Genomic DNA, 115,343 nt, shown 5'->3' on the forward strand with positions numbered 1-115,343 from the left:
TAAGATCCCTTAGAGATGATGAGGTAGATAGGTTCGGGGTGGAAGCGTGGCAACACGTGGAGCTGACGAATACTAATCGATCGAGGGCTTAACCTAAAAACGAAAAGTAAAGCAGGCTTGGTCACATTCGTAGACCATTGGAGCTCTTGAACGTAAGGCGCTTTTCGCCTGAAGTGAAAGAGTGAAATGGGCAAGAATGTAGCCTGCGGAACTAGACATTACGAAAAGCGAAGTGAGCCGTTTAAATCCGACAAGCGTTGGAAGCTTTTGAGTCAGACGCGCTTTGTGCGTCAGGCGAAAAAGGTGAAACGATCGAGGATTTGGCTCACGTAGCTGGACATTCTTATTGGAAAACGTTGTGAGTGCTATCTAGTTTTCAGGGTACAAACCTGAAAAAAGGAAGTTCGACTAAGTTCCACCACGTCCTGTGGTGAACATCGAACGGCTAACATCCTGTTAGTCTAGTGATGATGGCGAAGAGGTCACACCCGTTCCCATGCCGAACACGGAAGTTAAGCTCTTCAGCGCCGATGGTAGTTGGGGGATCTCCCCCTGCAAGAGTAGGACGTCGCTGGGCAATAATGAGAAGTCAGAGATCAAATGGTCTCTGGCTTTTTTGTATGGTTTTAACTAAATAGGATTTTGACTAACAATCGCTGCTTCAGAACAGAATCGCGGATATATTCTCAAATTCGCGGATAAAATCATGAAAATCGCGGATATAATTTTATTTTCGCGGATATATCGAAAATATCGCGGATAAACCATAATAACTATTGAGCACATCAGCGAAGAGAGGCATTGTGACAAAACAGCGTTGCATCTTCCTCCAAAAAAACAAAAGGGCATACCGTAAGTAATGTTAATGTATCAAAAATCGTTTTTTTTAAAATCTTATGTAGAAAATGTCGTGAGTGCTCTTTATTTATGAGAGAATAAAATTTCTCTTGAACTTCATAAAGAAGTATAGTAAGATATATCTTGTCCTTGGTTAAACACTTTCTAGTGGATCAACCATTGATTAGTCTAGTGATGATGGCGAAGAGGTCACACCCGTTCCCATGCCGAACACGGAAGTTAAGCTCTTCAGCGCCGATGGTAGTTGGGGGATCTCCTCCTGCAAGAGTAGGACGTCGCTAGGCAACTTTGAGAAGTCAGAGATCAAACAGTCTCTGGCTTTTTTGTATGTATTTTTTAGAAGCACATATCTAACAAACGCTTCTTACAAACAGAATTGTGGATATAATCTCAAAACAGCGGATAAATGGTGCATTATCACTAGCAATCCTCCTTACACCACCAATTAATCTTAACCAATCATCGAAAAATAACAATAAAAGATCCTTCAGAGAATATGAACCCCCTTAATTACAAAAAATAATAAAAAAGGTGGTTATATACATGGGTATGAAGGAAAGGATTTTTGGAAATGGTTCGATGAAACCTGGAGGTAGCAGGGATTTCTTAGAAGCAGTGAAAGAAAGAAGGTCTATTTATGGGATTGGAAAAGAGCGTACAATCTCAGATGAGAATTTACAAGAAGTGATTGAATATGCTGTTCTCCATACACCGTCAGCATTTAACTCACAAAGCGCGAGAGTCGTTGTGCTGCTTGACGATAATCACATTAAACTTTGGAATGAGATTACGAAAGAAACGCTTCGTGGCATTGTTCCAGCAGATCAGTTTAGTTCGACAGAAGACAAGATGAATGGCTTTGCAAGTGGATATGGCACTGTTCTCTTCTTTGAAGATCAGGATGTGATTAAGGGACTTCAAGAAAAACTCCCTACGTTTGCGGATACCTTTCCTAAATGGTCACAGCATTCTTCAGGTATGCTTCAATTTGTGATTTGGACAGCGCTAGAAAAAGAGGGGCTTGGTGCTTCTCTACAGCATTACAATCCAATAATAGACGAGCAAGTGAAAGAAGAGTGGAATGTACCTGAGAGCTGGGAGCTAATCGCTCAAATGCCTTTTGGTAACCCAATTGCTCCTCCCGGAGATAAAGAGTTTAAACCTGTTGAAGAACGAGTGAAATTTTATTAGTAAGCGATCTGAGAAGAGGAAGCATGGCATGCTTCTTCTTTTTTGGTTTTGTTAGTTAATCTATTAAATTTTATCCCTAAATAATTTTATTGTAGAATGTATAATCTTAATAGTAAAAAAGAAGCGATTGAATGCCACCAATCACTTCTCCATCCAGTTATTCTCCTGATTCATCATCTGTAATCTTCAAACGCTTCCGTTCTTCCTTCGATTCGATCAGCCGATGAAGGTGAATCAACAGAATGCCTCGTTTGTAGCTAGCATCAATTGGTTTTTCTCGTACTGGAAAGGGAAGTTCAACGATTCGTTCAAAAGGGCCATGCTTGTATTCTTCCTGCACATTTCGATAGCCCTTAAGGGACATGTTTGTCTGACCTTTTACTTTTAGCGTACGATAATGAATATACACATCCACATCATCTACTTTCTTAATACCTGGGAGATAGACGGTGCAGATCAGTTCATTACCAGCTTCGTAGAGATTGACGAGAGGGCCATTTGATACGAACATATCCTGAAAATCCGTCCAGAAATCATCTCCCATGAATTTGTTCATTTTGTTTCGCCAGTCGTACATTTGACTCCAGTAATCTCCCATGACTTCTCCTCCTGGGCTTTTTCCCATTATATGCTCCACATTATATCTTTGTTAAAAAAGATATAATGCAGTTTAAAACATTCGGTAAAGTGAATGGTATAAAAGAAAGTTCCGATTGAAACTTTTTAGTTGGAATCAGTAATTAACCCATGCGGTTCAATGTTTGATCGTGTTATGCTAGGGAAAGTTGGAGTTTTAGAGATAAGGAAGAAGGAGGATGGACATGCTTGATAGTGGTCTTGGCATGGTTGCTACCATTTTTGCTATTAATATCGTTTATGTATCGTTTCTTACGATGCGTACGATTCTAACGCTTAAAGGGCAGCGATACCTTGCAGCAATTACTGGGACAATTGAAATTGCGATTTATGTTATTGGACTTGGTCTCGTCCTCGATAATCTAGGGCAGATACAGAACGTTATTGCATACGCCCTTGGTTTTGGTGTGGGTATAATAGTAGGAATGAAGATTGAAGAGTACCTAGCCCTTGGTTATATTACAGTAAATGCAATTACAACGAAGCTTGAAGATGATATTCCCAATAAATTAAGAGACGTTGGTTATGGTGTAACACATTATCTTGCCCATGGACGTCAGGGAGAACGCCTAGTGATGCAGATTCTAACATCACGTAAGTCTGAACGAAAGCTCTATCAGTCAATTGAAGAGCTCGATCCGAAGGCATTCGTCATCTCCTATGAACCCCGTACCTTCCAGGGAGGATTCTGGGTTAGAAAAATCCGGAGGTAATGTATGGAAAAGAAGCCTAAGAAAAAGAAGTTTGAAGTTCAAGAAAATGAGTCTCTATCAGATTGCTTAAAGCGCATGGACGACGAAGGCTACATGCCAGTCAGACGCCGTGAAGAGCCAGTCTTTAAAGAACGTAAAGGTTCCAAAGAACCTGAGCATTGTGGACAGAGAATTGTTTTTGAAGGAAAGTTGAAGTAAAAACCGAACATTAGACTTGATTTAAAACGCATCGTTCGATTTTACGTTGACAGTTGAACGTGGCTCTTGTTACTATGTAAGAGGAGTTAAAAGGATACCTCATATAATCTTGGGAATAAGGCCCATAAGTTTCTACCTGACGACCATTAATCGTCGGACTATGAGGGGGAAAGTCGTGTTTTGCGTATGTGCAGGACAGGATGGATGTGTTTTCGCCCGAGGTAGAAGCTTCTTCTAAGTAAATAGAAGAATTCTATCTCGGGCTTTTCTGTTATTTTCAAACTATTTAGATTAATTAGTACCTTCACTGAAGGAGGAATAGCATGATAGCGAAAATTGGCATCATAATGGGTAGCACATCAGATTGGGAAACGATGAAGCATGCCTGTGACATACTAGAAGAACTTAATATTCCATTTGAGAAAAAAGTTGTTTCAGCTCACAGAACACCTGAGTTAATGTTTGAGTACGCGGAGTCAGCAAGAGAGCGTGGTCTTAAGGTGATCATTGCAGGTGCTGGTGGCGCCGCACATTTGCCAGGTATGGTTGCTGCTAAGACAACACTTCCTGTAATAGGGGTGCCTGTTCAATCGCGAACGTTGAATGGTCTTGATTCACTGCTTTCCATTGTTCAGATGCCAGGAGGAGTACCAGTCGCAACAGTGGCGATTGGAAAAGCAGGAGCGAAGAACGCAGGGCTTCTAGCAGCACAAATTCTAAGCACGAACGATAAAGGAATTGAACAGAAGCTTAGCGATTATCGAACACGGATGAAAGAAGCGGTACTCGAAAGTAGTGATACTTTATGAATAGAACCATTTTACCTGGAAGTACAATAGGAATTCTAGGTGGCGGTCAGCTTGGTAGAATGATGGCTTTAAAGGCAAGAGAGATGGGCTATCGTATCGCTGTACTTGAACCTAAGAGTGGTTCACCATGTGGTCAAGTAGCGGATCATGAAGTTGTAAGTGGGTATGATGATCTGGATGGAGCAAGAGAGCTTTCTGATGTTAGTGATGTGATCACTTATGAATTTGAGAATATCACTCACGAAACGGCTAAGTGGCTTACGGAGAATGCTTATATGCCACAGGGTGGCGAGCTACTTCGCATCACACAGGATCGCTACGTTGAGAAGACAACCATTCAGAAATCAGGCCTTCAAGTTGCACCTTTTGAAGCAGTGGATTCTAAACAAGACCTATATAATGCCATAAAGAAGATCGGCTTGCCTTCCGTACTTAAAACACGGACTGGCGGTTACGATGGAAAAGGTCAGTGGGTTTTAAGAAAGCAAGAAGACGTTGAATCTCTTTCGTTTCCAAATGTACCTTGCATACTTGAAAGCTGGGTGCCGTTTCAAAAGGAACTATCTGTTATTGTCACACGAAGCGTAACAGGAGAAACAGCAACGTTCCCTGTAGGAGAGAACATTCACGTTAACAATATTCTTCATCAAACGATTGTTCCAGCGCGAGTAGACGAGACAATGAAGAACGAGGCGAGTGAGGTGGGAAAACAACTTGCCAATAATCTGAACCTTGTTGGAACACTTGCAGTTGAACTTTTCTTAAAAGATAATGAGCTATATGTAAATGAACTTGCACCAAGACCTCACAATTCAGGACATTATACGATGGAAGCATGCGAAACTTCTCAATTTGAACAGCATATTCGAGCGATATGCGGTTTGCCGCTTGGGAGCACGAAGCAGGTAACACCCGTTGTAATGGGAAATTTGCTCGGTCAGCATGTGTCACCTCTACTAAATAGTGTATCGGAACTTGGTAGCGCAAAGCTTCATTTATATGGAAAAGACGAAGCGAAGCATAATCGCAAAATGGGTCATGTTAACTTTCTTGCATCATCAACTGAAGATGCGATTGAGCGGATGACGCAATGGAAATTATGGGAGTAAAGATAATAGACCAGGAGGACTTAATATGATTGAACGTTATACACGCCCAGAGATGGGAGCTATTTGGACAGAGGAAAATCGCTACAATGCGTGGCTCGAGGTAGAAATTCTTGCATGTGAAGCATGGGCGGAGTTAGGGATTATTCCTAAAGAAGATGTGCAGAAAATCCGTGAAAACGCAGGATTTAACGTGGAACGCATTCATGCGATTGAAGAAGAAACGCGTCATGACGTCGTTGCTTTTACTAGAGCCGTTTCAGAAACGCTAGGAGAAGAGCGCAAGTGGGTCCATTATGGCTTAACGTCAACAGATGTGGTCGACACCGCTTTGTCTTACCAGCTTAAGCAAGCGAACGATCTTTTGATTATGGATATTGAGAAATTCATTGAGGTGCTCAAAGCAAAAGCACAAGAACATAAATACACAGTTATGATGGGTAGAACACATGGTGTTCATGCAGAACCAACAACTTTTGGTCTTAAAATGGCGCTATGGTATGAAGAAATGAAGCGTAACCTTGATCGCTTCAAAACAGCTTCTGAAAATGTTCGATTCGGTAAGCTATCTGGAGCAGTTGGAACATATGCGAACATTGATCCGTTTATTGAGCAGTATGTATGTGAAAAGATTGGTCTTCAACCAGCACCAATTTCGACACAAACACTTCAGCGCGATCGTCATGCACACTATATGTCATCACTTGCGCTTGTTGCAACGTCTATCGAAAAGTTTGCAGTTGAAATCCGCGGACTACAGAAAAGTGAAACGCGTGAGGTGGAAGAATTCTTTGCAAAAGGTCAAAAAGGTTCATCCGCAATGCCTCATAAACGGAATCCGATCGGTTCTGAAAACATGACGGGAATGGCACGTGTGATTCGTGGTTATATGACAACAGCTTACGAGAATGTGGCACTATGGCACGAACGCGATATCTCCCATTCTTCTGCAGAGCGTGTGATTTTGCCAGATGCAACGATAGCACTTAATTATATGCTGAATCGTTTTGCTGGTATCGTTTCAAAGTTAACGGTTTTCCCAGAAAACATGAAGCGTAATATGACGAGAACATACGGATTAATCTACAGCCAACGCGTTCTTCTATCTCTTATTGATAAAGGGATGTCACGAGAAGCAGCATATGATCTTGTTCAGCCGAAAACAATGGATGCATGGGAGCGCGGTATTCAGTTTAGAGAATTAGTAGAAGCGGATCCTAAAATTACTGATCAGCTTAGTGAATCCGAAATTGATGACTGCTTTGATTACAACTACCACCTGAAGCCGGTGGATATGATATTTGAACGTCTCGGACTTTAATTAAGCATCGGAGGGGATCACCATGGAAAAGCAAGGATTGTTGTACGAAGGTAAAGCGAAGCGAATTTATGCAACAAACGAAGCAGAGGTTGTATGGGTCGAGTATAAAGATTCAGCAACAGCTTATAACGGTGAGAAGAAAGCGACAATCTCAGGTAAAGGAAGACTGAACAATGAAATCACAAGTTTGCTCTTTGATTATTTGAAGAGTGCGGGCATTGAGAGCCATTTTATTGAAAAATTGTCTTCTACAGAGCAGCTTGTGAAGCGGGTATCGATCATACCACTCGAAGTGGTTGTTCGGAACATCGCCGCCGGGAGCTTTTCCAAACGAACCGGTGTTGAAGAAGGTAAGCTTCTAAAACAGCCGATCGTTGAATTCTACTACAAGAATGATGACCTTGGTGATCCTCTTCTAACGCTTGATCATGTGCTTGAACTTGAACTTGCGACAGAAGATACAGTTAATGATTTGAAAGAACGGGCGTTGAGAATAAATACGCTACTACGAGACTATTTCCTCGAGCGTGATGTGAAACTAGTGGACTTTAAGCTTGAATTCGGTATGACAGCAGAAGGAAAGATTATGCTTGCTGATGAAATATCGCCGGATACATGTAGATTGTGGGACAGCAAAACAAATGAAAAACTAGATAAAGATGTGTTTCGAAGAGACATTGGTAATCTGACAGAAGCGTACGAACAAATTCTAGCTCGTTTAGGGGGATCCGAATCATGTATAAAGTAAAAGTCTATGTAACGTTAAAAGAAAGTGTACTAGATCCACAGGGGAGTGCTGTTAAGAATTCACTCCACAGTCTTTCTTACAATGAAGTAGAAGATGTACGAATCGGAAAATACATGGAGCTTACCGTTAAAGATACGGAAAACCTTAATCAGCGCATTCAAGAAATTTGCGAGAAGCTTCTTGCGAATACAGTGATTGAAGATTACACCTATGAAATCGAGGAGGGAGTCGCACAGTGAAATTTGCAGTGATTGTGTTCCCGGGTTCAAACTGCGATGTGGATATGTATCATGCCATCAAAGATGAGCTTGGAGAAGAAGCGGTTTATGTCCGGTACGATGAGCAGAATCTAGCAAACTACGATGCGATTCTTCTACCTGGTGGGTTCTCCTATGGAGACTATTTACGTAGCGGTGCGATTGCCCGCTTTGCACCGATCATGCCTGAAGTCATAAAGGCTGCTGAAACTGGAAAGCCAGTTTTAGGCGTGTGCAACGGATTCCAAATTCTCTTGGAAGCAGGTCTATTACCGGGTGCCATGAAACGAAATAAGAATTTGAAGTTTATGTGCCGCCCTGTGACTTTACGGGTTCAAAACAATGAAACGATGTTTACTTCAGCATATGAGAACGGTGAAGAAATTACAGTGCCGATCGCTCATGGTGAAGGAAACTACTATTGCGATGAAGAAACGTTAGCACAGCTTAAGAAAGACAACCGTATTGCATTCAGCTATGCAGATAACCCGAATGGTTCAGTTGAAGACATCGCAGGTATTGTGAATGAAGAAGGCAATGTGCTTGGCATGATGCCACACCCTGAACGAGCGGTAGATGAATTGTTAGGAAGCGCGGACGGATTAAAGCTATTTAAATCGATACTACGCAACTGGAGGGAATCCCATGTCACACATGCATGAACCTACACCTGAGATGATCAAAGATCAAAAGATCTATAGTCAAATGGGTTTAACAGATGACGAGTTCGGTATGGTAGAAAAGATTCTCGGTCGTATACCAAATTATACGGAGACTGGACTTTTCTCCGTTATGTGGTCTGAGCATTGTAGCTACAAAAATTCCAAGCCGGTCTTAAAAAAGTTCCCAGTCACTGGTGAACGTGTTCTTCAGGGACCTGGTGAAGGTGCTGGAATCGTTGATATTGGTGACGAGCAGGCTGTCGTATTCAAGATTGAAAGTCATAACCATCCATCAGCGATCGAGCCTTATCAGGGCGCGGCTACTGGAGTTGGTGGCATTATCCGAGACGTTTTCTCTATGGGGGCTCGCCCTATTGCGCTTCTTAATTCTCTTCGTTTCGGTGAACTTAGCAACCCGAAAGTGAAGTACCTTTTTGAAGAAGTCGTTGCAGGGATTGCTGGCTACGGTAATTGTATTGGAATTCCAACAGTGGGCGGAGAGGTACAGTTTGATGCTTCTTACGATGGTAACCCACTTGTTAATGCGATGTGTGTTGGTTTAATTGATCATAAAGATATTCAAAAGGGGATTGCATCCGGAGCTGGTAACACGGTGATGTACGTAGGTGCAAGCACAGGGCGTGACGGAATTCATGGTGCAACTTTCGCATCTGAAGAATTGACTGATGTTTCTGACGAAAAACGTCCAGCTGTTCAGGTTGGCGATCCGTTTATGGAGAAATTGCTTCTTGAAGCATGTCTTGAGCTTGTTCACTGTGATTCGCTTGTTGGCATTCAGGATATGGGAGCGGCTGGGTTAACGTCATCCGCATCAGAAATGGCCAGTAAAGCAGGTATGGGACTTGAGATGAACCTTGATGAAGTTCCTCAGCGCGAAAAAGGCATGACACCATATGAAATGATGCTTTCTGAATCACAGGAGCGAATGCTTGTTGTCGTGAAGAAGGGTCATGAAGCAGAGATCAAAGAAATCACGGATCGATGGGGCCTCTTGTGTAAAGAAGTTGGCGTAGTGACAGAAGAGAAGAGGTTCAAACTTCTTCATAAAGGTGAAGTTGTAGCAGATGTCCCAGTTGATGCACTCGCTGAGGAAGCACCTGTTTACCATAAACCATCCCGCATTCCAGATTACTATATTGAAAATCAGCAGATTCATAGACCGATTCCAGTGGTGGAAGATCCGAAGGGAATGCTATATACCCTACTTAGTCAGCCAACTATTTCGAGTAAGGAATGGGTTTTTGATCAATACGATTATATGGTTCGTACGAATACCGTTGTTGCACCAGGGTCTGACGCAGCTGTTGTCCGCGTCCGCGGTACAAGAAAAGCACTGGCGATGACAACGGACTGTAACTCTCGCTATTTGTATCTTGATCCTGAAGTAGGCGGACAAATTGCTGTGGCGGAAGCGGCGCGTAATATTGTCTGTTCTGGTGGAGAGCCACTAGCGATTACAGATTGCTTAAACTTTGGAAACCCTGAGAAGCCTGAAATTTTCTGGCAGATTGAAAAAGCCACAGATGGTATGAGTGAGGCGTGTCGCATGCTGAACGCTCCAGTTATCGGTGGAAATGTATCTCTTTATAATGAAACGAACGGCGTCGCAGTTTATCCAACGCCGGTTGTCGGTATGGTCGGACTTGTTCATGATCTCGATCATGTGACGACACAAGCGTTCAAAGAAGAAGGAAACTTGATTTATATGCTAGGAGAAACGGGCGAAGATTTCGGAGGAAGTGAGCTTCAAAAGTACCTAGACGGAAAAATCTCTGGTCAAGCTCCTACATTGAATCTTGAAGTGGAAAAAGAGCTTCAGAACCAACTGTTAACAGCGATTCAGGATGGACTTGTACAATCAGCACATGACCTTGCAGAAGGTGGACTTAGTGTCGCTCTAGCAGAATCATTAATTGGTACAGATTTTGGTGCCAATGTTCGCATCGATGGAGACGTAACAACAGATCTATTTAGTGAATCACAATCTCGTTTTCTTGTAACCATCAAGGGGGAACATCAGCAGGCATTTGAGCTACGAACTGGAGCGAAACTAATCGGCGAGGTTACCGGAACAGGTATGTTAACGATTATGCATGAAGATGAAACACATATTTTCGATGCTCCTGTTCAAGAACTTGAAGCAGCCTGGAAGGGAGCTATTCCATGTTTGGTGAAATCAAAGGCTTAAATGAAGAGTGTGGCGTATTTGGCATCTGGGGGCACCCAGATGCAGCTTCCCTCACATATTATGGACTGCATAGCTTGCAACACCGCGGGCAAGAAGGAGCAGGTATTGTCTCAACAGATGGAGATCGTCTCTACAATCATAAAGGGATCGGCCTAGTGAATGACGTGTTTGGTCCAGGTGATCTTGATCAGCTTGAAGGCAACGGTGCAATCGGTCATGTGCGATACTCGACAGCTGGTGGCGGTGGGTATGAGAACGTCCAACCACTCGTTTTCCGCTCGCAGAATGGTGGGCTTGCCCTTGCGCATAACGGAAACCTTGTGAACGCTAATGCGCTCAAGCATCAGCTTGAAGGCCAAGGAAGTATTTTTCAAACGACTTCAGACACAGAAGTGCTTGCACACTTAATTAAGAGAAGCGGTTATTTAAGTCAGCGTGAAAAGGTCAAAAATGCGCTCACTATGGTTAAGGGTGCGTACGCTTTTATCATGATGACAGAAAAAGAAATGATGGTCGCTCTTGATCCACACGGGTTAAGACCTTTGTCACTTGGTATTCTTGAAGGTGCGTACGTTGTGGCATCGGAAACATGTGCATTTGACCTTATCGGAGCTGAATATATTCGAGATGTACAGCCTGGAGAGCTTCTCATCATTAGCGAGAATGGCTTGGAGTCTGAACGCTTCTCATCATCGGTTTCTCGAGCCATTTGTTCAATGGAGTATATCTATTTCTCAAGACCTGACAGTAATATTGAGAACATTAATGTGCATACCGCTCGAAAGAAGCTTGGTAAACAGCTTGCGAAAGAGGCACCAATTGAAGCGGATATCGTAACAGGTGTACCTGATTCAAGTATCTCCGCTGCAATTGGATATGCTGAAGAATCTGGCATTCCCTATGAGATGGGCCTAATCAAAAACCGCTATGTTGGAAGAACGTTTATTCAACCTTCACAGGAGCTGAGAGAACGTGGAGTGAAGATGAAGCTTTCCCCTGTTCGTGGTGTTGTTGAAGGAAAACGAGTCGTGATTGTTGATGATTCGATTGTGCGTGGAACAACGAGTAGGAGAATTGTCACCATGCTCAGGGAAGCTGGAGCAAAGGAAGTGCACGTTCGTATCAGTGCTCCTCCAATTATTAGCCCATGTTATTACGGAATCGATACATCGAACTCTGGAGAATTGATTGCAGCGAAGATGAGTGTCGATGAAATGTGCGACGAGATCGGTGCAGACTCACTTACATTTCTCTCAACAGAAGGTATGACGACAGCAATCGGTAGAGAAGACGAAGGTTCCAATTGCGGACAGTGTCTTGGTTGCTTTACTGGAAACTATCCTACTGAAATATATCCCGATACGGTTCATCCTTACGAAAAAGTCTAACCGAAGGAGGCCATTATGGCAGAAGCATATAGGCAGGCAGGCGTAAATATTGAAGCAGGTTATGAAGCGGTAGACCGGATTAAGCCTCATGTGAAGAAGACGATGCGTCCAGGCGTAATGGGAGGGATCGGCGGTTTTGGTGGCATGTTTGATTTGTCAGAACTACCTTATGAAAAACCCGTCCTTGTTTCTGGCACAGATGGTGTAGGCACTAAGCTGATGCTTGCGATTCAAATGGATCAGCATGATACAATCGGGATTGATTGCGTAGCAATGTGTGTAAACGATGTTGTAGCACAAGGAGCAGAACCACTTTATTTTCTAGATTATATTGCAACAGGCAAGCTAGCTCCGGAGCGAATTGAAGCTATCGTTAAAGGTGTTGCTGAAGGGTGTTCACAAGCAGGTTGTGCGCTCATTGGTGGAGAAACAGCGGAAATGCCTGACATGTATAAAGAAAATGATTATGATCTTGCTGGATTTACGGTTGGCGCGGTCGAAAAGTCACAGTTGATTACCACTGAAAATGTGAAGGAAGGCGACGTGCTTGTTGGCCTTGCTTCAAATGGTATTCACAGTAATGGCTTCTCGCTTGTTCGAAAAGTATTGTTAAAGGATAACGGCTTGGATCTAGAATCCTCATATGAAGCTCTTGGAAAGACGCTTGGCGAAGCCTTGCTTGCTCCAACTCGCATCTATGTTAAACCTGTTCTTAACGTTCTTAAGACACACACGGTTCATGGGATTGCACACATTACAGGTGGAGGATTTGAAGAAAACATTCCACGTATGCTTCCTGAAGGACTTGCGGCTCAGATTGATTATGGTTCATGGCCAATCCCGGCAATTTTTGATCTAATTGAGTCAAAAGGAAAGCTTGCTCGAAAAGAAATGTTCACAACATTTAATATGGGCATCGGTATGGTGCTAGCGGTTCCTGGGGATGAGGCTGTTAGTGTGATGAAACAGCTTGAAGCAGATGGCGAGAGAGCCTTTATGATTGGTCGTGTTAAAAAAGGTGAAGGAATTGAATTCGGTGGCGGTGACTTGTCATGAAAAAGATAGCCATATTCGCATCTGGAAGCGGCTCGAACTTTGAAGCGATTGCCGCAGCAATCGAGAACGGTGAACTTGATGCGGAGATTTCGCTTGTCGTTTGTGACCGTCCTGGTGCAAAAGTAGAAAAAAGGGCAGAGGCATTTGGCATTCCTGTCCTTTCTTTCTATCCAAAATCTTATGAATCAAAAGCTGATTTCGAAACCTTTATTCTTCAACAGTTGCATGAAGCAGGTATTGAGTGGATTATACTTGCAGGCTATATGAGATTAATCGGACCGATACTCCTTCAAGGATTCGAAGGGAGAATTATAAATATTCATCCGTCACTCCTTCCGTCTTTTCCTGGAAAGGACGCAATCGGACAGGCTTTTGAAGCAGGAGTTAAACTAACGGGAGTAACCGTTCATTTCGTGGATGAGGGAATGGATACCGGAACAATCATTGAACAAGATTACGTTCGAATTGATGAGAATGACACAAAAGAGGATTTAGGACGAAAAATTCAGGCAGTTGAGCACCTCTTGTATCCTGCCGTCATTCGTTCCCTTCTTCAGGAGAAAATCACAAGGTAATGGGAGGAAGAAGTATGGCTATTAAACGAGCATTAATCAGTGTTTCTGATAAAACAGATATTACAGCATTTGCAAAAGGACTTGCCGACAAAGGTGTAGAGGTGATCTCTACTGGTGGAACCAAACGTGCTCTTGAAGAAGCGGGTGTGAACGTAATGGGGATTTCTGATGTAACAGGATTCCCTGAAATTCTTGATGGGCGAGTAAAGACGCTTCATCCAAATGTTCACAGTGGTTTGCTTGCAGTTCGAGACAATGAAGAGCATCAGAAGCAGCTAGATGAATTGAACATTAAGCCAATCGACCTCGTTGTCGTGAATCTTTACCCATTCCAAGAGACGATCGAGAAGCCTGATGTAACGTATGAAGATGCCATTGAGAACATTGATATTGGTGGACCGACAATGCTTCGCTCTGCAGCGAAAAACCATCGTGATGTGACGGTTGTTGTTGATCCTTCCGACTACAATCGTGTACTTCGCCAGGTTGAGGAGAATGGAGATACCACTCAAATTCTTCGTAGAGAGCTTGCTGCAAAGGTATTCCGCCATACTGCTTCATACGACGCAGTCATCTCCGAATACTTAACAGCACAATCAGGAGAAGAAGAGCCTGAATCACTAACAGTTACCTTTGAACGAAAACAAACGTTGCGATATGGTGAAAATCCTCATCAGAAAGCCGTATTCTATCGTAAACCACTCTACAAAGGAGCATCTCTTGCTTCAGCGGAACAATTAAATGGCAAAGAGCTTTCTTACAATAATATTAATGATGCGAATGCTGCTCTTAATATTGTTAAGGAATTCGAACAGCCTGCTGTTGTTGCTGTAAAACATATGAATCCTTGTGGTGTTGGAACAGGTGAGACCATTGTTGAAGCTTACCAGAAAGCATATGAAGCAGATTCGACTTCTATTTTCGGTGGGATTGTAGCAATTAATCGTGAAGTAGATGAAGCAACAGCATTGAAATTAAAAGAAATTTTCTTGGAGATTATTATGGCCCCTGCGTTTACCGAAGAAGCTCTTGCTGTCCTTACGAAGAAAAAGAATCTTCGCTTACTGAAGCTTGATGTCTCTGCTTCTCCTGCTATTGAACATCAGCTTACATCAGTAAACGGTGGCCTACTTCTTCAAGAACGTGATCGTTACGGATTTGAAGAAGCTGATATTTCAGTACCTACTGACCGTGAGCCGACGGATAAAGAGTGGGAAGCACTGAAGCTTGCTTGGAAAGTCGTCAAGCATGTGAAATCCAATGCAATTGTGCTTACTAAGAATGATCAGACAATCGGGATTGGAGCAGGACAAATGAATCGTGTAGGTGCTGCTAATATTGCGATTGAACAAGCAGGTGAGAAAAGTAAGGGATCTGTAATGGGCTCCGATGCTTTCTTCCCAATGGATGACACTGTTGAAGCAGCTGGACGTGCTGGTGTTACGGCTATCATTCAGCCTGGAGGTTCAATTCGTGATGAGGATTCAATTAAGAAAGCCAATGAATATGGAATCACGATGGTCTTCACTGGAGTTCGTCATTTTAAACATTAAGAGGAGGTTTTACCTGTGAAGGTTTTGGTGATTGGGCGCGGTGGTCGTGAACATGTGATGGCTTGGAAAGCAGCACAGAGCAGCCTTGTTGATCAAGTATACGTAGCACCGGGCAACGTAGGGATGACAGAGGCTAAACTTGTACCGATTGAAGAGAGCGATCATGAAGGGCTCGTAGCCTTTGCGAAAAAGGAAAATATCGAGTTAACACTCGTTGGTCCTGAACAACCTCTACTCGATGGTATTGTGAATCGATTTCAAGAAGCAGGCCTACGTGTATTTGGACCAACACAGGAAGCGGCTCTAATTGAAGGAAGTAAAACGTTTGCTAAAGAGTTAATGGTAGCGAACGGTATTCCTGCGGCTTATTCAAAGTCGTTTACAGATTATAAAGAAGCCAAGGCTTATGTAGAAAAAATGGGTGCACCTATTGTTCTGAAGGCAGACGGTCTTGCGGCTGGTAAAGGTGTGGTCGTTGCAATGACCCTTGATGAAGCACTTGAAAGCCTTCATGACATGATGGAGAACAATCAGTTCGGTGCAGCGAGCGAGAAAGTGGTAATAGAAGAGTTTCTAGATGGAGAAGAATTTTCGTTAATGGCTCTAGTAGAAGGAGAACACGTCTACCCACTTGTTATCTCCCAGGATCACAAACGAGCGTTTAATGGTGATCAAGGACCTAATACTGGTGGTATGGGTGCCTATTCACCGGTTCCACAAATATCCGAGGATGTTGTGGATCATGCGGTAAAGTCGATTTTGCGACCGGCTGCCAAAGGGATGAAAGCAGATGGACGTTCATTCACGGGCATTCTTTATGCAGGTTTAATACTGACGAATGAAGGACCAAAAGTCATTGAATTTAATGCCCGCTTCGGTGATCCTGAGACACAGGTAGTATTGCCAAGAATGACATCAGATTTTGTACAAGCTGTTCTTACCATGTTGGATGGTGAAACACCAGACCTAACCTGGAGCGATGAAGCGGTTATTGGCGTTGTTGTTGCATCTGGTGGATACCCTGGCAGTTACGAGAAAGGTAAGCCGATTACTGGATTAGATGAGGTGAGTTCTGAAGCACTTGTTTTTCATGCCGGAACGAAATACTCTGAAAGTGAACTGGTAACAAACGGCGGACGTGTTTTACTCGTAGCTTCTAAAGGAGAAGATTTGAAACAAGCAAGTCGTTCCGTGTATAAAGAATTAGAGCATGTCACCGTTGAGGATGGCTTCTACCGCACGGATATCGGATATCGAGCTATCTCGCACGTTTCTTCTTAATATAAGCGAAAGCAATCGCAACAATACTACCAATGACCATCGTATAGATTAACCAAGTATCTGTTATATACTCGAGCATATACGTACCTCCTTATGATTAGATAGATGAAACTTCCCTGTTGTCAGGGAAGTTTTTTTGTTCTTAAGGGTCTAGGAAGGATTGATAACTTTTTCCAGTGCAGTTTCATCGGGATCGCGGTTTTCATCCTGTGTCATAAGATCCACTACTGGGCAATACCGAGTGTGACCTTCAGCGATTTTCATAGCACCTACAGTTGCCATTAATAATGCCGTCATGCTATTGTCGTCTTTACACAGTTTAGCTGTTGACCAGGAGAGCAAAGCAAAACCTGCAGTAAGGCGAATAAAAGCGTTCATCATACTAATATTTGGTTTCATGGAAAAAACTCCTTTCATCAATTACAAATCAAAAGTAGCAACGTGTCGAAATTATGTTAAAATAAAGAAAACTTCTTGAATCGGGTGATGGTTATGGCGAAACGAAAAAATTTATGGACAAAACAGCAATTACGACAACAAGTGCAAGTAGTCTCTGGCGAGTTGCCACCATCGATCGTTTTTTATAATGCAACCTACCTAAACAACGGATTAAAAAAATGGGTTACGTCGAATATATGGGTATATGAAGATCGCATCGTCTATATTGGAGATGCTCTACCTGAAGAGCATCATTCAACAGAATGGATTGATTGCAAGGGAAAATGTCTTGTTCCAGGTTACATTGAACCACATGCTCATCCATTTCAACTTTATAATCCCCTTACGTTTGCACGCTATGCATCTAGTCGGGGAACAACGACATTGATGAATGATAACATGCTTTTCCTTCTCGGTTTGCCTCACGAGAAAGCGCTTACATTAATAGAGGACCTTGATCAGTTTCCCGTTTCGATGTTTTGGTGGGCACGATATGATGCGCAGACAAAGCTTCTTGATGAAGACGCCATAACGAATAAACATATGAAGGAGTGGCTTTCTCATCCGCTTGTTATACAAGGAGGCGAGCTAACAGCCTGGCCTGATGTACTAAGTGGAGATGATGAAATATTAGAATGGATGCAGGAAACACGAAGACTCGGTAAGCCTATTGAGGGACATCTCCCGGGTGCGTCCCTATCAACATTAACCAAGATGGGGCTGCTTGGTGTCTCGTGTGACCATGAAGCAATGACTGGAGATGAAGCACTTCGTAGGTTAGAGATGGGAATGGTGACATCGCTTCGCTACTCCTCCATCAGACCTGATTTACCAGTGATTCTGGAGTCTCTTCTTGAGAAAGGAGTAACCTCTTTTGATCGGGTTATGATGAACACTGATGGCTCAACCCCCTCCTTCCTTGAACAAGGGCTGACAGACAAGTTGATTTCCATTGCTTTAGAAACAGGAGTACCTGCAGAAGATGCGTATTCAATGGTGTCATATAATGTGGCAAACCACTACGGTATAGCCGATACACATGGTATGATAGCACCTGGTAGACTTGCTCATATTAATATTCTTGAATCAAGTGAGAATCCGCTTCCTTTATCAGTCCTTGCGCGTGGCAAATGGCTGAAGCGTGATGGGGAAGAAGTAGGGCAGGATTGGTCCTTTGACTGGGAAGAGCACGGACTTACTGCTGTTGAAGAAAAGTGGGAGCTTAAACCGAATGACTTAACCTTCTCCGGACCAGCTGGTGTTGAAATGATAAATGCTGTGATTACAAAACCATACAATTTATCGATCGAAACCTCTGTTGATGAGTTGCCTGCTGGAACAGACGAGAGTTTTATTATGCTACTAAGTCGTGAAGGCAAGTGGCGTGTGAATACAATTATTAAAGGTTTTGCAACGAACGTAAAGGGGTTTGCTAGCAGCTTTTCGAATACAGGTGATTTTATTATAATCGGAAAAAAGAAATCTGATATGATCGCTGCCTTTAATCGAGTCAGACAAATTGGTGGCGGGATTGCACTTGTAGAAGACGAAGAAGTAATTGCTGAGATTCATTTGCCTCTTATGGGAAAGATGTCTGAATTACCCCTTGAAGACGTAATGAAAGCAGAGAAACGGATCATTACAGAGCTAAAGGAAAGAGGGTACGCATTTGGTGATCCTATCTATAGCCTACTGTTTTTCTCTTCTACGCATTTACCTTTTATTCGATTGACGCAGCAAGGAATTTATGATGTAAAGCGAAAAATGGTACTTTTTCCTTCGATAATGCGTTAAACTATAACAAAGTAAACTCTTAACGGAATAAAGGAATGGTTGTTAAGGCTAGAATGTTAAGAAGGCCGTATAGAAGAATGAGAGTTGATCTCTTTTCATACAGAACGATTGGAATAGAACGATACATATTTTGAGTAAGGAGAGTGGACTAACAATGCAAATTGATAAACTTCGAGGTAAAACACTTGATCAGCTTTTTGAAGCCATCCTTTCATTAAAGGATCTTGAAGAATGCTATTTATTCTTTGATGATCTAGCAACAGTGAACGAAATACAATCTCTTGCCCAGCGCCTAGAAGTAGCGCGTATGCTGAGAGAAGGGTTTACGTATCATAAAATTGAGACAGAAACGGGAGCAAGTACTGCAACCATTTCAAGAGTAAAACGTAGCCTGAATTACGGAAACGACGGCTATCAAATGACACTTGATCGTGTCCATAATAAAGAGTAGAGAGAATGAGCCGGAGATCGGCTCATTTTTTTGTGTGGAAATAGTGCTGATTAACCGGCATTTTTAACATTTCGCGGATATAATTGAGTTTTCGCGGATATAACATCCATTTTCGCGGATAAAATCATAATCTCGCGGATATATCTCGAAAATCGCGGATATGTTGTGTTTTTACGGATTAGGCTCCAGTGCCTGCCGAGTCTAAACGGAGGCTTCCGCTTTTCGTGATCCAGCTGCAGTGGGCAGACTCTCGGTCACTTCACCCTAGACTCTGAACACAAAGGGCGTGTTCAAAGTCTAGGGTTCCAGTGCCTACCGAGTCTAAACGCCCACTTCCGCTTTTCGTGATCCAGCTGCAGTGGGCAGACTCTCGGTCACTTCACCCTAGACTCTGAACACAAAGGGCGTGTTCAAAGTCTAGGGTTCCAGTGCCTGCCGAGTCTAAACGCCCACTTCCGCTTTTCGTGTATTCTTTGATATAATCCAACGTATGAGGAAAAGTGGGAGGAAGGTTTAGGATGTTTGATTTTCGAGAGTGGAAGCATGTTTTTAAGCTTGATCCGAATAAGGAAATTGAGGACTATGATCTTGAGGCGATATGTGAGTCTGGTACGGATGCGGTGATTGTTGGGGGAAGTGATGGTGTAACTCTTGATCGGACGCTGGATTTGCTTGCGCGCATTCGGAGGTACGCGGTACCATGTGCACTTGAGGTCTCAACGGTTGAGGCTGTGACGCCGGGATTTGATTTCTATTTCATTCCAACTGTATTAAATACGGAAGATAGCCGTTGGGTAACGGGATTGCATCATGAAGCGGTTAAAGAATTTGGTGAGATTATGAATTGGGATGAAATTGTGATGGAAGGGTATTGTATTCTAAACAGTGAATCAAAAGTTGCGAATCTAACGTCGGCTAATACTGGGATTGAAGAAGACGATGTGCTTGCCTATGCACGAATGGCAGAGAAGATGTTCAAGCTGCCGATATTTTATGTGGAATATAGCGGCACATATGGAGATGCTGAATTGGTTCAGAAGGTTAGCAAGGTGCTTGATGATACGATGCTTTTCTATGGCGGAGGAATTGACTCACCAGAGAAAGCAAAAGAGATGGCAGCTTATGCTGATACGGTTATAGTTGGGAATAGTATATACGATAATATTAAGCAGGCGATTAAAACGGTTGCTGCAGTTAAAGGAAATTGATTCTCTCCTGTCGATCAGGTAAAATAAGAAATAAGAACATACGTTTGTGAGGAGTGCTTAGAACATGCAGCGAATAGTGGATAAATTATTGAACGGATTGAACCCCGAACAGCAGGAAGCGGTCAAGCATACAGATGGACCGCTCTTAATTATGGCCGGGGCAGGAAGTGGAAAGACAAGAGTGCTAACACACCGCATTGCCTACTTGCTTGTTGAGAAGCAGGTTTCCCCGTGGAACATACTTGCCATTACATTTACGAATAAAGCAGCACGAGAGATGAGAGAACGGGTAAATTCAATTACAGGTCCTGTGTCAGAGGATATTTGGATCTCCACATTCCACTCCATGTGCGTACGTATATTACGAAGAGATGGCGATCGAATTGGGATTAACCGAAATTTCACGATTCTTGATTCAGGAGATCAGTTAACTGTCATTAAGAAGATTTTGAAGGAACAGAACGTTGATCCTAAGAAATTCGAGCCTCGAGGCATTCTTGGCAGTATTAGTTCCGCAAAGAATGAACTGCAATCACCTGAGGATTACAAAGCGAATGCAAAGGGACCATATGAAAGTGTCGTATCTGATGCGTACGAGCAGTATCAGAAACAGCTTCGTAAAAATCAGGCGCTTGATTTCGACGACCTCATCATGCGTACAATAACACTTTTCAAAAAAGTACCTGAGGTTCTTGAATTCTACCAGCGTAAGTTTCAGTATATTCACGTTGATGAGTACCAGGATACAAACAAGGCACAGTATGTACTGGTTAAATTGATGGCTGAGAAGTACCAGAACCTGTGTGTTGTGGGTGATTCCGATCAGTCAATATACCGCTGGCGTGGCGCTGATATCCAGAATATCCTTTCATTTGAAAAAGATTATCCTAGTGCACGGGCGATCTTCCTTGAACAGAATTACCGTTCAACGAAGAAGATTCTTCAGGCAGCAAATGTTGTAATTGAAAACAATATGAACCGGAAACCAAAGAAGCTTTGGACGGATAACCAGGATGGACCGCATATTACGTACTATCAGGGCAATGACGAACACGATGAAAGTCGCTTTGTGACCGGAAAGATTCTAGATATGGTGAATAGTGGAAAGCGCACAAATTCACAGATTGCGATTCTCTATCGGACAAATGCTCAGTCCCGAGTTATTGAGGAAATTCTAAACAAATCTAACATTACGTACAACATTGTTGGCGGTACAAAGTTCTACGATCGGAAAGAGATTAAGGACGTGCTTGCCTACCTTAGATTGATTGCAAATCCAGACGATGACATTAGCTTACTTAGGATTGTAAACGTACCAAAACGGGGTGTTGGCGCCTCTACAATGGACAAGGTGGCACAGTATGCTGCGAACCAAGATATTTCGATCTTCACTGCTCTTCAAGAAGTAGAACAGATTGGTCTTAGCGCTCGATTTACGAAATCACTTCGAACCTTTGGAAATCAAATGGCGAATTGGACACAGATGCAAGAATATTTAGCTGTCTCTGAACTAGTTGAAGAAGTGATTGATAAATCTGGTTACCGTGATTCCTTGAGAAACGAAAATACGATTGAGGCACAAACAAGATTAGAAAATATTGATGAATTCCTATCCGTTACGCAAGAGTTTGAGAAAGCAAGTGAAGATAAAAGCTTAATCGCATTCCTTACAGATCTTGCGCTTGTAGCTGATATCGATAAGCTTGATGAAGATGAGAATGAAGAAAAAGAAGCGGTTACCCTCATGACGCTCCATTCTGCAAAAGGTCTTGAGTTTCCTGTTGTCTTTTTAATCGGCATGGAGGAAGGCGTCTTCCCACATAGTCGTTCACTATTTGAAGAAGAGGAAATGGAAGAAGAACGTCGTCTAGCTTATGTTGGAATAACAAGAGCTGAAGAAGAGCTTTTCTTAACAAATGCTCGTCTTCGAACGCTTTATGGTAAAACCAACGCGAATCCGGTATCTCGCTTTATTGGCGAAATTCCAGAAGAGCTACTTGAAAAAGAAGGTCAGGAAAAACCGGCATCACCATTCTCAGGTGGATCAAACCCGCGTTCTTCAAGGCCAGCTACGCCTAAAACGCCACGCCGTCCTCAACTTACTTCAACGGGAGGCGACTCCCTTAACTGGAAAGTTGGAGATAAAGCTAGCCACCGCAAATGGGGTGTTGGAACGGTTGTTAGCGTAAAAGGAGAAGGTGATTCGACCGAGCTTGATATTGCATTCCCAAATCCAGTTGGTATCAAGCGTCTTCTGGCGAAGTTTGCCCCTATTGAGAAGCAATAGCCATATTAGAAGGTGAGGTTTGACGATGAAAGAAGAAACGAAACGCGTCGAAGAGCTTCGTCAGCTCTTAAATCACTATAACTATGAGTATCATGTATTGGATCAACCTACCGTTCCTGATGCAGAATACGATCGGATGATGAATGAGCTCCTTTCTCTTGAAGAAGACAACCCAGAGCTTAAAACACAGGATTCCCCAACTCAGCGTGTTGGGGGTCCACCCCTTGAAGGGTTCCAAAAAGTAGAACATCGCGTTCCGATGTTAAGTCTCGGCAATGCGTTTGGAGAAGAAGATTTGAAAGATTTCGACCGACGTGTACGTGAGCGAATCGGCGAAAACTTTTCATATGTATGCGAATTGAAAATAGACGGTCTTGCAGTTTCCCTTATTTATGAAGATGGCGTTCTAGTTCGCGGAGCAACAAGAGGTGATGGAACGGTTGGAGAAGATATTACACAGAATCTGAAAACCATTCCTGCAATTCCACTTCGGTTAAGTGAAAATGTAAGTATGGAAGTACGTGGTGAAGCTTATATGCCGAAACCTTCCTTCCTTAACTTAAACGAAGCTCGTGAGAAAAATGAGCAGGATTTGTTTGCTAACCCAAGGAACGCAGCAGCTGGTTCTCTGCGTCAGCTAGATCCTAAAATAGCAGCAAGCCGAAACCTTTCTGTTTTTGTTTATGGTGTAGGATCAGTTGAAGGAAGGGAGATTGATTCGCATTCTGATGGACTCGATTTCTTGAAGGAACTTGGCTTTAAAACAAATCCAGAATGGAAGCGCTGCGAAACAATTGAAGATGTTACGCGGTTTATCAGTGGATGGACTGAAAAGCGACCGGATCTCTCTTATGAAATAGACGGGATTGTTGTTAAAGTTGATGCATTGGAGCACCAAGAAGAGTTAGGTTTCACAGCTAAAAGTCCGAGGTGGGCAATTGCTTATAAATTCCCGGCAGAAGAAGTAGTGACCAAGCTTCTCTCGATTGAACTAAATGTAGGTAGAACTGGAGTAGTCACGCCGACGGCTGTTCTTGAGCCCGTTCTTGTCGCTGGGACGACCGTACAACGTGCTTCGCTTCATAATGAAGATTTGATTCGAGAGAAAGACATTAAAATTGGTGACTATGTAGTTGTTAAGAAAGCTGGAGATATCATTCCTGAAGTAGTTTCGGTCATAGAAGATCGCCGAACAGGTGATGAAGAAGCCTTCTCGATGCCCGAGAAGTGCCCGGAGTGTGAGAGTGATCTCGTTAGGCTAGAAGAAGAAGTTGCTCTCAGGTGTATAAATCCAAAGTGTCCTGCACAGCTAAGAGAAGGCCTTATTCACTTTGTTTCGCGTAACGCGATGAACATTGATGGATTAGGTGAGCGCGTCATTACACAGCTATTTCGCGAAGAATTGATTCATGATGTAGCTGATATTTACAAGCTTACTCATGAACAGCTCATTGAGCTTGAAAGGATGGGCGAGAAGTCAGTCTCAAATCTTCTTGAAGCCATTCAAACCTCGAAAGAAAATTCATTTGAGAAGTTACTGTTTGGCCTTGGCATTCGCCATGTTGGGGCTAAAGCCGCACGAACGCTTGCTCAACAGTTCGGTTCAATGGACAGCATCATGGAAGCCGGTATAGAAGATCTTGAAGCAATTAATGAAGTTGGTCAAAAAATGGCTGATTCTGTTGTGCGCTATTTTCAAAATGAAGAAGTGCATGAACTCATAGATGAGTTGAAGACCGCTGGTGTGAATATGACCTATAAAGGTCCGAAGCCAGTTGCTGTAGAAGACATAGATTCTGTATTTGCGGGAAAAACAGTCGTGTTAACAGGTAAGCTCGAGCAAATGAGCCGCGGAGATGCCAAAAAGATATTAGAACAGCAAGGCGCAAAGGTGACCGGAAGCGTAAGCAAAAGCACTGATCTTGTGATTGCTGGGGAAGATGCTGGTTCGAAGCTTGAAAAAGCAGAATCACTTGGGATAGAAGTATGGAGCGAGAATAGATTCCTTGAAGAGTTAAACGAATGAGGAGAGAGAAGTAATGCGAAAGAAGCAAACGTTTATCGTTAGCCTGATGGCCATTTCGCTCGTCTTATCTGGTTGTGTTCCTAGTTTTATGAAGAACAATCAAGATGAAACAGTGAAGGCACCGAATTCCGAAGGTGAAAGTGAAGAAATGATTGTTAGTGACGATATTAAAACATCAGAAAGATATTATCGTTCCGTGCTTGAGAAAGATGGGGAAAAGAATTCTCTTGATACGTCTAAGGTTCGGGGATTAGTAACAGCTGGTGTAGATAATCGTCTCGACGTTGATTCCCTTGAGATGGGGCTAATTAGACTTTCGCAGGAGTACTATGACCCAGATAAATATTTCTTTAAAGAAGGACAATTGTTTGATTCTGACCAGATTCATAGTTGGTTATACCGAGATAACGGTGTTTCAAAGAAAGAAGCGGAAAAGGATAAAAAGAAAAAAGTAAACGAAGGTCTTAATCCTGTTCTTGGTGTAAAAGATGATCCGGCTAATTATGAACAGGTCATTGCAGCTGAAAAGAAAAACCCCAAATTCTTATCTTATATTCATGAACAGGATTACTATGTTCAAAATAAAGATGATGAACTACAGCTTGGTGGTATTTCAATTGCCCTTTCGCTCTATTCTGAATACCCGTATTCTGTTCTAGATGAAAAGGGTCTGAAATATACAGGGTCTGTAAAGCTAGATAAGAGTGAAGTTATTGCGAAGGCTAAAGAGTCAATTACCCCAATTATTAAGAAGATTCGAGCTGAGCATGATGTTCCAATTATGTTCTCGCTATTTATGGAGCAACCAAGACAATCGGTCGTTCCAGGTAACTTTGTTGCTAGCGCATATGTAGAAGAAGGAAAATCTAGTCCAGGTTCTTGGAAGGACTTGAACGAGCAATATGTGGCGTTTCCGTCATCAAAGGCGGAGACTGAATATCCAGCAGAGTCAGAGAAATTCGCTGATTTTACACGTGAAATTCAGGACTTCTTCCCAAATTTTGTAGGTGTGATCGGTACAGGATTCTATAAACAGGATAAGCTAAGCCAAATGAAGGTTGAAATTCCAATCCAGTTCTATAGTAAAGCTGAAGTGATTTCATTTACACAGTTTGTAAATGGACTAGTCAAAAAAAGAAATGATACATTTCCACAGGATTTACCGGTCTCTATTTATATAACGAATAACGATGAACCTGAAAGTATGATAGTCAAAGATCCTAATGAAGAAGAACCGTTTGTTCATATTTATCAATAAAGCATAAGTAAGGCCCACTCTGTTATTACTTCAGAGTGGGCCCTTTCTGTCTATGTGTTCAGCTATCCTTACTTTGTTAGTGCTTTTTTCATCGTTTGAATATTCTTTTCCATAAGGGTTAGATAATTTTCATTGTTTTTAATGTCTTTTTCACTCAAAACGGATAGATTATGAATCCGTAGTGTTTTAAGACCTAGTTCCTGTTGAACGGCTTTCGCGGGCTTTGGTGTAGCGTTCTGCTCGAATAGCATATATGAGATATTATGATTCTCAGCCGTTTGGATAATGTCCTCTAACTGCTTTTGCGTTGGTTCTTGTGAAGGAGATAGTCCAGAAACACTTAGCTGGTTAAGTCCATAGCGACTTTCCCAATAACTATAGGCATCGTGAGAGATAAGAAACTCTTTCTTAGGTGCATTGGAAACCATATCGTTAAATGAGTCATCAAGAGCTGTAAGGTCGTCCTTTAATGCTTTGAAGTTTTCTTCAAACTTTTCTTGGTTTTCTGGATCTAGATCGACTAGTGTGTTTTTAATGTTTTCAGCAAGCTGAATTGAAAGAATAGGATCAATCCATAGGTGCGGATTAAGATCCCCATGGTCGTGCCCATCATGGCTGTCTTCGTCAGCATGATTTTCGTGTTCTTCTTCAGTTTCACCAATATGAATACCATCTGCAGCTTCTAAGACAGTTACACTTTCATTCTGAAGTGTTTCTTTAACGGCTTCCGCAAAACCTTCCATGCCAGCGCCGTTATAAATGAAAATGTCTGACTCTGCGAGTTTGGTCATTGTTTTTGTTGTAGGTTCAAAACTATGAGCATCGCTACCTGGTGGAATAATTGACTCTGCATTTACATCATTACCACCTATGCGTTCAGCAAAATATTCAAGAGGATAAATTGTTGTATAGATATCCATTACACCATCGTCTTTCTTTGACTCTTTGGGCGAACAAGCCACGAGTAATAAAGTAGTGATGGATAGAAGCACTGCTACTTTAAAATATGTTCTTATCATAATGATTTTCCCTTCATACTTGCATAGTGTTAATTATTATATCGTAGCCATTACGTTTTGCAAACAGTAATGAATACGATTTATGTATGTAATAGAATTTGAGTCAAACAACAGTGGTTTTACAGTGAGGTTTTAAACCGGATCTATATAGGAAATTTTATTCTAAAATGAGTATGAAACAAGATAAAAAGACGCAATCTATAAAAAATATTTCAATTTGACGATTAACATTACAGAATGGTGGGTAAATGTTACTAGAGTATGTCGCTGTTTCACATAATCGTCAATTTATTTAAATAAGTTTTGTTGAATACTTATGACAATACAGTTGCTAAACGAAGGAAATTGTTAGCAATATTGAATTTTTATTCATCGTAAAGTTAACTCTATAATGTTTGCATTGTTCAGAAAATTATTTTGTGATATAGTAATCATTGGTTTGTAAAGGACTTATGGTCTATATCAATAATATAATCCCACGGGTAAAATGCATACCTGTGAATAATGACTTTGGAGGGGGTGAAAGCGTGGAATATACCTTAACTACTGCAACATGGTTCTGGCTTCTTATACCAATGCCTTTATTAGTCGTATTATCAATAATAACTTTTTTTACTGAAAGGAGAGAATAGTGCTAAATGAGTATTGAGATGCCTACGCTAGTCACGTTTATAGTTTACCTTGTTGGTATGCTTGCAATCGGATTAATAGCATATAAAATGACGAGTAACTTATCCGATTATGTTCTTGGAGGAAGAAGGTTAGGTGGTTCCGTTGCCGCACTAAGTGCTGGCGCATCAGATATGAGTAGCTGGCTCTTACTAGGACTACCTGGTGCGATGTACGCTGGCGGTATGAGCCAGATTTGGATTGGGATTGGGCTCGCAATCGGAGCATACCTGAACTGGCAATTTGTTGCTTCACGTCTTCGTCGTTACACAGAAGTGGCGAATGACTCGATTACGGTACCGGATTATCTTGAGAACCGTTTCCGTGATAGCTCGAAAGCACTTCGTGTTATCTCAGCGATTGTCATTCTTGTATTCTTTACGTTCTATACGTCTTCAGGTCTTGTTGGGGGCGCAATCCTGTTTGAAAGCTCGTTCGGTATGAGCTACGAAAGCGCATTGTGGATCGGTGCAATTGTTATTATTTCTTACACGTTCCTCGGTGGTTTCTTAGCAGTAAGCTGGACAGACTTTTTCCAGGGAATACTTATGTTCCTTGCTCTTGTTGTTGTACCTATTGTTGCTTTAAATGAAATGGGTGGCTGGAGCGAAACAGTTAATCAAGTTGGTGCAGCAGATACAACTTATCTTGATATCTTTACTGGTATGAGCTTTATGGGTATCCTATCTTTACTTGGTTGGGGACTAGGTTACTTTGGACAACCTCATATCATCACACGTTTTATGGCAGTAAAATCTTCGAAGGAAATTCCTAAAGCACGCCTTGTTGGTATGTCATGGATGGTTCTTTCCCTGTTTGGTGCAATCTTTACTGGTTTCATCGGTATTGCTTATTTCAATGCAGGACTTGAGAACTCTGAAACAGTTTTTATCGAATTTACACAAGTACTCTTTAACCCATGGGTATCCGGCTTCTTGCTTGCTGCAATCCTGTCTGCGATTATGAGTACAATTGATTCTCAGCTACTTGTATCATCAAGTGCTGTAGCGGAAGATTTCTATAAAGCAATCCTACGTAAGAACGCTAGCCAGACTGAGCTAGTATGGGTTGGTCGTATTGCTGTATTAGCTATTGCGTTGCTTGCGATCTTACTTGCTTATAACCCGGATAGCAGTGTTCTTAACCTGGTAAGTTATGCCTGGGCAGGATTTGGTGCCGCGTTTGGACCAGTTATCATCCTGAGTCTATTCTGGAAACGCATGACTCGAAATGGTGCGCTTGCTGGAATCATTACAGGTGCAATTGTCGTAATTCTATGGGCTCAATTGTCCGGTGGACTATTTGATCTTTATGAACTAATCCCAGGCTTTATCCTTGCATGGATTGCTGTCATGGCATTCAGTTATGTAGGTAAAGCTCCAGGTGAAGAGATTGAAGCAGAATTTGAAGAAGCAAAAGTTTCTAAATTCTAAGTTGAGATGTGAAAGGCTCACCCGTAAGAGGGTGAGCCTTTTTTATGAAAATGGGTAGAAGTTAAACAAACGTTTGATTAATAGCGCTTAAATAAACGTTTGTTTAAAAATGGAACAGACGGCGTTCTGTTGCTTAATGAAGTCTCTTTTTGGTATCATCTATATATTGCAGGTTGTTCGAATTTTGTGGAGGTGAAAGAGATGTCCAGAATTACCAAAGAACAGGTGAAGCACGTAGCGAACCTGGCAAGATTAGAAATGGATGAGACAGAAGTCGAGAAGTTTACAACTCAGCTTGATGACATTATTTCAATGGCAGAACAATTGAATGAATTAGATACAGAGAACGTTGAACCAACAACCCATGTTCTTGATTTGAAGAATGTTCTTCGTGAAGACAAAGCACAACCATGGCTTTCTCGTGAAGAAGCTTTGAAGAATGCACCGGATCATGCAAACGGTCAGGTTAAAGTTCCATCAATATTTGAGTAAAGGAGGCAACGTCCTTGTTTGATAAAAGTATTTGTGAGCTTCACAGCTTGCTTCATAAAAAAGAATTATCCGTCAGTGAACTCGTTCAATCTTCGTTTGATCGTATCAACACGGTTGATGAAAAGGTAAAAGCGTTTATGACGTTAAATGAAGAAGGAGCTATGCAAGCTGCAAAAGCACTTGATGGAAAGCTCGGAACAGAAGAGGCAAGAGGACTTCTTTTTGGTCTTCCAGTGGGTGTGAAGGATAACATCGTAACAAAGGGTCTTCGCACAACGGCATCAAGTCAGCTTCTAGGTAATTTTGAACCATTACATAACGCAACAGTGGTCGAGCGCTTAAACGCGGCTGAAACAATCACAGTTGGTAAACTGAATATGGATGAGTTCGCAATGGGTTCGTCAAATGAAAACTCTGGCTTCTATGGCACGCGTAACCCTTGGAATACAGACTATGTACCAGGTGGCTCAAGCGGTGGCTCTGCTGCGTCTGTTGCTGCTGGAGAAGTCTTCTTCTCATTAGGTTCTGATACAGGTGGTTCAATCCGTCAGCCGGCTGCTTTTTGTGGTGTGGTTGGATTAAAACCAACTTACGGACTTGTTTCTCGTTTTGGACTAATTGCATTCGCATCTTCTCTTGATCAGATCGGACCAATTACCAATACAGTTGAGGATAACGCTTATCTTCTGCAATCAATTGCTGGCCATGACAAGATGGATTCTACATCTGCGAATGTTGATGTACCAGATTACCTTTCAAGCTTGACTGGTGATGTGAAAGGTCTTCGCATTGCAGTACCGAAAGAATATCTTGCTGAAGGTGTAGACGAAGATGTGAAGAACAATGTCCTTCAGGCACTTAAAAAGCTTGAAGAGCTTGGCGCATCTTGGGAAGAAGTATCTCTACCTCATTCGAAATACGCTGTAGCTACTTACTACCTTCTTTCTTCTTCTGAAGCATCTGCTAACCTTGCTCGCTTTGATGGCGTACGTTACGGCGTACGTGCTGAAGCAGAGAACCTTCTTGATCTTTATAAGAAAACAAGAAGCGAAGGCTTTGGTGATGAAGTGAAGCGACGTATCATGCTTGGAACGTTTGCGCTTAGCTCAGGTTACTACGATGCTTATTATAAGAAAGCACAGAAAGTACGGACGCTTATCAAGAATGATTTCGAGAAAGTGTTCGAAGACTACGATGTGATTATCGGACCAACAACGCCAACACCAGCATTTAAAGTAGGCGAGAAGATTGATAATCCGCTTACGATGTATGCGAACGATATTCTAACAATTCCTGTTAACCTTGCAGGTGTACCTGCTATTTCAGTTCCATGTGGATTATCGAATGGACTACCTGTCGGACTTCAAATAATCGGAAAGCACTTTGATGAGAGAACTGTTTATCGTGTTGCTCATGCGTTTGAGCAAGCTACAGATCATCATAAGGCTAAGCCAGAGCTGTAAGGGGTGACTACTGAAAATGAATTTTGAAACTATTATCGGTCTGGAAGTTCACTCAGAACTAAAGACAAACACGAAGATTTTCTGTAATTGTTCAACGGATTTCGGTGCACCACCTAACACGAACGTGTGCCCGATCTGTCTCGGTCACCCTGGTGTACTTCCAGTGATGAACGAACAGGCTGTTGATTTTGCGATGCGCGCAGCAATGGCATTGAACTGTGAAATTGCTGAAGATACGAAATTTGACCGTAAGAACTATTTCTATCCTGATAACCCGAAGGCATATCAGATTTCTCAGTATGATAAGCCGATTGGGGAGAACGGCTGGATTGATATTGAAGTAGACGGTAAAACAAAGCGGATTGGTATTACTCGTCTTCACCTTGAAGAAGATGCTGGTAAGCTAACGCACGTTGATGGAGAGAACCACTCTCTTGTCGACTTCAACCGTCAGGGGACACCTCTTGTTGAGATCGTATCTGAGCCGGACATCCGTACACCAGAAGAAGCTTATGCTTACCTTGAGAAGCTTAAAGCGATCCTTCAATATACAGAAGTATCGGATTGTAAAATGGAAGAAGGGTCACTTCGCTGTGATGCGAACCTTTCTCTTCGTCCATATGGTCAAGAAGAGTTCGGTACGAAAACAGAACTGAAGAACTTGAACTCATTTGCAAATGTGCAAAAAGGTCTTCAGTTTGAGGAAGTACGTCAAGAGAAAGAGCTTCTTGCTGGAAACGTAATTGGTCAGGAAACTCGTCGCTATGACGAAGCTGGCAAGAAAACAATTCTAATGCGTGTGAAAGAAGGTTCTGACGACTACCGTTACTTCCCAGAGCCTGATCTTGTTCGCCTTGCGATCAATAAAGAATGGATGGACCGCGTTCGTGGGGATATTCCTGAACTTCCAGACGCACGTCGTGAGCGCTATGTGAAAGAATATGACCTTCCGGAGTACGATGCGATGGTTCTCACTCAGTCTAAGAAAATGTCTGATTTCTTCGAAGTAGCGATCGACCAAGGAGCTGATCCGAAGCAGGCATCAAACTGGTTAATGGGTGAAGTATCAGCTTACTTGAATGCGAACTACAAAGAAATTGATGAAGTAGCGCTAACTCCTGAAGGACTAGGCAAACTGATTTCTCTTATTGAGAAAGGAACAATTTCTTCTAAAATCGCTAAGAAAGTATTTAAAGATCTTATCGAAAAAGGTGGCGATCCTGAACAGATCGTCAAAGACAAAGGTCTTGTTCAAATTTCTGACGAAGGTGAGCTTCGTTCAATCGTTTCAGGTATTCTAGACGAGAACGAACAGTCTATTGAAGACTACAAGAACGGTAAAGACAGAGCTCTTGGCTTCCTTGTAGGTCAGGTAATGAAAGCAACCAAAGGAAAAGCTAATCCTCCAATGGTGAACAAGCTGATTGTAGAAGAAATGGATAAGCGATAAGAAGTGCCCCCTCCTGAATGGAGGGGGATTTTTAATATGTTTGAGTGAAGCTTTGTTCACAATCCATAAATATACCTAAGCTCTTCTTTTTCATTTTGCTTTTTTTAGGGGAAAAGCCTATAATCATAACAGAAGGTCACGCGGTGGAAAACGGTCACGAGAATGTGGGCGTTTTTTGTTTGCGACTATCATATAATTTACTAGTGATGATGTCTTTAAAAACTAATTAATAACAGATGATAAGAAGCATAGAATCGAGATAGAGAAGATAGGATGATGAAGGATGAAACGTGCAAGACTGATCTATAATCCAACGTCCGGAAGAGAACAGGTAAAGAGGTCACTGCCTTATATTCTTGAACGTCTTGAAGTAAATGGTTACGAAACTTCAGCTCATGCGACAACGTGTGAAGGGGATGCAACAGAAGCGGCACGTATTGCAGTTGAGCGGAGGTTTGATCTAGTGATCGCTGCTGGAGGAGACGGAACAATTTATGAAGTGATTAACGGTATTGCTGAGCAACCGTATCGCCCTAAGATGGGAATCATCCCAGTTGGAACAACGAATGATTTCGCGCGAGCGATTGGTGTTCCACGCACAGTTGAAGGTGCGATGGATGTGCTATGTAATGGCCTTGAAATGCCAATTGATATCGGTCGAGTAAATGAACATTACTTTATCAATATTGCAGGTGGCGGACGCCTGACCGAATTAACGTATGAAGTGCCAAGTAAGCTTAAAACAATGCTTGGCCAGCTTGCATACTATATGAAAGGGATTGAGATGCTCCCATCGATTCGTCCCGCCAGGACCAGGATTGAATATGATGGAAAGCTTTTTGAAGATGAGATTATGCTTTTCCTCGTCTCAAACTCGAACTCAATCGGTGGATTTGAGAAGCTAGCACCTCATGCTTCACTGAATGATGGACTATTTGATCTTATGATTTTAAAGAAAACCAATATCGCTGAATTCATTCGCATTGCGAGCAGTGCTTTACGCGGTGATCATATTAATGATCCGAACGTTGTCTACAAGAAAGCAAGTCACATTCGGGTCGAATCAGTTGATAAGATGCAGCTTAACCTGGACGGAGAGTACGGTGGTCCACTTCCTGCTGAGTTTACGAACTTATATCGCCATATCACAATGATCGTCCCTAAGGAAACGAGCGATAAGCATACAAATGAAGAAGAAGCAGCGCAACGTGCTGTTTTTGGTGATTAACGCAGTAGAGAGAAGCCGGAGATTTTGATCTCTGGCTTTTTCTATTACTAGTGGCTTTGGGCTAATATAATGAGAATTTGGCCAATAAATCTTGATTTTGGACAATATAATGAGATTTTAGCCAATATATTAGAAATACGGCCAATAAAACGACCTGCACCCCATCTTCGTAATAAGAACATTACCAGTTTGGAGCGTACATGTTACATTTCGCGATCCAATCACACTGTGGTACAATTTTTGTACATGAAATCGAACGGAAAAGGACGGAAACCAATGAGTATTCAAGATGTACCTGTAAAAAAGAACGATGTTGTGGAAGTGGAATTTGTTGATATATCCCATGACGGAGCTGGTGTCGCGAAAGTAGATGGCTACACGTTGTTCGTGCCCTATGGCATCCCTGGCGAGACAGCAAATGTAAAAGTAATAAAAACGAAAAAAGGTTTTGGCTTCGGCAAACTTATTGATGTAAAAGTCGAGAGTGAAGATCGCAATACGCCACCATGCCCAATTTTCTATCAATGCGGCGGCTGCCAAACGCAACACATTACGTATGATACCCAACTGAAATTCAAGCACAAGCAAGTTCAAGACGTGATGGAGCGTATTGCGAAGATCAATGTACCTGTTCACCCTGTCCTTGGCATGGAAGACCCATGGCGCTACCGCAACAAAGCGCAAGTTCCTGTTGGAGAACAAAACGGCAAGATCGTGGCAGGTTTCTATCAGCAGCGTAGTCACCAGATTATTGACATGGATCAGTGTCTTATTCAAGAGCAGGAAAACGATGAAGTTCTTCGCGTTGTAAAAGAGATCGCTGAAAAATACGGCATCCGCGCATACGACGAGCGCTCACATCGTGGAACGCTAAGACACGTTGTTGCGAAATACGGAAAGCAAACAGACGATATTATGGTTGTTATTGTCACAAAAAACAAAGACTTACCAAATCGTAAAAACATCATTAATGACATCACAGAGCAACTTCCGAAAGTGAAATCAATCGTTCAGAACGTAAATCCAAAACGCACGAACGTGATCTTCGGTGATGAAACAAGAGTACTTTGGGGATCTCCATATATTTACGACACAATTGGCGACATTAAATTCGCGATCTCAGCGCGCTCGTTCTATCAAGTAAACCCAGATCAAACGAAGGTGCTTTATGACCAGGCACTTGAATATGCTGGACTTACAGGTAACGAAACGGTAATCGACGCTTATTGTGGCATCGGAACGATTTCTCTTTTCCTTGCGCAAAAAGCGAAGCGGGTATATGGCGTTGAAATCGTACCTGAAGCGATTGAGGATGCGAAGCGTAATGCAGAGCTAAACGGCATCACAAACGCAGAGTTTGCCGTTGGTGAAGCCGAGAACGTCATCCCAGCGTGGAAAGAGCAGGGCATCAAGCCAGACGTCATCGTCGTTGACCCGCCACGGAAAGGGTGCGACGAAGCACTTCTTCAAACGATTATTGATATGAAGCCAGAGAAAGTTGTTTATGTATCGTGTAACCCTGCGACACTCGCGAGGGATCTCCGCATCTTAGAAGATGGTGGATTTGAAACGAAGGAAGTTCAGCCGGTTGATATGTTCCCGCATACGACACACGTGGAGTGCGTAACCTGGCTAGAAAAGAAATAAACCATTTCATGCAATATAAAAAAGCACCTCCCCAAACGCTTTAAAAGCGAAGGGAAAGGTGCTTTTTTCATTATTACGCGTTAGACGTCATCTTATCCTTACTCGTTTTAAGATCAAAACGGTCAGCGTTCATGATCTTAACCCATGCTGATACGAAGTCGTGTACAAATTTCTCTTTGTTGTCCTCTTGTGCATATACTTCTGCATAAGAACGGAGGATCGAGTTTGAACCGAAGACAAGGTCAAAGCGTGATGCAGTGCGTACTAGTTCTCCAGTTTTGCGGTCGCGTCCTTCGTATTCATTGAAGTCAGCTGCCTTCCATTCAACACCCATGTCGAGTAGATTCACGAAGAAGTCATTTGTAAGTGTACCAACACGATCAGTAAACAAGCCATGCTTCGTACCGTTATGGTTTGTCCCAAGCACGCGCATACCGCCAACAAGAACGGTCATTTCAGGTGCAGAAAGGCCAAGAAGTTGTGCTTTGTCTACTAGTAGCTCCTCAGGGCTAAGCGTGTATTCCTTCTTCTGGTAGTTACGGAATCCATCTGCCATTGGCTCTAATACATCAAAGCTTTCAACATCCGTTTGGTCTTGTGTCGCATCACCACGTCCAGGTGCAAATGGAACGGTAATCTCAACACCAGCATCTTTTGCTGCTTTCTCTACAGCTACGCTACCGCCTAGAACAATCAAATCGGCTAAACTAACGTTTTTATCAAGTTCGTTTTGAATCTTTTCGTAAACGGAGAGTACTCGTGAAAGCTGTTCAGGCTCGTTTACATCCCAATTCTTCTGTGGCTCTAAACGAATGCGTGCACCATTGGCACCACCGCGATGATCAGAACCACGATATGTGCTCGCAGAGGCCCATGCCGTTTTGACTAGCTCGCTAACGCTTAATCCGGATTTGAGGATTTTCGCTTTAAGGTTTTCTACTTCAGCAGCAGTTAATTCATAGTCTACATTCGGAATTGGATCCTGCCAGATTAACTCTTCTTGTGGTACTTCAGGGCCAAGGTATCTTTCTTTAGGTCCCATGTCACGATGAAGTAATTTGAACCATGCACGAGCAAAGGTATCAGCGAAATATTCGATGTCCTCGTGGAAACGGCGTGAAATCTTCTCATAGATCTCATCTTCACGAAGAGCCATATCAGCTGTTGTCATCATCGTATTTACCTTGATGGATGCATCTTCAGCATCTGGTGCAAGATCCTCTTCTTTAGGATTAACTGGCTTCCATTGATGAGCACCTGCAGGACTCTTTGTCAATTCCCACTCATAACCGAATAGCAAATCATAATAACCGTTATCCCACTTCGTTGGCTCAGCAGTCCAAGCGCCTTCAACACCACTTGTAATCGTGTCACGGCCTTTACCTTTTCCATGAGTATTCTTCCAGCCTAAGCCTTGCTCTTCAATATCAGCAGCTTCCGGAGCTGCACCAACATGTGCCTCTGCATCTCCAGCACCGTGTGCTTTACCAAATGTGTGACCACCTGCAATTAGTGCTACTGTTTCTTCATCATTCATTCCCATACGAGCAAATGTTTCACGAATATCTCGTGCACTTCCTAGCGGATCTGGTTCTCCATTTGGTCCTTCTGGATTGACATAGATAAGTCCCATTTGAACGGCGGCAAGCGGACTTTCAAGTTCGCGGTCGCCTGAGTAACGGTTGTCGCCCAGCCATTCTTTCTCAGTACCCCAGTAGATATCTTCTTCAGGGTGCCAAACATCTTCACGACCACCGCCAAAACCGAATGTCTTTAGGCCCATTGATTCGAGCGCGACATTACCAGTGATGACGAGTAAGTCAGCCCACGAAATCTTGTTTCCGTGCTTTTGCTTAATTGGCCAAAGGAGACGACGAGCTTTATCAAGACTTGCGTTATCTGGCCAGCTGTTAAGTGGAGCAAAGCGTTGCGATCCTGTTGCACCACCGCCACGTCCGTCACCAGTACGATATGTACCAGCAGCGTGCCATGACATACGAATAAAGAGTGGACCATAGTGTCCGTAATCAGCGGGCCACCAGTCTTGGCTATCTGTCATTAAGGTACGAAGATCCTGCTTCAATTCGTAGTAATCTAGTTTTTTAAATTCTTCTGCGTAGTCAAAGTCTTCACCCATTGGATTGCTTTTTCTATCGTGCTGTTGAAGAAGATTCAAATTCAACTGGTTTGGCCACCAGTCCTTATTTGTTGTGCCAACTTTTGTCGTCGTAATCGCGCTCTCTTCTTTCGTTTTTCCATGAGAGACAGGGCACTTTCCAGCTTGGGTATCGTGCATTTCGTTCTTATCCATATTTAAATCTCCTTTCGAATATAAGAAAATTAATTATAAACTCTATTAGATTATAATTATAATAAATTAATAATCATTTTGAAAGAGTTATGCACTAATTTTCACAAAATTATTTCAAAACCTCGTTTGATAGGGCGGTTACAATTAATAAAATAACTCTTTTAAACAATAGACTAGTAATGACTATAGGGAGAACTCGAAAGAAAGACGCACAAACGCTTCAGGTTCATTCACCTACTATAAATACTTTCGATTCCATTACGAGTTTACCTCTTTTAAAAAACAGTTAAGAGCACATCTTAAAACAAAAAGAGAGGCGGTGTTTAAACCGCCTCTCTTTGCTCAGAATTATTTTGTTAAGAGCTCATCCTTTAATAGAAACTTTTCAACTACTTTTGCAACACCATCATTCTCGTTCGTATCTGCAATGTAATCAGAAATCTTTTTGATGTCATCTGGAGCGTTGCCCATCGCAACACCAAGGCCAGCAAATTCAATCATTTCTTGGTCATTGTAGCTGTCTCCAACTGCGATGACCTCTTCACGTTTAATGTCGCACTCTTTAATGAGCTTCTCAAGGCTTGTTGCTTTTGTAATACCTTTATCAGTAAATTCAAGGAAGTAGGGCTTGGAGCGCATTACACTAAATTCTTCTCCTAACTCCTCTTGAAGCTTCTTTTCTACTTTTTTAAGGTGCTCTGGTTCACCAACCATTAAGACTTTAACGACTGGTTCTGTTACATTATCTATAAAGGAATCGACCACTTTAATTGGTAGCCCTGTTAGTTCTGACTCAATCGTTGTGTATGGATTCTCTTCTGTGGTAATAATTTCATCACCAACGTAGGTGTGAATATACACGTTCTCTTTAAGACTAATAGTATAGAGTCTTTGAACGGCTTCTATCGTTAATGTCTGACTGAAGAATTCCTCTTTCGAATGACAGTTGATGATCTTCCCTCCATTAAATGAAAGAATAAAGCTCTCGTAGGCAGCAAGTGAAAGTTCCTCTGCAAATGGAATCATTCCAAATGTAGGTCTTCCAGAAGCTAAAACAACTTTCAAGCCTGCTTCTTGTGCCTTCATTAACGCTTCTTTATTTCGAACTGAAATCATTTGTTTGGTATTGAGCAATGTATCGTCTAAATCTAATACAATCATTTTGTATGTCATGGTGAATAATCCTCTCTATTCCTATACTCTTTTATCATTCTACTAGATTTTACAACAAATGGGGTAGATGTTTGAAGTGTTAGAGTAAAAGGGAAAAAGTACCTTGAGAGATTGTTGAATTCATAATTAGAAAAAGAAACTATGAGATTTGGTGACTCCTATTGATTGAACCTTTACAAAGCATAATGATTGACCATGTTCGTTTAGGGGAGTATCTTTTAACTATATTATTTTTGGTTACAGTTAACTCACACTTATAACCTACTGGATCATAGGTATTGTTCCATCGTTACTATATTTTAAGTGAATTAAACAAATGAAGGAGAATGTAAGATGGAGAACTATCAAGAACTAACAGCAAAGCAAAAATCATTTTTCCGTAACGGAAAAACGAAAGATGTGCAATTTCGTATTGATACATTAACTAAATTGAAAGAGCTTATGACGTCACATGAACAAGAAATTTTTGACGCTCTTAAAGCTGATCTTAATAAACCTGAAGTCGAAACAAAGCGTGCAGAGATCGGTCTTGTATTAGGCGAAATTAATTTTATGATTGAGAATTTATCTTCTTGGTCAATTCCAAAAGAAGTGGAAACACCATCAACCCATGCAGGTGCGACAAGCTTTATTGTCCCTGAACCATATGGATCAACACTTGTTATTGCACCATGGAACTATCCGGTTCAACTTGCTCTCGCTCCACTAGTAGGAGCAGTTGCAGCTGGTAACAGTGTTGTATTAAAACCTTCTGAATTAACACCTCACACATCTAGTCTTTTAGCTAAAATGATTAATGAGAATTTCCCGGAAGAATACTTGTGTGTCGTTGAGGGGGAAGTTGAAACAAGCACAGCTCTATTAAAAGAGAAATTTGATTACATCTTCTTCACTGGTAGTACAGGTGTAGGTAAAATTGTAGCGGAAGCAGCGGCGAAGCATTTAACGCCTACAACCTTAGAACTAGGCGGTAAGAGTCCTGCGATTGTGCATGAAGATGCTGACCTGGATGAAACCGCAGCACGTATTGCCCGAGGTAAATTTGCGAATGCTGGTCAAACGTGTGTGGCACCGGATTATGTCCTTGCACACCGTAGCGTAAAAGATCAACTCATTTCTAAGCTTAATGATGTTATCACAAACATATATGGAGAGAATGTTTCCGAAAATCCTGATTTCCCACATGTGGTGAGCGAAAGACATTTTGATCGTTTACATGAATTCTTAAAAGACGGGGATTTAGTAGTTGGAGGTCAATCAGACAGATCGAACCTATTGATTGAACCTACGATTTTAGACAATATTTCTTGGGAAGATTCCGTTATGCAAGATGAAATCTTTGGTCCAATCTTACCTGTGCTAGTATACGATGAAACATCGGAAGCGGTTGATGCAATTGTTCAACGTCCAAAGCCACTAGCTCTTTATCTTTTCTCTGATGATGAAAAGGTACAGGATGATGTTCTAAATAACATTTCATTTGGTGGTGGCGCAATTAACGATACGATTAATCATATGACCACTCACTACCTTCCATTTGGTGGTGTGGGAAATAGTGGAATGGGAGCTTATCATGGTAAAGCAAGCTTTGACACGTTCTCACACTTCAAAAGCATTCTTAAACGCTCATATAAATAAGAACTAAAGAAGCAGGGAGTACATTCATCATGCTTTAGTGCTCACCATAATGGGTATAGTACCAATGAATAGCGGTCATTATAATATCCACTTGTAAAATGGATGGTATTTGGCTGCAAATCATCGGTATATCTTAATTACTTAGAAAGGGTGTAGGTAATGAAAGTTCTAATTGTTGGAGCAAACGGTCAGGTTGGGAAGCATCTTGTTTCTTTTATTCAAGACCATAAGGATTTGGAAGCCAAAGTCATGATTCGAAAAGAGGAACAAGCTTCCTACTTTAATGATTTAGGTGCGGATACCGTTGTAGTTGATCTAGAAGAAGACGTTAACGCTATAGCAAAAGCAGCTGAAGGTGTAGATGCGATCGTCTTTACAGCAGGTTCTGGACCAAACACTGGTGCAGACAAAACCATTCTAGTTGATTTAGATGGAGCTGTTAAAACTATGAAGGCAGCCGAAGAGGCTGGCGTAAAACGCTTCATCATGGTTAGTTCCTTCGACACAACGCGTGAAGCCATCCAATCAGCACCTTCATCTTTTGCGCCTTATGTAGCAGCGAAGCATTATGCAGATGAATGGTTAAAGACTACTGATTTGGATTACACGATTATCCACCCTGGAGCCCTAACAAATGACGAGGGTATTGGAAAAGTGAATGCCGCATCTAAAGTAGAAAGAAATGAAATTCCTAGAGAAGATGTGGCTAGTGTAATCGTCGCTACGCTAGAAAATAACGCTACGATTGGCAAAGAATTTCAAGTAGTAACAGGAACAAAGTCGATTAAAGATGAAATCAATTCGATCTAATGGAATGAAATGGCCCCTTGTATGATTTATACAAGGGGCTTTTGTTTTAACATTTTAAGTGTAAGTACATGATTTTTAGATCAACCATCCTTTTCAAAATTACAGCAACGTCCTAACTCCAACACTATCCAATGCTTCATTTACATCATCGAAATCATAAATCCTATTCTTAAGACAAAACTGAATCACTAAATCAAACGGGTCACTATCGGATAATGAGAAACCAGCTGAATTTAACAGTTGATCGGTTTCTTCTAGGTCGAGCTGAAGGGCAAGGGCGAGTGCAATGGCGGGCTTTTTACCAATTCGATAGTTAGGATTCGAACGGATTTTAGAAAAGTGCTTTCGATCGATTCCTGCTTTTTTGTAGATTTCTATATCAGTGAATCCTTTCTGATCAATCATTTGCAAAAGTTCGTATCGAAAAGGAGGTTTTGAATGGTTTGTCATATAAGTTGTTAGTTCTTCTGAAAATGTGTGCTCAACTTGTTCCTGATCAGAATTAGGAGCAGATTCATAACTATTCATGAGTGGTGGCTCTAGATGATTATTCATATATGTTTTTAATTCTAATAAAATCTTATTACTTAGCATAAACGATTCCTCCAAAATGTCGCTTCGTAGGCGACCAGATGATGGACTAAATTAGCTACTATTATATCATCAACACATTGGAGGAGATGAATGGTATGAAAAAAGGACTAACAGAAGTAGTATTTTTGCTAGATCGAAGCGGATCGATGGCGGGACTCGAGTTGGATACAATAGGTGGGTTTAATGGATTTGTTCGAAAGCAGTGTGAAGAAGAGGGGGAAACGCTTTTAACAACAGTTCTATTTGATGACCAATATGAAGTTCTGTGGGATGGTGTTGATGCAACCAAAGTGGTGCTAACAGATCAAGATTATTATGTCAGAGGGATGACAGCGCTTCTTGATGCTGTTGGTAAAACAGTGGTAACTGTAGGCAAGAGGCTATCTGAAACACCTGAACATAGAAAGCCGGAGAAAGTTATTGTAGTCATTACAACGGATGGGATGGAAAATGCGAGCCTTGAATACACTCATGAAAAGGTAAAAGAGTTAATTGAGCATCAGAGAGAATCGTATAACTGGGAGTTTATTTTCTTGGGTGCAAATATAGATGCTTCTAAAGAGGCTGCGAATATTGGGATTGTTGAGGAGGATGCGTATCAGTTTGAAGCTTCAGAAGAAGGTATTGATAACATGTATATGCAGGTTTGTAAGGCAGTTTCAGATAAAAGATAAACATAAATAAAGCATCTGCTCTTATGCAGATGCTTTATGATTACTTTGCTAATTCATCTCGATCGGCTGCCATAGGCGGTTGTTCTAACCATTTACGATCAATAAGCATTTTAACACCATCATTCGAGAACTTAGCGATTTCCGTGACTAACCTTGCAATATCAACCGAGATATCATATCTGAATGTTGACGTTAAGCCTATCCCGTAGTTAAACAAACTTCCTGCATTAGCTAATGCCACGTGATAAAGCATAAGCTTTTCGGAAAAAGGCGGCACTTTTGACTCTAGTACTTCAGGATCCCAGAGCTGAGGAGCTGGTAAGTGATCTTTGGTAAGAAGATCTTGAAGAATGACGATATTCTTATGGGAGATATCTCTTCCTTGCAACATGTACTTTTTGATATCTTCAGACTGGACTACCTGACTAAATGCCATCATAAGTGACTTTCCTAATTGATTTGAATCCAGGTTTACATACATGGCAGTTATTTCTGTGGAAGCCATTGGTCGTTGCTGTCCTATTAATTTATGTAAAAAGTCTTTTGAGTCAACGAACTTTACTTCGCTAGGGACAGGTATAAACGGAGCCCTTATAATTAGACCTTTTGCTAACATCGCATCCATCGTTTCTTGATACAAATCACTCATATCTTTAACACATTCCGAAAAGTATTCTCTAACGTCCTGTCTGAATGAAACGGTTAAAGCATTCGAAAACTGTAGTAAGTTAATTCTAGACGTTTCTTTTAGATAAAAGAGATAAAATTTATCAGTAAAAACAGCGGGTGCCTGGTCATTAATATCGTTTTTCCCAAATCCAGTTGGAATTGCAAAACTTTCTTTATTGAATAGTTCCTCTAACTTAATCATGTGTTGTTTTGTTATATTAATTGCTTTTTCAAGAATTGCTCTAATTCGATCATCGTCTACATTCGAAAGGTAATGTGTATATACACAGTTTAACAACGATTCACCTATATAATTTTTCCATAACTCACCCAACTCAGTGGATGTAAGAGTAATATGCCTACCATCTTGATTAGTCAAAAAATCACGCTCCCGGTATGTATTCCATATTAGCGTTTCCGTAAGGTGGTTGATTATTCGCTTAGATATATTAAAAAGAGAACATCTACTGACAGATGATCTCCTTTCGTTTTCCTTTTCTCGAATAATGCTAAAATCTTTCTTGTAAATAAAAACAATTGGTATATAAAACAACCACCAGGAAATCTTCCCCAGTGGTTGTAATGAAAGATTAGCAATCGTTTCCTTTAACAAATGAAGCGCCAATAATGATAAGAAGGATAAACAATACAACGATCAATGCAAACCCATTACCGTAACGAGCGCCACCAACCGGGTAACCACAGTTAGCTGGTCCAACCTGGTTTCCACATCCGTATCCATAACCATAACCCATGAAATCATCTCCTCTCATTGAATCTACTTTAGTATATGAAGGAGAGTGATGTAGTGAATGGGTGAAGGACTAGTTATATAAATATTAGATCTTTTCAAATGAACTAAATAAGGACTGCTATGTGCAAATAGCAGTCCCTTTCTTACCTTATTCAATTGTTAGTCACTTGAACCAACCTTTTTCTTTAAAACGCGATATCGCTTCAATGCGATTCGTCACCTCTAACTTATCAAGTATAACGGATATATAATTCCGAACAGTACCAGGTGTAATGTAGAGCTCACTTGAAATATCTTTCGTGTTTTTGCCATCAGCCATCAATTGAATCACTTGTTTCTCTCGTTCGGTTAGCGGATTTTCGTTTCCAAAAGCAAGATCAACTAACTCAGGCGAGAAGATGCGCTGGCCTTCCATTATTTTGCGAATAGAGGTGGCAAGTTCGTCACTTGGACTATCTTTAAGAAGGTAACCACTAACACCTGCCTTACGTGCTCGTTCAAAGTATCCAGCCCGAGCAAAAGTGGTCAGGATGATGATTCTACATGACTCGTTGCTTAATTCTTCAGCTGCATCAAGTCCGCTCTTTAAAGGCATTTCGATGTCCATAATGCAGATGTCAGGCTTTAGTTCTTTAACAAGAGAACAAGCTTCTTCTCCGTTTGTTGCCTGGCCGACAACCTCCATTCCTTCTTCAAGATCCAGTAAGGAGCCAAGAGCCCCAAGCAGCATACGTTGATCTTCCGCAAGCACGATGCGTATCACACCGATCCCTCCTGTTTGTTTTGTTGGATGACATTAGGTACACGAATGGTTAATACCGTACCATTATTTGATTGGATTTCTAGAGAGCCATTAACAAATTCTAGACGTTCCCTCATGCCTTGTAGTCCATTTCCTTTGAATGAGTTGGCCCCCTTAGGTATGCCTTGTCCATTGTCTTCAACCTGAATGAATACTTCGTTTGGAGATTGTTTAATGAGAACCCTACACCATGAGGCATTACTATGTTTCACAATATTGGTTACTGCTTCTTTAAGACACATGCTTAGGACGTTTTCTACTAATAATGGCGTATTATCTAGAGTTTGCTTACCTTCAAGGCGGAACTCCATCTCGGCAGCACTTAATAGTTGCTGAACACGAAGTAGTTCGTCTTCAAGCTTTGCTCCTCTCATATTTGAAACCATTTCACGCACTTCTTTTAAAGCTGTTCGAGCGGTTTGTCTAATGTCGTGAATCTCAGTAATTGCAGCTTCAGGCTTCACTGGAATTAGTTTTCTAGCAAGATCGCTTTTTAGGCCAATCATGGATAACTTTTGCCCGAGTGTATCATGTAAGTCTCGGGCAATTCGTTCCCGTTCTTCAATCACCATTAATTGCGATATCTTCTCATTGGCATTTTCGAGCTGCTCTTCTAATCGATGCTGTTTATTACGGTAGCGAATGGTAAAAGGTAACAGCGCTACACCAAGCACACAGACGAATATAAATGGAAGTTGCGGAAATAAAGCGTCATTATGAGTGAAGAAAATAATGACCGTTGCTGCGATTGTAGTTGTGAGATGAACAATGTATAAGGATAGGAATCCGGCTTTATTCTCAATGTTACCAATGAAAAAGGCTAAGAAGAGAGAGAAGTAAACGTAGCCAAACAAGATTGTCATTACAATGCTAATGGCCATTTCGATACTCACCCATAGGTACACAAGTTTACTATTTGAAATAAACGATAGTCGATAGGATAAGAAAAATAATAAAATGACGAAGATGCCGAATGTAATTTCAATTATCGATGATGATCTGAATATAAAGAAGAAGGGGAGTAGACAAAAGATAATCCAAACATAAGAACTAATTCCCGTATTCTTAGGGATTATATGATACCAATTCTGCATAGGCATCTCCTTTCTGATATAAGACTGTGATTACAGGATATACCATAAAAAATAGACTGTCACTTCTATCCAACTAGTATAAACGTACCTTGGACATTGAAAAACCCATTCAAAGCTGAATGGGTTTTTCAGGTGATGTTATTTTTCCTGAAGACTTGGTCTTTTCGTCATCATCGCCAACGCGGATGGATTCTTCAAAATTGGCTTCACTTCTTTAAAGCTAACGAACGTTTTGTTCTTCGTATCGTAAAGACGGAAGTTAATTGACTCCAGACTTGATAGAAGTGTAATGGTCGTTGCTTTATGCAGTGGTGGAGTCGATTCATGTGCTTTTTCAAGATTATAGTTCGGTACTCTTGGACTTAAGTGATGAACATGGTGATAACCGATGCTTCCGGATACCCATTGAAGGATTTTCGGTAGTTTGTAATATGAACTGCCATCTACAGCTGCTTTTACAAAATCCCACTCAGTTTCATCTTCGAAATAAGAATCTTCAAATTGATGTTGAACATAGAACAACCAGATGCCGAGTGAGCCTGCAACATAAAGGATCGGAAGTTGAATGATTAAGAAAGCTTTCCAACCAATTGCAAGAATCAATACAGAATAAATGGCTACAATGGAAGCATTTGTGATATATGTGCTCATGCGTTCTTTACGTTTAGCATCTTTTCGGTTAAGGCGATTAGTAACTAGGAACAGATAAATCGGACCGAGTCCAAACATGACAATTGGATTTCTGTATAAACGATAAGCAAGTCTGCCCCAAAACGATGCAGTCGCATACTCCTCAACAGTCATAACCCAGATATCCCCAGTACCGCGTTTGTCTAAATTGCCGCTCGTCGCGTGGTGGATATTATGCTCCCGTTTCCACTTTTCGAATGGAAACATCGTAATAATTCCTGTTATGGTGCCAACAATTCGATTGGCTTTCTGATTCTTGAAGAATGATCCGTGTGTACAGTCGTGAAAAATAATGAAAATCCGAACAACAAATCCTCCAGCAATCATAGCTAGTGGAACAGCTATCCAAGCAGACAAGCTTAGGCTCTGGTATGCAAGAAACCATAGCAATAAGAAAGGAAGAAGGGTGTTCAGTAGCTGTCGTACCCCTGCGACCGTGTCGGGCTTTGCGAAAGGTGATACACTTTTTTTCAATTCTTTTTGTTTTTGTTTGTTTTCATTCATATGGTTACCCCTTTGGTTAGGCTTGGTTGAAATAACTCTAATCCTAATAATAATGGAAGGGGTGTCTAGGTGTAAGACACAAACGTCAGTAAGGATACATGATATTTGTCATGGTTTCGTTGTTAGAATATGGAAATTTTGTCCTGTTAGTATGAAAGCACTTAAATTAAATAATGAAATTGATACCTCATGTAAAAAAGGAAGTTTGAAATTCCGTTCAATAGATACATGACAAAAGACCCTGATAGCTTCCTTTACAATGAATTATTAAACACGACTAGAATCGAATAAACGTCGAAATGTAAGGATATATAGCGCTTTCATTATTGTTCGCTAATATCCATCAAATTTCTACAGTATATTTAGTTGCAGGAAAAAAGTCCCTGTTTTATAATAAAGTTGTAACCTGTTTAAATACTTCCAAAATTAAAAAAGTCTACGATAAAGGCAAACTTGCTGGAAAGCAGGGACGCAAAATCACAGGCCTAACATTCCTATTGGAATCAGGCGGCTGGATTACCGAATAGCACTTGGGGGCTATTCAATATTCATATTGAGTAGCCTCTTTTATTACTTACAACTTAGAAAATAGCACATTTGAAAAATTAGTGAACGATAAGGGAGGGTGAACTGAAAGATAACACTACAGAATATTAACTAATTTACTAGTAAATCCTTATATTCAATCAAACTATTAAACGAAGGAGAATTCCTATGAAGAAACTACTATCAACTTTATTCGCGCTCATATTAAGTTTTAGTTTTGGAACAGGCGCTTTTGCATCTGGCCACAGCAGTAATCACCAAAAAGTGCTTGAAGATATCGAAGAAACGAATTTGGATATTAACAAAAAGATCGAGAAAGCTGTAGAAGATGCTGACCAGTTACAAGCAGAGTACCTTCAAGATGTGCGTGAAGTAGAAGAAGGTAAAGATATAGTCAAGTTAAAGGACGAGAAAGAAAAGGTTTTGGAAGAAGTTAAGCAAGCTGGAAGAGACGAAAGAAAAAGGGAAAGAGCTATAGAAAAACTTGAAAAATTAGATGCCAAAATGTCTGAGAAAGCTAGCAAGCTAGAAGAAAAGATGGTATCTATTCAAGGGGAATTAGATGAATTAACAATGCAACTTACTAGTCCAGAAGGCAAGGATAAAAAGAAGCTTGATAAGAAAGTAGCGAAATTAAAAGAGAAGATGAGTGAGTCTTCAATTGAATTGGAAGAGATCACAAATAAGTATACAGAAGACTTAAACAAATTAATCACGAAGGTTTACGATGAAACACTTGAAATGTCTACAAAGACAATTGAAAAAGCGAGTGAAGAAGGAGTTCAGGCTGAGTGTAGCTGGACACTTGTAAGATTTGCTGATCGATGGGTTTGGATTGATCCAGTTAAAGTTGTGGGTGTTTAATAAAAGGAGCGTTGAATTATTCAACGCTCTTTTAATATTGCATTCTATATTTAGGTTTACCAACATGAACTTAGTTAGGATTAAACCGAAATTAATATTTATAATGTACGAAAGGTATATTATATTGAATAAAAAGAGTTATATTGACATTTTATTAGCAGGTTAGAATGTATGAATGTCGTATATTAATATTAAGTGGAGGTATACACCTTACTTGGGCGATACTAAGATTCGAAAAAGAAATCTTTCATAAGGTCTTGTTATTTAAAAAAGATGGTGTATGTATTGTGAGGTGAAATGATGGAAGGGTTTAATATAGGTAAGAAGGGGACATCGCTTGAAACAGTGAAAAATGATAATAATGAAATTAGCCTTCTTTCTCATGGTGATGGAGTTGAAATATTACTACAATCCATTAGTGCAGATAAAATGTTTTATGTTTATCCTTCTGATAATCTTGATGTTATGGAGTTTTTTTATATTTTGTCTGGGCAAATGTTTTGTGAATTAGATGGTGAAAGAATAGAGTTAGGTCCCCAAGACTATTACTCTGCAAAAAACTTAAAAGCCCCTATTCACTTTAAAACTCTAACAAATGTTAAATATATTTGGATTGTAACTGAACAAACTTTTTTATATTTAAGCAATGATATTTCGGCTCTTAGAGATATTGTTAAAAGTGTAGAAAAAAAGGATAGGTATACATATCTGCATAGTGACCGAGTCGCAGAATACGCTGTGAAAATTGCGAAAAAATTAAATTTAAAAAAAGTTCAACTTAATACATTAACAAATGCTTCATTATTACACGACATCGGCAAAATAAATGTACCTGAAGAAATTTTAAATAAGCCCGGCCATTTAACAAACGAAGAATTTGCTGAGATAAAAAAGCACCCAAAAGATGGCGCGGAAATGGTGAAAGGCACTTACTATGAAGAACTGGCTCCAATTATTGAGCAACATCATGAACGGTTGAATGGATCCGGGTATCCTAGTGGATTAAAAGAAGAAGAGATTCTTCTAGAAGCTCGCATTATAGCGGTTAGTGACACGTTTGATGCTATGACGGAGGATCGGGCATATCGTAAAGCGATGAGTGCTGAAGTAGCTATAGATGAATTAAGAAGATTATCTGGCAGTCATTATGATCATGATGTCGTAAATGCTTTTGAACAGGTATTAAGAGAAGAAGGGCGTATCAAGTAATTTGTGTTTCTTCTCATTTAGATAAGAATAGTGTATGAAGAAGGAAGATGAATAGAGGATTTTATTATTTTCTCTTTATTATCATTTTGGTTTTATTAACGGGGTTCAATCTACTTCAACCTGGAAAAACGCAAAAATGTGTTCTAAGGCATGGGTACGCCACTTATCGTGTGGTTCTTAATCATGTGAATAAGGAAACTGAATATGCTTTAGATATGCCTTCTATTTCTACTGCATAAAATTTTTGAATAGATTAAATAACAGATATCGCATTTAGAGAAAATGCACTTGAACTTGTTATCTTTGGTAGTTTGTTGTTGTCAAGTTTATATCATACTGTTCTTTTCATTCAACGAAGACAGAATCATTCTGCTTTGTTTTTTAGTATTGTTTGCTTTTTGGTATGCATTAAATTGTAAGTATTGGCGCTGCGTTGGTTGTTATTCATACAAGGATGAGTAGTAGGGATCTAATCAATGTTGCTGATCACTCTCTCAACATAGCCAAGGAAAAAAGGGAGAAATCAGATTTGTATCGACTTTCCTGAAAAAATAATATCGTAAATTTTATAAGAATATCTAAACGTGAAAGACCACAAAGCATTCATTCGAAGCTTTGCGGTCTTTCACGTTTTTTAGCTATTCTAAATTAGCATGCTTCCCGTACATCTTATCCGTATCCAAACCTTTCTTCTCCATGAATCGTAAAATAATAGCATCATAGAAAAGTAAAAGAGTCTGTTCGAATAAAGATCCCATCGGCTGAATCGTTTCATAATCACCTGACTGATCCTTTGGTGAACCTGGTAGTGTTACGATGATGTCTGCTAGCTCGCCAATTGTTGAGTCGGGATTAATTGTTACAGCAGCGATCTTTCCGCCGATATTAGCGGCCTTATTCGCAATGGAAATGAGCTGTTTTGTTTCACCAGAACCTGATCCGATGATGATCAGATCACCTTCTTCAAAGTTTGGTGTGACCGTTTCGCCCACAACGTAAGCATCAATTCCCATGTGCATCATGCGCATCGCAAAAGACTTTGCCATAAAGCCAGATCGACCACCGCCAGCAACGAAAACCTTGTTCGCTTCGAGAATTTCGTTAGCGAGCTGTTCAGCTTCTTCGTCAGCAATGAGATCTACGGAACGATTTAGCTCATCAATGATTTCAGCTAAATAGTGAGTAGTCTGCATGATTAATTATCCTTTAATAAGCTCTTGCATTTTTGATGCAACGGCTTTTTTATCGTCTTCACCAGTAATACCGCCACCTACGATGACAAGGTCTGGTTGCACTTTTACAACTTCTTCAAGAGAATCAAGCTTAATGCCACCAGCGATTGCTGTTTTCGCATTCTTTACGACACCTTTGATGGTTTCAAGATCTTGGAAAGAGTTCTGGCCTTTCGCTTGAAGATCGTAGCCAGTATGAACGCAAATATAGTCAACGCCTAGTGCGTCTACTTCTTTAGCGCGAGTAGCGAGATCTTTCACTGCCATCATATCAACAAGGATTTCTTTCCCTTGTTTCTTCGCTTCTTCGACAGCACCTTTGATTGATTCATCTTCAGCAGCACCAAGAATCGTGATGATATCTGCGTTGGATTCAGATGCTTTCATAACTTCATAGCCTGCAGCATCCATAATTTTAAGGTCCGCAAGAACTTCAAGGTTAGGGAATGCGGCTTTCATTTCTTTGACAGCACGAAGACCTTCATTGATGACAATCGGCGTTCCAATTTCAACGATATCAATATGCTCCTGAACTTCTTTCACTAGTTCAATACCTTCTTTTGTGTTTACCAAATCTAATGCTAGCTGTAATTTCATAATTCTTTCACTCCCAATCCGTATTTTCTTAGTTTCTCTCTAGGTTATTTTCTCTGTGAATTGAAACCAATATTAACTTTTGTTCGGTTTAGTAGCAATTATATTGCTTAAGTCGATGTGCTGTAAGAAGAACACAGTTGATTGTCCGAAAGTAGAGTATTCCCTTACAGAACGTGTTGAAACATCAATTGCCATTCTTGACTTAAGATATAAATAGGTTAGGAGGTTAAATCACATTCACAATGTCTTTGGCAAACTGATTAAACGAAAGCGTCTGTATAGCGTAATTAAAAAGCCGCTGTTCTCTATCAAATTTGAAGGAACAGCGGCTTTTTGATTATTTTAATGTTCTACTAGTAGTAGAATTTCTTCTTTAATGGTTTCCCATGCAAAAGAAGTCGTATCAGTTAGCATGAAATGTTCTGCTGCAGGAAGCTCAATAAACTTTACGAAGTCACCTGCACCTTCCGCTTCTCGATGGTAGTGATCGCTAATTCCTATCGGCACGTGGACATCAAGTGAACCATGTACTAGAACCTGCTGAACGCCTAGCGGAAGTAGTTCAACTGGTGAAGCATTTTTATAGCGCTCAGGTATGTCTTCAGGTGATCCGCCCATTAGCTCAGCTGTAGGGTTATTTGGCTCAAGTGAAAGAACCTTGTCTCGATAATGGTGAACGCCGTGCATCATCTCTAGATCATTTACACCAGCAAGGCTGATGACGCCGTGAATAAGAAGGGGATGTTCAGTAATGTAGAGCTCACTATTACGGTCAATGCGGTGGCGAGCTGCTAACCAGGTTGCGAGATGGCCACCAGCAGAATGTCCGATTGTGACAACCTTCTCTAAGTTGAGGGGGTATGTTTCTGCAAGAGTAGTAAGGTAGTCGGTAGCTTTAGCTGCGTCAGTAAGTGTTCCAGACCAACCCCCGCCATCATGACCAGTGCGTCGATATTCAATATTCCACGTGGCAAAACCGCTGGCTGTTAAATCTTCAGCAACTTCTTTCATTAACTCAAGGGTAAACGGCTTACGCCAGAAACCACCGTGAATTACGATTGCTACAGGGTGTGGTCCATCTCCTTTAGGAAGGCGAAGTTCTCCGAATTGATTTTCATTTTCTCCGTAAAAGATTGTTTCCATGCTTTCACCTCAAATGACATGATTAGATCCAACTCTATTATCTCATAATCTTATCAGAGAAGGTAATGGTCCCCCATTGTAAGCAAAAGCTTTTTATTTTGGGGTCGAGTAAACTTTGCTCTTAAAAACCTATTTAGAAAAAACATTTTATCTTTTATTACTATTTTTATTGTAATGAAACCATTAATAATGTAATAATAAAAACAGACGATAAATGAAAGCCCTTACTTATAGCGTGGATAGATAGATTGTGACAAAGGTACTGTACTAGAGGAGGTATGTAAATGGTCTACGAAACAACATCCGTATTAGAAAGAACAGAGAGCAATTACGAGGATTATCCTCGACCACAAATGAAACGTGAGTATTGGTACGACTTGAATGGTGAATGGCAGTTTGAATTTGATGATGAAGATCGTGGAGAAGGTGAAAAGTTTTATTTACAAGAGAGGGATCTTACTGATTCCATTCAAGTGCCTTATGCATATCAGAGTGCAAAATCTGGTGTTCAAGTAGATGAAATTCATGAAGTGGTTTGGTATAAGCGTGAATTCCATTGGGACATAGACGGTAGTAAGAAGGTTTTGCTTCATTTTGAAGCAGTAGATTATTATACAAAAGTTTGGGTGAACGGGGAGTATATTGGGGACCATGAGGGTGGACATACACCATTTAGTTTTTCAATTACAAATGCGTTAAGTGAAGGTCATAACACTGTTGTGATTAGAGTTGAAGATCGAAATAGTGTTGAACAGCCGATTGGAAAACAGTCATGGAAAGGCGAAAATTTTTTATGCTGGTATTCAAGAACAACAGGAATATGGCAACCTGTTTGGCTAGAGGAAGTACCGACTTATCATATTGAAGATGTGAAGATGACGCCTTCAGTAGAAGATGGCAAACTATCCATTGAAGCGACTCTTCCTCGCCAAAAACAAAAGGCGTACCTCGAAGCATGTGTTTATTTTAAAGGGGAATGGATCGACACGGTTGGTGTATGGGTGAAAGAGTATCAAACGAGCGTAGAACTAACAGCGAGCGTTGATTCTGACCAAGCTAATTTCCGCGTGTATTACTGGACACCAGATACGCCGAATTTGTATGATGTAACGTTTTCGTTAAGTGTTAAAAATGAAGTGATTGATAAGGTTGATAGCTATTTTGGTATGAGAAGTATTGAAGTACAGGATGGAAGGGTTCTTCTTAATAAAGAAACGTTCTATCAAAAGTTAATCCTCGACCAAGGGTATTATCCAGACTCACTAATGACAGCTGATTTTGAGCAAATGAAGACAGACTTACTCAAAGTGAAGGAAATGGGTTTCAATGGTGTCCGTCGTCACCAAACAATTGCTGACAGACGTTATATGACGCTTTGTGATCAGTTGGGTCTAGTGATGTGGGCTGAGATGCCAAGTAGCTTCAAGTTCACATGCAAATCGATGGCTCGGATGATGGATGAAACGAGAGAGATGGTTACAAAGCATTATAATCACCCTTCCGTTATCATCTATACGCTAATGAATGAGTCGTGGGGTGTGAATGAAATCTATCATCGAGAAGATCAGCAAGCCTTTGTAAACGCTATCTATTATCAGACGAAGGCCCAGGACCCTAATCGTCTCATTGTTGGTAATGATGGTTGGGAGCATACAGTCACAGATTTATTAACGATACATGATTATAATTCGGATGCCGATTCTATGAGAACGAGTTACGAGAATAAGAGTGACTATGTAAACGGTAGCCCGTCGAAGACGAGTCGAAAGCAAAACTATGCAAAAGGATATGAGTATAAAGGTGAGCCGATCATCATTAGTGAATATGGCGGCATTGCTTATGGTAGTGAATCAAGAGAAGAAGAGTGGGGATATGGATTCAGGCCTCATACTCAGGAAGAAGTCATTGATCGTTTAACGGCGTTAACGAAAGTCATCATGGAGAATGACGCCATTCAGGGGTTCTGTTATACGCAGCTAACAGATGTTGAGCAAGAAGTGAACGGTCTTCTCGACGATCGCCATGAAAACAAATTTAATACAGAAGAGATTAGGAAGATTCTATTATCTAAGCAGTCGAACGGTTTTATCTTTGAATAAAAAGGAGGAAGTAAACCATGGAAACAGCTAGAAACTACTCGTCACCTGATGTGGATACCAAAGAGGATATTCGAACGAAAGAGTTTGCTTCATATTTTGGTTATGGGTTCGGACAATGCATTAGCTTCGGGTTAGTAGGGTCCTACATTTTATTTTTCTATACGGATATTCTAGGGATTTCAGCTGCAGCAGCAAGTATTATTTTCCTAATAGCCAGAACTTGGGATGCGATTAACGACCCAATGATGGCTTCTGTAATGGATACCCTGCATTCAAAGCATGGGAAATTCCGTCCGTATTTAAAATACATGCCGTTCTTTGTCGCGTTGATTACGATTGTGTGTTTTCTACCTTTAGACGGTATTAGTCCAACAGCGAAATTACTATATGCTGGTGGGACGTATATCCTATGGGGGATGATTTACACGGTTTCTGATGTTCCTTATTGGTCACTTTCTTCTGTTATGAGTCAGGATGCGCAGCAGCGTACGAAGCTAATCACATTTGCAAACATGGGTGTTTTTGCTGGGATCGCCTTGTCACCAGTACTATTTGTTCCCCTTGCTGAATGGTTAGGTGGAGGTGATAAAGGACAGGGATATTTCCTTGCCACCGTTGTTCTTATGGCTTTTGCTCTGCCTATTATGTTGAATGGTTTTAAGAATACGAAAGAACGAGTTAAAGCACCAAAAACGAAAGTGAAGCTTTCAGATGCAGCGAGAGCGATTAAGGCAAACAAACCAATGTTTGCAGTATTAGTCGTTTTCTTCTGCAATGTGTTTATGAACATAACTCAAGCCTTGAACGTATTCTTTTTCACGTACAATCTTGGAAACGCTTCCTTGATGTCCATCTTCGGGATAATTAGTTTAGCGAGCTGTATTGGTTTCTTCGTTATTCCGTCCTTAGCAAAGAAATTTAAAAAGAAACATATGCTGATGACGATTGTCGCGCTTGACATTGTTATTCGAATCATCTGGTTTACTGTCGGTTATTCTAGTGTATTCATTTCCTTTGTTTTCATAGCAATCACAATGCTACTTTATACTGCAACAGGTCCATTAATTTCATCTATGCTTGCTGAAACGATTGAATATACCGAATTGAAAACAGGAAAACGAAACGAAGCGATCATTTTTTCAGGACAAACATTTACTGGTAAGCTTTCCGTTGCTATTGCTGGCGGTGCTACCGGACTAATTTTGACATGGATTAATTACCGTCCTAATGAGGTCCAAACAGATTTCACTCTAGATATGATGTTTTTCGTTATCGCGCTTTTACCTGCACTAGGATCTCTCATCAGATTAATTGTCATGTATTTCTATTCTTATACAGAAGATGAGTATAATGAAATCGTAGAAAAATTACACGAGAGAAAGATGAGGGAAGAACTGAAAGCCTGAACAGTAAAATGAACGTAGCCCCCTGGTCTTTAAGGGGGCTAATACTGTTTAGTAGACAGTTTGTTATAATAGTTTTGAATGAATAGATGACAATCATGGTGGTGTTTATTTGAAAAAGTTGCAACTGTCTTTTGACAATATCGTTCCGATCAGTAAAGCGCTCGCTAACCAAACTCGTGTGCAAATTCTACAGCTTCTAAGTGAAAAGCCCTACAATGTAAATGATTTAGCTGAGAAGTTGAGCTTGCCCTTTTCAACAACAGCTTCACACGTAAATAAATTAGAAGAAGTAGATCTAATCGTAACTAATCTTGTACCTGGAAGAGGAACCCAGAAAGTAAGTGCCATCAATTACGATCGAATTGTAATGGATCTATATACGGAAGATGAACAACGTGCAGAACATGAATTAACCTTTGAAATGCCTATTGGTGATTATCTTGACTGTCATGTTGTTCCGAATTGCGGAATAGTAGATGAGAAAGATTTTATAGGAATGCAGGATGATCCGCGATCATTTTATGAACCGGATCGAAAGCGTGCTCAGCTTCTGTTCTTTAAGGATGGATATGTAGAATATCGTTTTCCTAACCGTATTCCATATGGGTATCAAGCAAGTGAATTGGAAATTAGCACTGAAATTTGTTCTGAAGCACCAAATCATAAGTTAGATTGGCCTTCTGACATAACAGCTTGGATTAATCACGAAGAAATAGGAACATGGACATCGCCAGGTGACTTTGGTGGTGAAAGAGGTTTATTAACCCCCGAATGGTGGCGAACAAATCTTACTCAGTATGGGATATTAAAGCGATGGAAAGTAAACAAGAGCGGGTGTTATGTTGATGGAGAAAAGGTTTCCCACCTTACCATCGATCAATTCAATTTATCAAGCTACCCTTATATTGCTTTTCGTTTGGGTATTAAAGAAGACGCTGTTAACAGCGGTGGAATGAATTTATTTGGTCCTAAGTTTGGTAACCATGAACAGGGGATTGTTGTTCATATAAAATATGAGCCAAACATAGTGGGAGAGTAAGTAGAAAAACTCTCTTAAAAAGTAATAAGAGAGTTTGATTACTACTTTATGAAAGAATAATGAGGCCTATTTCCCACTTCTAATTCCTTTTGCAATGCTATAAAAGTTGTTTACGATCATAAACGAACCTGTATTGCCTCCGCCTGATCCAGTGACACTGTTACTAACAGATATAGGCGAAATAGTATGAGCGCATTGTACGACTGTTCCACTATTATTTGTGATAATAACCGGTCCTTTGATAAAGCATCCCACTTGCGATCACTCCTCTACAACGTCTACTTTCAGTATATGGACAAACAGCAAAAGTGCTTGGACATCATTCAAGAAAAATATAGTGTAAAGGAAAAAACGCTCATCTCTGAGCGTTCTGTTTGTTTACCAGAAAAAGAATGGTGAATAGCTGTAAGCTGCAATTGATGCAAGTCCAACAGCAATGAGGGCTGCCCCTAAAAAGAAGTAATTTCCAAAGCCAGATCCATCATTACCTTCTCCATCCATAGGGCGAAGGTAAACATGTTCATTATCGCAATGATCGATGTATCCGTAATGGGTAGTTCCACCATGACAGCGAATCGCTACACATCTACCAATATTGTTCGTAAACTCGTCGTGAAAAGACATCAGTTTTCCTCACTTTCGTTATCGTGCTAGAGTCACATTATTAAACTATGAAGTCATAACTAGAAACGTTTGGACAGGAATGGAGAGGTAGAGAATTGTGCCTTTAAACTGGAAAGAAAGGACCCTCCAAATTTTTATTATTTTGTGATGAGTAATAAAGACACAAAAGACTGAGATCAAGATTATGATCTCAGTCTTTCTACTATAGAAATACGATTAGCGCGATTCCACCTATGAATAAACAGCTAAGAATGATTTTTCCGTACAAAGGGAGTTGCTCTTTCCCTTTTTCATTTATCCGTTCTTCCTCTTCATCGACAGTATCTTTATATTTCGTATTACAGCAGCCCATCTAACCTCCCCTTTTAAATTAGAATTTCATCAAGACCTTGAGTGGGGTCACTGCTCCTAGAGGTCCGATTGTTTCACTTTACGCCACGCTGTCCTTGGTCAATTCAGAGATGTCTTCTTCAAGTGGCGTGTTGGCAGCACGCTGTTTTCTTGCTGAGAAGAAGAAGGCAACGATGACGGCAATTGTAATGATTGTTGCGCCAATATAGGCAATGTTCATTGGCAACCTAAATCCAATTGGAGCGTTTAAAATGTACGTAGTAGTTGCCATTGTGATGAAAATAGCTGGAATCATCGCAATCCAATAGTTCTTTTTCGCAATGAATAGATACATAGCACCAACCCATAGTGCAATCATAGCTGTTGATTGGTTAGCCCATGAGAAGTAGCGCCAAAGTAGAGTAAAGTCAATTTTTGTTAGACCGAATGCAACCACGAAAAGTGGAAGAGCGATCCAAAGACGGCTAGATACTTTACGTTGTGAGTAGTTGAAATAATCGGCAATGATCATACGTGCACTTCGGAATGCCGTATCGCCTGATGTAATTGGAAGTACGATAACACCAAGAATAGCTAGCGTTCCACCGATTGCGCCCAGCATTAATGTAGAAGCTTCACTTACGATCGCAGCAGGTCCGCCGTTAGCAAGCAGTTCATTCAATCCTACAGGACCATTAAATAGGCTCATTGCAGCAGCAGCCCAGATCATTGCAATAACACCTTCAGCAATCATCATACCGTAGAAAATTTTGCGCCCTTGTTTTTCATTTTGTGTTGTACGTGAAATAATCGGTGTTTGTGTTGCGTGAAAACCTGATAGTGCTCCACAAGAAATCGTCAAGAATAAGAGCGGGAATACCGGTGCACTGTCAGGGTGAAGGTTGCTTAGTGTGATTTCTGGAATTGGTGCACCTGTGACCACAAGTCCTGTCCCAACACCTATTGCACTGATGAGTAGCAATGCGCCGAATATGGGATAAAAACGTCCAATGATTTTATCTATCGGTAGCAATGTCGCAAGAATGTAATAAACAAAGATTGCACCGAGAATAAGGCCCATTGTAGCCCAGCCATTCATTAGGTTACTTAAGAGACCAGCAGGTGCAGTAACGAACACTGTTCCAGTAAGGAGAAGTAACAATACAGCGAAAGCGTTTACAACATGCTTCATCACTTTACCAAGAAATCTACCAGCAAGCTCAGGCAGGTGAGCGCCCCGGTTACGAATGGAAATCATTCCAGTTAAATAATCATGCACGGCTCCAGCGAAAATACAGCCAAATACGATCCACAGAAAGGCAACCGGACCATAAAGAGCTCCTAGAATTGGTCCGAAAATAGGGCCGACACCGGCAATATTTAAGAGTTGGATTAATGAGTTCTTTTTTGTGTTCATCGGTAGGTAATCAACACCATCTTGATGCGTGTATGCTGGTGTTTGGCGTGCTTCCTTAACTCCGAAAGTCTTTTCTACAAATTTACCATAGGTAAAGTAACCGATAATGAGAAGTGCAACTCCTGCTAAAAATGTATACATAATATCAACCCTTTCCGTTCTTTGTATGCGTTTACATATAGTATAAGAGAGAAAAGGGGTGAGTAGGGTGTTTTGACGTTAACATGCAATAATGAGTGTCCAACATGCAAGAAATAGAGGCTGACATGCACTCTTATTTTATAGTTCTAGTTTTGCACGAAGGGGCTTAACGTAATTGCGGCTTACTGAGAGTTTATCTTTCACTCCTTCTAGCTCGAGTTGATATGCACCATTAAACCACGGTGTAAGGCGTGTTACATACTGAAGATTTACAACATAGCCTTTATGAATCCTAAAAAAAGAATGAGGGGAGAGACGGCTTTCAAGCTCTTTCAGAGTTGTCTTCACTTCATATGCACTGCTTCGTGTAATGATCCGTGAAACTTTGTCATCGCGGAAAACATAAAGAATATCACTTGGATCAAGGTAGTGAATATCCCCTTCGATTTCAATTGAAAGTTTGCTTTTCTTCAGCGGCTCTTGGTCCCCTTTGTGTAAAGGGTGAACCATTCTCTCAAGGCGTTGCACCGTTTGTTTTAGCTGTTCTTCATCGTATGGTTTGAGCAAATAATCTACAGCTTCATAACGAAAGGCTTCAGCAGCGAATTCAGGATAGGCAGTAGCAAAAACAATGAGCGGCGGTTTTTTCAGCTCAATTAATGCTTTTGCTGCTTCCATACCATTCATACGGGGCATCTCTACATCAAGAAACACAACGTCAGGTTGAAGCTGAAGGGCTTTAATAACAGCAGCCTCACCAGAATCTGCTTCTCCTAAAACTTCTATCGCTTGGAATTGATCAAGAAGATGGACTAATTCCTGGCGACTGTAACGTTCATCATCAACGATCAGTATTTTAATCTTGTTCATATCTTAGTCCTCCGTAGTTGGAATCAAAAAGCAAATAGTAGTGCCCTCGTTCTGTTTGCTATCAATCTTGATGCTCGCGTCGTCGCCGAATAGCATCGTTAAACGACGATTCACATTGTATAAACCGAGACCTGTCCCACTTTGAGAGTATACATGAGATTTACCAAGCTCATCTAATCGATCTGGTGCCATTCCTTCTCCGTTATCGGTAACACAAACGAGGATTCCATATTGTTGTTTACTGATGCTTATTTTAACAATACAATCGTTTTCCTTATTTTTAATGCCGTGCTTAATAGCGTTCTCTACAATTGGCTGTAAAGTGAGTGGAGGAAGCTGAACAGAAAGAGCAGACTCTTCAATATTGTATTGCACTGTGAGTCGGTCTACGAATCGAGCTTCTTCAACTTCCAAGTAGGCTCTTACATGCTTCAGTTCTTGATTAAGAGACGTCATATTCGCTGTTGTACCTGATAGATTCTGCCTTAGAAAGTGGGAAAGTGAAACTAATAATTTACGTGCTTTGTCTGGTTCAATACGTATTAACGAAATGATTGTATTTAATGAATTAAATAGAAAATGTGGACTGATCTGTGCTTGTAGGGCTTTAATTTCTGCTTCCTTGGCAAGTTGGAAGGCCTTGTCAGCTTCAGCAATCTCTAGCTGATTGCTTAGAAGGTTACTAAGCCCAGATACAAGCTCTGTAATAATATGTGTGATTTCTTTTTCAGATTTAAAATAGAACTTTAGCGTGCCAATCGTTTTTCCACGTTGTTTTAATGGTGCAATGATAGCTGCACCGAGCGGGCAGCGTTCTTCGGCACAATGAATGACGCTGTCATTTGCGATAACCACTTCACCTTTGTCGATTACTTTTCGAGTAATGGTGGTCTGGATTGTATGTCCTGCTTGATGATGATCGTCTCCGAGTCCGACGTGACTTAAAATATGTGATCTATCTGTAATAGCAACAGCGCTACCTTCGATTTCTTCGTGAAGAATCAGGCATACTTCTTTTGCTGAATCAGGAGTAAGTCCTTTTCTTAAGTATCCAAGCGTTTGATCCGCAATACGAAGCGTTTTCTGAGCCTGAAGAGCTCCTGCCTTTTCTTCCTCATTTACTACGTTTTTAATTACAAGGAGAAAGAGGGCGCATCCTATACCGTTAGCAAGGATCATCGGGAGCCCGATAATCTCGACAAGGGCGAAGGCATTTTCCATTGGCTTTGATAAGAGAAGAATGATAAGCATTTGAACCGTTTCAGCGCCTGCTCCAATAAGAAAAGCGGAGTGGAGCTTTACGTGGCGATTCCGTTTATGCAGAGAACCCGCAATAAGTCCTGCAATGATTGAAGCGAGTCCACACGCAAGAGCAGTGAAGCCTCCAAGCAAATAACGATGAAGGCCAGCAATAAGCCCCGCTCCAATTCCAACCCTTTTTCCTCCGAGAAGTCCAGCAAGTACAACACCGATGACTCGAGAGTTTGCAATCGCCTCTTCAGATGATAGTTCTAGCGGCCACGAGTTAAACTGAAAAGACTCCGTACTAAATGTTAGTCCAGTATACGTGCCGATAATACCAAAAAAGCCGAAGAAACCAATCGCAACGTACTGTTGCTTACGTGCAAGCTGATCGCTATGTATCATATCTCGGAAGAAGCGAAAGCGAGTTAGCACAAATGCAATCGTTACAATAATGCCAAGTCGCTCAAGCATCGTAAGCAAGAGTTCGAACATGAGAGAAAGCTCCTTTCGTGGATAGTGGTGCCTGTCACCACCCGATATACGTCAAATTCTGTCGAATAGTGAAGCGATTTCTTATTATTATACCGGTTTTGGATGAGGGATAAAACGCCTCGAAGAGGAGAGGATAAACCGCTCACTCTCTTCGCATTATCGTTCGATTATGATTTGTGCGTTTGGATGCCGAATTTCTTTAATCTATATTGCAGGCTTTGCCTGCTCACACCTAGTGCTTGAGCTGTTTTTGAAATGTTATATTTGTTCAGTTGTAACACTTTATGTATATAGGATTTTTCTGTTTTCTCCATCTGATCTTTAAGTGGAACTATTGATTGTGTTTCTTCGACATTAAAGGATTCGGTCTGATAAATAGAATAAATCTCTTTTTTGAAGGGAGATTTATTTCGGTATTGTATCGGTAAATGAGAGTAATGAATGACATCTTCACTGATGACTAAATTCATAGCTCCTTCAATAACGTGTTCTAATTCCCTCACGTTTCCTGGCCAGTCATAAGACTGAAACGAGCGATGTACTTCATCACTTACTTTTTTGACATCCATTTGAAACAAATCATTGTATTTGTGGACAAATGTCTCAACTAATAAAGGAATATCTTCTTTTCGCTCCCTTAATGGAGGAATAAATAATGTGACAACCCCAAGACGATAGTATAAGTCTTTGCGCATTCGTTGATTGGCAATTGCTTCAATTGGGTCTTCATTCATTGTCGCAATAATCCTCACATCGATCGCTTTGTCATGAGTGTCTCCAACTCGGCGGATGGTTTTCTCTTGTAGAGCCCTTAATAATTTTGCTTGTAAATGTGGATTAAGGGAGTTAATTTCATCTAATAATAATGTGCCGCCTTCAGCTTGTTCAAATAAGCCCGGACGTTCAGTTGCGCCAGTGAAAGCACCTCGCTTCGTACCGAATAGAAGACTTTCTATTAAGTTATCAGGTAAAGCAGCGCAGTTCTGTGAGATAAACGGGGCAGAAGAGCGGTTGCTGCCATTGTGGATACTTTGTGCGAATAATTCTTTGCCTGTCCCAGTTTCGCCAACAATTAGTACTGACGAAGATGTTCTGGTACTTCGTTTTGTATTTTCAATAACCTCTTTCATTGTAGTACTATCCCCAATAATGCTATCGAAAGTAAATTTTGTGTTGCCTTTCCTATTCATGTTATCTCTAATGAGTCGTTCAATCTTGGTTACATCATTCGAGATTTCTACGGCTCCTTTAATAACACCATTCTTGAGAATAGGAAAAGTGTTGTTAATCGTTGTGATTTCCTTTCCTTTATTATTGAAATAGGTTTGTTTCACATTCGAGGTCGCGATGCCTTGTTGAAGGGCCTTCACAAGTGTACTGCTCTCATTATCGGAGAACATAAAAACGTCTAATAAATATTTATCAAGAACATCATGACGATCCATTGCTTCAATCTGCATCATTTTTGGGTTGTAAATAATTGTTTTTCCTTTGTCATCAATTACATGAACGCCGATGGCAATTTCGTCGATGATTTTCTTATAAATGAGATTCATGTTTTTAGAATGAGTTTCTTCATTGCTTTCTTTGTTAAGCATCTGATATTCCTCCTCTAGTTCTATAGCTATTGTAAATAGTAGTATCGCAAAAGCGCAATATTATTTTGCGTTAATGCGCAAAAAACCTTTGCAGGTGCAAATATCTTTTGCGCTGCACAAAGTTTACGCCCCTGATATCTCAGGGGTTCTTATTAATTTAATAGTTGGCACGGAACTTGCATTATAAATACGGGAGTAGAAACAACACTGCTAAACTAGATGTTTCTTGAAATGATGTGGAAACTTAGAGGAGGAAGAATATGAATACACAAACAACGACTGAGAATGTCATTGAAAAAACAACTCAATATGGAGCAAATAACTATAACCCGCTTCCTATCGTTATAACGGATGCAGAAGGCGTGTGGGTAAAGGACCCCGAAGGTAACCGATATATGGATATGTTAAGTGCTTATTCGGCTGTTAACCAGGGACATCGTCATCCTAAAATTATCAAAGCTTTAAAAGATCAGGCAGATCGTATCACCTTAACTTCTCGTGCGTTTCATAATGATCAACTGGCCCCTTTTTATGAAAAGGTAGCAAAGTTAACCAATAAGGAAAAGATCCTTCCGATGAATACAGGAGCGGAAGCGGTTGAAACGGCGATTAAAACCGTTCGCCGTTGGGCTTACGATGTAAAAGGAGTCCCAGAGGGTAATGCTGAGATCATCGCTTGTGTAGGGAATTTTCATGGTCGAACAATGACTGCTGTTTCTCTATCTTCTGAATCAGAGTACCAAAAAGGATTTGGACCAATGTTGCCTGGTATTAAATTGATTCCTTATGGTGACATAGAAGCACTAGAAAAAGCTATTACACCAAATACTGCAGCCTTCCTATTTGAACCGATTCAGGGAGAAGCGGGAATTATTATTCCTCCTGAAGGCTTTTTAAAGAAGGCATATGATGTATGCCGTAATAACAATGTTCTTTATGTAGCAGACGAAATTCAAGCAGGTCTCGGACGTTCAGGCAAAACATTTGCATGTGATTGGGAGAATGTTGAACCAGACATTTATATTCTCGGTAAAGCATTAGGGGGAGGAGTCTTTCCTATTTCTTGTGTTGCGGCTAATGAGGATATTCTCGGAGTGTTTAATCCAGGTTCACACGGATCTACTTTTGGTGGTAACCCGCTTGGGTGTGCTGTCTCTGTAGCGGCACTAGATGTCTTAGAAGATGAGCAATTGGCGCAACGTTCACTTGATCTTGGAAGTTATTTTCAAGATAAATTAAAAGAGATCGATAATCCTTTAATTAAAGATATTCGCGGAAAAGGGTTATTTATCGGAGTGGAATTAACTGAGCCAGCAAGACCATATTGCGAGAAACTGAAAGAAGAAGGCCTACTGTGTAAAGAAACGCATGATACAGTCATTCGATTTGCGCCACCGCTTGTGATTTCAAAAGAAGATCTTGATTGGGCAATTGACAAAATCGTAAACGTCTTATCAAAGTAATAACTAAATAGATGATGGGGTGTATCCATGGGTGCGATAGTTGGTAAACAAGTCAATCAGGAAGTTAAACAAGATACGGAGTCACTGAATTTATTTCAATCAACCCAGACTGTTGTAGCAGAAGCGCTCGAACAACTAGGCTATTCAGATGAGATGTATGAACTCTTAAAAGAACCAATACGAATGCTAACTGTGCGCATACCTGTGCGAATGGACGATGGTAAGATCCGTATTTTCACCGGATATCGGTCACAACATAACGATGCCGTTGGCCCAACAAAGGGTGGGGTGCGATTTCACCCTGAAGTAACAGAAGATGAGGTAAAGGCATTATCTGTTTGGATGAGTTTAAAGTGCGGAATTGCTGATTTACCTTACGGGGGTGGGAAAGGTGGAATCATCTGTGACCCACGGGAAATGTCATTTCGTGAATTGGAAGGATTGAGTCGTGGCTATGTTCGTGCAATTAGCCAGATTGTTGGTCCTACGAAAGATATCCCAGCTCCAGATGTTTTCACAAATTCTCAAATTATGGCATGGATGATGGATGAATATAGCCGTATTCGTGAATTCGATTCTCCTGGGTTTATTACAGGGAAGCCTGTCGTCCTTGGTGGTTCTCATGGAAGAGAAACAGCAACAGCACGTGGTGTGACAATTTGTATTGAAGAGGCTGCAAGAAAAAAGGGAATTCAATTGCAGGGTGCTCGTGTCGTCATTCAAGGATTTGGAAATGCTGGGAGTTTCTTAGCAAAGTTCATGCATGATGCTGGTGCTAACGTTATTGCAATTTCTGATGCTTACGGTGCTATTTATGATCCAGATGGTCTTGATATTGATTACTTATTAGACCGGCGCGATAGCTTTGGGACCGTTACAACTCTGTTTCAAGATACGATTACAAACAAAGAATTATTAGAGCTAGACTGTGACATTCTTGTGCCCGCAGCCATCTCAAACCAAATTACGATAGAAAATGCTGCTGCCATTAACGCTTCAATTGTCGTCGAAGCAGCAAATGGGCCGACGACAATTGAAGCTACCAAAATCTTAACGAAGCGTGGTATTTTGCTAGTTCCTGATGTACTTGCTAGCTCTGGTGGTGTAACAGTATCTTATTTTGAATGGGTCCAAAATAACCAGGGTTATTATTGGACAGAGGAAGAAGTAGAAACAAGGCTACGCAAGGTGATTGTAGAAGCATTTGCCAAAGTTTATGATATTTCTAAGACTTATCAAGTTGATACGAGATTAGCTGCCTATATGGCTGGTATTAGAAAAATGGCAGAAGCGTCTAAGTTTCGCGGCTGGGTATAAGAGTCATATCCCTAATCTATGGAAGGAGAAGATAAAGATGAATGATACCGTTCATATTATTAATAGTCCTTGTTTTGGAACGATTGAACAAGTCATGATGAAACAGCTCGATTACGTCTATGAGTGGGAGAAGTTATTCCTAATTAGAACGAGCCGTGGAACTCTTGAAGAGATTGCAGTCGGTTATAGCGGTTCGATCCTCTCCTTAGAAGTTGAGCAGGGGGAGCAAGTAACCCCTGCTACTGTTCTAGCAAAATTGAAAGATGATTTACTGATAACGGGTAGTGATTGAGTGATTTGAAGAAATCCTTTCTGTTCGCAGGAAGGATACATAGGTGACAGGACATGAGTGCAGAAATGAAAATTGGAGGTAAGTGAATGAGGAAAAGCGACAGGCATATGCCGTTTGGCTTAGCGATTATACCCTTCATCGCCATGATTATCGCGATGGGTTTTACCATTGTTGTTTTCAAAGGAAGTGCTCACGTCCCACTAATATTAGGTGCTATTGTATCCGCTCTCATAGCTTGGTCAGTTGGATTTAACTGGGTTGAAATAGAATCTAGTATTTATAAAGGAATTCGTCTTTCATTACCAGCAATTGTTATCATTATTCTAGTAGGAATTTTGATTGGGGCATGGATTGGCGGTGGGATCGTTGCAACGATGTTTTACTATGGCTTAAAGCTCATATCGCCCGCTTTTTTCTTAGTTTCAATTGCTGTTATTTGCGCGATTGTCTCGATTGCAACTGGAAGTTCATGGTCTACGATGGGCACCATCGGTATTGCTGGGATGGGGATTGGAACTAGCATGGGGATTCCCGCCTCCATGGTTGCAGGAGCCATTATTTCTGGGGCTTATTTTGGTGATAAAATGTCTCCTTTATCAGATACCACAAATCTAGCATCTGGGACTGTAGGTGCGAACTTATTTGAACATATTAAGCACATGACATATACAACTGTACCTGCATTCATTATTGCTCTTGGGGTTTATTGGTATTTAGGAACAGAATTTGGATCAAACAAGATCGATTTCGAGAAAATTCAATCAATCATGATTGTCTTACAGGAGAATTTCGTAATATCACCATGGTTATTAGTGGTTCCAGCAGTCGTTATCGTCTTGGTATCTCAAAAGGTTCCTGTCATGCCCTCGCTAATAGCGGGAATTATTCTTGGTTTTCTGGCAGATATCTTTGTTCAGGGCGGTTCGGTCGGAACGGCTATTCATACGTTACAAAGCGGATTCGTTATAGAAACCGGCAATGCTACGATAGATGAGCTTTTCAATCGAGGCGGAATTGACGATATGATGTACACAGTATCTCTTGTTATTTGTGCGATGACATTCGGAGGAATACTTGAGAATACAGGCATGTTAAATGCTATTGTGACCAAAATCATTAAGGTAGCTAGAACAGCGCGGGGATTACTAACGACGACTGTGATGTCCGCTTTTGCTACAAATGTTTTAACGGCAGAGCAGTATATTTCAGTGGTGCTACCAGGAAGAATGTATGTGAAACGATACAGGGAACTAAATCTACACCCTAAGAATTTATCTAGAGCTATTGAAGATGGTGGTACATTAACTTCTGTCTTTGTTCCATGGAATACATGTGCGGTTTTTATTTTTGGGACACTAGGTGTATCCGTGTTTGAATATGCTCCTTACGCGATTCTGAATTATCTAGTGCCAATTCTATCAATTATATTTGCTTGGACAGGATTAACGATTGCGTATATGACGAAAGAAGAAAGAACAAAGTGGAAGGAAGTAGAGGAAAAAGCTGAAGATGTAGTTTAGGCAATTAGTAAAGAAAGCAAAGGAGCGTTCCACACAGTGGGACGCTCCTTTGGTGTTGAATCTCATCCACAAAGTTCAGCAAGAATCTTTTGAACGGAATAGATACTATCATCTTTTTTAAATTGCTTCGAGAATGTGGGAGCTTGTGAACTAGAAACCCAGATTTTAAGCTCAGCATCAAGGTCAAAGTGTCCTGCTGTTTCGATACTATAGTGAGAGATGCTTTTGTAAGGAACTGAATGATACTCGATCTTTTTCCCTGTCATACCTTGCTTATCCACAAAGAGTAGACGTTTGTCAGTGAAGACAATTAAATCACGTACAAGTTTAAATGCTGCATTCACTTCTTCCGTATCAGCAAGAATATTGGTAAGCTCCTTCTTAACATCTTCCTTATTCATGGTAGATGCGTTTCCCATAAAGCCGCTTAGAATACCCATCATAATTCCTCCTCTGCATATTAACTGCTATCTAACTAGTATTCTATCATACGTGGTGCCTGTCACCACCCGATTTAGCTCGACTTCTGTCGAACGATTTCTAGAATGTAATGCCAGAATAAGCATACGTTTCCAATGATGCCAATGATAAAATAAACGCAGTAAATCGCATCATTCTTGAGAGCGAATTACTCTCACATTTAGGAGGGAATCACATGCCAATTGTGAACCTAGATCACAATGTAGAGCTTTATTATGAAGATGTAGGAATGGGCTCGCCTGTTATCTTTATTCATGGAGTATGGATGAGTAGTCGCTTTTTTAAGAAGCAATTGCCTTACTTCAGGCAGAAGTACCGTGCTATTTCATTAGATTTAAGAGGTCACGGTCAATCTTCCCACGTTCAGTCAGGACATACCGTTGCGAATTACGCTCGTGATTTAAAGCATTTTATGGAGAAGCTCCAGCTTAAGGATGTCACACTTGTGGGATGGTCGATGGGCGCATTTGTCATATGGGAATACTTGCATCAGTTCGGTGAAGATAATGTAAAAGGAACCGTCATTGTTGACGAGCTTGCTTCTGATTTCAAATGGCCCGATTTTGAAATAGGTGCATTTGATCTTCCTGCACTAACAGGAATGATGCGTGATATTCAAATTGATCAAACCGGACTTCTTAAAGGGTTCATTCCTCTAATGTTTAAAGAAGATTTGCCTCAAGCTGACCTCGATTGGATGCTTGAAGAGACGACAAAGCTTCCTTCTTCTATTGCAAGTGCAATCCTATTCGATCAATCCATTGTAGATTGTCGTCCTTATTTGAATAGCATTACCATTCCAACATTGTTGTGTTTCGGAAGAGAGGAAAAGCTCATTCCTGTAGCAGCAGGCGAGCATTTGTGTAAAGAAATTCCTAACGCAACATTGGAAGTGTTCGAAGAAAGTTGTCATTGTCCATTTCTAGAAGAGCCGGATCGATTTAACCGAGTAGTTGATGATTTTTTGAAGTCTCTTCATAAATAATAAATTAGTTAAAATAGTAGGCAGGTGCACCCTTGTACTTGCCTAATTTTTACCCAGAAAAATATTTTGAAAATTATCAAAAAGAGTATTGATTATCCCAAAATCGTGGGCTATAATAACATCAACGAAAGCGCTTTCGATCCAGAGGAGACCACGATGATTACAATCTATGATTTAGCAAAGAAAACTGGATTTTCGAGTACTACTGTCTCTAAAGCACTCAATGATTATCCTGATGTTAGTAAGAAAACAAAGCAAGCTATTATTGATACTGCTGCGGAAATGGGTTACTTACCAAATGCTCATGCGCAGTCTCTATCAACAAAGAAATCATGGACAATAGGCGTTATGTTTTCTGAATCAAATGGGGTAGGAATGAAGCATCCATTCTTTAGTGGTGTTATCGAAAGTTTTCGTAAACATGCGGAGAAGGAAGGCTATGATTTAATTCTAGCATCCCGAAATCTTCGAAACAGAGGGACAAGCTATCTTGAGCATTTCCTATATCGTGGAGTAGATGGGATTATGGTGATTTGCTCAGATCCAAAAGATCCACAGGTTCAAGAAATGATCAATAGTAGCATTCCTATCGTTGTTATTGACATGAGTAATCAAGACTGTAGCGTTGTTTTTTCAGACAATCTTTCTGGTGGAGAACTTGCAATTAACTATCTCTATTCTCTAGGGCATACCAAAATTGCACATATCGCAGGAGATCACACCATTTATGCTGGGAAGGTTCGAATTAAAGGATACATGGACGCTATGAAAAAAAGAAATTTGCCAGTGCTTGATGGCTACCTTGTGAATGGTGGACTTTTCTCAATCGAAGAAGGCGCGTTAGCAATGGAGAAGTTGTTGGACTTAACTGATCCTCCGACCGCAGTCTTTGTAGCTGGGGACCACATGGCAATTGGTGCTATGGAAACAGCCAAAGCAAAAGGGTTAAGCATACCTGAAGATCTTTCAATTATCGGTTATGACGATATTGAAATGGCAAGTTACGTAACACCTAAGCTAACGACGATCAAGCAGGATACTGATCAAATAGGTGTACGAGCTACACAGCTTTTAATGAAACAAATTATACAAAAGAAGAAAATCGTTACGGAAGAGATTATTCCAGTTACATTAATGGAAAGAGACTCATGTAAACGCTTAAAAAAATAAAGAAAATTTTTTTAAGTAATTAAGAAACCGCTTTCTTATTCTTCATCTTATATTTTTTTGGATTAATCGAAACCGCTTTCGATTATATTTTTATCACCGATTCGAAACCGGTTTCGTTAACAATACTATTTTTCTAATTTGGAAAGGGGCTCACCCATGAAGAAAGTTGTAGGTCTTATCATGTCACTCGTTCTATTGTTTGGTGTTCTTGCAGGTTGTTCCAACACAGAGACTTCAGGAGATGCGAAAAGCGATAAGAAAAAAGATGTAGATCTAAAGGTCTGGTCATTCACAGATGAGTTGAAGAAACCAATTACTACATTTGAAGAAAAAAATGGTGTCAAAGTTGAACTGACAATTGTACCAATCGCTGACTATCCGACTAAGCTTAAGCCAGTACTTGAAAGTGGCGTAGGTGCACCAGATGTATTTACTGGAGAAATTGCATTCTTGAAGCAATGGGTAAATGCTGGATACTGGGAGAACCTTTCCAAAGAACCATATAACGTAAATGAAATTGCTGATAACTATGTACCATATGTGTTCGATTTAGGTAAAGACGAGCAAGGCGATGTTAGAGCACTATCTTGGCAGACAACACCTGGTGGTCTTTTCTACAAGCGTAGCATTGCGAAAGAGGTACTAGGAACTGATGATCCAAAAGAAATCGGTGAAATGCTTACTTCTATGGACAAGGTATTTGAAGTATCAGAGAAAATGAAAGAAAAAGGCTATCGCATGTTCCCTGATGAAGGTTCAATCCGCTGGTTCTCTCAAGGCGACGATCCGAAGCCGTGGGTTAACGAAAACGATGAGTTAAAGCTAACAGATCAGAAGATTGAATTCCTTGATTATGCTAAGCAACTTCGTGAAAACAGCTATACAGCACTAGCACCAGAGTGGTCTCCATCTTGGTTTGAAGCAATGGATAAGCCAATTAAAGTTAAAGAAAACGGTAAAGAAACAGAAACGGAAGTATTCTCATATGTTCTTCCTACATGGGGACTTCACAGCGTCTTGAAGACAAACGTTAAAGAATCTGATGGTGACTGGGCTGTAACAAGCGGACCAAGCCCGTATTTCTGGGGTGGAACATGGTTGGGTGTCTACAACAAATCTGAGAATAAAGAGCTTGCTTATGATTTCGTGAAAATGATGACACAAGATGACGAGTTCCTAACTGACTGGGCGAAAGAAACAGGAGATGTTCTTTCTTACCTTCCTGTTACAAACGAAATCAAAGACGATTTCAGTGATGAATTCCTAGGTGGTCAAAATAACTATGAATTCTTCCTTGATCAAGCGAAGAGCATTGAGCCAGGTATCGTAACAAAGTACGACCAGCAGCTTGATACGTTCTACGGAAATGCGGTTCAAGAGTACGTAGATGGTAAGAAATCGAAAGATGAAGCAATTGCTGAATTCTACAAAAAAGCTCAGAATGCTTACCCTGAATTGAAAGTACCAAAGAAGTAACAAGTGTAAGCGGTGTAAGTCTTCTTATACCGCTTATCTTATTTTGAGAGGAGCGATGAGATGAAGAACCTCAACAACTATGGCTATGCCTTTATAGCTCCGTTTTGGATCATCTTTCTCATATTTAATATCTATCCGGTTGCATTAACTTTCTATTATAGCTTTACGAACTACAGCGGAAGCGGAACAGCTGAAGTCGTTGGATTAGCCAATTATCAGCGTTTGATTGCAGACTCTTACTTTGTTGAAGCGTTTTTTAACACCTGGAAGATCTGGGGCGTTAACTTTGCGCTACAAATTGTTATTGCACTTATTCTTGCTGCCATATTCTCTGATATGCGAGTGAAAATGAAGGGACTATCCTTCTTCAGATCTATTTTCTATCTTCCGAACTTAATTACAGTAAGCTCCGTTGCGCTACTGTTTGGTATTCTACTAGATTGGCAACACGGATCTTTAAATATGGTATTGATGAACATTGGTCTTATCTCAGAGCCAATCAACTGGCTAAATGAACCAGCTTCTGCTCAGCTATCAGTTTCACTTATCCTCACATGGATGTGGTTTGGACATTCATTCATTGTTGTGATGGCAGGTGTTTCTGGAATTTCTACTGACTTCTATGAAGCGGCACTGATTGATGGTGCGAATCGCTGGCAAACATTTACGAAGATTACTCTTCCATTGTTAAAGCCAATTCTTCTCTATATTATGATTACTTCTTTAATTGGTGGCCTTCAGCTATTCGACCTTCCAATGCTATTAACAGATGGAATCGGTTCCCCTGATGGTTCACTAAATACAATGGTGCTTTATTTGTACAATCAAGCATTTAAGTACAATAACTACGGTTATGCTGCTGCTGTTGCATATGGTTTGTTCATCATTACGATTATCTTCTCAGCAATCGTATTCAAATCAATGTATGGTAACGAGCGTAAACAAGCGAGGCGGGTGTAAATCATGATGGACAGAACTGAGATCGAAAACAACGTAACACCTGAGCAACTTAGTAAAAGAACCTTGGTGACTCAAGAACCAAAACCAAAGAAGCGTCGATCCATTATCAAGGGAGTTATTTATGCACTCCTTATCCTTACAGCGATCATCTGTTTTATCCCTTTCCTTATGATGCTTGTGAATGCGACTCGTTCAAATGATGCAATTCTAACCGGTTTCACGTTAATTCCAGGTACAGCGCTATTAGAGAACTACCGTACGATGATGGAATACGTAAACATTTGGAACGGTTTTAAAAATAGCTTGATTATTTCCGTTCTTGTAACACTTCTGACTGGTTATTTCTCGGCTTTGACAGCTTATGGATTTGCTTTCTATAACTTTAAAGGCAAGAACTTTCTCTTTGTTTTCATGCTTGTCATGATGATGGTTCCTGGTCAATTAGGACTAATTGGATTCTATGAACTTTGTAAAAATCTTGGCATCCTGGATACGTTCATTCCTTTAATCATTCCAGCTATCGCTAGTCCATTTGTCGTATTCTTCTTGCGTCAGTACATTCAAACAACGCTTCACCCAAGCTTAATTGAAGCAGCTAGAATTGATGGTGCGAGTGAGTTGCGCATTTTCCACACTGTAGCCATTCCAATTATGATGCCAGCAGTAGCAACGATGTCGATCTTTACATTTATCGGTTCATGGAACAACTACATTGTGCCGTTAGTCGTTCTATTCTCGCCTGAGAAATATACTTTACCTGTACTAATGGGCTTCTTAAAAGGTTCACAGGTAGCACAAAATCTAGGATCTATGTATCTTGGTATCGCAATATCTGTTGTTCCTATCATGATTGCATTTCTATTTTTGTCTAAGTACATCGTTAATAGTATCTCAGCTGGAGCTGTTAAAGAGTAGGGGAGTGGAAGTATATGAAATTTAATAAGGATTTTACGTTCGGAACAGCAACATCTTCGTATCAAATTGAAGGTGCCCATAACGAAGGGGGAAGAACCCCTTCCATTTGGGATATGTTCTGTGATATTCCAGGTAAAGTGCATGAACAACATAATGGAGATGTTGCGTGTGATCACTATCACCGCTATGAAGAAGATATTCAAATTATTAAAGAACTTGGAGTAGACACCTACCGTTTCTCCATTGCCTGGCCACGTATTTTCCCTGCAAAAGGGCAGTATAACGAAGAAGGAATGGCGTTCTATCAAACATTAGCAAAACGATTGCGTGAAGAAGGAATTAAGCCTGCTGTTACACTCTATCACTGGGATCTTCCAATGTGGGCACATGAACAAGGCGGTTGGGTAAACCGTGATTCAGTCCAGTGGTTCTTGGATTATGCAAGAGTTTGCTTCCGTGAGCTTGATGGATTAGTAGATTCATGGATTACTCACAATGAACCATGGTGTGCAGGTTTTCTTGGTTACCATATGGGCGTTCATGCACCTGGACATACAAACTTAGAAGAAGCAGTACGTGCTGTTCACCACATGCTTCTATCCCACGGGGAAGCAGTAAACATGTTGAAAAATGAATTCGCTTCTACGACATCAATTGGTATTACGTTAAATCTATCTCCGGTTTATCCAAAAACGGATTCGGTCAATGATCGTCTTGCAGCAAACAACTCAGATGGTTACTCAAATCGCTGGTTCTTAGATCCTGTTTTTAAAGGAAGCTATCCAGTTGACATGATGAACTTGTTTTCCAAATATGTTCATAACTATGATTTCATTCAAGAAGGCGATTTAGAGACTATTTCAACACCGTGCGATTTCTTTGGTATTAACTACTATAGCCGTGGATTAGTTGAATTTAATGCTGCGAACGATTTTCTAACTCAAGGCGCACATTCTGATTATGAGAAAACAGGAATGGGCTGGGATATAGCACCAAATGAATTTAAAGATCTCATTAGAAGATTAAGAAACGAATATACAGACCTTCCAATCTATATTACGGAAAATGGTGCAGCTTATGATGATAAGCTGGAAGATGGCCGTGTACATGATCAACTAAGAATAGATTATGTAGAAAAACATCTTCAAGCGGTATCTGATTTAAATGAAGAAGGTATGAACATTCAAGGCTACTATCTCTGGTCGTTGCTTGATAACTTCGAGTGGAGCTTCGGTTATGATAAACGTTTTGGCATTATTCACGTGAATTATGAAACACAGGAACGAATCTGGAAAGACAGTGCATTGTGGTATGCGGACATTGTGAAGAATAGAGGATCTGTTCAACCACTTAATGCGTAAAGGGAAGGGGAAATTCGATGCAGACACAAACTATTACTCATATTCAATCAGCTAGAGATAACGGAGACCTTCTTAAAGTTAAGGAACCACTTCAGGTCTCACCTCTTTCAAATGCAGATGCTACTCAGATTAAGCTCGATCCAAAACAAACATATCAAACAATACTAGGGTTTGGCGGTGCCTTCACAGAGGCATCTGCTCATACCCTTTCTCTTATTAGTGAAGAGAAAAGAAATGAAATTATCCATCGCTATTTTCATCCTGAAGAGGGCCTGGGGTATCGCTTCGGTCGTACTCATATTAATAGCTGTGATTTTTCGCTGGGGAATTATACGTATGTTGAAGAAAATGATACATCCTTATCAACTTTTTCGATTGAGAGGGAGCAAGAACTTGTCATTCCTTTGATAAAAGATGCAACTAAGGTAGCGGGGGACAACTTGTCTATCGTTTCTTCGCCATGGAGTCCTCCGCCTTGGATGAAAAGCAACAATGAAATGAATCATGGAGGAAAGCTTCTTCCTGAGTACCATTCAGTATGGGCTGACTATTACATGAAGTATGTTGACGCAATGGAAGCGGAAGGAATTCCGATCTGGGGACTAACCATCCAAAACGAACCTGAAGCGAAGCAAGTATGGGACTCCTGTCTTTATACGGCAGAAGAAGAGCGAGACTTTATTAAAAACCATCTTGGACCAGCAATCCGTAAGAACGGAAGAGACGATCTTAAGGTGATTATCTGGGACCACAATCGGGATGTCGTTTATGAACGAGCAAGTAAAGTGTTGTCTGATCCAGAAGCAGCTCAGTATGTGTGGGGAACTGGACTTCACTGGTACGTCTCAGAAGAATTTGAGAATCTATCAAAAGTTCACAATGCGTTCCCTGATAAGCATCTTATTTTCACGGAAGGGTGTATTGAAGGCGGCGTACAACTCGGTGCGTGGCATACTGGTGAACGTTATGCACGAAATATCATGGGTGATTTGAACAACTATTTAGAAGCGTGGATTGATTGGAATATTGTGTTGAACGAAGAAGGTGGCCCTAATCATGTTGGGAATTATTGTGATGCTCCGGTCATTGTTGATACGAAGTCAGGGGAAATTCATTACAATAGTTCTTTCTATTACATTGGTCACTTTAGTAAGTATGTGAAGCCTGGTGCTGTTCGAATAGGCTGTACTTCTGTAAACGAAGATATTCAATCAACTTCTTTTAGAAATGAGTCTGGCGAAATTGTTGTGATTCTAATGAATGAAAATGATGAAGAGCGTGCTGTTAACCTTGAGATTGAAGGACAGAATGTAGCTGTTACGATGCCTGCGCATTCAATCTCTACGGTACTCATATAAAAGGAAAACTTGAGGAGGACAATTAATAATGCGAAGTGTCATACCCGTTCTACTTGCCGGTGTTCTTGCTTTAAGTCCTGCGATTCCAACCGCTGCCTCTAGTCATGAAAAAGGAAAAGAAAATAAAAAGAGTGAACATGTTGTTGAGCGATCATTTCATCCTGCTGTAATGAAAGGAAAAGTCCATGGAACAACGAAAGTGAGAGCTTCTGTTCAAGATGACCTGCATCTTGCTGTGAAGATCTCAAATAAAGTAATGCAAGCAAAAGTAGGAGAAGATGTGCCTGATGATCGCACTGTTACAAACCCTTATGTTTCCGGCGCAGATTTATCTGGTGTAGATGAAGAAATTAACAAGTTTGTGATGGTCTATGTTCTTAATGAAGATGATGAAATTGTCGACTTTAAGCAAATTGAGCTAAAGAAAAGCGACATTCAAAAAGAAGAATGGAATTTAGTTTGGGAAGACGAGTTTAATGGAGAGAGCATTAATGAAGACAAGTGGAATTTCGTCCAGGGCGGCGGTGGCTACGGAAACAATGAGTGGCAGAACTACACGGATCGCGAGAAAAATGCTCGTGTTGAAGATGGCTCGTTAGTCATAGAAGCCCATAAGGAGCAATTCGGAGGAAATGAGTACACGTCTGCGAAGTTAACAACCCAGAATAAAGGTGATTGGACCTATGGGCGTTATGAAATTAAAGCCAAACTTCCTAAGGGGCAAGGAATGTGGCCTGCTATCTGGATGATGCCAACGGATTATGAGCTTTACTCAGGTTGGCCAGCAACTGGAGAAATCGATATTATGGAGCTCCTAGGTCATGATCCTGATACAGTTTATGGCACACTTCATTATGGGAAACCGTGGAAAAACACAGGTGAATCTTATGATCTTCCAGTAGGAGATTTTTCAGATGATTATCATACGTTTACGTTGGACTGGGAACCAGGAGAGTTTCGCTGGTATGTAGATGGTATTCTCTATGCAAAACAAAACGACTGGTTCACAAAAAACGAGAACGAAGCGGCTGCCTATACATATCCAGCTCCATTCGATCGCGACTTCTTCTTGCAGCTTAACTTGGCTGTAGGGGGAAACTGGCCAGGTTATCCAGATGATTCAACTACATTTCCAAACCAGATGCTTGTTGATTATGTAAAGGTTTATGAGCTTGATGGTGAATACCGTGAAGCGGGTGAGCGTCCTGTATCAAAAGAAACCAATGAAGATTTAAGAGAGCCGGTAAATGGCGACTACGTCTATAACGGTCTTTTTGATACAGACCTCGAGTATTGGGATTTTCAACCCTTTGAACCATCTGATTTATTTGGTGGAGCAGGGGAAGTGGCTGTAGTGGATGGAGTAGCAAAAGTTACGATTTCTGATCCAGGCGATCAACCATATGCCATTCAATTTGTGCAACCAAATATTCCACTAGAGAATGGAGAGCGCTATAAGCTTTCATTTGATGCACGTTCTAGCGATGATCGTGGAATGGTCGTCAACATTTCTGGTCCTGAGCAGGGGTTTGCTAGATATTTGTCTGACAAAAGCATAGCGCTTACATCAGAAAATCAGAGCTATTCGTTTGAATTCGATATGGAGAATGGAACAGATCCACATTCTCGTATTGAGTTCAACATGGGGCAGAGTTCAGACCTCCCAGTCTGGATTGATAATGTAAGTCTCGTTAAGCTTCCGAAAGATCCGAATGCTTCCAAAAAGGTTCTTCCAACTGGGAACTATATTTACAATGGAACGTTCGATCAAGGTAGCGATCGAATGGTGTTCTGGGAGCTCGGTCAAGTTGGAAAGGCAAAGGCTACTGCTTCTGTAGGTGAAGCTATTCCAGATCGAGAGATAACTATTGATATTAAAAAATCCTCTAAGCAAGATGATGTACGACTCAGTCAGAATAACTTAAATATAGAAGAAGGGGTTTATGTTCTTACGTTTGATGCAAAAGCAGATAACGCTAGACAAATCGGATTACGACTAACAGATGATAAACGTTTAGAAGATTATGTTGTCAATGAGAACATTTCCATTACAGAAGAGATGAGCTCTTATCAAGTTATGCTCGATATGAAAGAAACAGATCCTAAAACAGTATTTGAATTTTTACTAGGTGGTAGTAAGCGCTCTAACGTCACGATTGATAATGTGGAGATGAAACGAGTAGCACCTCCTGTTACGATTGAAGGCGTAACGAAAGTAGAAGCCGAAGATTTTCAATCAATGTCTGGTGTTCAGCTTGGAGAAGATGGTAAGAGCGTTGGTTGGATTGATGCAGGCGATTGGATGCAATACGCTGTCGATGTTAAAGAAGAAGGAAATTACACGATTCGCTATCAAGTAGCTTCAGGAAGAGATGGAGGCAACATCACGCTATTAAATAAAGCGGGTAACGTGTTCGATGGCACGCTTGGAATGGGTGAAATTTTCGTTGATCAGGCAGATGAAGTAACTTCTATAGATGTCGCTCAAACCGGTGGTTGGGGCAACTGGAAAACCGTAACGGACACGATTCATTTGGATAAAGGGATTCAAACACTTCAAATTAATGCTGCAAATGTTAATTTCGATTGGTTCGTTCTCGCACCTGAACAGCCGAATGAATCCGTTGTGAGAAATGGAGACTTTTCGAATGGTCTAACCAATTGGGGATCATGGTGGGGAGATCAGTGGAGTGGCGCCGCAGAAGGTGAAGTTGTAACGGAAGATGGTCAAATGAAAATTGTAGTATCAAAAACAGGTGATCAATCTTACAGCCCACAAGTCTTTCAAGAAAATCTTTTCTTTGAAAATGGCCGTACGTACACTGTATCCTTTGATGCTAAATCCTCCGTGGCACGGGACATTAATCTCGTAATCGGTGAACCTTTATCAACAGATCCTTGGTTCATTCCATTTATGGAGACAAAACAGATTTCAATAGGTACAGAGATGGGAACACATACGTTTACATTTGAAATGCAGAAAGCTACAAACGTCAACGGAAAATTAGTCTTTGAAGTTGGCAAAATTAACGGTGCATCTGTGCCCTCGACCATAACAGTAGACAATGTGATGATTAAGTAAATGATCTTTGCGGAAACTTGAAGTTATAAAAGAGAAGTAGTTAGGAATCACTAACTGCTTCTTTTTTTATTCTAATCGTTTAGTTTCATAAAGGGATCTCTTGGAGCTAGTCGAATGCTTATTATTGGTAAAGCGGCTACCATGATAGACTGAAAGAGAAAAGGCTAGCTAGCACTAAGAAGATAGAAGGAGCAAACTATGTCGAGAATTTGGTTTAACAGATGGTTTACAACCGTCGCGCATTATATTGAATTGATTCGAAATAATGAGGATGGAGCAGCGTTTGAAATTTACGGCTCACATCCAAATGAAGATGCCCTGTATTTACAGTATTGTGATCATGCTTTTGTCGAACCTGACATTAGTGGTGAGGCTTACATCGACTATTGTCTAAGTGTTTGTAAGGAGAAGAAAATTGATCTATTCATTCCAAGGAAAGAAAACGTCCTCATCTCACAAAACCTCTCGAAATTTCACGAAATTGGTGTCAGAGTGCTTGTTTGTAACACAGAATTGATGGCACTGATGGACAATAAAGCTGCTATGTACCAATCGATTACTGAACGAGAAAAAGAAAAAGGCATCCGTCTTGTCCCAATACCAGACTATGCTGTAGTTAACAATGTAGATGATTTTAGAAAAGCCTACACTGATCTCACTAAAAAAGGTCACACGGTTTGTTTTAAACCTGTAATCGGTGAAGGAGCAAATGGGTTTCGTGTTATCAAAGAAGGGCAAGAAACGATTGAAGAACTGCTGACAGAAGGAGTTTCACGAAGAATATCATTTGAACATGCCTGTTCGATTTTAAGTCAGAAGGATACGTTTCCTGACTTAATGGTTCTTGAGTATTTGAACGGGTATGAGTATAGCATTGATTGCCTTGCCTATGACGGAGAGTTGCACCTTGCAATTCCGAGAAAGAAGGCTGGAGGGCGAATAAGAGTATTGGAAGATAATCAAGAACTTCTCGATATCGCACGTGCCCTACATCGAGAGTACAACATTGATTACATATCGAATATTCAAGTGAAGTTCAGTAAAGGTGTACCGAAGCTTCTTGAAATTAATCCCAGGATGGCAGGTGGGCTTAATATTAGTTGCTTGTCCGGTGTTAATATCCCTTATCAGGCAATCAAACTACTATTGCATGGTAATAGTCAGATAGAAGAGTTTAAACCAACTATGGGAATTCGTGCGAGCCACATTGAGAAGGAAATAGTTCTTACGTAAAATTCGCGTTGTGTTTCTTATAGAAAAGAAGAAAAACGTGGTAAATAATTGACGAAATCGACAATATGTTACGTAAGCCTATCAATTCTTAAGGGTTAAAGGATTCATTTTATCTGAAAATATGTTAATTTTAAATAGAAAGAAAAGGTTTCTTGTTCAAAAATGTATTTATATTGTTGAAACTTGAAACTTTTGAAATCTAGGCCCGTATTACAAGGTAGGCACTATAAAAAAAGATTACTAGTCATCACATCATACTCGTTTTTAATCTACTAATAGGAGTGATACGATTTGACGATTTCATTGCAGAAAGGTCAACGAATCGACTTAACAAAAGGAAATGCAGGCTTATCGAAGATCATGGTTGGCCTTGGCTGGGATCCTGTTCAGCAAAAGAAAGGTGGCGGCCTTCTAGGCGGTCTATTCGGAGGCGGCGGTGGCGGAGCTGACGTTGACTGCGATGCTTCCCTTCTAATGCTTGAGGATGACAAGCTAACTTCGAAGAAAGATTTGATTTACTTTGGTAACCTAAAAAGCGCATGTGGAAGTATTAACCACACAGGTGATAATCTAACAGGTGCCGGAGACGGCGATGATGAGCAAATTATGGTTGATCTAAGCAAAGTCCCACAGCGTATTACAAAGCTAGTGTTTGTTGTTAACATATATGATGCAGTGAAACGCAAACAGGACTTTGGCATGATTGAGAATGCATTTATCCGTGTAGTGAATCAATCGAACCAAGAAGAGATGATTAAGTTTAATCTCACAGACAACTATTCTGGTAAGACAAGCCTATTTGTTGCAGAGATTTATCGTCATGGTTCTGAGTGGAAGTTTGCGGCGATTGGTAATGGAACGAATGACGCTGGCTTAAGCGACATTGCAAAGAAATACTGAACTACTTAAAAATCTAGAAGGGGTTGAATAGCATGGCTGTATCATTATCAAAAGGACAAAAAGTAGATTTAACAAAAACGAATCCTGGTCTATCAAAGGTTATTGTAGGACTTGGATGGGACACAAATAAATACGATGGTGGAAATGACTTTGACCTTGATGCAAGTGTATTCCTATTAGATAGCAACGGTAAATGCGCTTCTGACAAAGATTTTGTTTTCTATAACCAGACTGAAGGTGGCGGCGGCTCAGTCGTTCACACTGGCGATAATCGTACGGGTGAAGGCGCGGGCGACGATGAACAAGTAAAGGTTCATCTTCAAGACGTTCCTTCAACAGTAGAAAAGGTCTCATTTGTTATTACAATTCACGATGCGGAAGCTCGTAACCAGAACTTTGGTCAAGTATCCAATGCATTTGTACGAATTGTGAATGAAGATTCCAATGAAGAGCTCATTCGTTATGATCTCGGAGAAGATTTCTCGATTGAAACAGCTATTATTGTTGGAGAATTATATCGCCATAACGGCGAATGGAAGTTCTCTGCAGTAGGATCAGGCTATGAGGGTGGTCTTGCAAGAATCGCTTCTGATTTTGGTTTGCAAGTCGGATAATATCTTCTTAGTGGCAAGAGGGCCAAACCCTCTTGCCATTCCAATATAAACACGAATTGGGGGATGACATTGGGTATTCAATTATCAAAAGGACAGCGAATTGACTTAACGAAAACAAATCCTGGACTCGTTAAAGGACTCATTGGACTTGGTTGGGATACGAATAAATATCAGGGTGGATCTGATTTTGATCTTGATGCATCAGCGTTTCTAGTAGATGCTAATAATCGATGTCAGGACGACCTGGACTTTATTTTCTACAACAATTTAGAGCATCCAAGCAAATCGGTCATTCATACAGGAGATAACCGTACTGGTGAAGGTGATGGAGATGACGAACAACTTATCGTAGACTTCTCTAAAATTCCATCTCACGTGGATAAAATCGGTATCACAGTAACCATTCATGATGCTGAGGGGCGTCACCAAAATTTTGGACAAGTATCAAACGCATTTGTTCGTCTTGCAGACGAATCAACTGGTGAAGAGCTGTTGCGATTTGATCTAGGCGAAGATTTCTCAATAGAAACGGCTGTTGTCGTTTGTGAACTTTATCGCCACGGTAACGAGTGGAAATTTAACGCAATCGGTAGTGGGTTCTCTGGCGGACTTGCTTCCCTTTGTAGAAACTATGGCCTAGACGTTTAACGTAAGGCTTAGCTAGTTGACATTAGGAGGAAACATCAAGTGGAAATCTTACAAGAAATTCTTAACACATATGCCTCTTTCTTTGATTGGGAAATGTGGGGAGAAGTTTTAACTGACCCTGTAGCGTGGGGACTGATTGGTACGCTAGTTCTTTTAGAAGGCCTGCTTTCAGCTGATAACGCACTGGTTCTTGCCGTGATGGTTAAACACCTTCCGCCCGAAAAACGGAGAAAAGCTTTAACTTACGGTTTAATTGGAGCTTATTTCTTCCGTTTCTTATTTATTGGAATAGGAATGTACCTGATTAAATTCTGGTGGATTAAGGTCTTCGGTGCAGCTTATCTTGCCTGGATTGTTATTCAACACTTCAGAAGTAAAGGTGAAGAAGAAGGTGCAGATGGTATGAAGCAAGACAGTTGGCTTGTTCGTACTTTCGGTATGTTTTGGGCTACTGTTATTTCAGTAGAATTAATGGATATCGCATTTTCAGCTGATAGTATCTTGGCTGCTCTTGCCATTTCAGAACAGGTATGGGTTCTTTTACTAGGAGGTATGATCGGTATTCTTCTTATGAGAACAGTAGCGGGTGTATTCCTAAAGCTAATTGAAAGAGTACCTGAGATGGAAAACACAGCATTCGTTTTGATTGCGATTATCTCTCTGAAAATGTTCTTGAGCGTGTTCCATATCGAAATACCTCATGTGGCTTTCTTCGGCATTATCGTAATTGCGTTCCTTGGAACGTTCGTTGTTCATTACTTTAACAACAGAAATAGACCATATGCGGAAGAAACAGCGTCAGCTAAAGAGAACGAATAGCAAGAAGAGGAGGAGACATAAGTGTTCTCCTTCTTTTTTTACGATAAAACACTAAGATTTCAACAAAAATGACGGATAGGTGGTGATGATGATGAAATATTTTCAATACCTTACGGAGTCTGAGAAACAAAAGGTATTCTTTAAAGAACCTACACCAATAACGAAATATGATGCAAAGGAAAAGCTATCGTATGCTGTTGGAGCTGCTCTTTATATGCCGGCTATTAGAGGGGACATATCTGAATTGATTGTGAAGCAAAAATATAAAGAGGTTAGTACTATTGTTCTCGATCTTGAAGATGCGGTGGGAGATAATTGTCTTTCGGAAGCAGTCGATCAGACAATGGTACATTTTGCGGAAATAGAACGAGCGGTGATGAGCGGGGTCATAACCTTAGGCGATTTACCACTTATCTTTATTCGTGTTCGGTCAGCTAATCAGTTACTAGAAGTAGCAGAAAAACTCGGAACTTCTATAGCGTATTTAACAGGATTTGTATTCCCAAAAATTTCGTCATCTAACGTTGAATTATATTTCTCTGCTCTAGAAGAAGCTTCTAATCAGGCTGGTGCACGACTGTATAGTATGCCAATTCTAGAATCGCCAGAGCTTATGTATAAAGAAACTAGATTTAACGAATTTCAGTACCTATCTTCACTTTTTCAGAAATACGAGTCTTCTATTCTAAATGTGCGAATTGGTGCAACAGACCTTTGTGGGCTGTATGGTATTCGACGAAATGCTCAAACACCTATTTATGACATATCAATTATGAGAGATTTTATTTCTGATGTTGTGAATTACTTCGGAAGGAACTTTGTTGTATCTGGTCCTGTGTGGGAGTATTTCAATAGTAAAAAAGATGGTGTAAACCATGCTCTATCAGAAGTTAACGAATATAATGCAGGCCTTCTTAATGAAACTCTCCTTGATCTATCAAATGGACTTACTGGAAAGACGGTCATTCACCCTTCTCACATTAAGGTGGTACAAAGCGTGAATGTCGTTACTAAAGAGGAATACCTTGATGCACTAAGCATTATAGAGAACGCTAGTGGAGAAGTTGGTGTATTGAAGAGTGCTTCTTACAATAAAATGAATGAAATTAAACCGCACTATAAATGGGCGATGAAAATCATAACTAAATCTGACATATACGGGGTGTATCATGAACAGTACAATTTCCTCAAGATGCTTACCGACACAATACCATTTTCCAATCCTGTCGGAGATGAGCGTGAATCTGAACGTTACTCAAAACAAGCTAGCTATCCCGGTTGATGAATTCTTTAGCATGGCTGCAAGAATTAATAAAAAGAGAGGTTTCTTGTTTGTTAGCAAGATGCTTGGAAAGCACATCCCAGTAGATCCGTATAAACCTTTACTCGCATCTGGAATGCTTGCCTTATCTTATTATGAGAGTGTAACAAACACAGCTTTAGAGCACATACAGAGTGTGAGGGATGGGTTTCTCTCTAATGAGAGAGAAGAGCTTAGTAGAGCATATGACTTATTAAAGAGTAAGCCTCTGAAACTTCAAGAGGCACCCATTGTGATCGGATTTGCGGAGACCGCAACAGCACTTGGACACGCTGTCTTTGATTGCTTTGATGAGGCCTATTATATCCACACAACTAGAGAATCAGTTGACGAGTTAACGCCCGAATTTAATTTTAGAGAAGAGCACTCACACGCTGTTGACCAGCGTTGTTATGCTAATGAATCAATATTGCGAAAAAATCACCCTATTCTTTTAGTAGATGACGAAATAACAACAGGGAAGACGTGTTTGAATATTATTAAAGAGCTCCACGCCAAATATCCCCGCAATCATTATTCCGTACTCTCCCTATTAGATTGGCGCTCAAAAGAGCACATTAATCAGTATAGCAATCTGGAAAAAGAGCTAGGCATTACCATCAATGTTCATGCTCTCTTAAAGGGAACGATCGATTTCAACGGGAAATCTCTTGAGGAGCCTCTTAATCAGTTTCATTCTAGTAAATGCAATCGTAGTAGTGGAGTAGTTGTAAAGTCGCACGATCTTTCTGCCCACTTCAGTCGTCTACCAGGTTCTAACTATTTAACAGACAGCGGTCGCTTTGGGATTGATGATTCTGTTAAAACGAAGATAGAGGAATCATGTCAGAATGCTTCGAATCAATTAAACAGGGAAATTCAGGGCGGAAAAACCTTATGTCTCGGAACTGGGGAGTTTATGTATATACCGATGAAGATCGCTTCCTATTTGCATGGGGATGTTTATTATCATTCAACAACAAGAAGTCCTGTGCAGCCGTTAGATTCAGAAGGATATGCCATACGAAGTGGATTTACTTTTGCTAATCCTGAAGATCAGGAAGTACAACATTATGTATATAACATACCAGTTGGGAAATACGACAGTGCCATTATAATGTTTGAAAAAGAAGTATCAGAAGAAGAGACAAAAAGTCTTCTCTCTATTTTGGCTGAAAGAAAGATTACCACAATTCATATCGTGACGTGTTCGTGAAGAAAGGGGTGGAAGAATTGCATACACAGGTAAAGAAAATGGGGAGTTATCCTGACGAGGACGTAACGTTCCTGCTTAAAGATTTATCTGAGATCAGCATGGAAAAAAGCACAAAGGAACGGGAACAGGCGATTCAGCAGGGAACGCATTATTCCGAAATGCTTCCAATTGAATACAAACCGACTGACGAATACATGTCTTTATTCTATCATTCTCTAGAAGATACGAAGCATAAAGTGGCTGTGGCTGTAGGTATTGTAGCTGAGCAAATTATCGCAGAGAGAGGCTTTCAAGTAGCTCTCGTATCGCTTGCCCGTGCAGGAACACCCATTGGCGTATTAATTAAACGCTATATATCCTTTAAATATAATAGAGAACTTCCTCATTATAGTATCTCTATTATTCGCGATAGAGGAATCGATGATCAAGCGCTCACTTATATTCGTAAACAACACCCTGACCATGAAATCACGTTTGTTGATGGATGGACTGGAAAAGGAGCTATCACGAACGAGTTAACGAAATCTGTTGCTCATTACAATGAATCAAATGGAACGAATTTATCAAGTAAACTTGCTGTACTTGCAGATCCTGGGGACTGCTCGGAATTGTATGGAACAAGAGAGGATTTTCTAATTCCAAGTGCTTGTTTGAATTCTACTGTTTCAGGCCTTGTGAGTCGAACGGTTCTTAATTCGAAGTGGATTAACGAAGGTGATTTTCATGGAGGGAAATACTACTCTGAGCTTCTAGAAGAAGATGTATCCAATCTATATGTCGATACGATATGCACACAGTTTCCACTAATTGCGAGCGAAGTCGATATAGGATTGTCAGAAATCATGAACGAATCTCAAGAGCCTCAGTGGAAAGGTCTTACATCTATAGAAAACATTCAGCGTGATTATGGTATGGCAAATCCGAATTTTATTAAGCCTGGTGTTGGAGAAACGACGCGTGTACTATTGCGTCGCGTCCCATGGAAAATTCTTGTGCACCCAGATGCTGAGATGAACCTTGAGCATATTTTAGTTCTTGCAAGAGACCGTGGGGTTCCAATTGAGGAATACACAGGCATGTCATACTCGTGTTGTGGTTTGATTAAACCATTGGAGCAAGAATAATGAGGGCATTCGCAAGCGATTTAGATCGCACGTTAATATATTCTAATAAATTGATTAAACAGTTCAGTGAAGAAGACTTTCAATTGATTGAAACGCTCGAAGGAAAAGAAATTTCCTATATATCGAACAAAACAAAGGGATTACTGCACACCATAAATAAGGAAATGCATTTCATTCCTGTTACAACGAGGACGATTGAGCAATATCGTCGTATTTCACTTTTTCAAGATGAGATTGTACCAGAATACGTGGTAACAAGTAATGGTGGTCATATTCTAAGAAATGGAGAAATACTTCAAGATTGGTCTGATCATATTAAAAGTTGTTTAGAGAAATGTTTACCTCTAGATGACTTTGTGAATAAACTCGAATCCCTTGTGAAAGGAAACTGGATTGAGCGAATAAGGGATGCAGATCACCTTTTTGTGTATTTAATCATTAAGCGAGACGAAGTACCTTCAGAAGAACTTACTCGTTTGTTCGACTGGGCAAGAGAGCAGGGGTGGCAACCTAGTTTACAAGGAAGAAAGTTGTATTTCGTTCCAGCCCCTGTGAACAAATGGAATGCAGTAGACTATTTAAAGAAAGAGTTATCTTTAACATACATTCACACAGCAGGCGATTCTTTACTTGATTACGACCTGATTCAAAATGGTGATGATGGCTATGCACCAGCACATGGTGAGGTTTTAGAGACTTATCCGGATTTACGCCGAACAAAACAAAGTGGCATGAAGGCTTCAGAAGAAATAATAGAGTCTATTCTAGGTCAACTTGCATCACATTCAACATTATAACTAAAGTAAATTTGTTAATGATGGAAGAAATAGTATGTTATTCTGTTTTATAGAAGATGTTATATTGGAATGAATAATAGTTTAATAGATAACCATTCTGAAGAACATGACTGTTTCATATTCGATCCTATAAAGACAGTTATTGAGGGCTTTAAAGCCACACTGGTCGCCGGAAAGGAATGAGAAAGCGGGGAGAACATCATGAGTCACTATGAACGGATTCTTATCAAGAATGCTTCATTAGATGATGAGAATTTAAATAATTTACTATTCAAGCCGTTTCCAGAACGTAATCCTTATGAAAATGGCAAGGAGTTAATCATAAATCAGATAGCTGGAAGATTTCTGGGGAGCTATTATGATGAGAATGAATACTTTCTTCATTTACATCAATTTTATAAATCAGAGAAATTTCACGTTTTAAGTGAAGAATTGAATAAGGTGATCACACCAGAACGTCTTCAGGCTATCCAATCGATCCACTCGATCAATCAGAAAGAAAATGGGTTGTCTGCTAATCGATTCGTAGCATTTCTAGAAGGTGCGACGCTTATTCCATCTCATCCAGATCAAACAATGCACCGCCACATACGAAAGTCCTTAATTACAATTCTTGAGTTGTTTGAACAACATCATAAAGATGGATTTAATCATCCTGATTTTCGTAGGGTACTGGTTGATTTAATGAAATGGACGTGGAATCATCTTGATCCTTGGCTTAAGGAATCGGATATCCAAATTGAAATGCCCGGGATTGTCTGGTACGGAGAAGCATCTAAAAGTCAGCAATACTTCCTTCTTTATTCAATAGTACTTGGATGTGATGTGCTCTATTTTCATCCAGAAGGTATTGATTCTTTTGCTACTATCGATCCAGAAGAACGTTTCATCAAAAAGAAAACTCTGCCATCAACCGTTGGGCTCGAACCTTTCCCAATGGAGAAACCAGAAAGACGTTCTACGGTAGCCTATAGGGCTACAAAAGAAATGGATACCGTACTACACCATGAAGGATCACAGCTATTTAAGCCGTGGCAGCTTAGAAACTACTCACCTAAATCAATTACGCTTAAGACAACTTACGATGAACTATTCTTGATTGCAAAAGAGAAGGCGTTCATTCGACCTAACTTTAAGGCTGAAAAAGGGACAGTTCATATCCCTTCATTGTTTGCAAAAATTATGGGTGTTTCTGAGAATAGAAAAGAATACTGGAATCGGCTTCAGGATTTAAGTGAATCAAAATCCACTGTGATGATTCGAGAGTTTCCATTTACATCTGAAACGAGGGCTAATCAGAAATTCCATTACCAACATTCTTTGAATCGGGATGGAGTACTTGATCCGGAGCTTATGATGCAGGGTAACTGGTGGCAGTATAAGCATTTGCCAATTGAAACACAAAGAGCGATTGGACATGCTATCTCTAGAATGTGCACCTCACCAAAGTTGCTTCCTGAAGGGTCAGAGAGGGAAGAAGATACGAAACTGTATCTATTCTCGCAGACGACAACTTTACCTGAGGAGTTCGTGAATTTAATGCAAACGTTTGATTATTCACAGGAAGTTCCGAAGGTTGTGCTTTATAATACAGAAATGAATGGTACTCTATCACGTTCAGATGCGGTCGTTCTGAACTTATTAAATGAGTTTGGACTTGATATCGTTCTTTATAATCCTCCTGGACATCAGTGTATTGAGCGATACATTGATTCGTCTCATTTTGATATTCACTGGCTTGAAGAAATGGCATTTCGACAGGATTTTAAGGAACCATCGGTATTTAGGAAGTTATTTAAATCCATTAAACTATAATCAGGGGAGTGATCGGCCATGACGAATGAAACTGGATTAACAACATTAGATAAAAATGAAGAAATAACGGAAGCAAAGGCGGATGATATACGTCTGAAGCTTCGCGGGGAGCAAGAGGTTCAAAAGCTTGCAGGAGAAATTGATGTAAGAGACCAAATGGCATTACTGGAATTTGGTAAAGAACCAGCTGTTGAAATTTCGCAGTTCTCAGATAAAATTCTATCGATGATGCGTACGACTAGCGTAACCGACTCTGGTAACATGCTTAAGCAACTTGGTAAAATAATGGATCGCTTTGATAAAAAGGATTTTGAGGAGCCAAAGTCCGGTTTCCTTTCGAAATTCTTCAAAAAAGGCAATGATGTGGTTGAAAAGATCTTCGGTAAATACCAGACGCTTGGTGGAGAGATTGAGAAGGTACACGTTGAGATTTCCAAGTATAAAGATGAGATGTCTCGATCTACCGTTACACTAGATGAAATGTACCAGCATAACCTAAATTATTATGTTGAACTTGAAAAGTATGTCGTCGCAGGACAAATGAAACTTGAAGAACTTCAAGAAAAGGTTCCGGCTATTCAACAAAAAGTTAGCGCTGGAGATCAGATGGCGCAAATGGAGCTCGACACGCTCAACAATGCCATTCAAACTCTTGAAGAAAGAATCTATGATCTTGAGATGGCGAGAATGGTTTCTATTCAAACAGCGCCACAAATTAGACTGTTGCAACGAGGAAATACGAAGTTAATCGGTAAAATTAATTCGGCCTTTATTATTACCATTCCTGTTTTTAAAAATGGCGTTATACAGGCTGTTACAGCTAAACGTCAGAAGCTTGTTGCAGACTCAATGAATGAGCTTGATCGCCGTACTAATGAAATGTTGAAAAATAATGCACAGAACATTTCCAATCAAAGTGTGGAAATTGCGAAGTTATCTGGTAGACCGAGTGTAAAAATTGAAACAATTGAAGAATCGTGGAACACAATTGTGAAGGGAATGGAAGAAACCAGAGCAATTGAGGACGAGAACAAGCGGCTTCGCGATGAAGGTACAAAGCGTATATTAGAGCTTCAAGATAACATGAAGAAACTAGGGAATAGATCGTAAAAATAATAAGCATAGAAAAAGGATAGCGAGAATCGCTATCCTTTTTCTATGCTTATTTCTCCTCGTTAAGTTTTCCCTTACGTTCCTGGTACTCACCTTTTGATTTATCGCGCTTTCCTTCCTCTTGGAGGCGGCTATCATTCTTTGCATTGCCAACCTGGTCTTTCAATTCGCCCTTCGTCTTGGAAACGGCGCCTTTCACTTTGTCACTTAGGCCCTTATTGTCACTCATTAGTTAAAACGCTCCTTTCCTGTATCTAATAAAGAAAATACCCCTTGAAGCATGATGCCAAACGGCGATCTTCTTCAAGGGGTTATAAATGGTAAATTAGTTGGATTTATCTTTAACAGGTCGATCTGTCCAAATGTCTGATTTCAATCCTTTAATTGTATCTGCATAGAACTGAGGATCCTTACCAGCTTTTCGTTGATCACGGTAATCTTTCAGTGCTACAAATGCTACCTTACCAATAATGGCAATAACAATTAAGTTGAGTAGTGCCATGAGTCCCATGGAAAGGTCAGCCATTCCCCAAACAATTCCGAAGCCAGCTTTTGCACCGAACATAACCATTCCGAGAACAGCAAGACGATAGATAAGAAGCGCTGTTTTATTTGATTTGATAAACTCAATATTTGTTTCTCCGTAATAGTAATTACCAATTATTGAGCTAAAGGCGAATAGGAGAACCGCAACAGCTACGAAGATGCCAGCTCCACTTCCTAAGTGTTGATTCATTGCTTCCTGAGTTAGCTGAACACCGTCAAGTTTCGAATCGACATAGCCATTTGACATTAGAATCATAAATGCAGTGGCAGTCGCAATTAACAGCGTATCGACGAACACTCCTAGAGCCTGGATGAGTCCTTGTTTAACAGGGTGAGAAACGTCCGCTGTTGCAGCGGCATTTGGTGCGCTACCCATACCAGCTTCGTTAGAAAATAGCCCACGTTTAATTCCAAGTAGCATAGCTGCGCCGACTCCACCACCAGTTACTTCTTTAAATCCGAAAGCATGCTGGAAAATAAGTGCAAACATTGCTGGGATTTCAGTGAAATTAACGATAAGAACATAAGCTGCAACAAGTAAGTAGATACCAGCCATAATTGGAACGATGATTTGTGAAACAACAGCGATTCGACGAACACCACCGAAAATAATAATAGCCGTAGCGACAGTAAGAATGGCACCAAGTACCCATCGGTTAACATCGAAAGAGTTTTCGAATGCAAGGGCGATCGTATTTGATTGTACAGAGTTAAACACAAGTCCGAAACTGAAAGTGATTAACACAGCGAAAATAATACCAAGCCATCTTGCGTTTAGTGCGCGCTGCATGTAATAAGCAGGGCCACCTCTGAAGTCATCACCATCACGTACTTTGTAAATTTGCGCAAGCGTACTTTCAACAAATCCACTTGCTGCACCAAGAAGGGCAATGACCCACATCCAGAATACAGCACCAGGACCACCGATGCTGACAGCTGAAGCTACACCAGCAAGGTTACCCGTACCAACGCGGGACGCGGTACTAATGAAGAAAGCCTGTAAGCTAGATACAGATTTCTTTCTTCCTTTCATTGTGTCCTTTTCAGTAAGAACGTGGAACATTTCACCGAACAGGCGAAATTGAACGAATCGAGATCGAATAGTAAAATACAATCCGACACCGATCAGGATAAAAATAAGCACATTAGACCAAATTAAATCATTACCAAAAGATACGATTTTTTCTAAAATATCCATATGTAAGTCCTTTCTATAATGGTTTCGTATTTTAAATGAGGGCTAGTAGTTATCTTCCCTCTACTGCACACAATCTAACTTGAAAACGACTATGTATTATAAAAAATGGAAATAACCATTCTCTTTTAGACGGTTTTAGCCTGAGAATACACTTTTCACCACAACAACCAATTATACATGGATTCGATTCATAAGTAGAAATATTTTGTTAGATAATCTAACGTTGTAAAAATACCCATTCATTCCTTCTCGTTAAGAAATCTATCGAGATAGGAAGGAAATAGTAGAGTAACACAAGCCGATGATCGCTAACTTAACAAGTATATCATATATTGTTTTCTTTCTTCCTCAGGTATGGAGTGGTAAAATAAAGGTGGAAGCATCAAAATAGCTCTGCCCGGGAGGGGTATCAATGATCGAGCATCAGCAAAATGTTACAGTTATCTCGAATCAAAGACCAGTCCAATTACGTGTCGAGCGGCTTGCTATTCATCATAGAATGAAAATTCTTGAGGCCGTTAAATCAAATGGTAGTAAATTTTATCTTTTCTTCTATAAAGATGATTTTATAACTGGAAAGACGGTAGACGTGACGAATGGTTCACTTATTGAAAAAGCTTTTCAAAAAGGAATTGTCCTGCAAGCTTCAAACCCGCTAGTAGATCGGTTTCTAACTGATAAAACTTTCCTACTAAAATCCACAAAACAGGTCTTTCAATCTGTTCAAAAGCATTATACTCCCCAAGAAACAGCTTTTATTTTCTCTTACTTTGATTCTTTTCTCTCCACTGATACTCTTATTAAACTCATGCGAAAACACTTTTATGAATATCGAAGAAATGGTCAACTGCGTAAAGCGTTCCAGATTCTTGCCATTCTCCTTCATTTTGATCCCACTAACAAATGGGCACTGGAATTGACTCGTAAATTAGAATATCAAAATATGAGAAGCATGTATGATGCAGAAGGTGCTGAACTTGCCGAAGTTGATCCGCTCTTCTCTGAAATTCTTGCGTATAATGATCTAGAGAAAAACCAATTGTATCTTGTATCTGTTTTTCAAAAGGATAAGCGAAAAACTGATCTATCCGCATTACGCCTTCATTTATATCTCCATTCATCCAACCAGGATGATCGTGATCCGCTCACGCTAGTCGAAGGGACGTTTACTGAATCAGAATCAGCTCTTCTGCTTTGGAACATGTATGTCGAAGCACCACACCATAAAATCCTCCAAGAAAACGCATTTCAAGCTCTCATGCATTTGAAGAAAACAAGTGAAGCGATTAATTTACTTACCGCTCGAAAAGCTGCTTTTACAGCTAGTGAAAGTGAATTGTTGGTGAACGCATTTCATGAAGAGGAAACAGATTTCACCAAAATTAACCTCCTGTCACTGCAAGACTGCCTACGAATTAAAGAAAATCGTGTTCTCCTTGAAGGGTTACTTCATACATTAATACCAAGAATGCTTAACGAATATGGACTAACATACGTTTATAACTGGCTTAAGCCTCTATATGAAGGGAATCAGAATCTCTCCATCTTATCAACAATACAAACAATGGTAGAAATACAGGATAATCCCGACAAGCAGTTTCAGCTTGGCAAGCTTTATCATAAGCTGAAACAATACGATGAGGCGATTACCTGCTTCGATTGGGAAATGGAACTGCATCCAACAGATCCTACCCCAGTTCAATGGTTAACAAAGGTTTACCGCGAAATGGGTAAACTTGAAGAGTCGAATACTTATATGTCAATCTATTCAAAAATGCAAAGGGTATCTCATTAGAAGAAAGCGCAGGCTATGACCTGCGCTTTTCTTATGGAATATAAGTTCCCCCAACAATAAGAGGAATAAAACCTCACCCCAAAACGTAAGTCAATCAAGATATTTAGGAGGGGGCAACTACTCCTAAAGGTTCGAGTGGTTCAACTAACCAACATAAGGGGATGATAGCCCGCCCCTCTGATGGAAGTTTCACTCAATATTTCTATTTGATATTAGAGATCGCATTCATATAAACTAAGAAGCAGTAAGCATAAACAGGTAAGGTTTGTCAGGAGCGAATAGATGGAAAATCAAACGAGTTATACTTATGACGTTATCCAAGTATGTCTGTTAGCTGGCAAAGTAATGTTGCAGAATGGAGGAGAAACGTATCGAGTGGAGGATACGATGACGAGGATTGCGGACGCTTGTGGAGCTACCAATTCGAATAGTTATGTAACTCCAACCGGCATTTTTTTCTCGCTAGAAGGGCCAGAACCTGCAAAGACACAGCTTATACGCATATCAGAACGGACAACAGATCTGGATAAAGTGACAAAAGTTAATAGTATTTCAAGAAAAATTAGTAGTGGTGATCTTTCAATTAAGGATGCTCATATTGAGCTTGATCGTCTAGATAAAATGACAGAACGATATACATTCTCGAAGCAGCTTATTGCTGCTGCGATAGCTAGCGGTTGTTTCCTCATCATGTTTCAAGGGTCATGGAATGATTTTATTCCAGCAGTGCTAGCTGGCGGTGGAGGCTTTTTCAGTGTGAATTTCTTTAATCGACTCGTACCGATTAAGTTCTTCTCTGAATTTCTTGCATCATTTGTCATTGGAATACTAGCAGTTTTCTTTGTTTCTACAGGTTTAGGTGAACAACTTGATAAAATTATTATCGGCTCTGTTATGCCGCTTGTACCAGGCTTATTGATTACAAATGCAGTTCGAGATCTAATGGCTGGTCATTTGATATCAGGCCTCTCGAAAGGAGCAGAGGCATTTTTAACTGCTTTTGCAATCGGAGCTGGTATTGCTATTGTTGTATCATTTTTGTAGAAAGGAAGATAAGAAATGGCGATCATCGCTCAAGTTATTACAAGTTTCATTGCTAGTGCAGCATTTGGGTTAATGTTTAATGCACCCAAATCTTCTCTTATCAAGGGTGGATTTGTAGGGATGTGTGGATGGATGATTTACTATTGTATGGAAGCTTCAGGCATTGATCCGGTTGTATCAACCGTTACTGCGTCATTTTTTATAGCAGTCATTAGTCAAGTATTCGCTAAAATGTACCGTACCCCGGTCATTATATTTAGTGTAGCTGGCATTATTCCGCTAGTTCCTGGAGGGCTTGCATATGATGCAATGAGAAATTTTGTGCAAAATGATTACAATAGTGCTATTAATCTTGCTGCAAGAGCATTTATGATATCCGGTTCTATTGCAGTTGGCTTAGTGTTCTCGGAAGTCATCAATCAAATTATTCGTCATTCCACTTTGACTAGAAGACAGAAGCAGTGAGAATGTAGGTCTAAGTCCTTTTGCAAATGTCCCTATTTCTATGATAACTTTTAAATGGATCACTGTGTCGAACGGTGTCATATAATGTTTGTGTCTGGGGAGGAACAACGATGAAAACCTATCCCTATCTTGGGTTGTTAACGATTCGACTAATAGTAGGAATGCTTTTTTTCGCTCATGGTTTTTTCAAATTCTCAGAAGGCATTGCCAATACGGTTGCGTTTTTTGAAACGATCGGTTTGTCTGGATTTTTGGCATATGTGGTTGGATTGATTGAGTTAGTAGGTGGTATTCTCATGATTTTGGGTTTAGGGACACGAATTGTGAGCGTTTTTTTCTCTTCAATACTAATTGGAGCGCTTATCTTGGTGAAGCGTGCAACAGGTATGCTAGGAGGGTATGAACTTGATATTGCTCTATTAGCAATGTCTTTGTCCCTTTTCTTAAGTGGGGGTGGTCCATATAGTCTTCAGCACTACATGATTAAAAAAGGATGGACGTTGAAGCTCCACCAAAACACCGCAATGAAAGATAAATAAGGAAGTGAATGAATGGCTAAGAAGAAATTAAAGAGAAGTGTTAAATGGTTAATACTACTCATTGGGTTCATTATTCCTCTAATCATTCTCTTTCTACTCAATCAATCTTCTGATATCAACGAGTCTATGATGGAGAATCAGCCGTACTTAGGTGACGTTATAGCACCTGTTGAGATTATTGAGTTTGGTGATTATAAGTGTCCTTCTTGTAAATCTTTTAATCAATCTTTCTTCCCTCTTATTCAGGAGAAGCTAATTGCTACAGGTAAAGTTAAATTCTACTTCATCAATTATCCTTTTATTAACGTGGATTCAAAGCGTACCGCTGAATTTGCTGAAGTTGTGTACGAAGAGCTTGGTAATGATGTTTTCTGGCAGTTTCATCATGTACTTTATGAACAACAGCCCAAGAACTCAGAACAGAAGAATGTTTTTACTATAGCTTTTTTGAAAGAAACACTTGGTGGTCTAGTGAGCGAAGAGGAGACCATACAAGTGATGAAGGCTTATGAAAAAGGTCTGGGAGAAAAAGCAGTTAAATCAGACCTCGCTTATGCTGATAAGTTCGGCGTAACTTCAACACCTTCTATATATGTCGATGGCAAACGTTTTGAAGGTAGCACGATATCAGATTTAGAAAAAATGGTTGAAGAATCTACAGATGAATGACGAAGGGCACCTATGTAGGTGTCTTTTTTACTGTTTAAATAAACGTTTGTTTAAGTCATCTCCTCTTAAACAAACGTTTATTTAACTGCTAATATTTCTCTATAAAACTTAATTCTACTATTTTTTCTTTGTTGGTTAAGAACAGGGGGAAGTGTGGTATATGTATGGAAGGATAATTAATCTTAGAAGAGGAGATAGGCCATGTGGATTAGACACAATTTCTTTAAATATATAACTGCTATTATTTTGGTTCTTATTTGTTTTTTCTTTTTGACAGAGCTTAATCTATTGAAACCGGTCAGAATCATAATTGGGACTTTATTTTATCCAGTATTAATAGCTGGATTCTTGTATTATGCGATTAAGCCGCTTGTAAAGCTTGTGAAAAGACTCCCTTATGTAACAGATATTGTTGCAATTATACTTGTATTTGCTAGTATTGCTGGGATACTATATGGGGGTTTTACGTTTCTCGCAAATCCAATTCAGAAGCAAGTATCTGAGATCTCAAAACAGCTACCCGAGAAATTGAAAGCATCGGCTGACGAAGCTGAAAAAGCGATTGAAAAGAATGACATGGGCATGCTTTCAATGGAGAACATTAGACAAAAAGCAACCGGCTACCTTGGCGATTTAACACAGAACCTAGGTGACCATATTACACAGGTCGTTGGTGCCATAACAAGTGCTACAACGGTTCTCGTCATCGTGCCTTTTGTTCTATTCTATTTCCTTAAAGATGATTACAAACTTAGACCGTTCTTATTAAACTTTATTCCTACGAACCATAAAGATGAGGGGAAGAAGATATTGCACAATATCAATCAAACCCTTTCTGCCTATATCATTGGTCAAATTATTGTTGCTATTGTGGATGGGAGCCTTATGTATATTGGTTATTTGATTATCGGGCTGCCTTATGCGTTGATCCTAGGGCTATTCGTAACCGTTACGGCAGTAGTGCCGTTCTTTGGACCAATTATTGGGGTCATTCCTGCTCTTGTTGTTGCTCTGACACAGGATCCAATTATGGCATTCTATGTTCTTATTATTATGGTTGTCGTGCAACAGCTTGAAGGTAATCTTGTTGCACCTGTTGTATTAGGAAGTCGACTTAACATTCATCCATTAACAATCATTTTGCTACTGATTGTAGCTGCAGCACTTTATGGATTCATCGGGATGTTGATTGCGATTCCATTGTATTCAGTAGTTAAGGTAACGATTAAAAATATCTATAAATTTTATAAGCTTCGCCATTCTCATGTACAATACGAATAAACAATCCCCCTGGTTTCTAACCAGGGGGATTGTTTATTGTAATTAAAGGTAGATGCTAGCAAGGCGTTCATAGGATTTTCTCCGTTCTTCAAAACTGTGTACATTCGTAAGAACCAAGAATTCTTTGGTTTGATAGCGCATTGAAAGTTCGTCTAATTGTTGTTTGACTGTTCTTTGTGAGCCGATAACCATTCGTCTTCTGTTATTCCGTATACGTTCTAAATCTGTTTTGGTATAGGAGTGATTTTTGGCTTCTTCTACTGAAGGAACTCGACTGTCGAGACCTTTCTCAACCCTAAGAAGCCAAAGGTCCTGACTTAGCGCAAGCTCCTCAGCATGATCATCTGTTTCACCACATATTACAAATATCGCAATAATTGCTTGAGGGTTGGGATGATAATAAGTGGATTGAAACTTTTCATAGTAGGTGTTTAACGTATTCTTACCTCGAGTAGGCTTAATGAAATGCCCGAACACATACCCGATTCCAAGCTCACCAGCTTGCTCTGCACTATTTTCACCCATACCTAATAGCCAAAGTGCCGGAGGGGTTTCTGTAGAAGGCGCCGCTTTTATTCCATTATAGGCATGTCCACGTGGCAGGGAATCTGTTAGATAATGAGATAGCTCTCTTAATTGGCGTGGGAACTCGTTTAGACTTTTATTGATTCCATCTGTAAGGGCGAGTCTTGTTTTAGCTGTTCCACCTGGAGAACGACCTACGCCAAGATCGATCCGATTAGGATGAAGTGCTTCAAGCTGACGAAAATTTTCTGCAACTTTAAAAGGGCTATATTGCGGGAGCAGTACGCCTCCTGAACCTACCTTAATACGAGAGGTTGAAGCAGCTATGTGTGCCATCATGATTTCTGGAGCAGTGCTTGCAAGACCCTTTGTGCTATGATGTTCAGCAAACCAATAGCGATGGTAGCCAAGCTGTTCAGCTAGAAGTGCCAATTCACGCGTTTGTTCTAGTGCCGTATATGAATTAGTTCCTTTTGGTATTGGTACTTGATCAAGAATGCTTAATGTTATCAATACGATGGCAACTCCCTTTTCTAATTTCTAATTGTTAGTATAAGCTTCTAGTGTCTATCCTAACGCGGGCCGAATAGACGCGGGTAGTATTTTGCTTCATTCCAATCTTGAACAATATGTGAAATAGTGAGCAAAGTTCTTGCGGAGTAATGGAGCATCGCATATACTAAGAATATGGAAATTGTGAAACACATCACATTATCAATGATTAATATGTGAAATATTTCACAATTAAATTAGGAGGAATGAGTAATGAAAGTAGCAGTTGTAGGTTGTACTCATGCTGGAACAGCAGCAGTATCTAATATAGCAAATCTTCACCCAGAAGCGGATATTACTGTTTACGAACGAAATGATAATGTTTCTTTTCTATCATGCGGCATTGCCCTTTACGTTGGAGGGGTCGTGAAAGATCCCCAGGGTCTTTTCTATTCCTCTCCTGAGAAGTTAGAAGAGATGGGCATTACGATGAAGATGAGACATGAAGTGCTTGATATTGATACAGACAAACGTCGTATTCGAGTGAAAGATTTAGAGACAAATGAAGAACTTAATGACACTTACGATAAGCTTGTAATGGCTACTGGTTCATGGCCGATTGTCCCTCCAATTGAAGGTATTAAGCTTAACAATATACTTTTATCTAAGAACTATAATCAAGCAAATACAATTATTGAGCGAGCAAAAGGCGCAAAGCGAGTAACTGTTATAGGAGCAGGTTACATTGGGGTAGAATTAGTTGAAGCTTTTCAGAAATATGGTAAAGAAGTAACGTTAATAGATGGTGAGGATCGTATTTTAAGTAAATATCTAGATCCTGAATTTACAGAGATTATTGAAGAAGACTTTAGGAATCGAGGTATCAGGCTCGCACTGAATGAAACAGTAACACGTTTTGAAGGAGAGACAAACGTATCAAAAGTTATCACTTCCAAAGGAGAATATGAATCAGATCTTGTTATTCTTTGTGTAGGTTTTCGTCCAAATACTGAACTTGTTAAAGGTCAGGTCGATATGTTACCAAATGGGGCAATTATTGTGGACGATTATATGAGAACGAGCAAAAAAGATATTTATGCTGCAGGTGATAGTTGTGCGATCCGCTACAACCCAACTGGTGAGCATGCCTATATTCCGCTTGCTACAAATGCTGTACGTATGGGAACGCTTGTAGGACGTAATATTATTAAACCGACGACTAAATATATGGGTACACAAGGGACATCAGGATTGCACCTATTTGATCTTAGTATGGCTTCTACAGGCTTAACTGAAAAAGCCGCATTTTCTTTGGGGATGAATGTGAAAAAAATCACAATAGAGGAAAATAACAGGCCTGAATTTATGCCAGACTTTGAAGTGATTACGCTCAAGGTAGTTTATGAAGAAGAAAGTCGTAGAATTCTAGGTGCACAGGTCATCTCTAAAGCAGATGTAACACAATCAATTAATACACTGTCAGTCTGTATCCAAAACAACATGACTGTAGATGAGTTAGGTTTCATTGATTTCTTCTTCCAACCTCACTTTAATAAGCCATGGAACTTTCTTAACCAGGCAGGTCTACAAGCCATTTAGTAGAATCTAATCCGCTAGCATATGTGCTGGCGGATTTCTTATAGTGAGCAGTACTTGCATACGTCAATTGTGACAGACATAATGAAGGGGACAATGTATGTAGGAGAGATGGCTTGTGGTAAGAGATAAAAATACCTTGGGGGAATCATTATAATGACACGAGTGTACCTTATAAGACACGGTGAGAGTGAGTGGAACGCTGCAGGAGATCTTTACTGTGGAAGGACCGATATAGGTCTATCGTCAATTGGCCGTAAGCAGGCAGAAGATGCTGGAATGTTTCTAAAAAGTGTTCGATTCGATTTCGCATATGCTTCGCCATTAATTCGAGCGCGTGATACAGCTCAGATTATTCTAGGAGATACTGGGCTCCCTATTCAAACTGATGAAAGAATCTATGAAGGTGACTTTGGAGAGTGGGAAGGAAGATCAAAGAAGGAGTTTATTGCGCAGGATCCTGAATCATGGGAGAACTGGATGGCAAACCCGTGGGAGGCGAGAGCAGGTAGAACAGGTGAAACGGCACGTGAAATGTATGAGCGAGCGTCCTCCTTTTTTAAAGAAATAGGAGAAAAACATCCTGACGATACAGTTTTAGTTGTCGCACATAACAATACGATTCGATTCTTTCTTGCAGGTATACTTGGAATGCCTTTTTCAAACTACCGCAAGATTTTTCAGGATAATACGGGTATTAATATCCTTGACGTTACTGACGAATCGATCTTGATTAGGAGTTTGAATATCAACACACACCTCCGTTAAATAAAATGAAAAACGATGCACCCGCGGGTGCATCGTTTTTTAGGTGGTGAAATCATTATATGTCTTTTTTACAACGCTACTTAGAGCAATTAAGGCTATGACGTTAGGTAATACCATAAAGGCGTTAAAAGTATCGGCTAGCTGCCAAACAAATGGAACGTTTAGAACTGTACCACCAATAATGAAGAGAAGAACAGCTGCACGATAATAAGGAACACCTTTTTCACCAAATAAATAGTTTACGTTTGTTTCACCGAAATAAGCCCAACCAAGTATTGTTGTGAAACTAAAGAACAAAAGACTGAACGCAATGAAGTACACACCAAAGCTTCCTAGTCCACTCGTGAAACTAGCTTGTGTAAGTTCGATACCTGTCAGATTCGAATTCGCACCATCTGTAACAAGAATGACAAGGGCTGTCGCTGTACAGATAATTACTGTGTCAATCAGAACGCCAACCATTGCAACAAATCCTTGCTGTGCTGGATGTCTCACCTCGGCAACAGCATGTGCATGTGGAGTAGACCCCATGCCTGCTTCATTTGAGAATAATCCTCTTGCAACACCGTAGCGAATTGCTTCCTTAATTGAAGCACCTAGTAACCCGCCCCCAGCAGATTCAGGGGTGAAAGCTGATTCAACAATAAGGGAAAGTGCAGGTAGCACCTGATCATATTGAAGAATAAGGATGATAAATGCCCCGACAATATATAGAAGTGCCATTACAGGCACAACGTTACCCGCAAATTTGGCAATTCGATTAATGCCGCCAAACAAAATTAAACTGATCAGAAACGCTACTGCAATTCCAATTACTAATGGTGGAATTTGAAATGCAGTATTAAAGGCTTCTGCAATTGAATTTGATTGGACCATGTTGCCTACAAATCCAAGAGCAGCAATAATGGCAACTGCGAAAAAGGCGGCCATTTTTTTACTACCAAGACCGTCACGGATGTAATAAGCGGGACCACCTTTTACTATTCCATTTTCTTTCACACGATATTTCTGAGCAAGGACGGCTTCAGCAAAAATCGTGGCCATTCCAAGGAATGAAGAAATCCACATCCAGAAGATGGCTCCAGGACCCCCAGCAGCGATGGCAGTAGCAACACCTGCTAAATTTCCTGTTCCTACTTGCGCTGCAATGGCTGTAGAAAGTGCTTGATAAGACGAAATACCGTCCTGCTTCTTTTTAGAGAAAAGAGGACCGAATGTTTGGCGAAAACCTTCTTTTAATCCTGATAACTGGATGAAACCAAGACGAATGGTGAAAAAGAACCCGGTTCCAAGAAGAAGAGTAATCATGATTGGTCCCCATAGAATGGCATTAATTGCTTCAATTACTTGCACTATTGTCAACTCGCTCTCAAGAAAAATAAGATTCTCCAATGATAGCTCATTATTCCACCATACTTCAACCCATTAAATCGCTATGGTAAGCATTTCCTTAGTAATTGGTTTGAGATTGAAGTTGTTTTCTAATCCGCTTTTGTTTTTGTACCCATTGATAGAAGAACAGAATACCAATCACGAAGATCGAAAGACTCATATACAAATTGGCGTAACCCATCGTTGTAACAATAAGTCCAAGTACATAAGACCCGGTAGCAATTCCTGTATCGAAAAAAGTGAAAAACGTAGCTGTTGCATGAGCACTTCGTGATTCCGGTGCAGCCTGAATGGCTAAAGTTTGAAAACTGGGTACGATTGAGCCATATCCTAACCCAATGAAAGCTCCAGCCAGAAGGAGCATCCATGCAACGTTAGTGAAGCTTAGTGTCATAAGACCAATCGCAAATAAAACAAATGCGGGCAGGATGACAGTGTTTGGACCTCTTGTATCAAAGAGTCGTCCAGTAAATGGCCTTGAAACGAGCATAGCGACTGCGAATACTGCGAAAAAGAAACCTGCTGCATCAAGTAGATCGAGTGATTTAGCGTATAGCGAAATAAATGAAATGACGCTGGCATAGGAGAACGCGACAAAAAGTCCAACGATTGCGATGGGAAACGACTTTTTCTCAAACAAATCTTCAAACGTAAGCTTTGAGATTTTAACTGGATCAGTATTTTCAATGGTTTTAACCCCAATTGTACATAGAACTCCAACAATCATAATACCGCTCAGAATAAGGAAGATCGTTACATAAGATACGAATTGAAGAAGAGTAAGAGCGATAAACGGCCCTGTCACGACTGCTAAATTCATAGACATCGCAAAGTATCCGAGGCCCTCCCCTCGACGTTCTTTAGGGATAGAGTCGGCAGCTATAGCCCCTGCAGCTGTTGTTACAATACTAAACCATACGCCGTGGAAAAAGCGAAGGAGCAATAAAGCAATATAGTGGTCGATTAGTGGATAGAGAAATGATGTGACTGCGAAAAAAGTTGCGCTCGTCACAAGCATGTTCTTTTTGCCAAAACGATCAATTAATCTACCAGAAAAAGGTCGAACAATAATAGCGGAAAGCAAGAAGATCGTAATAATTAATCCCGCTTGTGATTCACTTCCTCCAATTGCATCTGTTACATAAATTGGGAGCAATGTTAAGAGTGCATAGAAAACAATGAATACAAATAAATTACTAACGAATATATTGATGAAGCTTTTCGTCCAAATTGGGCGTTTACTAGACATTAGCTTCAACCCCTTTGTAACCGATTTTCTTTAAGAGAATATGAAACTGTTGTATTTCATCAGAATCCAAATCTTTAAGAAGCGATTGCTCAATTTGCTGAATAGACTGTTTGATTTCTGGTAATAGGAGCGCCGCATTGTCAGTTAACTGAACGATTCGTTCACGCTTATCTTTTCCCTCTACTCGAACAATCCAATTATTTTTTTCCATTCGGACAAGCGTTCGTGTCGTCGTTGGTGCCTCAACATTTAAATACTGCCAGATTTCAGTCTGTTTCATTGGACCGAATTGATCTAAGCAATAGAGGATCGACCATTGAGAACTATAGAGATTATAATCCTTTAATTTCTCATTCATTTCTTTTGTAATATAGCGAACTTGTTGGTGAAGTGTGTGAAAGATGGTATTTGTAGAAAGCATATTCTCCTCCATTCAAAAGTTTACCTAGGTAAATAAAATCATAAAGAACAGTCTACAGGCGAATGGAAAGAATGTAAAGAAGAAGGTATTTCATAACTTTTGTGACTTTCTACACCGTAAGAAAGGTTTGTGAAGTTAGTGCCACTTCTATATACCTGTTTACTAGATTAACTGGAAAAACTTACACAATAAATCTTGTATAGGACATTAATCTAAATTATGATGAATGTATTTAGTGATTCGACAAAATTCACTCTTTGCATTAAGAGGGAGGCTTTTAATTGGAAAAATACAGGAAGAAATTCGTTTCGAATATGAAAGATAAATTCGAGGAAATCAAAGCTAGAAACGAAAGCATATCAGAGAAAGAATTATATCAATTCTTACATACGTTTAAAGGAACTGCTGGAACGGTGGGATATGGATCAGCTGCTGAAAAGGCGGAAGCTCTACTTACTCATTTTGAATTGGAGAGTGAGCGTTCTTTCAGCAATGAAGAAACAATCAAACTTCTAGAAGATGTTATGGATGAAATTCTCGAGCAAGCAGCATTACAACATGATGAAAATAAAAAGTCTGAAGTAAAAAGAATGATTATGTTAATACATCCCAATCCAATGAACTTAATTGAGATGAAAGCAAGTCTTGAAAAAGAAGGTTATCTCGTGTTTGCAGCCATGGATCTCTCAAAAGCTCACACAGCCTTGTACGACATGCATCCTGATTGCATCATAGTAGATTTTCAATTGGTAGAGACAGATGAATTTGGAATTGCAAAAGAAATGAGAGAGAAGGCAGAATTGCAATTCATTCCGTTAATCCTCACAGATTCTGAGAGCTCAATATCAAATCGAATAGAAGGCTATAATTTTGGTGCAGATGATTTTCTCGGTCAGGACGTATCAATAGAAGAGTACTTATTACGAGTGAATCATAAAATTAAGAAACGTAAAACAGTCGTTCATTCTGTATTAACAGATGAACTGACTGGGGCGTACAATCGAAAGTTTCTTGAAACACAATTGAACTATATGCGCTATGACCTTGTACGAAATGGGGATAAAGCTTCTCTTGTTATGTTTGATATCGACCATTTTAAATCCATCAACGATCGTTTTGGTCACTTGATTGGAGATCAGGTACTGAAAAAACTCTCCCATTACATTATGAATGAGAAGAGACGAACAGATACACTTATTCGCTATGGTGGCGAAGAATTTGTCCTTATTCTACCGGACACAACTGCTACTCAGGCAGAGAAGTTTCTTAGTCGTCTTCTTAGTGGGTTTCGATCCAAAACGTTTCGTGTTAAAGAGGAGACCTTTTCAGTTACATTCTCTGGAGGAGTGGTAGATATTGATTCCGTATCCTCCAATAAAGAACTTCTAAATCAAGCAGATGAAGCATTGTATCGTGCTAAAGCGAATGGTCGAAATCAAGTCGTTATTTATGAAAGTAATCTTGTAGATTCGAAGCCAATGAAAACGATTCGTATTGCTGTTGTAGATGATGATGAAATTATGAGGACATTATTGACATCTCAACTTCAGCAGTTTCAGTCTGACGGTAATTATGAAATCGAGGTTAGAAGTTATCGAGAAGGTGAGAGTTTCTTTGAAGATAGCTGGCATCAAGGGAATTCTTCATGCCTTGTATTACTAGATGGCATTATGCCTCGTATGGATGGTATTGAAGTACTTCGCAAACTACGTAATGAAAGCAGTAGCCGCTATACGGTCATGATGCTTACTGGGCGGAAATCCGAGAAAGATATTGTTAAAGCTTTGGAGTTAGGTGCCGATGATTATATTACGAAGCCTTTTAGTATGGTGGAACTTGAAGCGAGAATTCGAAGGCTTATACAGAAAATGATGTAAGAGAAAGAGTGAGTCAGCTATATGAATGGGGTATTTATAACCTTACAAGTTTCACTATTGCTTTTTATAGTGTTGAATGTGCTTTTTATTTTTCTTGTTGTCCGAAAGTTTTATGCTAATAAATTTGAAAGGGAAAAGGAGCATTGGAAGCAATACTATCTTAAGCAAATTGATTCAACCATTCGAGGGAAAGAGGATCTTTTAATTCCAAATAAATCATCCATGATTACCGCATTTGAAGAAGTACTTTCAAGATATTATTCATTGATGAAAGGAGATACTGACACAGCAAATAGGATTGAGAATTTAGCTGAACAGGTTCTTCATAATGATTATAAAAAAAGACTCAAACATGGAAGATGGAGTATTAGAATGAATACCCTTCATCGAATTGAGAAATTTCGAATGGTTTCGCTAATAGAAGACTGCATCGCTATTTACAATGAGAAACGCACTAGTGAGTTAGAATCTCTACAAATATTAAGAATTCTTGCCAATCTTCAAGATGATCGAGTGTATTTCATTCTATTAAAAGAAGAAAGAGAGTTTCCTAGCTTTTATTACTTGGATCTATTTATGAGATTAGATGAGCGTTTATTTAATAAGTTCACGGATATCATTGAAGATTTTCCGCTAACAATTCAATTTTCTTTAATTGAAGCAATGGGTGATCGAGGTGACTATACATACCTTCCAACTATCGAATCCTATTTACTGTCTGAGAATGCAGAATTAAGAATCAGAGCATTAAAATCACTTGTTAAGGTTGGCTATTTAAAAGATGTTGAGAAAATAAAACCTTCTCTTCATGCGGAAACGTGGCAAGAAAGAATGATGGCTGCAAGGCTAATCAAACGTCTGAGAGATAAGCGGTTTATTGAAGATTTGTTGATCCTCCTTACTGATGAAAACTGGTGGGTCAGAACGACTGCAGCAGAGTCTATTATTGCTCAGCAAAACGGTGTGGAAATTTTAGAAGATGTTGCTCAGACACATGTTGATCGTTTTGCCAGAGATATAGCCACCGAATGGCTTCTTAGGAAGGGGAAAAAGAGTGTCTTTCGCTAATATTTTTTCAACACTACTTGTTGTTTTTACAATTTTTGTAGCGATTTATATGGTTGGGATCATCGTATTTTATTTCATATTGTTTATTATTTCGGCTCTACAACTTCGTAGAGAGTATGATTTGGATCAATTTGAACCCTATGAAGAAATGGCACAGTCTTCTCTAACGAGGCCAGTATCAATTCTTGTACCGGCTTATAACGAGGAAGCTGGTATCGTTCCCAGCGTTCGTTCGCTGCTCAGCATTAATTATCCGGAATTTGAAGTGATTGTGATTAACGACGGTTCAAAAGATAATACATTAAAGGAAACGATAGCAAACTTCGAAATGGTTAAGGTAGAGAAGACGATTCGAAAGCAAGTAAGTTCTAATGAGATTATACAGATCTATCAATCGACTATCTATGAGAATTTATATGTGGTCGACAAACTAAATGGTGGAAAAGCAGATGCTCTTAATGCAGGCATTAACGTCGCTCAATATCCTTATTTCTGTTCATTAGATGGCGACTCGATTATTGAACGTGATGCATTTTCTAAAGTTATGAAGCCCATCATTGATTCTAAAGAAGATATTGTAGCGGTAGGTGGAAGTGTCAGGATAGCAAATGGTTGTACAATTGAACGTGGAGAAGTGATGAAGGTAGAACTTGCTAAAAGTCCTTTTGTCATTATGCAGGTAATTGAATATTTTAGAGCTTTCCTAATGGGGAGAATTGGTCTATCACGACACAACCTTCTATTAATTATTTCTGGTGCCTTTGGCGTATTTCATCGGGAGAGCGTTGTCAGAGTAAACGGTTACCGAACAAATACAGTAGGAGAGGATATGGATCTTGTCGTCCGGCTACATAAATTAATCAAAGAAGAGAAGTCTGGGAAAAGAATTGTCTATGTACCTGACCCAGTTTGTTGGACGGAAGCTCCTGAGTCTCCCAAAATTCTAAGAAGACAACGAAGCCGTTGGCATAGAGGTTTATTCGAGAGTCTTTGGCATAATAGGGAGATGCTGTTCAATCCGAAGTATGGTCTTGTTGGTATGATATCGATGCCATATTTCTTCATTGTAGAATTCCTAGGTCCTGTTATCGAATTGATTGGATATATCATCATGATTTTATCTCCATTTGTTGGTGGAATTTATACTTCGTTCGCACTTCTATTGTTTATGTTAGCGATTATCTATGGCTCACTTCTTTCGATGAGCGCAGTGCTTCTGGAAGAATGGAGCTTAAGACGTTATCCGAAAGTAATTGACCTTGTAAGGTTGTATGTCTACTCGCTTTCCGAAGCTTTTTGGTTTAGACCATTAACAGTTTTTTGGCGAGTTGAGGGAATTATCCAGCTTATTAAAGGAAACAACAGCTGGGGAGAAATGAGTAGAAAAGGAGTTTCTAAATAAGTGCGTAGATGGATAAATCGTTCAACTAGTATTGGTTTCGCTGCAGGCTTAATTGTTCTTGTATTGATTTTATGTTTACCAATCATCGTATGGAGCTTTCAGGAAGAAAAAACGAGTAATGTTTTTATCATTGATAAAACGGTTCCAGACCACACGTACCGCGAGCACAAAGGTTTGACATGGATCCTTAATTATAAGAAGTGGGTAAGAGAAGACGGTTCTTCTTATTCACCAAAAGATGATTACGCAGGGTTCCATCCCGGGACAGGAAAAAGCTATGACATTACAAAATTCCCAGAATCATTAGTAGGGAAGGACTTAATTTATTTAGCAGATTCTTATGGTGTATATGAGGAAGACTTCTATGGTTCAAATTCTGACGGAGACCGTTCAGCTCTCATTTACGGTGGAATGAAAGAAGAAGAAGTTAGTGTCATTTCAGAGGCTGTTCAAAAAGGTTCAACGTTTATAGCTGAATTTAATGCTTTCGGTAGTCCGACAGAGAATGGAGCAAGAGAGGATCTTTCTTCTCTTTTGAATCTTGAATGGTCAGGTTGGATTGGTCGGTATTTTGAAGACCTATCACAAGGTGGAGAAGTTCCTGCTTGGGCAATTAGCAACTATGAAAAACAAAATGAAAAAAAGTGGGACTTCACTAAAGCGGGTCTCATTTTTGTGAATGAAGATGATTCAATTATTGTTGTTGAAGAAGAGGACATCGGAGAAGATACTGTGCAATTTACTTTCAATGAAGAAGGGAAAACATTGCTTCAGAAATCCAATGTTAAAGGATCGATGTCCTATCACTATTGGTTCGATATTGTTGAACCATTGAACAGTGAAGAAGTGCTTGCTAATTATACTCTTGATGTAAACAAGGAAACAAAACAAAGGCTAGAAGAAAAGGGCATTCCTCTTACTTTTCCAGCTGTCGTTCATCATAATCAAACTTATTACTTTGCAGGAGACTACGCTGATCGTGAATCTGAATTTGATTTCTACCAATATAAAGGGCTTCCTACAATCAATCGTCTGCTCATGACAGGAGATAATGAAACGCTCGAAGCTTTTTATTGGAAAATGTATATGCCTTTGATGGAAGCGATTCTCCGTAACGTTAAATCTCCTGAAGAGCAACAACCAAAACCAACTATTGAAGTTCATTCAGTAGAAGGAGTGCAGGTTGCTGGGCAGGTTGGGGAAGATAAACTTCAAGTGTATAAAGACGGAAAATGGGAGGATCTTTTAATTAAAGGAGTGAATATGGGAATTGCGAAGCCAGGTTACTTTCCTGGGGAGACGTCGATTACAAAATCTGAGTATTTAAGATGGTTTGAACAAATTGGCGAGTTAAATGCGAATGCAATTCGAATCTATACCATTCACCCCCCAGCCTTCTATGAAGCTTTACTAGAATATAACAGTAAAGCAGAAGAACCGCTTTATCTCTTCCATGGGGTTTGGGTAGAAGAGGAACCATTGATTACATCAGAAGATGCTTTCGAAGAGAAAAACACTGAATTACTAGATAAAGCCATTAAAGACACAGTAGATCTCATTCATGGAAATGCAACGATAAAGGAAAAACCTGGACATGCTAGCGGACGTTATACAGCAGACGTTTCTCCATATGTAATTGGCTGGGTACTTGGTATTGAGTGGGATCCAAAAGTAGTCGTTTCGACAAACGAGAAACATGAAGGGCTGACTCAATATAAAGGGAACTATTTAAATACGAATGGTGCGAGTCCCTTTGAAATTTGGGTAGCAGAAATGATGGACAATACGGTCAGTTATGAAATGGACCAGTATAACTGGCAAAGGCCAGTCAGCTTCACAAACTGGGTTACAACGGACTTACTGGAACATCCGGCAGAGCCTTCGAAAGAGGAAGACCTTGTTTCTGTTGATCCAAATGTCATTGAACTGAATGACAAGTATTACGCTGGTCAATTTGCTTCATATCATATTTACCCTTACTATCCTGATTTCCTGAACTATGAAGAAGAGTATGTGAACTATATAGATAAAACAGGGGAGAAGAACAATTACGCTGGCTATCTCAATGCGCTTAGAAAGGTCCATACGATGCCCGTTCTTGTTGCTGAGTTCGGTGTTCCAGCTTCAAGAGGGATGACGCATAGGAACGTCTACGGAATGAACCAGGGAGGTAACTCTGAAGTAGAGCAGGGACGTACAAACGCAAAACTATTTGAAAACATTGTCTCAGAGGATTATGCAGGTGGTCTTGTGTTCTCCTGGCAAGATGAATGGTTTAAGCGAACCTGGAATACGATGGATTACGATAATTCCGATCGACGTCCATTTTGGTCAAACGATCAAACGAATGAGCAGCAGTTTGGTTTGTTAAGTTTTGATCCAGGTAAGGAGCTTACGATTAAAGTTGATGGAAATGTAGAGGATTGGGAAGAGGCTGAAATTGAGCCACTGTATCAGTCAGGCAGTGATGAGAACTTTAAGAGTTTATCAATGACAAGTGATGAGAAATATATCTACTTCCGTTTAGATTACAAGAATATGTCAAAAAAACGTTTGGAAAAAGATAAAACAATGTTGCTCTTTGATACGATTAGCGGTCAGGGAAGTAAGGAATTGTCTAAAGACCCTGAATTAAAAACATCTTCGGGTATTGATTTTATTTTGAACCTTGCAGGAGAGAATCAATCAAGGCTGACGGTGCAAAGTCACTATGATTCGTATTATTACCAGTACGGTGAAGATCTTGAATTAATCACTAAACAGGAGTATGCCAAAGAAAAGGATAATGATATCTTCCATCCAATTCGTTTGGCGCTCAATAAAGAATTAACAATCCCGAGTCAGGATAAGACGCTTCCTTTTGATTTCTACGAAACAGGTCTTCTAACTTATGGTAACGCTAATCCAGAGAGTGAAGAGTATAATTCTCTATCTGACTTTATCGTCAAGGATAACTCGATTGAAATCAGACTTCCATGGGCACTTTTCAATGTGAAGGATCCGAGCACCAAAGAAATAATGGGCGATATGTGGAAGAAAGGAATAAAGGCATCTAAGAAAGTAGAAGGATTTAAAGTAGCGGTCGTCATGTATGAAGGAGATATTGAACCATCAGACATAACCATTACATCAATTAGTGAAACAGCTCCAGAAATGAAAAACAACCTTCTTCCTGTGAGTCAGTTCTACAAATTTGATTGGGAAAAATGGATTGAACCAGATTACCACGAGAGATTAAAACAATCTTACTATATTATGCAAGACGAGTTTGGTCGATATAAGTAGTAGAGGGGTAATCCCCTCTACGATTGTTACTATTAGGCTGTTCTAGTCTTACAGCAACAGATTCTACAGTAAACAGCTTACTATTATAAGAAATGGGTGAACAGCATGGCTCCTAAACTATTAGTTGCAGATGATGAAGAAATTCTACGTATGTTAATCGTAGATACGCTAGAAGATGATGGGTACGAGATTGACGAAGCGTCTGATGGTGGGGAAGCTTACAACCTTATTCAATCAAACGATTATGATCTTGTTCTCCTTGATTATATGATGCCTGAAATGACGGGGCTTGAAGTAATTAAGAAGATTCGCGATGAGGGGAAAGAAGAGGTTAAAATCATGATGTTAACCGCAAAGGCACAAAAGAAAGATGAGGAAGTTGCACGACAAGCTGGTGCTAACTATTTTATTTCTAAACCCTTCAGTCCGGTCGAGCTTGCTGAAGTAGTCGAGGTCATTCTTAGTGAATAGACGATGGAAAACTAGTTTATCAAGGCAATTTATATGGTTTATGAGTGGCTTCCTTGTCCTGATCCTTCTATCAGCAATAGCATTAGGAGTGTATAGTCAGTCGATTGAGCAAAAATACCGAACAAAAGTAAATCAACTCAGGACCGAGCAACAATATGCAGTTCAGCTTGAGGATAGTCTAAATCACATGTTTTTTGAAGCAAGAGGCTACTTAGCATTTCGTTTAGAATCCCCTTTTTTGAATGAGTATCGTAAAGAACAGCAAACCATTGATCAAAAAATCGATGATCTTGATGAGCGGATTAAGAACAGTGATCAGAGTGCTTTCATTGAAGATTTAAGAAATTACTTAATTAGATATGATGCGTTATTTAATCAAGCCATAACATATGTTGAGAATGATAATACGAGTGGACTTAGAGGTCTTTCCCAAGCTGGCGGTGGAAGCGACCTTGTGTACACGATGCAAGATCGTATGAGAGAACTTGTTACGTCAATTGAGGATGAAATCTATGCCACAGAAGAAGAGCTTATAGAACGTTTGTCGAATATCCAGTTTCTCTTTGTTGTTTTTGTCATTTTCCTATTACTAGTTGCAACCGTTTTAGCTGGAATTATGGCACGAAGAATCGGAAAGCCTTTGCAAGAATTGGCTGTTGCTTCAAGTCAGGTATCTTCAGGAGAAAGCGTAGAAATGCCTCATGTTCGAAGAGCAGATGAGCTTGGAGAACTAGCTAGAGCTTTTAATTTAATGGTTACCAACATACAGCAAAATGAGAGAGCGCTAATCACAACAAACGAAGCACTAGTCAAGCAAAGTGATGAACTGAAAAGTAGTAAAGGTGAACTTGAACAAAATGTGCGAGAAATGAATGTACAAAAGCTTGTTCTTGAACATCGTAATGAGTTAAATCGTTCACTGGCATCTACTTTGAATAAAAATGAGCTACTTCAAAGTATTATTACCAATATGATTCGTATCCTTAATTCTGACAAAGGGTTAATTGTGATGCTGAATCAAAGCAGGGACTATGCTTCGCTTGGAATTAGTCAGGATAAAGTACATCAATGGATTGATCGCATGATGGATGGTCCGGCAGTTAAAGTGATCGAGCAGAAAAGATACCATATTGTAAGAAGGACTATGACTGAAGGTGAACAGGGCTATCATGAGGGAGAAGGAAACTCTAGTGATCTTTATCTTCCAATTCTTTCGGATGATTCAGTTGTTGCTATCCTAAGTATTACGCGTATCGGGAAGGATTTCATCGACCGTGAATTACAAGAATTATCTGGACTGTCTCGTCAAATCT

Annotated in this window: 101 protein-coding genes, 3 rRNA genes and 2 riboswitches (1 of these 106 running past the window's edge); of the genes, 75 read left to right on the forward strand and 29 right to left on the reverse strand. The window is 40.2% G+C overall.

The genetic code is table 11. The features are described 5' to 3' along the window. The 4 genes from JI666_RS15375 to JI666_RS15390 all read left to right on the forward strand — a co-directional run. Nucleotides 1–96, forward strand: a 23S ribosomal RNA gene (locus JI666_RS15375); the annotation flags it as partial. A 364-nt stretch (nt 97–460) separates the two neighbouring features. Beyond that, nucleotides 461–577: ribosomal RNA gene (gene rrf / locus JI666_RS15380) — 5S ribosomal RNA — on the forward strand. Nucleotides 578–1,025: 448 nt separating this feature from the next. After that, a 5S ribosomal RNA gene (rrf, locus tag JI666_RS15385) occupies nt 1,026–1,142 on the forward strand. 259 nt (nt 1,143–1,401) lie between these two features. Further along, nucleotides 1,402–2,049, forward strand: a complete 648-nt coding sequence (locus JI666_RS15390) for a nitroreductase family protein (protein WP_206893412.1) — start codon at nt 1,402–1,404, stop codon at nt 2,047–2,049. Nucleotides 2,050–2,206: 157 nt separating this feature from the next. Here the strand turns inward: JI666_RS15390 and JI666_RS15395 are convergent, their stop codons facing one another. Further along, a complete protein-coding gene (locus JI666_RS15395) occupies nt 2,207–2,647 on the reverse strand; it encodes an Hsp20/alpha crystallin family protein (protein ID WP_206893415.1) in 441 nt (146 codons plus the stop codon). A 223-nt stretch (nt 2,648–2,870) separates the two neighbouring features. Here JI666_RS15395 and JI666_RS15400 point away from each other — a divergent pair, with 223 nt between their 5' ends. From JI666_RS15400 to purD, 14 genes are all read left to right on the forward strand, one after another. Next, on the forward strand, nt 2,871–3,398 hold the full coding sequence (locus JI666_RS15400; protein ID WP_206893416.1) for a DUF2179 domain-containing protein: 528 nt from the start codon (nt 2,871–2,873) through the stop codon (nt 3,396–3,398). Between the two features lie 3 nt (nt 3,399–3,401). Then, a complete protein-coding gene (locus tag JI666_RS15405; RefSeq protein ID WP_048313445.1) occupies nt 3,402–3,596 on the forward strand; it encodes an NETI motif-containing protein in 195 nt (64 codons plus the stop codon). Nucleotides 3,597–3,675: 79 nt separating this feature from the next. Continuing rightward, nucleotides 3,676–3,777, forward strand: a riboswitch (purine riboswitch). A gap of 142 nt (nt 3,778–3,919) precedes the next feature. After that, nucleotides 3,920–4,405: a 5-(carboxyamino)imidazole ribonucleotide mutase gene (gene purE / locus JI666_RS15410; protein ID WP_206893419.1), complete on the forward strand. Its 486-nt coding sequence runs from the start codon at nt 3,920–3,922 to the stop codon at nt 4,403–4,405. Further along, nucleotides 4,402–5,514: a 5-(carboxyamino)imidazole ribonucleotide synthase gene (purK, locus tag JI666_RS15415; RefSeq protein ID WP_206893421.1), complete on the forward strand. Its 1,113-nt coding sequence runs from the start codon at nt 4,402–4,404 to the stop codon at nt 5,512–5,514. Before purE ends, purK begins: the two co-directional genes overlap by 4 nt. Nucleotides 5,515–5,539: 25 nt before the next feature. Beyond that, nucleotides 5,540–6,832, forward strand: a complete 1,293-nt coding sequence (gene purB, locus JI666_RS15420) for an adenylosuccinate lyase (protein WP_206893423.1) — start codon at nt 5,540–5,542, stop codon at nt 6,830–6,832. Between the two features lie 22 nt (nt 6,833–6,854). Then, a complete protein-coding gene (gene purC / locus JI666_RS15425) occupies nt 6,855–7,580 on the forward strand; it encodes a phosphoribosylaminoimidazolesuccinocarboxamide synthase (protein WP_206893425.1) in 726 nt (241 codons plus the stop codon). Then, a complete protein-coding gene (gene purS, locus JI666_RS15430) occupies nt 7,568–7,819 on the forward strand; it encodes a phosphoribosylformylglycinamidine synthase subunit PurS (protein WP_206893430.1) in 252 nt (83 codons plus the stop codon). Before purC ends, purS begins: the two co-directional genes overlap by 13 nt. Continuing rightward, nucleotides 7,816–8,499, forward strand: a complete 684-nt coding sequence (gene purQ / locus JI666_RS15435; RefSeq protein WP_206893431.1) for a phosphoribosylformylglycinamidine synthase subunit PurQ — start codon at nt 7,816–7,818, stop codon at nt 8,497–8,499. The genes purS and purQ overlap by 4 nt, the downstream gene beginning before the upstream one ends. After that, entirely contained in the window at nt 8,483–10,708 is a 2,226-nt protein-coding gene (purL, locus tag JI666_RS15440) for a phosphoribosylformylglycinamidine synthase subunit PurL (protein WP_206893432.1), read from the forward strand. The genes purQ and purL overlap by 17 nt, the downstream gene beginning before the upstream one ends. Next, complete coding sequence (gene purF, locus JI666_RS15445) at nt 10,684–12,096, forward strand: amidophosphoribosyltransferase (protein WP_206893433.1); 1,413 nt, start codon at nt 10,684–10,686, stop codon at nt 12,094–12,096. The genes purL and purF overlap by 25 nt, the downstream gene beginning before the upstream one ends. 15 nt (nt 12,097–12,111) lie before the next feature. Then, the gene (gene purM, locus JI666_RS15450; protein WP_206893435.1) at nt 12,112–13,152 is read left to right on the forward strand and encodes a phosphoribosylformylglycinamidine cyclo-ligase; all 1,041 of its coding nucleotides are present in this window, start codon (nt 12,112–12,114) and stop codon (nt 13,150–13,152) included. Next, nucleotides 13,149–13,727, forward strand: coding sequence for a phosphoribosylglycinamide formyltransferase (purN, locus tag JI666_RS15455; RefSeq protein WP_206893437.1), 579 nt, complete (start codon nt 13,149–13,151; stop codon nt 13,725–13,727). The genes purM and purN overlap by 4 nt, the downstream gene beginning before the upstream one ends. A gap of 14 nt (nt 13,728–13,741) precedes the next feature. After that, entirely contained in the window at nt 13,742–15,280 is a 1,539-nt protein-coding gene (gene purH, locus JI666_RS15460; RefSeq protein WP_206893439.1) for a bifunctional phosphoribosylaminoimidazolecarboxamide formyltransferase/IMP cyclohydrolase, read from the forward strand. A 15-nt stretch (nt 15,281–15,295) separates the two neighbouring features. Continuing rightward, nucleotides 15,296–16,561, forward strand: a complete 1,266-nt coding sequence (purD, locus tag JI666_RS15465; RefSeq protein ID WP_206893440.1) for a phosphoribosylamine--glycine ligase — start codon at nt 15,296–15,298, stop codon at nt 16,559–16,561. Here purD and JI666_RS21955 read toward each other — a convergent pair. Both JI666_RS21955 and JI666_RS15470 read right to left on the reverse strand, forming a co-directional pair. Beyond that, nucleotides 16,539–16,640 (reverse strand): EYxxD motif small membrane protein, encoded by a 102-nt coding sequence (locus JI666_RS21955; RefSeq protein WP_330218555.1) that lies wholly within the window; start codon nt 16,638–16,640, stop codon nt 16,539–16,541. The two genes, purD and JI666_RS21955, sit on opposite strands and share 23 nt — an antisense overlap. 71 nt (nt 16,641–16,711) lie before the next feature. Next, entirely contained in the window at nt 16,712–16,960 is a 249-nt protein-coding gene (locus JI666_RS15470) for a YgaP family membrane protein (protein WP_169525589.1), read from the reverse strand. A 93-nt stretch (nt 16,961–17,053) separates the two neighbouring features. On the opposite strand from JI666_RS15470, the gene JI666_RS15475 reads away from it, so the two are divergent. From JI666_RS15475 to JI666_RS15500, 6 genes are all read left to right on the forward strand, one after another. Beyond that, on the forward strand, nt 17,054–18,793 hold the full coding sequence (locus JI666_RS15475; protein WP_206893444.1) for an adenine deaminase C-terminal domain-containing protein: 1,740 nt from the start codon (nt 17,054–17,056) through the stop codon (nt 18,791–18,793). Nucleotides 18,794–18,947: 154 nt separating this feature from the next. Then, a complete protein-coding gene (locus JI666_RS15480; protein WP_136948324.1) occupies nt 18,948–19,244 on the forward strand; it encodes a YerC/YecD family TrpR-related protein in 297 nt (98 codons plus the stop codon). A gap of 518 nt (nt 19,245–19,762) precedes the next feature. Next, nucleotides 19,763–20,452: a heptaprenylglyceryl phosphate synthase gene (pcrB, locus tag JI666_RS15485; RefSeq protein WP_206893445.1), complete on the forward strand. Its 690-nt coding sequence runs from the start codon at nt 19,763–19,765 to the stop codon at nt 20,450–20,452. A 64-nt stretch (nt 20,453–20,516) separates the two neighbouring features. Beyond that, nucleotides 20,517–22,739: a DNA helicase PcrA gene (gene pcrA / locus JI666_RS15490; RefSeq protein ID WP_206893446.1), complete on the forward strand. Its 2,223-nt coding sequence runs from the start codon at nt 20,517–20,519 to the stop codon at nt 22,737–22,739. A 25-nt stretch (nt 22,740–22,764) separates the two neighbouring features. Then, nucleotides 22,765–24,765: an NAD-dependent DNA ligase LigA gene (gene ligA / locus JI666_RS15495; RefSeq protein WP_206893447.1), complete on the forward strand. Its 2,001-nt coding sequence runs from the start codon at nt 22,765–22,767 to the stop codon at nt 24,763–24,765. Between the two features lie 13 nt (nt 24,766–24,778). Next, complete coding sequence (locus JI666_RS15500) at nt 24,779–26,023, forward strand: CamS family sex pheromone protein (RefSeq protein WP_206893450.1); 1,245 nt, start codon at nt 24,779–24,781, stop codon at nt 26,021–26,023. 68 nt (nt 26,024–26,091) lie between these two features. On the opposite strand, the gene JI666_RS15505 is transcribed toward JI666_RS15500, so the two are convergent. Beyond that, nucleotides 26,092–27,042, reverse strand: a complete 951-nt coding sequence (locus JI666_RS15505) for a metal ABC transporter solute-binding protein, Zn/Mn family (protein ID WP_206893455.1) — start codon at nt 27,040–27,042, stop codon at nt 26,092–26,094. A 638-nt stretch (nt 27,043–27,680) separates the two neighbouring features. Between JI666_RS15505 and putP the strand changes: the two genes are divergently transcribed. The 6 genes from putP to rlmD all read left to right on the forward strand — a co-directional run bounded on the left by putP (nt 27,681) and on the right by rlmD (nt 35,424). Then, entirely contained in the window at nt 27,681–29,144 is a 1,464-nt protein-coding gene (gene putP, locus JI666_RS15510; protein WP_206893456.1) for a sodium/proline symporter PutP, read from the forward strand. Between the two features lie 201 nt (nt 29,145–29,345). Then, the gene (gene gatC / locus JI666_RS15515) at nt 29,346–29,636 is read left to right on the forward strand and encodes an Asp-tRNA(Asn)/Glu-tRNA(Gln) amidotransferase subunit GatC (protein WP_206893457.1); all 291 of its coding nucleotides are present in this window, start codon (nt 29,346–29,348) and stop codon (nt 29,634–29,636) included. 14 nt (nt 29,637–29,650) lie between these two features. Continuing rightward, entirely contained in the window at nt 29,651–31,099 is a 1,449-nt protein-coding gene (gene gatA, locus JI666_RS15520) for an Asp-tRNA(Asn)/Glu-tRNA(Gln) amidotransferase subunit GatA (protein ID WP_206893458.1), read from the forward strand. A 16-nt stretch (nt 31,100–31,115) separates the two neighbouring features. Continuing rightward, nucleotides 31,116–32,549, forward strand: a complete 1,434-nt coding sequence (gatB, locus tag JI666_RS15525; RefSeq protein ID WP_206893460.1) for an Asp-tRNA(Asn)/Glu-tRNA(Gln) amidotransferase subunit GatB — start codon at nt 31,116–31,118, stop codon at nt 32,547–32,549. Between the two features lie 283 nt (nt 32,550–32,832). Beyond that, nucleotides 32,833–33,777: a diacylglycerol kinase gene (locus JI666_RS15530; protein ID WP_206893462.1), complete on the forward strand. Its 945-nt coding sequence runs from the start codon at nt 32,833–32,835 to the stop codon at nt 33,775–33,777. Nucleotides 33,778–34,053: 276 nt separating this feature from the next. Then, entirely contained in the window at nt 34,054–35,424 is a 1,371-nt protein-coding gene (rlmD, locus tag JI666_RS15535) for a 23S rRNA (uracil(1939)-C(5))-methyltransferase RlmD (RefSeq protein WP_206893464.1), read from the forward strand. 73 nt (nt 35,425–35,497) lie between these two features. Here the strand turns inward: rlmD and katG are convergent, their stop codons facing one another. Beyond that, nucleotides 35,498–37,735 (reverse strand): catalase/peroxidase HPI, encoded by a 2,238-nt coding sequence (katG, locus tag JI666_RS15540; protein ID WP_206893469.1) that lies wholly within the window; start codon nt 37,733–37,735, stop codon nt 35,498–35,500. Between the two features lie 348 nt (nt 37,736–38,083). Continuing rightward, the gene (locus tag JI666_RS15545) at nt 38,084–38,908 is read right to left on the reverse strand and encodes a Cof-type HAD-IIB family hydrolase (protein WP_206893470.1); all 825 of its coding nucleotides are present in this window, start codon (nt 38,906–38,908) and stop codon (nt 38,084–38,086) included. A 333-nt stretch (nt 38,909–39,241) separates the two neighbouring features. Here JI666_RS15545 and JI666_RS15550 point away from each other — a divergent pair, with 333 nt between their 5' ends. Next, complete coding sequence (locus JI666_RS15550) at nt 39,242–40,546, forward strand: aldehyde dehydrogenase (protein WP_206893471.1); 1,305 nt, start codon at nt 39,242–39,244, stop codon at nt 40,544–40,546. Nucleotides 40,547–40,705: 159 nt separating this feature from the next. Beyond that, nucleotides 40,706–41,356 (forward strand): SDR family oxidoreductase, encoded by a 651-nt coding sequence (locus tag JI666_RS15555; protein WP_206893473.1) that lies wholly within the window; start codon nt 40,706–40,708, stop codon nt 41,354–41,356. Between the two features lie 99 nt (nt 41,357–41,455). Here the strand turns inward: JI666_RS15555 and JI666_RS15560 are convergent, their stop codons facing one another. Beyond that, nucleotides 41,456–41,950: a hypothetical protein gene (locus JI666_RS15560; RefSeq protein ID WP_206893475.1), complete on the reverse strand. Its 495-nt coding sequence runs from the start codon at nt 41,948–41,950 to the stop codon at nt 41,456–41,458. Between the two features lie 95 nt (nt 41,951–42,045). On the opposite strand from JI666_RS15560, the gene JI666_RS15565 reads away from it, so the two are divergent. Next, nucleotides 42,046–42,624 (forward strand): vWA domain-containing protein, encoded by a 579-nt coding sequence (locus JI666_RS15565; protein WP_206893476.1) that lies wholly within the window; start codon nt 42,046–42,048, stop codon nt 42,622–42,624. Nucleotides 42,625–42,664: 40 nt separating this feature from the next. On the opposite strand, the gene JI666_RS15570 is transcribed toward JI666_RS15565, so the two are convergent. The 5 genes from JI666_RS15570 to desA all read right to left on the reverse strand — a co-directional run bounded on the left by JI666_RS15570 (nt 42,665) and on the right by desA (nt 47,137). Then, nucleotides 42,665–43,672: a DUF3231 family protein gene (locus tag JI666_RS15570; protein ID WP_206893478.1), complete on the reverse strand. Its 1,008-nt coding sequence runs from the start codon at nt 43,670–43,672 to the stop codon at nt 42,665–42,667. Nucleotides 43,673–43,883: 211 nt separating this feature from the next. Next, complete coding sequence (locus JI666_RS15575) at nt 43,884–44,048, reverse strand: YjcZ family sporulation protein (protein WP_286170873.1); 165 nt, start codon at nt 44,046–44,048, stop codon at nt 43,884–43,886. Nucleotides 44,049–44,210: 162 nt separating this feature from the next. After that, on the reverse strand, nt 44,211–44,810 hold the full coding sequence (locus JI666_RS15580) for a response regulator (RefSeq protein ID WP_206893486.1): 600 nt from the start codon (nt 44,808–44,810) through the stop codon (nt 44,211–44,213). After that, nucleotides 44,807–45,943, reverse strand: coding sequence for a sensor histidine kinase (locus tag JI666_RS15585; protein ID WP_206893488.1), 1,137 nt, complete (start codon nt 45,941–45,943; stop codon nt 44,807–44,809). Before JI666_RS15585 ends, JI666_RS15580 begins: the two co-directional genes overlap by 4 nt. A gap of 138 nt (nt 45,944–46,081) precedes the next feature. Then, nucleotides 46,082–47,137 (reverse strand): Delta(5) desaturase DesA, encoded by a 1,056-nt coding sequence (desA, locus tag JI666_RS15590; protein ID WP_206893490.1) that lies wholly within the window; start codon nt 47,135–47,137, stop codon nt 46,082–46,084. 436 nt (nt 47,138–47,573) lie between these two features. After that, a riboswitch (cyclic di-GMP riboswitch) is annotated at nt 47,574–47,661 on the forward strand. 190 nt (nt 47,662–47,851) lie between these two features. Between desA and JI666_RS15595 the strand changes: the two genes are divergently transcribed. Both JI666_RS15595 and JI666_RS15600 read left to right on the forward strand, forming a co-directional pair. After that, on the forward strand, nt 47,852–48,547 hold the full coding sequence (locus tag JI666_RS15595; protein WP_206893491.1) for a hypothetical protein: 696 nt from the start codon (nt 47,852–47,854) through the stop codon (nt 48,545–48,547). A gap of 297 nt (nt 48,548–48,844) precedes the next feature. Then, nucleotides 48,845–49,756 (forward strand): HD domain-containing phosphohydrolase, encoded by a 912-nt coding sequence (locus tag JI666_RS15600; RefSeq protein ID WP_349769346.1) that lies wholly within the window; start codon nt 48,845–48,847, stop codon nt 49,754–49,756. Nucleotides 49,757–50,394: 638 nt separating this feature from the next. On the opposite strand, the gene hxlB is transcribed toward JI666_RS15600, so the two are convergent. The 3 genes from hxlB to JI666_RS15615 all read right to left on the reverse strand — a co-directional run bounded on the left by hxlB (nt 50,395) and on the right by JI666_RS15615 (nt 52,728). Beyond that, complete coding sequence (hxlB, locus tag JI666_RS15605; RefSeq protein ID WP_206893493.1) at nt 50,395–50,949, reverse strand: 6-phospho-3-hexuloisomerase; 555 nt, start codon at nt 50,947–50,949, stop codon at nt 50,395–50,397. A 6-nt stretch (nt 50,950–50,955) separates the two neighbouring features. Then, complete coding sequence (hxlA, locus tag JI666_RS15610; protein ID WP_206893497.1) at nt 50,956–51,585, reverse strand: 3-hexulose-6-phosphate synthase; 630 nt, start codon at nt 51,583–51,585, stop codon at nt 50,956–50,958. Nucleotides 51,586–51,927: 342 nt separating this feature from the next. Beyond that, nucleotides 51,928–52,728, reverse strand: a complete 801-nt coding sequence (locus JI666_RS15615; RefSeq protein WP_206893498.1) for an alpha/beta hydrolase family protein — start codon at nt 52,726–52,728, stop codon at nt 51,928–51,930. 284 nt (nt 52,729–53,012) lie between these two features. Here JI666_RS15615 and JI666_RS15620 point away from each other — a divergent pair, with 284 nt between their 5' ends. The 3 genes from JI666_RS15620 (at nt 53,013) to JI666_RS15630 (ending at nt 57,272) form a co-directional block, all read left to right on the forward strand. Continuing rightward, nucleotides 53,013–54,827 carry a sugar-binding domain-containing protein gene (locus tag JI666_RS15620; protein ID WP_206893499.1) on the forward strand — a complete coding sequence of 605 codons (1,815 nt, stop codon included), beginning with the start codon at nt 53,013–53,015 and terminating at the stop codon, nt 54,825–54,827. A 17-nt stretch (nt 54,828–54,844) separates the two neighbouring features. Then, on the forward strand, nt 54,845–56,233 hold the full coding sequence (locus tag JI666_RS15625) for an MFS transporter (protein ID WP_206893501.1): 1,389 nt from the start codon (nt 54,845–54,847) through the stop codon (nt 56,231–56,233). A gap of 109 nt (nt 56,234–56,342) precedes the next feature. Further along, nucleotides 56,343–57,272, forward strand: coding sequence for an ArsR/SmtB family transcription factor (locus JI666_RS15630; protein ID WP_206893502.1), 930 nt, complete (start codon nt 56,343–56,345; stop codon nt 57,270–57,272). A gap of 66 nt (nt 57,273–57,338) precedes the next feature. On the opposite strand, the gene JI666_RS15635 is transcribed toward JI666_RS15630, so the two are convergent. From JI666_RS15635 to JI666_RS15665, 7 genes are all read right to left on the reverse strand, one after another. Continuing rightward, nucleotides 57,339–57,527 carry a spore germination protein gene (locus JI666_RS15635; protein ID WP_211201534.1) on the reverse strand — a complete coding sequence of 63 codons (189 nt, stop codon included), beginning with the start codon at nt 57,525–57,527 and terminating at the stop codon, nt 57,339–57,341. 123 nt (nt 57,528–57,650) lie between these two features. Next, nucleotides 57,651–57,896 carry a hypothetical protein gene (locus JI666_RS15640; protein ID WP_206893504.1) on the reverse strand — a complete coding sequence of 82 codons (246 nt, stop codon included), beginning with the start codon at nt 57,894–57,896 and terminating at the stop codon, nt 57,651–57,653. Between the two features lie 202 nt (nt 57,897–58,098). Next, entirely contained in the window at nt 58,099–58,248 is a 150-nt protein-coding gene (locus JI666_RS15645) for a hypothetical protein (RefSeq protein WP_206893506.1), read from the reverse strand. 78 nt (nt 58,249–58,326) lie between these two features. Next, the gene (locus JI666_RS15650) at nt 58,327–59,784 is read right to left on the reverse strand and encodes a carbon starvation CstA family protein (RefSeq protein ID WP_206893508.1); all 1,458 of its coding nucleotides are present in this window, start codon (nt 59,782–59,784) and stop codon (nt 58,327–58,329) included. 138 nt (nt 59,785–59,922) lie between these two features. Further along, nucleotides 59,923–60,654 carry a LytR/AlgR family response regulator transcription factor gene (locus JI666_RS15655; RefSeq protein WP_206893509.1) on the reverse strand — a complete coding sequence of 244 codons (732 nt, stop codon included), beginning with the start codon at nt 60,652–60,654 and terminating at the stop codon, nt 59,923–59,925. Between the two features lie 3 nt (nt 60,655–60,657). Beyond that, the gene (locus JI666_RS15660) at nt 60,658–62,391 is read right to left on the reverse strand and encodes a sensor histidine kinase (protein WP_206893510.1); all 1,734 of its coding nucleotides are present in this window, start codon (nt 62,389–62,391) and stop codon (nt 60,658–60,660) included. A 167-nt stretch (nt 62,392–62,558) separates the two neighbouring features. Then, entirely contained in the window at nt 62,559–63,947 is a 1,389-nt protein-coding gene (locus JI666_RS15665; RefSeq protein WP_414635147.1) for a sigma-54 interaction domain-containing protein, read from the reverse strand. Between the two features lie 302 nt (nt 63,948–64,249). Here JI666_RS15665 and JI666_RS15670 point away from each other — a divergent pair, with 302 nt between their 5' ends. From JI666_RS15670 to nhaC, 4 genes are all read left to right on the forward strand, one after another. Next, the gene (locus JI666_RS15670; RefSeq protein ID WP_206893514.1) at nt 64,250–65,452 is read left to right on the forward strand and encodes an ornithine--oxo-acid transaminase; all 1,203 of its coding nucleotides are present in this window, start codon (nt 64,250–64,252) and stop codon (nt 65,450–65,452) included. Nucleotides 65,453–65,488: 36 nt separating this feature from the next. Next, nucleotides 65,489–66,769 carry a Glu/Leu/Phe/Val family dehydrogenase gene (locus JI666_RS15675; protein ID WP_414635148.1) on the forward strand — a complete coding sequence of 427 codons (1,281 nt, stop codon included), beginning with the start codon at nt 65,489–65,491 and terminating at the stop codon, nt 66,767–66,769. A 37-nt stretch (nt 66,770–66,806) separates the two neighbouring features. Continuing rightward, nucleotides 66,807–67,061: a biotin/lipoyl attachment domain-containing protein gene (locus JI666_RS15680; RefSeq protein WP_206893519.1), complete on the forward strand. Its 255-nt coding sequence runs from the start codon at nt 66,807–66,809 to the stop codon at nt 67,059–67,061. Between the two features lie 86 nt (nt 67,062–67,147). Continuing rightward, nucleotides 67,148–68,581, forward strand: a complete 1,434-nt coding sequence (gene nhaC / locus JI666_RS15685) for a Na+/H+ antiporter NhaC (protein ID WP_206893520.1) — start codon at nt 67,148–67,150, stop codon at nt 68,579–68,581. A gap of 62 nt (nt 68,582–68,643) precedes the next feature. On the opposite strand, the gene JI666_RS15690 is transcribed toward nhaC, so the two are convergent. Continuing rightward, entirely contained in the window at nt 68,644–69,021 is a 378-nt protein-coding gene (locus JI666_RS15690) for a PH domain-containing protein (RefSeq protein ID WP_206893587.1), read from the reverse strand. 215 nt (nt 69,022–69,236) lie between these two features. On the opposite strand from JI666_RS15690, the gene JI666_RS15695 reads away from it, so the two are divergent. The 19 genes from JI666_RS15695 (at nt 69,237) to JI666_RS15785 (ending at nt 91,944) form a co-directional block, all read left to right on the forward strand. Continuing rightward, entirely contained in the window at nt 69,237–70,046 is an 810-nt protein-coding gene (locus JI666_RS15695; protein ID WP_206893522.1) for an alpha/beta fold hydrolase, read from the forward strand. Between the two features lie 156 nt (nt 70,047–70,202). Continuing rightward, the gene (locus JI666_RS15700) at nt 70,203–71,216 is read left to right on the forward strand and encodes a LacI family DNA-binding transcriptional regulator (protein ID WP_206893524.1); all 1,014 of its coding nucleotides are present in this window, start codon (nt 70,203–70,205) and stop codon (nt 71,214–71,216) included. Between the two features lie 156 nt (nt 71,217–71,372). Beyond that, on the forward strand, nt 71,373–72,692 hold the full coding sequence (locus JI666_RS15705; protein WP_206893526.1) for an ABC transporter substrate-binding protein: 1,320 nt from the start codon (nt 71,373–71,375) through the stop codon (nt 72,690–72,692). A 60-nt stretch (nt 72,693–72,752) separates the two neighbouring features. Continuing rightward, nucleotides 72,753–73,652, forward strand: a complete 900-nt coding sequence (locus tag JI666_RS15710) for a carbohydrate ABC transporter permease (protein WP_136948363.1) — start codon at nt 72,753–72,755, stop codon at nt 73,650–73,652. A 3-nt stretch (nt 73,653–73,655) separates the two neighbouring features. Beyond that, nucleotides 73,656–74,567 (forward strand): carbohydrate ABC transporter permease, encoded by a 912-nt coding sequence (locus tag JI666_RS15715; RefSeq protein WP_286170877.1) that lies wholly within the window; start codon nt 73,656–73,658, stop codon nt 74,565–74,567. A gap of 14 nt (nt 74,568–74,581) precedes the next feature. Continuing rightward, nucleotides 74,582–75,928: a GH1 family beta-glucosidase gene (locus tag JI666_RS15720; RefSeq protein WP_206893528.1), complete on the forward strand. Its 1,347-nt coding sequence runs from the start codon at nt 74,582–74,584 to the stop codon at nt 75,926–75,928. A 17-nt stretch (nt 75,929–75,945) separates the two neighbouring features. Next, on the forward strand, nt 75,946–77,286 hold the full coding sequence (locus tag JI666_RS15725; RefSeq protein WP_206893529.1) for a glycoside hydrolase family 30 protein: 1,341 nt from the start codon (nt 75,946–75,948) through the stop codon (nt 77,284–77,286). 28 nt (nt 77,287–77,314) lie between these two features. Continuing rightward, nucleotides 77,315–80,368 (forward strand): carbohydrate binding domain-containing protein, encoded by a 3,054-nt coding sequence (locus JI666_RS15730; RefSeq protein WP_206893532.1) that lies wholly within the window; start codon nt 77,315–77,317, stop codon nt 80,366–80,368. Nucleotides 80,369–80,566: 198 nt separating this feature from the next. After that, nucleotides 80,567–81,601, forward strand: a complete 1,035-nt coding sequence (locus JI666_RS15735) for an ATP-grasp domain-containing protein (protein WP_206893533.1) — start codon at nt 80,567–80,569, stop codon at nt 81,599–81,601. A 291-nt stretch (nt 81,602–81,892) separates the two neighbouring features. Further along, nucleotides 81,893–82,501, forward strand: a complete 609-nt coding sequence (locus JI666_RS15740) for a TerD family protein (protein WP_206893536.1) — start codon at nt 81,893–81,895, stop codon at nt 82,499–82,501. Nucleotides 82,502–82,533: 32 nt separating this feature from the next. Further along, complete coding sequence (locus JI666_RS15745; RefSeq protein WP_136948370.1) at nt 82,534–83,115, forward strand: TerD family protein; 582 nt, start codon at nt 82,534–82,536, stop codon at nt 83,113–83,115. Nucleotides 83,116–83,184: 69 nt separating this feature from the next. Continuing rightward, nucleotides 83,185–83,763: a TerD family protein gene (locus JI666_RS15750; protein ID WP_206893537.1), complete on the forward strand. Its 579-nt coding sequence runs from the start codon at nt 83,185–83,187 to the stop codon at nt 83,761–83,763. A 39-nt stretch (nt 83,764–83,802) separates the two neighbouring features. Then, nucleotides 83,803–84,582 (forward strand): MeeY/MeeF family manganese export membrane protein, encoded by a 780-nt coding sequence (locus JI666_RS15755; RefSeq protein WP_206893538.1) that lies wholly within the window; start codon nt 83,803–83,805, stop codon nt 84,580–84,582. 91 nt (nt 84,583–84,673) lie between these two features. After that, on the forward strand, nt 84,674–85,864 hold the full coding sequence (locus JI666_RS15760) for an HpcH/HpaI aldolase/citrate lyase family protein (RefSeq protein ID WP_206893540.1): 1,191 nt from the start codon (nt 84,674–84,676) through the stop codon (nt 85,862–85,864). After that, the gene (locus tag JI666_RS15765) at nt 85,815–87,098 is read left to right on the forward strand and encodes a phosphoribosyltransferase family protein (protein ID WP_206893593.1); all 1,284 of its coding nucleotides are present in this window, start codon (nt 85,815–85,817) and stop codon (nt 87,096–87,098) included. The genes JI666_RS15760 and JI666_RS15765 overlap by 50 nt, the downstream gene beginning before the upstream one ends. A 38-nt stretch (nt 87,099–87,136) precedes the next feature. Beyond that, on the forward strand, nt 87,137–88,222 hold the full coding sequence (locus JI666_RS15770) for a cysteine protease StiP family protein (protein WP_206893594.1): 1,086 nt from the start codon (nt 87,137–87,139) through the stop codon (nt 88,220–88,222). After that, nucleotides 88,222–89,019, forward strand: coding sequence for an HAD family hydrolase (locus tag JI666_RS15775; RefSeq protein WP_206893542.1), 798 nt, complete (start codon nt 88,222–88,224; stop codon nt 89,017–89,019). Before JI666_RS15770 ends, JI666_RS15775 begins: the two co-directional genes overlap by 1 nt. A gap of 201 nt (nt 89,020–89,220) precedes the next feature. Then, nucleotides 89,221–90,834 carry a YceG family protein gene (locus JI666_RS15780; protein ID WP_206893544.1) on the forward strand — a complete coding sequence of 538 codons (1,614 nt, stop codon included), beginning with the start codon at nt 89,221–89,223 and terminating at the stop codon, nt 90,832–90,834. A gap of 18 nt (nt 90,835–90,852) precedes the next feature. After that, nucleotides 90,853–91,944 (forward strand): toxic anion resistance protein, encoded by a 1,092-nt coding sequence (locus JI666_RS15785; RefSeq protein ID WP_206893546.1) that lies wholly within the window; start codon nt 90,853–90,855, stop codon nt 91,942–91,944. A 52-nt stretch (nt 91,945–91,996) separates the two neighbouring features. Here JI666_RS15785 and JI666_RS15790 read toward each other — a convergent pair whose 3' ends face one another. Beyond that, on the reverse strand, nt 91,997–92,176 hold the full coding sequence (locus JI666_RS15790; RefSeq protein WP_206893547.1) for a CsbD family protein: 180 nt from the start codon (nt 92,174–92,176) through the stop codon (nt 91,997–91,999). 96 nt (nt 92,177–92,272) lie between these two features. Continuing rightward, the gene (locus JI666_RS15795) at nt 92,273–93,691 is read right to left on the reverse strand and encodes an alanine/glycine:cation symporter family protein (protein ID WP_206893549.1); all 1,419 of its coding nucleotides are present in this window, start codon (nt 93,689–93,691) and stop codon (nt 92,273–92,275) included. Between the two features lie 412 nt (nt 93,692–94,103). Here JI666_RS15795 and JI666_RS15800 point away from each other — a divergent pair, with 412 nt between their 5' ends. The 6 genes from JI666_RS15800 (at nt 94,104) to JI666_RS15825 (ending at nt 99,484) form a co-directional block, all read left to right on the forward strand. Continuing rightward, the gene (locus tag JI666_RS15800; RefSeq protein ID WP_206893550.1) at nt 94,104–95,486 is read left to right on the forward strand and encodes a tetratricopeptide repeat protein; all 1,383 of its coding nucleotides are present in this window, start codon (nt 94,104–94,106) and stop codon (nt 95,484–95,486) included. 282 nt (nt 95,487–95,768) lie between these two features. Next, nucleotides 95,769–96,530, forward strand: coding sequence for a threonine/serine exporter family protein (locus JI666_RS15805; RefSeq protein ID WP_206893551.1), 762 nt, complete (start codon nt 95,769–95,771; stop codon nt 96,528–96,530). 15 nt (nt 96,531–96,545) lie between these two features. Beyond that, nucleotides 96,546–96,995, forward strand: a complete 450-nt coding sequence (locus tag JI666_RS15810; protein ID WP_206893552.1) for a threonine/serine exporter family protein — start codon at nt 96,546–96,548, stop codon at nt 96,993–96,995. A gap of 110 nt (nt 96,996–97,105) precedes the next feature. Continuing rightward, nucleotides 97,106–97,534 carry a DoxX family protein gene (locus JI666_RS15815; RefSeq protein WP_206893554.1) on the forward strand — a complete coding sequence of 143 codons (429 nt, stop codon included), beginning with the start codon at nt 97,106–97,108 and terminating at the stop codon, nt 97,532–97,534. Between the two features lie 12 nt (nt 97,535–97,546). Then, nucleotides 97,547–98,203 (forward strand): DsbA family protein, encoded by a 657-nt coding sequence (locus JI666_RS15820; RefSeq protein ID WP_206893556.1) that lies wholly within the window; start codon nt 97,547–97,549, stop codon nt 98,201–98,203. A 201-nt stretch (nt 98,204–98,404) separates the two neighbouring features. Next, complete coding sequence (locus JI666_RS15825) at nt 98,405–99,484, forward strand: AI-2E family transporter (protein ID WP_206893559.1); 1,080 nt, start codon at nt 98,405–98,407, stop codon at nt 99,482–99,484. Between the two features lie 42 nt (nt 99,485–99,526). Here the strand turns inward: JI666_RS15825 and JI666_RS15830 are convergent, their stop codons facing one another. Then, entirely contained in the window at nt 99,527–100,522 is a 996-nt protein-coding gene (locus tag JI666_RS15830) for an LLM class flavin-dependent oxidoreductase (RefSeq protein ID WP_206893560.1), read from the reverse strand. Between the two features lie 252 nt (nt 100,523–100,774). On the opposite strand from JI666_RS15830, the gene JI666_RS15835 reads away from it, so the two are divergent. Together JI666_RS15835 and JI666_RS15840 are read left to right on the forward strand one after the other, a co-directional pair. After that, a complete protein-coding gene (locus JI666_RS15835; protein WP_206893566.1) occupies nt 100,775–102,100 on the forward strand; it encodes an FAD-dependent oxidoreductase in 1,326 nt (441 codons plus the stop codon). Between the two features lie 153 nt (nt 102,101–102,253). Next, a complete protein-coding gene (locus JI666_RS15840) occupies nt 102,254–102,865 on the forward strand; it encodes a histidine phosphatase family protein (RefSeq protein WP_206893569.1) in 612 nt (203 codons plus the stop codon). Nucleotides 102,866–102,904: 39 nt separating this feature from the next. On the opposite strand, the gene JI666_RS15845 is transcribed toward JI666_RS15840, so the two are convergent. The 3 genes from JI666_RS15845 to JI666_RS15855 form a co-directional block, all read right to left on the reverse strand. Further along, the gene (locus JI666_RS15845) at nt 102,905–104,218 is read right to left on the reverse strand and encodes an alanine/glycine:cation symporter family protein (protein ID WP_349769347.1); all 1,314 of its coding nucleotides are present in this window, start codon (nt 104,216–104,218) and stop codon (nt 102,905–102,907) included. Nucleotides 104,219–104,315: 97 nt separating this feature from the next. Then, complete coding sequence (locus JI666_RS15850; protein ID WP_206893571.1) at nt 104,316–105,506, reverse strand: MFS transporter; 1,191 nt, start codon at nt 105,504–105,506, stop codon at nt 104,316–104,318. Continuing rightward, nucleotides 105,499–105,927, reverse strand: a complete 429-nt coding sequence (locus tag JI666_RS15855; RefSeq protein ID WP_206893573.1) for a MarR family winged helix-turn-helix transcriptional regulator — start codon at nt 105,925–105,927, stop codon at nt 105,499–105,501. The genes JI666_RS15850 and JI666_RS15855 overlap by 8 nt, the downstream gene beginning before the upstream one ends. Before the next feature lie 281 nt (nt 105,928–106,208). Between JI666_RS15855 and JI666_RS15860 the strand changes: the two genes are divergently transcribed. From JI666_RS15860 to JI666_RS15885, 6 genes are all read left to right on the forward strand, one after another. Continuing rightward, nucleotides 106,209–107,804: a diguanylate cyclase gene (locus JI666_RS15860; RefSeq protein ID WP_206893577.1), complete on the forward strand. Its 1,596-nt coding sequence runs from the start codon at nt 106,209–106,211 to the stop codon at nt 107,802–107,804. Between the two features lie 21 nt (nt 107,805–107,825). Next, nucleotides 107,826–108,872 carry a HEAT repeat domain-containing protein gene (locus JI666_RS15865; RefSeq protein WP_206893579.1) on the forward strand — a complete coding sequence of 349 codons (1,047 nt, stop codon included), beginning with the start codon at nt 107,826–107,828 and terminating at the stop codon, nt 108,870–108,872. A gap of 49 nt (nt 108,873–108,921) precedes the next feature. Then, complete coding sequence (locus tag JI666_RS15870; protein ID WP_206893596.1) at nt 108,922–110,274, forward strand: glycosyltransferase family 2 protein; 1,353 nt, start codon at nt 108,922–108,924, stop codon at nt 110,272–110,274. Beyond that, the gene (locus JI666_RS15875; protein WP_206893582.1) at nt 110,275–113,559 is read left to right on the forward strand and encodes a hypothetical protein; all 3,285 of its coding nucleotides are present in this window, start codon (nt 110,275–110,277) and stop codon (nt 113,557–113,559) included. 105 nt (nt 113,560–113,664) lie between these two features. Beyond that, entirely contained in the window at nt 113,665–114,030 is a 366-nt protein-coding gene (locus JI666_RS15880; protein WP_206893583.1) for a response regulator transcription factor, read from the forward strand. Beyond that, nucleotides 114,023–115,343: the beginning of an ATP-binding protein gene (locus tag JI666_RS15885; RefSeq protein ID WP_206893584.1), read on the forward strand. It continues 1,568 nt past the right edge of the window; the window shows 1,321 of its 2,889 coding nt (coding positions 1–1,321); it begins with the start codon at nt 114,023–114,025; its stop codon lies beyond the right edge, outside the window. The genes JI666_RS15880 and JI666_RS15885 overlap by 8 nt, the downstream gene beginning before the upstream one ends.

The organism is Bacillus sp. NTK071, assembly GCF_017303315.1.
Lineage (GTDB): Bacteria > Bacillota > Bacilli > Bacillales > Guptibacillaceae > Guptibacillus.

Coding starts and splice junctions, on each gene's coding strand:
- JI666_RS15815 (WP_206893554.1), top strand. CDS start 97,106: ATGAAAACCTATCCCTATCTTGGGTTGTTAACGATTCGACTAATAGTA.
- JI666_RS15505 (WP_206893455.1), bottom strand. CDS start 27,042: ATGATAAGAACATATTTTAAAGTAGCAGTGCTTCTATCCATCACTACT.
- JI666_RS15565 (WP_206893476.1), top strand. CDS start 42,046: ATGAAAAAAGGACTAACAGAAGTAGTATTTTTGCTAGATCGAAGCGGA.
- JI666_RS15620 (WP_206893499.1), top strand. CDS start 53,013: ATGGTCTACGAAACAACATCCGTATTAGAAAGAACAGAGAGCAATTAC.
- katG (WP_206893469.1), bottom strand. CDS start 37,735: ATGGATAAGAACGAAATGCACGATACCCAAGCTGGAAAGTGCCCTGTC.
- hxlA (WP_206893497.1), bottom strand. CDS start 51,585: ATGAAATTACAGCTAGCATTAGATTTGGTAAACACAAAAGAAGGTATT.
- JI666_RS15390 (WP_206893412.1), top strand. CDS start 1,402: ATGGGTATGAAGGAAAGGATTTTTGGAAATGGTTCGATGAAACCTGGA.
- JI666_RS15800 (WP_206893550.1), top strand. CDS start 94,104: ATGATCGAGCATCAGCAAAATGTTACAGTTATCTCGAATCAAAGACCA.
- JI666_RS15745 (WP_136948370.1), top strand. CDS start 82,534: ATGGCTGTATCATTATCAAAAGGACAAAAAGTAGATTTAACAAAAACG.
- desA (WP_206893490.1), bottom strand. CDS start 47,137: ATGAATGAAAACAAACAAAAACAAAAAGAATTGAAAAAAAGTGTATCA.
- JI666_RS15810 (WP_206893552.1), top strand. CDS start 96,546: ATGGCGATCATCGCTCAAGTTATTACAAGTTTCATTGCTAGTGCAGCA.
- JI666_RS15790 (WP_206893547.1), bottom strand. CDS start 92,176: ATGAGTGACAATAAGGGCCTAAGTGACAAAGTGAAAGGCGCCGTTTCC.
- JI666_RS15500 (WP_206893450.1), top strand. CDS start 24,779: ATGCGAAAGAAGCAAACGTTTATCGTTAGCCTGATGGCCATTTCGCTC.
- JI666_RS15575 (WP_286170873.1), bottom strand. CDS start 44,048: ATGGGTTATGGTTATGGATACGGATGTGGAAACCAGGTTGGACCAGCT.
- purB (WP_206893423.1), top strand. CDS start 5,540: ATGATTGAACGTTATACACGCCCAGAGATGGGAGCTATTTGGACAGAG.
- JI666_RS15655 (WP_206893509.1), bottom strand. CDS start 60,654: ATGAACAAGATTAAAATACTGATCGTTGATGATGAACGTTACAGTCGC.
- JI666_RS15770 (WP_206893594.1), top strand. CDS start 87,137: ATGGGGAGTTATCCTGACGAGGACGTAACGTTCCTGCTTAAAGATTTA.
- JI666_RS15725 (WP_206893529.1), top strand. CDS start 75,946: ATGCAGACACAAACTATTACTCATATTCAATCAGCTAGAGATAACGGA.
- JI666_RS15585 (WP_206893488.1), bottom strand. CDS start 45,943: ATGCAGAATTGGTATCATATAATCCCTAAGAATACGGGAATTAGTTCT.
- JI666_RS15555 (WP_206893473.1), top strand. CDS start 40,706: ATGAAAGTTCTAATTGTTGGAGCAAACGGTCAGGTTGGGAAGCATCTT.
- JI666_RS15705 (WP_206893526.1), top strand. CDS start 71,373: ATGAAGAAAGTTGTAGGTCTTATCATGTCACTCGTTCTATTGTTTGGT.
- purH (WP_206893439.1), top strand. CDS start 13,742: ATGGCTATTAAACGAGCATTAATCAGTGTTTCTGATAAAACAGATATT.
- JI666_RS15780 (WP_206893544.1), top strand. CDS start 89,221: ATGAGTCACTATGAACGGATTCTTATCAAGAATGCTTCATTAGATGAT.
- JI666_RS15850 (WP_206893571.1), bottom strand. CDS start 105,506: ATGTCTAGTAAACGCCCAATTTGGACGAAAAGCTTCATCAATATATTC.
- JI666_RS15865 (WP_206893579.1), top strand. CDS start 107,826: ATGAATGGGGTATTTATAACCTTACAAGTTTCACTATTGCTTTTTATA.
- gatB (WP_206893460.1), top strand. CDS start 31,116: ATGAATTTTGAAACTATTATCGGTCTGGAAGTTCACTCAGAACTAAAG.
- JI666_RS15615 (WP_206893498.1), bottom strand. CDS start 52,728: ATGGAAACAATCTTTTACGGAGAAAATGAAAATCAATTCGGAGAACTT.
- JI666_RS15710 (WP_136948363.1), top strand. CDS start 72,753: ATGAAGAACCTCAACAACTATGGCTATGCCTTTATAGCTCCGTTTTGG.
- purC (WP_206893425.1), top strand. CDS start 6,855: ATGGAAAAGCAAGGATTGTTGTACGAAGGTAAAGCGAAGCGAATTTAT.
- JI666_RS15670 (WP_206893514.1), top strand. CDS start 64,250: ATGAATACACAAACAACGACTGAGAATGTCATTGAAAAAACAACTCAA.
- JI666_RS15695 (WP_206893522.1), top strand. CDS start 69,237: ATGCCAATTGTGAACCTAGATCACAATGTAGAGCTTTATTATGAAGAT.
- purE (WP_206893419.1), top strand. CDS start 3,920: ATGATAGCGAAAATTGGCATCATAATGGGTAGCACATCAGATTGGGAA.
- purL (WP_206893432.1), top strand. CDS start 8,483: ATGTCACACATGCATGAACCTACACCTGAGATGATCAAAGATCAAAAG.
- JI666_RS15680 (WP_206893519.1), top strand. CDS start 66,807: ATGAATGATACCGTTCATATTATTAATAGTCCTTGTTTTGGAACGATT.
- JI666_RS15820 (WP_206893556.1), top strand. CDS start 97,547: ATGGCTAAGAAGAAATTAAAGAGAAGTGTTAAATGGTTAATACTACTC.
- JI666_RS15765 (WP_206893593.1), top strand. CDS start 85,815: ATGAGCGTGAATCTGAACGTTACTCAAAACAAGCTAGCTATCCCGGTT.
- JI666_RS15645 (WP_206893506.1), bottom strand. CDS start 58,248: ATGGGCTGCTGTAATACGAAATATAAAGATACTGTCGATGAAGAGGAA.
- JI666_RS15650 (WP_206893508.1), bottom strand. CDS start 59,784: ATGTATACATTTTTAGCAGGAGTTGCACTTCTCATTATCGGTTACTTT.
- JI666_RS15795 (WP_206893549.1), bottom strand. CDS start 93,691: ATGGATATTTTAGAAAAAATCGTATCTTTTGGTAATGATTTAATTTGG.
- JI666_RS15545 (WP_206893470.1), bottom strand. CDS start 38,908: ATGACATACAAAATGATTGTATTAGATTTAGACGATACATTGCTCAAT.
- JI666_RS15720 (WP_206893528.1), top strand. CDS start 74,582: ATGAAATTTAATAAGGATTTTACGTTCGGAACAGCAACATCTTCGTAT.
- JI666_RS15855 (WP_206893573.1), bottom strand. CDS start 105,927: ATGCTTTCTACAAATACCATCTTTCACACACTTCACCAACAAGTTCGC.
- JI666_RS15715 (WP_286170877.1), top strand. CDS start 73,656: ATGATGGACAGAACTGAGATCGAAAACAACGTAACACCTGAGCAACTT.
- JI666_RS15595 (WP_206893491.1), top strand. CDS start 47,852: ATGAAGAAACTACTATCAACTTTATTCGCGCTCATATTAAGTTTTAGT.
- pcrB (WP_206893445.1), top strand. CDS start 19,763: ATGTTTGATTTTCGAGAGTGGAAGCATGTTTTTAAGCTTGATCCGAAT.
- nhaC (WP_206893520.1), top strand. CDS start 67,148: ATGAGGAAAAGCGACAGGCATATGCCGTTTGGCTTAGCGATTATACCC.
- purS (WP_206893430.1), top strand. CDS start 7,568: ATGTATAAAGTAAAAGTCTATGTAACGTTAAAAGAAAGTGTACTAGAT.
- purN (WP_206893437.1), top strand. CDS start 13,149: ATGAAAAAGATAGCCATATTCGCATCTGGAAGCGGCTCGAACTTTGAA.
- JI666_RS15730 (WP_206893532.1), top strand. CDS start 77,315: ATGCGAAGTGTCATACCCGTTCTACTTGCCGGTGTTCTTGCTTTAAGT.
- JI666_RS15400 (WP_206893416.1), top strand. CDS start 2,871: ATGCTTGATAGTGGTCTTGGCATGGTTGCTACCATTTTTGCTATTAAT.
- pcrA (WP_206893446.1), top strand. CDS start 20,517: ATGCAGCGAATAGTGGATAAATTATTGAACGGATTGAACCCCGAACAG.
- purM (WP_206893435.1), top strand. CDS start 12,112: ATGGCAGAAGCATATAGGCAGGCAGGCGTAAATATTGAAGCAGGTTAT.
- JI666_RS15700 (WP_206893524.1), top strand. CDS start 70,203: ATGATTACAATCTATGATTTAGCAAAGAAAACTGGATTTTCGAGTACT.
- JI666_RS15625 (WP_206893501.1), top strand. CDS start 54,845: ATGGAAACAGCTAGAAACTACTCGTCACCTGATGTGGATACCAAAGAG.
- JI666_RS15775 (WP_206893542.1), top strand. CDS start 88,222: ATGAGGGCATTCGCAAGCGATTTAGATCGCACGTTAATATATTCTAAT.
- JI666_RS15395 (WP_206893415.1), bottom strand. CDS start 2,647: ATGGGAGATTACTGGAGTCAAATGTACGACTGGCGAAACAAAATGAAC.
- JI666_RS15405 (WP_048313445.1), top strand. CDS start 3,402: ATGGAAAAGAAGCCTAAGAAAAAGAAGTTTGAAGTTCAAGAAAATGAG.
- JI666_RS21955 (WP_330218555.1), bottom strand. CDS start 16,640: ATGCTCGAGTATATAACAGATACTTGGTTAATCTATACGATGGTCATT.
- JI666_RS15880 (WP_206893583.1), top strand. CDS start 113,665: ATGGCTCCTAAACTATTAGTTGCAGATGATGAAGAAATTCTACGTATG.
- JI666_RS15735 (WP_206893533.1), top strand. CDS start 80,567: ATGTCGAGAATTTGGTTTAACAGATGGTTTACAACCGTCGCGCATTAT.
- rlmD (WP_206893464.1), top strand. CDS start 34,054: ATGAGTATTCAAGATGTACCTGTAAAAAAGAACGATGTTGTGGAAGTG.
- purK (WP_206893421.1), top strand. CDS start 4,402: ATGAATAGAACCATTTTACCTGGAAGTACAATAGGAATTCTAGGTGGC.
- ligA (WP_206893447.1), top strand. CDS start 22,765: ATGAAAGAAGAAACGAAACGCGTCGAAGAGCTTCGTCAGCTCTTAAAT.
- JI666_RS15840 (WP_206893569.1), top strand. CDS start 102,254: ATGACACGAGTGTACCTTATAAGACACGGTGAGAGTGAGTGGAACGCT.
- JI666_RS15870 (WP_206893596.1), top strand. CDS start 108,922: ATGGTTGGGATCATCGTATTTTATTTCATATTGTTTATTATTTCGGCT.
- purF (WP_206893433.1), top strand. CDS start 10,684: ATGTTTGGTGAAATCAAAGGCTTAAATGAAGAGTGTGGCGTATTTGGC.
- JI666_RS15640 (WP_206893504.1), bottom strand. CDS start 57,896: ATGTCTTTTCACGACGAGTTTACGAACAATATTGGTAGATGTGTAGCG.
- JI666_RS15660 (WP_206893510.1), bottom strand. CDS start 62,391: ATGTTCGAACTCTTGCTTACGATGCTTGAGCGACTTGGCATTATTGTA.
- JI666_RS15825 (WP_206893559.1), top strand. CDS start 98,405: ATGTGGATTAGACACAATTTCTTTAAATATATAACTGCTATTATTTTG.
- JI666_RS15480 (WP_136948324.1), top strand. CDS start 18,948: ATGCAAATTGATAAACTTCGAGGTAAAACACTTGATCAGCTTTTTGAA.
- gatC (WP_206893457.1), top strand. CDS start 29,346: ATGTCCAGAATTACCAAAGAACAGGTGAAGCACGTAGCGAACCTGGCA.
- JI666_RS15550 (WP_206893471.1), top strand. CDS start 39,242: ATGGAGAACTATCAAGAACTAACAGCAAAGCAAAAATCATTTTTCCGT.
- JI666_RS15690 (WP_206893587.1), bottom strand. CDS start 69,021: ATGGGTATTCTAAGCGGCTTTATGGGAAACGCATCTACCATGAATAAG.
- JI666_RS15530 (WP_206893462.1), top strand. CDS start 32,833: ATGAAACGTGCAAGACTGATCTATAATCCAACGTCCGGAAGAGAACAG.
- JI666_RS15475 (WP_206893444.1), top strand. CDS start 17,054: ATGGCGAAACGAAAAAATTTATGGACAAAACAGCAATTACGACAACAA.
- JI666_RS15600 (WP_349769346.1), top strand. CDS start 48,845: ATGATGGAAGGGTTTAATATAGGTAAGAAGGGGACATCGCTTGAAACA.
- JI666_RS15560 (WP_206893475.1), bottom strand. CDS start 41,950: ATGCTAAGTAATAAGATTTTATTAGAATTAAAAACATATATGAATAAT.
- JI666_RS15785 (WP_206893546.1), top strand. CDS start 90,853: ATGACGAATGAAACTGGATTAACAACATTAGATAAAAATGAAGAAATA.
- JI666_RS15835 (WP_206893566.1), top strand. CDS start 100,775: ATGAAAGTAGCAGTTGTAGGTTGTACTCATGCTGGAACAGCAGCAGTA.
- JI666_RS15805 (WP_206893551.1), top strand. CDS start 95,769: ATGGAAAATCAAACGAGTTATACTTATGACGTTATCCAAGTATGTCTG.
- JI666_RS15470 (WP_169525589.1), bottom strand. CDS start 16,960: ATGAAACCAAATATTAGTATGATGAACGCTTTTATTCGCCTTACTGCA.
- JI666_RS15665 (WP_414635147.1), bottom strand. CDS start 63,947: ATGAATCTCATTTATAAGAAAATCATCGACGAAATTGCCATCGGCGTT.
- hxlB (WP_206893493.1), bottom strand. CDS start 50,949: ATGCAGACTACTCACTATTTAGCTGAAATCATTGATGAGCTAAATCGT.
- putP (WP_206893456.1), top strand. CDS start 27,681: ATGAGTATTGAGATGCCTACGCTAGTCACGTTTATAGTTTACCTTGTT.
- JI666_RS15760 (WP_206893540.1), top strand. CDS start 84,674: ATGAAATATTTTCAATACCTTACGGAGTCTGAGAAACAAAAGGTATTC.